79 protein-coding genes and 1 riboswitch (2 of these 80 only partly in view) are annotated in these 115,343 nt (G+C 43.6%); of the genes, 52 read left to right on the forward strand and 27 right to left on the reverse strand.

Going from position 1 to position 115,343, the window contains the following annotated elements; all coding sequences use genetic code 11:
* Positions 1-450 carry the 5' portion of a hypothetical protein gene (locus BMX56_RS17580; protein WP_090650903.1) on the reverse strand. Its footprint begins 12 nt before the window's first position, so only the first 450 of its 462 coding nucleotides appear in the window; it begins with the start codon at positions 448-450; its stop codon lies off the left edge, out of view.
* Positions 451-524: 74 nt separating this feature from the next.
* Positions 525-923 (reverse strand): hypothetical protein, encoded by a 399-nt coding sequence (locus tag BMX56_RS17585; protein ID WP_143065463.1) that lies wholly within the window; start codon positions 921-923, stop codon positions 525-527.
* 594 nt (positions 924-1,517) lie between these two features.
* Between BMX56_RS17585 and BMX56_RS17590 the strand changes: the two genes are divergently transcribed.
* The 3 genes from BMX56_RS17590 (at position 1,518) to cls (ending at position 5,152) form a co-directional block, all read left to right on the forward strand.
* Entirely contained in the window at positions 1,518-2,579 is a 1,062-nt protein-coding gene (locus tag BMX56_RS17590; protein WP_090650906.1) for an acyltransferase, read from the forward strand.
* Positions 2,580-2,660: 81 nt separating this feature from the next.
* Positions 2,661-3,704 carry a metal-dependent hydrolase gene (locus BMX56_RS17595; protein ID WP_090650909.1) on the forward strand — a complete coding sequence of 348 codons (1,044 nt, stop codon included), beginning with the start codon at positions 2,661-2,663 and terminating at the stop codon, positions 3,702-3,704.
* A 2-nt stretch (positions 3,705-3,706) separates the two neighbouring features.
* Positions 3,707-5,152 carry a cardiolipin synthase gene (gene cls / locus BMX56_RS17600; protein ID WP_090650912.1) on the forward strand — a complete coding sequence of 482 codons (1,446 nt, stop codon included), beginning with the start codon at positions 3,707-3,709 and terminating at the stop codon, positions 5,150-5,152.
* Here the strand turns inward: cls and BMX56_RS17605 are convergent, their stop codons facing one another.
* From BMX56_RS17605 to BMX56_RS17625, 5 genes are all read right to left on the reverse strand, one after another.
* Positions 5,153-5,962, reverse strand: a complete 810-nt coding sequence (locus BMX56_RS17605) for a DUF4249 domain-containing protein (protein WP_090650915.1) — start codon at positions 5,960-5,962, stop codon at positions 5,153-5,155.
* Positions 5,953-8,769 carry a TonB-dependent receptor gene (locus BMX56_RS17610; protein WP_090651073.1) on the reverse strand — a complete coding sequence of 939 codons (2,817 nt, stop codon included), beginning with the start codon at positions 8,767-8,769 and terminating at the stop codon, positions 5,953-5,955. The genes BMX56_RS17605 and BMX56_RS17610 overlap by 10 nt, the downstream gene beginning before the upstream one ends.
* 231 nt (positions 8,770-9,000) lie before the next feature.
* Positions 9,001-9,705, reverse strand: a complete 705-nt coding sequence (locus tag BMX56_RS17615; RefSeq protein ID WP_225976395.1) for a LytR/AlgR family response regulator transcription factor — start codon at positions 9,703-9,705, stop codon at positions 9,001-9,003.
* Positions 9,702-10,733: a sensor histidine kinase gene (locus tag BMX56_RS17620; RefSeq protein ID WP_090650921.1), complete on the reverse strand. Its 1,032-nt coding sequence runs from the start codon at positions 10,731-10,733 to the stop codon at positions 9,702-9,704. The genes BMX56_RS17615 and BMX56_RS17620 overlap by 4 nt, the downstream gene beginning before the upstream one ends.
* 630 nt (positions 10,734-11,363) lie before the next feature.
* On the reverse strand, positions 11,364-14,927 hold the full coding sequence (locus BMX56_RS17625; protein WP_090650924.1) for a VCBS repeat-containing protein: 3,564 nt from the start codon (positions 14,925-14,927) through the stop codon (positions 11,364-11,366).
* A gap of 234 nt (positions 14,928-15,161) precedes the next feature.
* Between BMX56_RS17625 and BMX56_RS17630 the strand changes: the two genes are divergently transcribed.
* A complete protein-coding gene (locus BMX56_RS17630; protein WP_090650927.1) occupies positions 15,162-16,481 on the forward strand; it encodes a vanadium-dependent haloperoxidase in 1,320 nt (439 codons plus the stop codon).
* Between the two features lie 156 nt (positions 16,482-16,637).
* On the opposite strand, the gene BMX56_RS17635 is transcribed toward BMX56_RS17630, so the two are convergent.
* Entirely contained in the window at positions 16,638-20,627 is a 3,990-nt protein-coding gene (locus BMX56_RS17635; RefSeq protein WP_255369865.1) for a hybrid sensor histidine kinase/response regulator transcription factor, read from the reverse strand.
* Between the two features lie 194 nt (positions 20,628-20,821).
* On the opposite strand from BMX56_RS17635, the gene BMX56_RS17640 reads away from it, so the two are divergent.
* The 10 genes from BMX56_RS17640 to nagA all read left to right on the forward strand — a co-directional run bounded on the left by BMX56_RS17640 (position 20,822) and on the right by nagA (position 38,131).
* On the forward strand, positions 20,822-24,019 hold the full coding sequence (locus BMX56_RS17640; protein ID WP_177183846.1) for a SusC/RagA family TonB-linked outer membrane protein: 3,198 nt from the start codon (positions 20,822-20,824) through the stop codon (positions 24,017-24,019).
* Positions 24,020-24,042: 23 nt separating this feature from the next.
* A complete protein-coding gene (locus tag BMX56_RS17645; protein ID WP_090650930.1) occupies positions 24,043-25,941 on the forward strand; it encodes a RagB/SusD family nutrient uptake outer membrane protein in 1,899 nt (632 codons plus the stop codon).
* Positions 25,942-25,960: 19 nt separating this feature from the next.
* Positions 25,961-26,659 carry a DUF3823 domain-containing protein gene (locus BMX56_RS17650; RefSeq protein WP_090650932.1) on the forward strand — a complete coding sequence of 233 codons (699 nt, stop codon included), beginning with the start codon at positions 25,961-25,963 and terminating at the stop codon, positions 26,657-26,659.
* Between the two features lie 217 nt (positions 26,660-26,876).
* Positions 26,877-28,718, forward strand: a complete 1,842-nt coding sequence (locus tag BMX56_RS17655; protein ID WP_090650935.1) for a glycoside hydrolase family 2 protein — start codon at positions 26,877-26,879, stop codon at positions 28,716-28,718.
* Positions 28,719-29,010: 292 nt separating this feature from the next.
* Entirely contained in the window at positions 29,011-31,065 is a 2,055-nt protein-coding gene (locus tag BMX56_RS17660; protein WP_090651076.1) for a beta-L-arabinofuranosidase domain-containing protein, read from the forward strand.
* 12 nt (positions 31,066-31,077) lie between these two features.
* Positions 31,078-32,121 carry a family 43 glycosylhydrolase gene (locus tag BMX56_RS17665; RefSeq protein ID WP_255369866.1) on the forward strand — a complete coding sequence of 348 codons (1,044 nt, stop codon included), beginning with the start codon at positions 31,078-31,080 and terminating at the stop codon, positions 32,119-32,121.
* Positions 32,122-32,133: 12 nt separating this feature from the next.
* Complete coding sequence (locus tag BMX56_RS17670) at positions 32,134-33,288, forward strand: sialidase family protein (RefSeq protein WP_177183847.1); 1,155 nt, start codon at positions 32,134-32,136, stop codon at positions 33,286-33,288.
* Positions 33,289-33,306: 18 nt separating this feature from the next.
* On the forward strand, positions 33,307-34,383 hold the full coding sequence (locus tag BMX56_RS17675; protein ID WP_218152442.1) for a cellulase family glycosylhydrolase: 1,077 nt from the start codon (positions 33,307-33,309) through the stop codon (positions 34,381-34,383).
* 174 nt (positions 34,384-34,557) lie between these two features.
* Positions 34,558-36,660 carry a CehA/McbA family metallohydrolase domain-containing protein gene (locus tag BMX56_RS17680; protein ID WP_090650943.1) on the forward strand — a complete coding sequence of 701 codons (2,103 nt, stop codon included), beginning with the start codon at positions 34,558-34,560 and terminating at the stop codon, positions 36,658-36,660.
* A 289-nt stretch (positions 36,661-36,949) separates the two neighbouring features.
* On the forward strand, positions 36,950-38,131 hold the full coding sequence (gene nagA / locus BMX56_RS17685; RefSeq protein WP_090650946.1) for an N-acetylglucosamine-6-phosphate deacetylase: 1,182 nt from the start codon (positions 36,950-36,952) through the stop codon (positions 38,129-38,131).
* 234 nt (positions 38,132-38,365) lie between these two features.
* Here the strand turns inward: nagA and BMX56_RS17690 are convergent, their stop codons facing one another.
* The gene (locus tag BMX56_RS17690; RefSeq protein ID WP_090650949.1) at positions 38,366-39,409 is read right to left on the reverse strand and encodes a LacI family DNA-binding transcriptional regulator; all 1,044 of its coding nucleotides are present in this window, start codon (positions 39,407-39,409) and stop codon (positions 38,366-38,368) included.
* 349 nt (positions 39,410-39,758) lie between these two features.
* On the opposite strand from BMX56_RS17690, the gene BMX56_RS17695 reads away from it, so the two are divergent.
* Positions 39,759-41,450, forward strand: a complete 1,692-nt coding sequence (locus tag BMX56_RS17695) for a sodium:solute symporter family transporter (protein WP_090650952.1) — start codon at positions 39,759-39,761, stop codon at positions 41,448-41,450.
* Between the two features lie 191 nt (positions 41,451-41,641).
* On the opposite strand, the gene BMX56_RS17700 is transcribed toward BMX56_RS17695, so the two are convergent.
* The 5 genes from BMX56_RS17700 to BMX56_RS17720 all read right to left on the reverse strand — a co-directional run bounded on the left by BMX56_RS17700 (position 41,642) and on the right by BMX56_RS17720 (position 47,062).
* Entirely contained in the window at positions 41,642-42,574 is a 933-nt protein-coding gene (locus BMX56_RS17700) for an RpnC/YadD family protein (protein WP_090650955.1), read from the reverse strand.
* A 112-nt stretch (positions 42,575-42,686) separates the two neighbouring features.
* Complete coding sequence (locus BMX56_RS17705; RefSeq protein ID WP_090650958.1) at positions 42,687-44,024, reverse strand: TldD/PmbA family protein; 1,338 nt, start codon at positions 44,022-44,024, stop codon at positions 42,687-42,689.
* Positions 44,025-44,027: 3 nt separating this feature from the next.
* Complete coding sequence (locus BMX56_RS17710; protein ID WP_090650959.1) at positions 44,028-45,662, reverse strand: TldD/PmbA family protein; 1,635 nt, start codon at positions 45,660-45,662, stop codon at positions 44,028-44,030.
* Positions 45,663-45,752: 90 nt separating this feature from the next.
* The gene (locus BMX56_RS17715) at positions 45,753-46,373 is read right to left on the reverse strand and encodes an RDD family protein (protein ID WP_090650962.1); all 621 of its coding nucleotides are present in this window, start codon (positions 46,371-46,373) and stop codon (positions 45,753-45,755) included.
* Between the two features lie 62 nt (positions 46,374-46,435).
* Positions 46,436-47,062: a DUF4159 domain-containing protein gene (locus tag BMX56_RS17720; RefSeq protein ID WP_090650964.1), complete on the reverse strand. Its 627-nt coding sequence runs from the start codon at positions 47,060-47,062 to the stop codon at positions 46,436-46,438.
* 162 nt (positions 47,063-47,224) lie between these two features.
* On the opposite strand from BMX56_RS17720, the gene BMX56_RS17725 reads away from it, so the two are divergent.
* The 9 genes from BMX56_RS17725 (at position 47,225) to BMX56_RS17765 (ending at position 64,720) form a co-directional block, all read left to right on the forward strand.
* Positions 47,225-48,223 carry an AAA family ATPase gene (locus tag BMX56_RS17725; RefSeq protein WP_090650967.1) on the forward strand — a complete coding sequence of 333 codons (999 nt, stop codon included), beginning with the start codon at positions 47,225-47,227 and terminating at the stop codon, positions 48,221-48,223.
* A gap of 148 nt (positions 48,224-48,371) precedes the next feature.
* Complete coding sequence (locus BMX56_RS17730) at positions 48,372-49,247, forward strand: DUF58 domain-containing protein (RefSeq protein WP_255369867.1); 876 nt, start codon at positions 48,372-48,374, stop codon at positions 49,245-49,247.
* Between the two features lie 69 nt (positions 49,248-49,316).
* Positions 49,317-50,831, forward strand: coding sequence for a BatA domain-containing protein (locus tag BMX56_RS17735; protein ID WP_090650973.1), 1,515 nt, complete (start codon positions 49,317-49,319; stop codon positions 50,829-50,831).
* A complete protein-coding gene (locus tag BMX56_RS17740; protein ID WP_090650975.1) occupies positions 50,828-52,954 on the forward strand; it encodes a DUF4175 family protein in 2,127 nt (708 codons plus the stop codon). The genes BMX56_RS17735 and BMX56_RS17740 overlap by 4 nt, the downstream gene beginning before the upstream one ends.
* A gap of 6 nt (positions 52,955-52,960) precedes the next feature.
* A complete protein-coding gene (locus tag BMX56_RS17745; protein ID WP_090650978.1) occupies positions 52,961-54,745 on the forward strand; it encodes a Rossmann-fold NAD(P)-binding domain-containing protein in 1,785 nt (594 codons plus the stop codon).
* Positions 54,746-54,776: 31 nt separating this feature from the next.
* Positions 54,777-56,414, forward strand: a complete 1,638-nt coding sequence (locus tag BMX56_RS17750; RefSeq protein WP_090650980.1) for a TldD/PmbA family protein — start codon at positions 54,777-54,779, stop codon at positions 56,412-56,414.
* Between the two features lie 7 nt (positions 56,415-56,421).
* Positions 56,422-57,753 carry a TldD/PmbA family protein gene (locus tag BMX56_RS17755; protein ID WP_218152443.1) on the forward strand — a complete coding sequence of 444 codons (1,332 nt, stop codon included), beginning with the start codon at positions 56,422-56,424 and terminating at the stop codon, positions 57,751-57,753.
* A 480-nt stretch (positions 57,754-58,233) separates the two neighbouring features.
* Complete coding sequence (locus BMX56_RS17760; protein ID WP_090650984.1) at positions 58,234-59,127, forward strand: glycoside hydrolase family 16 protein; 894 nt, start codon at positions 58,234-58,236, stop codon at positions 59,125-59,127.
* A gap of 283 nt (positions 59,128-59,410) precedes the next feature.
* On the forward strand, positions 59,411-64,720 hold the full coding sequence (locus tag BMX56_RS17765; protein ID WP_090650987.1) for an Ig-like domain-containing protein: 5,310 nt from the start codon (positions 59,411-59,413) through the stop codon (positions 64,718-64,720).
* 85 nt (positions 64,721-64,805) lie between these two features.
* On the opposite strand, the gene BMX56_RS17770 is transcribed toward BMX56_RS17765, so the two are convergent.
* Positions 64,806-68,195: a DEAD/DEAH box helicase gene (locus BMX56_RS17770; RefSeq protein ID WP_255369868.1), complete on the reverse strand. Its 3,390-nt coding sequence runs from the start codon at positions 68,193-68,195 to the stop codon at positions 64,806-64,808.
* A 581-nt stretch (positions 68,196-68,776) separates the two neighbouring features.
* Between BMX56_RS17770 and BMX56_RS17780 the strand changes: the two genes are divergently transcribed.
* The 5 genes from BMX56_RS17780 (at position 68,777) to BMX56_RS17800 (ending at position 78,288) form a co-directional block, all read left to right on the forward strand.
* A complete protein-coding gene (locus BMX56_RS17780) occupies positions 68,777-71,929 on the forward strand; it encodes a SusC/RagA family TonB-linked outer membrane protein (protein WP_090650992.1) in 3,153 nt (1,050 codons plus the stop codon).
* Between the two features lie 18 nt (positions 71,930-71,947).
* A complete protein-coding gene (locus BMX56_RS17785; RefSeq protein ID WP_090650995.1) occupies positions 71,948-73,387 on the forward strand; it encodes a RagB/SusD family nutrient uptake outer membrane protein in 1,440 nt (479 codons plus the stop codon).
* A gap of 170 nt (positions 73,388-73,557) precedes the next feature.
* On the forward strand, positions 73,558-75,459 hold the full coding sequence (locus tag BMX56_RS17790) for an arylsulfatase (RefSeq protein WP_090650999.1): 1,902 nt from the start codon (positions 73,558-73,560) through the stop codon (positions 75,457-75,459).
* Between the two features lie 3 nt (positions 75,460-75,462).
* Positions 75,463-77,088 (forward strand): arylsulfatase, encoded by a 1,626-nt coding sequence (locus tag BMX56_RS17795; protein ID WP_090651001.1) that lies wholly within the window; start codon positions 75,463-75,465, stop codon positions 77,086-77,088.
* 24 nt (positions 77,089-77,112) lie between these two features.
* Complete coding sequence (locus BMX56_RS17800) at positions 77,113-78,288, forward strand: formylglycine-generating enzyme family protein (RefSeq protein WP_090651005.1); 1,176 nt, start codon at positions 77,113-77,115, stop codon at positions 78,286-78,288.
* A gap of 373 nt (positions 78,289-78,661) precedes the next feature.
* On the opposite strand, the gene BMX56_RS17805 is transcribed toward BMX56_RS17800, so the two are convergent.
* Together BMX56_RS17805 and BMX56_RS17810 are read right to left on the reverse strand one after the other, a co-directional pair.
* Positions 78,662-79,045, reverse strand: a complete 384-nt coding sequence (locus BMX56_RS17805) for an SRPBCC domain-containing protein (protein ID WP_090651008.1) — start codon at positions 79,043-79,045, stop codon at positions 78,662-78,664.
* A 23-nt stretch (positions 79,046-79,068) separates the two neighbouring features.
* Positions 79,069-79,659 carry an acetate uptake transporter gene (locus tag BMX56_RS17810; RefSeq protein WP_090651010.1) on the reverse strand — a complete coding sequence of 197 codons (591 nt, stop codon included), beginning with the start codon at positions 79,657-79,659 and terminating at the stop codon, positions 79,069-79,071.
* A 104-nt stretch (positions 79,660-79,763) separates the two neighbouring features.
* Here BMX56_RS17810 and gpmA point away from each other — a divergent pair, with 104 nt between their 5' ends.
* Both gpmA and BMX56_RS17820 read left to right on the forward strand, forming a co-directional pair.
* Positions 79,764-80,453, forward strand: coding sequence for a 2,3-diphosphoglycerate-dependent phosphoglycerate mutase (gene gpmA, locus BMX56_RS17815; protein ID WP_090651011.1), 690 nt, complete (start codon positions 79,764-79,766; stop codon positions 80,451-80,453).
* An 83-nt stretch (positions 80,454-80,536) separates the two neighbouring features.
* Positions 80,537-81,022, forward strand: coding sequence for a hypothetical protein (locus BMX56_RS17820; protein WP_090651012.1), 486 nt, complete (start codon positions 80,537-80,539; stop codon positions 81,020-81,022).
* A 105-nt stretch (positions 81,023-81,127) separates the two neighbouring features.
* Here the strand turns inward: BMX56_RS17820 and BMX56_RS17825 are convergent, their stop codons facing one another.
* The 4 genes from BMX56_RS17825 to BMX56_RS17840 form a co-directional block, all read right to left on the reverse strand.
* Complete coding sequence (locus BMX56_RS17825) at positions 81,128-82,339, reverse strand: homoserine dehydrogenase (protein WP_090651013.1); 1,212 nt, start codon at positions 82,337-82,339, stop codon at positions 81,128-81,130.
* Positions 82,339-83,394 (reverse strand): homoserine O-acetyltransferase family protein, encoded by a 1,056-nt coding sequence (metX, locus tag BMX56_RS17830; RefSeq protein ID WP_090651014.1) that lies wholly within the window; start codon positions 83,392-83,394, stop codon positions 82,339-82,341. Before metX ends, BMX56_RS17825 begins: the two co-directional genes overlap by 1 nt.
* 86 nt (positions 83,395-83,480) lie before the next feature.
* Entirely contained in the window at positions 83,481-84,800 is a 1,320-nt protein-coding gene (locus BMX56_RS17835; protein ID WP_090651015.1) for an O-acetylhomoserine aminocarboxypropyltransferase/cysteine synthase family protein, read from the reverse strand.
* 245 nt (positions 84,801-85,045) lie between these two features.
* Positions 85,046-85,156: riboswitch (SAM riboswitch) on the reverse strand.
* A 284-nt stretch (positions 85,157-85,440) separates the two neighbouring features.
* The gene (locus BMX56_RS17840) at positions 85,441-86,109 is read right to left on the reverse strand and encodes a basic secretory protein-like protein (protein WP_090651016.1); all 669 of its coding nucleotides are present in this window, start codon (positions 86,107-86,109) and stop codon (positions 85,441-85,443) included.
* Positions 86,110-86,229: 120 nt separating this feature from the next.
* On the opposite strand from BMX56_RS17840, the gene BMX56_RS17845 reads away from it, so the two are divergent.
* Positions 86,230-87,315: a M20 family metallo-hydrolase gene (locus tag BMX56_RS17845; protein ID WP_369829644.1), complete on the forward strand. Its 1,086-nt coding sequence runs from the start codon at positions 86,230-86,232 to the stop codon at positions 87,313-87,315.
* A 92-nt stretch (positions 87,316-87,407) separates the two neighbouring features.
* On the opposite strand, the gene BMX56_RS17850 is transcribed toward BMX56_RS17845, so the two are convergent.
* Together BMX56_RS17850 and BMX56_RS17855 are read right to left on the reverse strand one after the other, a co-directional pair.
* Positions 87,408-88,124: a ZIP family metal transporter gene (locus tag BMX56_RS17850; protein WP_090651018.1), complete on the reverse strand. Its 717-nt coding sequence runs from the start codon at positions 88,122-88,124 to the stop codon at positions 87,408-87,410.
* Positions 88,124-88,687, reverse strand: a complete 564-nt coding sequence (locus tag BMX56_RS17855; RefSeq protein ID WP_090651019.1) for a phosphatase PAP2 family protein — start codon at positions 88,685-88,687, stop codon at positions 88,124-88,126. The genes BMX56_RS17850 and BMX56_RS17855 overlap by 1 nt, the downstream gene beginning before the upstream one ends.
* Positions 88,688-88,963: 276 nt before the next feature.
* Between BMX56_RS17855 and glmM the strand changes: the two genes are divergently transcribed.
* From glmM to BMX56_RS17875, 4 genes are all read left to right on the forward strand, one after another.
* Positions 88,964-90,346, forward strand: a complete 1,383-nt coding sequence (gene glmM / locus BMX56_RS17860) for a phosphoglucosamine mutase (protein ID WP_090651020.1) — start codon at positions 88,964-88,966, stop codon at positions 90,344-90,346.
* Between the two features lie 290 nt (positions 90,347-90,636).
* Entirely contained in the window at positions 90,637-91,773 is a 1,137-nt protein-coding gene (locus BMX56_RS17865; protein ID WP_090651021.1) for a cysteine desulfurase family protein, read from the forward strand.
* A 375-nt stretch (positions 91,774-92,148) separates the two neighbouring features.
* A complete protein-coding gene (locus tag BMX56_RS17870) occupies positions 92,149-92,547 on the forward strand; it encodes a hypothetical protein (protein ID WP_143065464.1) in 399 nt (132 codons plus the stop codon).
* 409 nt (positions 92,548-92,956) lie between these two features.
* Positions 92,957-93,175 carry a hypothetical protein gene (locus BMX56_RS17875; protein WP_143065465.1) on the forward strand — a complete coding sequence of 73 codons (219 nt, stop codon included), beginning with the start codon at positions 92,957-92,959 and terminating at the stop codon, positions 93,173-93,175.
* A 67-nt stretch (positions 93,176-93,242) separates the two neighbouring features.
* On the opposite strand, the gene accD is transcribed toward BMX56_RS17875, so the two are convergent.
* Positions 93,243-94,088: an acetyl-CoA carboxylase, carboxyltransferase subunit beta gene (accD, locus tag BMX56_RS17880; RefSeq protein ID WP_090651024.1), complete on the reverse strand. Its 846-nt coding sequence runs from the start codon at positions 94,086-94,088 to the stop codon at positions 93,243-93,245.
* A 400-nt stretch (positions 94,089-94,488) separates the two neighbouring features.
* Between accD and BMX56_RS17885 the strand changes: the two genes are divergently transcribed.
* The 7 genes from BMX56_RS17885 to BMX56_RS17915 all read left to right on the forward strand — a co-directional run bounded on the left by BMX56_RS17885 (position 94,489) and on the right by BMX56_RS17915 (position 103,825).
* Positions 94,489-95,166, forward strand: a complete 678-nt coding sequence (locus BMX56_RS17885; protein ID WP_090651025.1) for an ABC transporter ATP-binding protein — start codon at positions 94,489-94,491, stop codon at positions 95,164-95,166.
* Positions 95,167-95,179: 13 nt separating this feature from the next.
* The gene (locus BMX56_RS17890) at positions 95,180-96,613 is read left to right on the forward strand and encodes a TolC family protein (protein ID WP_090651026.1); all 1,434 of its coding nucleotides are present in this window, start codon (positions 95,180-95,182) and stop codon (positions 96,611-96,613) included.
* Positions 96,614-96,810: 197 nt separating this feature from the next.
* Positions 96,811-97,413 (forward strand): porin family protein, encoded by a 603-nt coding sequence (locus BMX56_RS17895; protein WP_090651027.1) that lies wholly within the window; start codon positions 96,811-96,813, stop codon positions 97,411-97,413.
* A gap of 219 nt (positions 97,414-97,632) precedes the next feature.
* Positions 97,633-99,423, forward strand: a complete 1,791-nt coding sequence (locus tag BMX56_RS17900) for a glycoside hydrolase family 9 protein (RefSeq protein ID WP_090651028.1) — start codon at positions 97,633-97,635, stop codon at positions 99,421-99,423.
* Between the two features lie 28 nt (positions 99,424-99,451).
* Complete coding sequence (locus BMX56_RS17905) at positions 99,452-101,734, forward strand: glycoside hydrolase family 3 N-terminal domain-containing protein (protein WP_090651029.1); 2,283 nt, start codon at positions 99,452-99,454, stop codon at positions 101,732-101,734.
* A gap of 189 nt (positions 101,735-101,923) precedes the next feature.
* Positions 101,924-102,955, forward strand: a complete 1,032-nt coding sequence (locus tag BMX56_RS17910) for a glycoside hydrolase family 53 protein (RefSeq protein WP_090651030.1) — start codon at positions 101,924-101,926, stop codon at positions 102,953-102,955.
* A 111-nt stretch (positions 102,956-103,066) separates the two neighbouring features.
* Positions 103,067-103,825 carry a ThuA domain-containing protein gene (locus BMX56_RS17915; protein WP_090651031.1) on the forward strand — a complete coding sequence of 253 codons (759 nt, stop codon included), beginning with the start codon at positions 103,067-103,069 and terminating at the stop codon, positions 103,823-103,825.
* A gap of 114 nt (positions 103,826-103,939) precedes the next feature.
* Here the strand turns inward: BMX56_RS17915 and BMX56_RS17920 are convergent, their stop codons facing one another.
* Positions 103,940-105,115, reverse strand: coding sequence for a DUF5009 domain-containing protein (locus BMX56_RS17920; RefSeq protein WP_090651032.1), 1,176 nt, complete (start codon positions 105,113-105,115; stop codon positions 103,940-103,942).
* Positions 105,116-105,771: 656 nt separating this feature from the next.
* Here BMX56_RS17920 and BMX56_RS17925 point away from each other — a divergent pair.
* Together BMX56_RS17925 and BMX56_RS17930 are read left to right on the forward strand one after the other, a co-directional pair.
* Entirely contained in the window at positions 105,772-108,651 is a 2,880-nt protein-coding gene (locus BMX56_RS17925; RefSeq protein ID WP_090651033.1) for a TonB-dependent receptor, read from the forward strand.
* A 151-nt stretch (positions 108,652-108,802) separates the two neighbouring features.
* Positions 108,803-109,693 carry an AraC family transcriptional regulator gene (locus BMX56_RS17930; protein ID WP_090651034.1) on the forward strand — a complete coding sequence of 297 codons (891 nt, stop codon included), beginning with the start codon at positions 108,803-108,805 and terminating at the stop codon, positions 109,691-109,693.
* A gap of 6 nt (positions 109,694-109,699) precedes the next feature.
* On the opposite strand, the gene BMX56_RS17935 is transcribed toward BMX56_RS17930, so the two are convergent.
* Positions 109,700-110,389: a class I SAM-dependent methyltransferase gene (locus BMX56_RS17935; RefSeq protein ID WP_090651035.1), complete on the reverse strand. Its 690-nt coding sequence runs from the start codon at positions 110,387-110,389 to the stop codon at positions 109,700-109,702.
* A gap of 365 nt (positions 110,390-110,754) precedes the next feature.
* On the opposite strand from BMX56_RS17935, the gene BMX56_RS17940 reads away from it, so the two are divergent.
* From BMX56_RS17940 to BMX56_RS17955, 5 genes are all read left to right on the forward strand, one after another.
* Positions 110,755-111,258, forward strand: a complete 504-nt coding sequence (locus BMX56_RS17940) for a helix-turn-helix transcriptional regulator (protein ID WP_090651079.1) — start codon at positions 110,755-110,757, stop codon at positions 111,256-111,258.
* On the forward strand, positions 111,258-111,449 hold the full coding sequence (locus BMX56_RS30535; protein ID WP_255369869.1) for a nucleotidyl transferase AbiEii/AbiGii toxin family protein: 192 nt from the start codon (positions 111,258-111,260) through the stop codon (positions 111,447-111,449). Before BMX56_RS17940 ends, BMX56_RS30535 begins: the two co-directional genes overlap by 1 nt.
* Before the next feature lie 8 nt (positions 111,450-111,457).
* Positions 111,458-111,907: a nucleotidyl transferase AbiEii/AbiGii toxin family protein gene (locus BMX56_RS17945; RefSeq protein WP_255369870.1), complete on the forward strand. Its 450-nt coding sequence runs from the start codon at positions 111,458-111,460 to the stop codon at positions 111,905-111,907.
* Positions 111,908-111,970: 63 nt separating this feature from the next.
* Complete coding sequence (locus tag BMX56_RS17950) at positions 111,971-112,681, forward strand: DUF92 domain-containing protein (protein WP_090651036.1); 711 nt, start codon at positions 111,971-111,973, stop codon at positions 112,679-112,681.
* Positions 112,682-112,697: 16 nt separating this feature from the next.
* Positions 112,698-113,474 carry a M90 family metallopeptidase gene (locus BMX56_RS17955; protein WP_090651037.1) on the forward strand — a complete coding sequence of 259 codons (777 nt, stop codon included), beginning with the start codon at positions 112,698-112,700 and terminating at the stop codon, positions 113,472-113,474.
* Here the strand turns inward: BMX56_RS17955 and BMX56_RS17960 are convergent.
* Complete coding sequence (locus BMX56_RS17960; RefSeq protein WP_090651038.1) at positions 113,471-114,289, reverse strand: MBL fold metallo-hydrolase; 819 nt, start codon at positions 114,287-114,289, stop codon at positions 113,471-113,473. The genes BMX56_RS17955 and BMX56_RS17960 overlap by 4 nt on opposite strands.
* A 160-nt stretch (positions 114,290-114,449) precedes the next feature.
* On the opposite strand from BMX56_RS17960, the gene BMX56_RS17965 reads away from it, so the two are divergent.
* Positions 114,450-115,103, forward strand: a complete 654-nt coding sequence (locus BMX56_RS17965) for a YceH family protein (RefSeq protein WP_090651039.1) — start codon at positions 114,450-114,452, stop codon at positions 115,101-115,103.
* Positions 115,104-115,343 carry the 5' portion of a hypothetical protein gene (locus BMX56_RS17970; protein ID WP_090651040.1) on the forward strand. 183 nt of this gene lie beyond the right edge of the window, so the window shows 240 of its 423 coding nt (coding positions 1-240); its start codon is at positions 115,104-115,106; its stop codon lies off the right edge, out of view.

The raw sequence follows: 115,343 nt of genomic DNA on the forward strand, positions 1-115,343 counted from the left end.
CTGGCTGTTCAGTAAAGCCTCCCAGTCTTTTGCCTGGGTTTCCAGTTGTTTCAGCTTTAATTCATTATCAATAAATTGCTGGTAAAATGGTATGCTGCAAAGCTGCCGGTTTGCCTGGTCGGCAATTTGCAAAATGATTGATTTTACCGCAGTGCCATTCATGCTTTTCAAAACATAGCAGCGGGCAGCGTTATTCAGGTCGTTTACGGTCACGGTTTCCTGCGATCCAAAGAGCAAAGCTTTGCCCGATTGTGCCCAGCCTATGATCTTATTACCGATAAACTCCGACCGGCTTATACTGAGTTGATGTTCATTTGCAATTGCCTGCAGGCGCTGGTTTAGCGCCGCGAATCTTTTTTGTTTTGACCGGCGGGTTATGATCACTACCGGGATAATAAATACAGCTAATAGGGTGCCCGCAACCAGGGCATTTTCCGTTATATGGTTCATGCTTGATAATTAAAATTGAATAAATACGCGCTGTAATAAACGCGAAGAATTAAAAAACTTAGATCAGCATGGGTTTACCAGAAACCATGAAACGGGAAAAGGATGAGCCGGTAAAACCGGGAGGGTGGCACATTTGAAGCCTGGCTAATGTTGAACCTTGCAAGTGTGTAAGCTGCACTCAGATCAACAGCGGTAAAGAAAGCTGCCGGATGCACCGTAACCTGTAATGCAGGCGCATTAATTTCGGTATTCGTCTCGGCAATTAATTGGTCATGGCGGGTGTTTTGTTTAACACTCGCTTTATTGCTGTCATGTTTGCCGGTATAAGCGTGTGCCTGTCCTGGCCCGCTTATATGTAAAGCGAAGAACAAGGTAACCACCAATAAAGATTTCATCAACCTGGACAGCATGGGGCAAAGATAATGTTTTTTGGCAGGATGATGGCGAAGCGCATTTACAGCAGGGAATTGCATTTAAATATTTAACTTTCGTTTCTCATAAACTGTGATTTGAGTTGACACGAATTTAAATACAGAAAGTTCAGATTTAATCGAATTTCACGAATTTTTCGATTGCGTGTCCTTAAATGGAGGTGCCGAACAATTTTAAAATTCGTGAAATTCGATTAAATTATATCCGACTTAGCAGGTATTCGTGTTTAACTGTGATTTGAGTTGACACGAATTTAAATGCAGAAAGGTCAGATTTAATCGAATTTCACGAATTTTTCGATTTCGTGTCCTTAATTGGAGGTGCCGAACAATTTTAAAATTCGTGAAATTCGATTAAATTATAGCCGACTTGACAGGTATTCGTGTTTAACTGTGATTTGAGTTGACACGAATTTAAATGCAGAAGGGGCAGATTTAATCGAATTTCACAAATTTTTCGATTGCGTGTCCTTAAATGGAGGTGCCGAACAATTTTAAAATTCGTGAAATTCGATTGAATTGTAGCCGACTTGACAGGCATTCGTGTCTAAAAAAAATGAAACCTTCGCTGTCGATTTCCCTGATCAATAAATAAAATGCATCCTGTCAAATCAAAAAAATACATAAGTTTAGCCAATGAAATTTAGCGAAGCGGTTGTAAACAATAAAGATCACAACATTGAATGGATAAATAATTTGCGGCTGATCAGCATGTTTGCCGTTATTGTGTTACATACCGCCTCGCCCTTGCTTTTTGGCTATAAAAGTGTGCCTTTAAATGATTGGCTCACCGGCGATGTTTACAACGCGCTTGTGCGCTTTGCTGTGCCGGTTTTTGTGATGATAACCGGGGCGCTGTTGTTACATCGCCAATATGGGTTGAGAGATTTTTTGAAAAAGCGTATCGGCAGGCTTATTCTTCCTTTTTTGTTTTGGAGCCTGGTTTATGTTGCCTACCGGCTGTATAACGAGGAGTTTACGTTTACCGGTCATTTGTGGCCCGATGTAAAATTTGTTTTAAATCAACTCAAATCAGGAGCGTATTATCATTTATGGTATGTGTACCTGTTAATAGGGCTGTACCTGTTTATTCCTGTCTTAGGCAAGTTTGTACAGCATGCTACCGAAAAGGAAATATTGTATTTTCTGGTGATTTGGTTTTTGGCGATGTTGTTGGCCACACCATATTTAAGCATTTTTAATACCGCTGTAGATATTCATAATTTTACAGGCTATATTGGCTACCTGGTATTAGGTCATTACCTTACTTACAAGCGGTTCAACTTTCGGGCATTGCCGTATATTGCCGCCCTTGTGTTCGTCGCCCTGGTGGCTTTAATAAGCTGGGGTACCTACTATTTACAGGTAAAAGATCATGAGCTTAAAACATTCTTTTATGAACCGGTTGGTCCTTTTGTGGTTGTGTTGGCTACATCCGCTTTCTTGATAGCCAAATACACCAAATTGAAACTTAATAAAACCGTAAAACGCATTTGCGATAATGCGGGTAAATATACCCTCGGTATTTACCTGAGCCATGCCCTGGTATTAAGCATCTTTGATTTAAACGATATTAATTTTACCATTTTTAACCCTGTGTTGAGCATTCCGTTAATAGCTTTTGTTTGCTTTTTACTGTCGTGGCTGTTGGTATATGGCATGAGCAAGGTGCCGGTAATTAAACATCTGGTTGGATAGCGTTAATCAATTACAATAATTAACAAAACGCAAACAATATCTGCGTAAAACCATTATCAAAACAAAATATAAAACCGGCCAATGGATTCAGTTACCCATATTACTTTAGGAGCCTGCATTGGCGAACTTGTATTGGGTAAAAAATTGGGCAAACAGGCACTGTTATGGGGGGCTGTAGCTCAAAGCCTGCCCGATATTGATAGTGCCGGGGCTTTGTTTCTTCCGCCTGAACAGGCGCTTTTGGCTCATCGCGGTATAACCCATTCCTTCGTTTTCGCAGTAGTTGTCGGCCTGGCCTTAACCTTTTTGGTCCGGCGGATACATCATAAGGTTTACCTGCCGTTTATTATGCTTGCGCTATTTTTTTGTATGCAATTAATGCTGCACGATTTGTTGGATACCTGTAATGCCTACGGTACCGGCCTGCTGGAACCGTTTAGCCATCAGCGGTTTTCGGTTAACCTGCTTTATGTGGCCGACCCTTTATTTACCATAGGTTTGCTTGTAGCCTTCGTAGTTTTGGTATTAAAAAACATCAATTATCAAGGCCGTACGAAATGGGCTTTTGCTGCGATGATGCTCTCCGGTTTATATTTATGCTTAGCCGGTTTTAGTAAATTGTACATAAGCGGCAGGGTACAGGCAACATTGGAAAAAGATCAGGTCCAACCAGGCTATTTAATTACACCAGCACCCTTTACCAGCATGCTTTGGTATATTGTAGCGCCCATAAACAATGGCTATAACACGGCCTACAGTTCGGTATTTGATGGTAACGATAACGCGTTGAATTACCAGTTCCATGCTAAAGATGAAGGGTTATTAAGCAACATTCAAAATAAAGAATTAATAAATAGCCTCATCACATTTTCAAACGGGTACTATACTATAAACAAGGCCGGAAACAACACCAATATAAATGTGTTGCGGTTTGGGCAGATACAAGGCTGGGCAGTGGCCGATGCACCTTTCGCGTTTAGTTACCCGCTGGTTGCCGGTAAAAACCAGGCCATGTTGCTGCAGAAAGGCCGCCTGAGTGGCTGGGACGGTCATTCGCTTAAAATTTATATAAAGCGGATACTGGGCAAAACAGTTATTGAGAATAAACCTAATCACAAAATTTAAAAATGAACTGGTATTTACCCGCAATTGGCATTTATCTTATTCTGGTTGTTTTCGTTTGCTTTCGTATTTTGTATGACATCCGGTCGGCAACTAAAACTTTCGCGTATTTGCTTATTACCATTCTTGTGCCGGTAGTTGGTATGGCTATTTATTTTGCTGTGGGCGCCAATTACCGGAAAAATAAATTGTACTCCAAAAAAATTGTGAGCGATAGTAAATTACGTGCCGAGATTCGCGAAAAGATTGTACAGGAATCGGAGAAGACATGGAATACTGGTGACGACGATTTAAAAGGCCGTAAAAAGCTTGCCCATATGCTGCTAAATGATAATAGCCCCTTAACCAGCAATAACGATGTAAAACTGTATATCAACGGCGAAGAAAAATTCCCCGATGTAATAACCGCTTTAAAAAATGCCAAACACCATATCCACATGGAATATTATATTTATGAGGATGGCGACATTGGTAACCAGATAAAAGATATCCTAATTAAAAAAGCAGCCGAAGGGGTAAGGGTCCGTTTTATTTATGACGATTTCGGAAGCCGCTCTATACGCCACACCCTGGTGCCCGAATTAATAGCCGGCGGTGTGGAGGCTTACCCTTTTTATAAGATCCTGTTTATCGCACTCTCCAACCGGACAAATTACCGCAATCATCGGAAGATTATTGTGATTGATGGCTGCACGGGCTTTGTAGGTGGCATTAACGTAAGCGACAGGTACATCAATAACAACGGCAAAAAGCAAGTATACTGGCGCGATACGCATGTCCGTATCAATGGCCCCGGGGTATATTACCTGCAATACCTTTTTATATGCGACTGGAATTTTAGCGCGGGTAAAAAGCTGAAACTGGAGAAGGATTTTTTCTGTTCGACAGAAAGCGCTAAAGGCGAAGCCATTGTACAAATTGCTGCCAGCGGGCCCGACTCGGATATTCCTACCATCATGTTCTCCCTAATCCAGGCTATTGGCATGGCCGAAGAAGAGCTGCTGATAACGTCGCCATATTTTATCCCCGGCGAAAGTGTTTTGGATGCAATTAATGTGTCTGCCCGTAGTGGGGTTAAAATTAAGCTGCTCGTACCAGGCAAGTCAGATTCAGCGTTGGTTAACGCCGCGTCGAGGTCATATTACCGCGAAATGCTCGACGCAGGCGTTGAGGTATATTTATACAAAAAAGGATTTGTACACGCCAAAACCCTGGTAGCCGATGGGCAACTGGCCATTGTTGGCACTGCCAATATGGATCAACGAAGTTTTGAACTGAATTTTGAGGTTAACAGCATAATATATGATGATAAAATAGCAGGCCAGTTAAGAGATGTTTTTTACACAGATATTAAAGATGCCGTTAAAATAAATCCCAAAACCTGGGCCAAACGTACCCTGTTTAAACAACTGCCCGAAAAGCTAATCAGGCTTTTATCGCCGTTGTTGTAGCTATTGCGTTGTCACCCTTAAACTCAAGGTATCTGTTTGCATCGCCGTAAAAATGCCCAGGCCATTGGTAACGTTGGTGGGCTCGTTGAGCAAAGCCTGTGAATCGCGGGTGATATTGGTTGTCAGTATATTGATGTATTCCTGGTTTACCCGCATTAATATCACTTTATAATGGCCGTAATAGTTAAATGACGATTGTACCAGGTTGTAATAAGATGCGCGCTCCGCGTTAATCTGGAAGCTGGGCTTATTATCACTGCGGATGTAAGATATATAATAGGGGTCGTTATCAAGGTTTTTGAACACCAACAGGTGGTACAGCGAATCGGGGTTGCTCCACTTAATGGTGGCCCTTGCCACATCGGCATATAAAGGGTTGATAGTGCTGGGAACATGAAATATACTATCCGATAGGGTAAAATCTGCAGGTTTGCCCGGCATAATAGTAGTAGCGCTGACTGCTACTCCGGCATAGGTAAACTGCATGGTATACGTTTTACCCGTGGTGATAAACGATTGATCGGCATAGGTATATGTGCCGCTTGCGCTTTCGGTTAGCTTGACGCTTTTGCTGCCATCAGATACGCTGATGCTTAAACCTGTAAGTGCCGCGCCGTAAGTTGTAGTATCGGTAAGGGCCTTTTGCTGGTAAACTTTGATACTTAATACCCGGCCGGGGATAAGGTATGATTCTACCACCGGTTTATTGGTAGCCAGTATATCCGACTGATTTTTTTTACACGATGCCAGCAGTATTAAACTGCCTATTAAGCTCAATGCGATATAGCGTGTATATGTTTTTATTTCCATCTTAAGCTGAGTGTTAGGTTGGGGGTAAAGCCCAGGTAATTTACATTGGTGGTTATCACCTGGTTGTTTTGCACCTGGTACTCTTTATACCAGGTATTGGTATGGTTGTAAACGTTGAAGAACGACAGGCCTATCGAACCTACTTTGTGACCATCAATCTTCAGCAGATCATATGATACCGACATATCCAAACGGTGGTATGCAGGCAGGCGTTCGCCGTTTTTGTCGCTGATGTTCAGGTAAGTTTTACTGTTGCCATCGGCTGTTTGAATGGTGTAAGTTGATAGGGGGGCAGTATACGGCCTGCCGGTACTGAACAGGAATGTTGCTGCAAAGTTAAACCTGTTGTAATGGTACATATTGATGGATTTAAACTCATGTCTTACATCCTGGTTAGCGTCGTAATAATAATCGCCAAAGGCGGCAAATTTATTCTGGGCTTTGGCAAGTGTATAACTTACCCAGCCGGTGTAGTTGCCCAGCTTTTTTTGTATCAGCAGTTCAACACCGGCATCGCGACCGGTACCTGTATAAAAATCTTCAGTAACAGTTTGTGTTTGCGGTGCGGCCATCCGGAAGCCACCGCCACCTGTTTGGGTTTGTTTCACTGTGTATTGCGTAAGCCCGGTTAAAGTTTTGTAATAGCTTTCTACACTAATCAAAAATTCATCATTTTCATAGCTAAGGCCGCCTATATAATGCCTGGCCATACCAACCGGGATATTGCTGCCGTTGGATAACACCCAAAAGTTACGGTCGCCGGCAAGGATGTCTTGCCGTATCACCTGGTTTTCAAACTGGTAAAACTGCCCGGTAGCACCCTTTACCGTAAAATGCTCGTTCAAATTATAACTGGCCGATACACGGGGTTCAAAATAAGGCTTGCCAGTTGGGCCGTAATAGCTGGCCCGCAAGCCTGGCTGTATATGGAAGTTGTTGTTTGGGTCGATAGAAAGCTCGGCATAAACACCTTCCAGCATGGCGTTGTTATGTTGGTTAATCAGTTTGCCGGTATCGTTTTGGGTGTATTCGTAATCAATTTTTTTGTAGTTAACAAAGCCGCCAAAAAGCAGCTTGTAGGTTTCGCCGGCTTGCCATTCCCATTCAGATTTGTAGCCAACATCTTTAAGGTGATTAGTTTCTACCGTGCTGTTGCTAAAGGTGTGGGCAATGCCATTACTATCCAGCAATGAGCCACCCGAACTGGCGCGTTCCCGGTTGTTGAAATAGGAGGAGTAGGTAATGTAATTGTTGGAGTATAGTTTTTTACCCCACTGCCTGAACCATTTTACACTGCCGCCAAGATTGCCGTATTTGGTGTAATCGGTAATGCCAATTCCGCTGCCCGATCCTGAAAGGCCCGGAGGCAAGCCAAGGGTACGGCTGTTATCGGTTTTATCGGTTCCGGAATAATAGCTTACCGAAAGTTTATCCTTATCGCTGATGGTATATGTGTATTTGGCGTTGGCATCGTAAAAATACGAGGCCGGCGTTACCTGGTTGGCAAAGCCGCCACCACCACGGCCGCCAAAACCGCCGCCACCAAAACCACCGCCCTGCGATGTTGTTGTCTGGTTAAACTGGTTAAATATCTTGTTATAAAAAGGCCCCTGGTATGACCGCCTGATGGAAAGCAACAGTGTTTCATTTTTTGATAACGGTGTCTCCAGGAAGCCGCTCGCGCTTAGTAAGCTCAGGTCGACACCCATATTGGTTTCGTTTTTATTGCCTTCTTTGCCGTTAATTTCGGTAACGCTTGATAGCCTGCCGCCGTATTTGGAGGTAAAGCCGCCTTTATAAAGCTGCACATCCTTAACTGCACTGGCGTTGAAGGCGCTAAAAAAGCCGTATAAGTGATCAACCTGGTAAACGGTAAAGCCATCCAGTAAAACCAGGTTTTGATCGGGCGTACCCCCGCGCACATAGGCCCCGGATGATGATTCGTTTGTGCCGCTCACGCCAGGCATCAGCTGAAAGGCACGCAGAATGTCCTTGTCGCCCATGGTTGGCAGCTTATCTAAATTTGCCGGCGAAAGCTGGAGCACGCCCACCTGCCTGCTATCAGTGTTCATAACTCCGCTTTTTTTGCCGGTAATATTAACTTCATTTAAGGTGTTTAGCGATGTGTACAGCCCGCATATAAGCGTATTGTTGATTTTATCGCTGCTAAGCCTGAAATAGTCTGTTTGGTAGCCCGAATAGGATACCTCGACAACACAGGTATCTGAGGGTACCCGTAAAAAAGTAAAGTAACCATCAGAATTACTCATTGCCGTGAGGTCGGAGTTCCGGATCTTCACCGAAGCAGATGGAAGCGACTCGCCGGTTAGCTGATCGATCACCCGCCCGTTTATGCTGAACATAAAATGCTTGGGGGCTATCTTTGGCGCTATGTCCGGGTCGTCATCATCGGTCTTTTTACGTTTTATTTTGGCATTCGCCGCCTGCAACGAAAGTTGGTTTAGTTTTTTCAGCCGGGCCAGGTCGTCGGTGTTTTTGAGGATGTAAATGGTGCCGGTAGATTCAATCCAGTACTTCAAATCGTGTTCCTGGCAAACCTGTTTGATAATGTTTTTTAAAGGCTCTTCAAAAAAATGCTCAACCACATCCATACCTTCCAGTTGGTTTTTATCATACACAATACGGATCTGGTAGGTGGTTGATATAGTATCAAGCATTTGATCAAGCGTGCACAAAAAAAAGTGGTTGACGATAATGTCTTTTAGCTTTTTTTGTGTTTGCTGCGCCTGTGTGGCCGAATGGCCTAAAGCTACGATGGTAAATAACAATAAGGAAAATCTCTTCATCAGGGGGTACATTTTCTTTGCAACGAAATTGCACCCTATTTTCATCCACTTAAAATAAATGCGACATCAGGAGAGCTTGTGTAGATAAATGGGGGGAATGTGTAGTGGGTTTTAGTTCATGGGTAATGGATCATTGTTCATGGCAGCAGCTATAACATGCTACATACCTTGATCTATGAAATGAAGATGTTTTTTTGCACCACGAACAATGATCCATGAACTATGAACCAATCACACCTTCCCAATCATTTTATTAATCACCTCCCTGTAGCTGTCGCTTAGGGGCACTTCGGTGTTGATGAGTTTAATTCGGGCTCTGCGTAGCTGGGATACGTGCTGCAGGTTTACCACGAATGATTTATGCACCCGGAAAAACTGCTCGGCAGGCAATTGCAATTCCACAGCTTTAAGGCTGATGCGCGACAAAACCGGTTTTTGCTGATTGGTGAAATGAACTTTTACATAGTCTTTTAGCCCTTCAATATATTCCACCTGGTCAAAACTTATTTTGATGAGGTTATAATCGGCATGCAAAAAGAAATAGTTTTTTACCACAGGCTGGGGTACATAACTCCGGCGAAGTTCAAACAGGTCGATAGCTTTGTGGCAGGCTTTTAAAAACCTATCCAGCGGTACCGGTTTTACCAGGTAATCAATCACATCCAGTTCAAAACCTTCCAGTGCAAATTTTTCATAAGCCGTTACAAATATTACCATGGGGCGCTGGGTAAGGCTTTTAATAAGCTGTAAACCATTGATACCGGGCATATAGATATCGCAAAATATCAGGTCGATCTGCTCCTTTTGCATAGCCAGGATGGCTTCGCCGGCATTGCGGCAGCGTGCAGCTATTTGTATACTATGTACGTGTTTCAGGTTATCTTCCAGCAGGTCAAGGGCCAGCGGTTCGTCGTCAATAATCAGGCATCTCATCATTTAAGTTCAATTTGCAGCATCACAATGTAGGTTTGCTCGTTTTTATTGATGTATAAGTTGTGTTTACTGGGGTAAAGCAGTTCCAGTCGTCGTTTTACGTTGGCTAAACCGATTCCGCTATCATTATCCTTTTGCTTTTCGGCCGCGTTATACACGTTTTGTACCGTAAACCGCAGTGTTTCTTCATCGGCAAAAAGCGTAACCGCAATATCGGGCCTGGCAATATCGCCGGTACCATGTTTAAAGGCATTCTCCACAAAAGGGATCAGCAGCATGGGCTCGATGGTTTTGTCCGGGGCTTTTATATCCGATTTAAAGTAAATTTTTACCTGGTCGCCAAAGCGCAGCTGTTGAAGGTTGATATAGCTGCGCAGGTAATCTTCTTTTTTTTGCACCGTTACCATTTCGGCATCGGTAACATACAGCATGTAGCGCAATAATTGGGATAACTGTATCAGCGTAGGTTCAACTGCCGCAGGATTTATCCTGGATAACGCCACAGCACTATTGATGACATTAAATATAAAGTGCGGACTGATCTGCGAACGCAGAAAAGCCAGTTCGGACAGGAGCGAGGCATTGGTGATATCCTTCTTTTTATTCATCGCCCTAAACTGATCGGCAAGGTAATGGTAGGCAAAACTTCCGGCAGTTATAGATAGTAACGGAAATAGCACAAATGAAGGCCCATGTGGTGCATGGCCTTCCATATCTTTGATATTAGGTAATGGGAAATACGGCCTGGCATACAACAACACCACATTAAATACTGCCACGGAAGCCAGCAAAGCCAAAAAATAAAACCAGATATTCTTTTTTAACACCCTGGGGATGAGTAAAAAAGCGTTCAGGTAAAATTCGGAGGCAAGCACCAGGTTGAAAACAATAATGCGCCCGGGCGAGAAAAAGTGTTGAGGCATGCCCCGCATGTCTGGCCGCGAGATAATAGGGGTATAAATAATAAGCGCCCAAAACAGCAGGTGAATACACACCTCGATAATAAGCGCCGGCTTTATGCGGTTAAACATGCGGGCTAAGGTAAACGCATTTCCTCATCGTTGTAAATACAATAGACGAGCGGCTTAAATGTGCCGACGAAAGGGCTTTTCAGGTTGTAGTTGTTAGTTTGCAGTTGCCGGTTTATAGCTGTTTTTAACAAAAGCAATGGTGATGAGTGCGGTAACCGATGCAGTAGATAATTTACATACGAGATAAAAAAATTACATGCAGAAAAGCCTTAAAACATGACTGGGGTTAGATAACGCCATTATGCCACACAGAGCATGACGAATTTTCCCGGTTTGGAGGTATTGTGTGTCATTATTACACAATAATAGTAGAGTAATTTCCACAAACTCACACGCAACTTTAAATTAAGTGCTGTTTTAAACGTTTTAACCCACATTTAATAATTGGCATTGCAATTGAATATAACTTAATATCCTTCTCAAAGGATTGTTTTTCATAGGTAGATGTAAAGGCCGATAAAACTGCGAGAGTTTTTCGGCCTTATTTGTTTACCGCTGGCAAATTCTGCTCCCTTTAACCCCCTTGGGTGACCTGATTACTTTAAACGTTTTGTATAATCGGGTTCGCACGCCGTTTTGATTAGGCTATTGCTTGCCGGATATTAATAGGTTTGCTGTTTTAAATTGCCTTTAGTCATTCATCATCCTTTTTTTGCCGTTATAACTGGTTATCGTAATCCTCGCCACATCGGCGCCGACCTGCAAATTACGCGATGACTGTGACAGGTAGGTTGAGCCATAGTAAAACTCCACCCTTTTCTTGCCGCCGTTTTTATAGATGATATCTGCATAAAAATCATCGGCTTTTAGTTTGATGTACTTTTTAGGTTGAATGCCCATGCCGGTTTGCCTGTAAGCCTTAAGGCTATCCTGGTTCTGTGTGGCAACTAAAACATCACCTCCTTTAGCGGATTGTACGGTGGCCAATCCCTTGGCATCGCCGTTAATAAACAGGCCGCTTTTAGCTACAGATAGGGGAGCGAAGCTGCCTTTGCCATTACCTTTCAAATACAAGCCCATAAAGGCATCATGCCGCCCGGTAAACGGCTCCATGCCAAAATCATTACCCGCCATTACCAGGTCCAGGTTGCCGTCCTGGTCAATATCTTTTGCAACTATACCGTATACGGGTGCCATTTGTGTGGCTAATGGCATTGGGCTTATTGTAAACTTGCAGTTTCCTTTATTGGTAATAAAGCTGGTGTTCATATCAGAGGCTTTCATAATCACCGCGTTTTCTTTGTCTTTTTCGCTCCATAAATCGTCCATAGTAGCTTTGCCGAAGCCCCTGTAGCTTGGGTATTTTTTGCGGATAGATATCAGCTGGCTTATCAAATCGTCGCGTGTGTGCATCGGGAAGGGCTTTTGCAAACCGTCCTCGGCCTTCATGTAGCAAAATATCATAGCATCAAATGATCCGTTGCCATCAAGGTCTTTACCCATAATGGTCATTGGTTGTTCAAAAGTTGCTTTGTAATTTGAGTTTTGTCCCAGGTTGCCTGCAACATAATCCACCTGGCCATCGTTATTAAAATCACCGGCAACAATGCTGTTCCACCAGCCAACGTGGTTGTCAATTCCCGTTTTTATTTTGGTAAAACCGTTACCGGTATTTTTGTAAAAGGTTACCGGCATCCATTCGCCCACAACAACAAGGTCAACCTGCCCGTCGTTATCAAAATCAGACCATAGCGCATCGGTAATCATCCCGCCGTGAACCAGTTCGGGACAAAGCTGTGCGGTTACGTCGGTAAATTTGCCGCCATCGTTTCTGAAAATATGGCTCACCGGCGATGATGGGTAAGCGCCCGAAACAGATCGTCCACCCACAAACAGGTCAAGGTCGCCATCGTGGTCAAAATCGGCGGCCCGTACGCACGAGCCATTATCGTACTCAACCGGCACTGCGCCAAAGTTTTTGGTAAACTGGCCCTTGCCATTGTTGATATATAGGCGGTCTTGCGCGGTAGTATGGTCTTTCGGGAACTCGTAGCTGCCGCTAACCACATATAAATCAAGGAAACCGTCGCCATTGGCATCAAACAACAGCGCGCCCATATCTTCTTCCTCCTTGAAACTATCGTTTAAAAAACGATTGTTGTCCATGGTAAACTTACCGTCGGCACCCTGCATAAAAAACACGCCTTTATTGCCTGCAGCCCCGCCAACATAAAAATCGTCGTAGCCGTTGTTATCTACATCACCTACAGCTATAGATGGCCCATACTGGCTTAGTTTATGCGGTAGGGTTGGTTGGATGTTATAATCAATGGCATCTTTTTCCTGGTGCACATATTTGATACCCAATTGGTTTGCTGCTGATTGGAATACCGGTGCACTCTCCAAATGAAGCTGGGGGCTGTAACTGCCTGAACCGTTTTTGTATTGCAGGGTGATAGTTTGATTTGCCTTGATGTTTTTTACCAATTCGGTTTTGCCATCTGCCCAGCGGATGCGCAACGAATCAATTTCATTAGCAGTGCCGATACCGAAATGTGCTTTGGCATCATCGGTGCTCATATAGCCGCGGCAGGGTTGCTGGTCGTAAAATTGTTGCTTGCCCTGGTAGTAAATACGCATGGTTGCACCAATGCCGCCAAGGTTTTTACTATCGCCCGTTAGCTTAACGGTGAGGTAATGGTGCGTTTTATCTACCTGTGTTTTGCTGTTTAGTGTGTTTTCGTAAATGAAGGCATCGTCATCAATATTGTTGATCACCAGGTCGAGGTCGCCATCGTTATCAAGGTCGGCATAAACGCCGCCGGTTGAAAAAGTTGGTTTAACAATACCCCAGTTTTTCGACTGGTCGGCAAACATATAGCCGCCCTGGTTTTTAAAAGCATAGCTGGCCGTTTTAACAACCGGGAACGAGTCGGCTGCGGCCAACGTGCGGTTTTCCTTTACCGTGCGGCCCTGGTCGTTACTGTACAAGGCATGGTCCAGGTCGGTTACGTCTCGGGGGTAGCCGTTGGTAATCACCATGTCGCGGTAGCCGTCATTATCAAAATCGGCCACCAACGGCGTCCAGCTCCAATCGGTTTGGTAAATGCCGGCCATGTAGGCTATATCGCTAAACTGGGTGTGCTCCAGTGGCGTTTGTCCCTGGTTTAACTGCAACACGTTACGGATATATTGATGCTCGTAATTAAACTTTTGGTTGTTGATGTAGGTAATGTAGTTATCGCCCATCAGCATGGTTTTTTTGCGCACATTTTCTTCGGGCAGCATCTCTAACGACACCAGGTCGGGCAGGCCGTCGTTGTTGATGTCTACCATATCCGAGCCCATTACCGACCAGCCGGTATGTTTAAAATAGTCGCCCGCGCGATTGGTAAACGTCCCGTTTTTATTGTTGATGTATAGCACATCGTTTGATATAAAGTCATTGCCTACATAAATATCAGGCCAGCCGTCGTTGTTAATATCTGTTACCGATACCGAGTTGCCAAAGCCCTCAATTAAAATGCCTGCCTCTTTAGTAACATTGCTAAATGTGCCGTTACCGTTGTTGTGGTAAAGGCGGTCGTTATTTTCGGCGCTGCCATCGGTCAGTTTAGGACGATAAGCTACAGGGGTGGTTTTGCCTAAAAAGTTTGTCAGCAGGTACATATCCAGGTCGCCATCATGGTCGTAATCAAAAAATATGGCTTGCGTGCTGTAGCCATTATCATCTAAGCCGTATGCCTTTGCTTCGTCCTTAAAGGTGGGTATACCATCCTTATTGTTGCCCTGGTTAATGTACAGCATGTTACGGCGCTGTTCGGGATTTGATTTAAACGATGCGCATACATAAATATCCATTTTGCCATCGTTATTAATATCCACAACAGATACACCCGCGCTCCATTTGCCTTCGCCATCAACGCCGGCAGTACTGGTTATATCGGTAAATTTTAAGTCGCCTTTGTTGAGGAATAGCTTGTTGGCCACCATGTTGCCTGCAAAGTAAACGTCGGGCAGGCCATCGTTATTAAAATCGCCTATGCCCACGCCTGCGCCGTTGTACAAATAAGGATGGTTAAGAATGTTGATGCTGTCGCTTGGGCTTAGGGTATTCTTAAAATCGATTCTGGTTTGCGATGCATCCAAGAGTTTAAAGAGAGTAGGCCCATCCTGCCTGCGCGAGCAACCAGCGGCCAAAAAAAACAATAGTATAAGGGCGGGTTTAAACTTAATGAGTAAAGGTTTTATCATGTAATTACAGTAAAAATTTAATAATGGTTTACGCTTTGGTTAAGCTTTAACTTATTGAACGCTATATAGTAAGCGTACGTAAAGAAAATGGATTTTGATATAACAGATTCTGCAAATCATATCAATATTTCGTCAAATTGTATCGCTCAATATATGTTTGTGGATTTCCTGTTAGCTTTGATGAATAGCCTATCCGGGCCAATTAACCTTTATTAATTTTATCAAAACTCATGTATGAATAAACTTTACTTTACTGTTTTTGCCGTCACCTTGTTATTTGGCTGTAGTAAAAATAGCGGGTGGAAAAAATCAGCCGAAAACCCCAATTACATACATAGGTCGGTACGCGAGGTTAGCGAGGTAATGCTGCATGATATTTATTCGCCGCCGGTGGCAAGCCGCATTTACGCTTATATTACCGTTGCAGGGTACGAGGCCGCACGTAACGGCAACACAAACTACTTGTCCCTTGTGGGCCAGGTAAAAGGTTTGGATTCAATCCCCAAACCGGAAGCCGGCAAAACATATTGCTACAATTTGGCCGCAGCGCATGCCATTTTAACGGTTGGGAAAATCCTGGTCATGTCGGAAGGCCGGATAGAGGCTTTCCACAGCGGGTTGATGGATGAATTTAAAAATACCGGCATGCCCGATGAAGTATACCAAAACTCGATAGCTTATGGAAAATTGATTGCCGGCCGGATTATTAAATGGGCGGGCAAGGATAATTATAAGCATACCCGTTCGTTATCAAAATACGATGTGCAAACAGACGATGCCACCTGGAAGCCGACACCACCGGCCTATATGAAAGGGGTGGAGCCGCACTGGAACGAAATACGTCCATTTTTACTGGATTCGGCACAACAGTTTAAGCCTGTAAAAGCGGTGGATTTTTCGAAGGAACCCACCAGTTATTTTTATAAACTGGCTGTTGCTGTTAGAGAGGCCGGCCAGCATTTAACACCAGAGCAAAGCGCTATAGCTACTTATTGGGACGATAACCCGTTTAAGGTTAATACCAATGGGCATACCATGTTTGCTACCAAAAAAATATCGCCCGGGGGCCATTGGATAAACATTGCCGGGTTGGTTTGCCGCCAGGCTAAAGCCGACTACGTCCGTTCGGCTGAAACCTATGCCTGCCTGGCTGTTGTAATTGCCGATAGCTTTATTAATTGCTGGGACGAAAAATACAAAAGCAAAGTTATTCGCCCCGAAACCTATATTAACCAATACATTGATCAAAACTGGATGCCGTTGTTGCAAACCCCACCATTCCCCGAGTATACCAGCGGGCATAGCGTAGTTTCAAATGCATCGGCAGTGATGCTCGGCAAGCTGTTTGGCGACAATCTTGCTTTTACCGACTCCACCGAGGTGGAGTTTAGCATCCCGGCGCGGAAGTTCAAATCATTTAAAGCCGCCGCCGATGAGGCAGCTATCAGCCGGTTTTACGGCGGTATTCATTATATGCCATCCATTGTAAATGGCATTGACGAAGGGAGACGTATCGGAAACTTCGCGATCAACAAGCTAAAGACACGTAATTAGTATCAGCTATCAAGACAGCTACCTTTTTAGTATCAAGTAGCAAGTATCGAGACAGCCGCCTTTTTTAGTATCAAGCATCACGATAGCCGCAAATACATAGTGGTAAAATTTAAGTCCAAAATCTTGATACTTGATACTAACTACTTGGTACTATTATTAATAAGTTTTAATCTTCTGATTCTTTTTATTTTGTTGATACTCGGTAGGGGTGGTACCAAATTGTTTCAAAAAGTTACGGCCCAGGTGCGATTGTGAGCTGTAACCTACCATATTGGCAACTTCATAAACCTTATAATCGCCATCTTCAAGCAGTTTTGCAGCTGCCTTAAGGCGGGTTATATTAATCAGTTCGTTAATGGTTAGGTTTGATATAGCCTTAATTTTACGGTACAACGTAGGCTTACTCATATTCATCAGGCTGGCAATATGCTCCACATCAAGGTCGGGATTTTGAATGTTGTGATTAATCACTGCGTTAAGCTTATCCAAAAAACTTTCGTCCGGTTTGGAGTAGGCCATGGTTTTAATATTCGCCAGCGGCGAACTTGCAAAATGGTCTTTGATTTTATTGCGGTTGATAAGCAGATTGGCTATTTGCACCTGTAAATGCTCGGGAGAAAACGGTTTTTCGATATAGGCATCTGCACCTACCTCCAGACCTTCTATTTTGCTTTGCAGGGTGTTTTTTGCCGTGAGTAATATAATAGGGATGTGGCTGTAATCAAATGTAGTTTTGATGCGCTTGCATAATTCAAAGCCATCAATTCCCGGCATCATCACATCGCTGATAATAAGCTGGATGTTTTCAATTTCTATCATATCCAACGCTTCCTGGCCGTTTAATGCTTTTATTACAGCATATTTATCGCTCAGGTCATCCGAAATAAAATCAAGTATCTCGGGATTGTCATCTACCAAAAGTATAATCGGTTTCATAAAGTCAAAATTTTCTTCTTTAATAGAATCGGTTAGTTCATAATCGTCGGGAGTGTTGTGCAGGTCAAATTCCTTCTCCTGGTGAATAGGCAAGGTTAAGTTAAAAATATTGAAATCGTTGATTGATTTATTCAGCACCAATAATCCTTTGTGCAATTCGGCAAGGGAACGCGACAGGGAGAGGCCTATCCCTGTGCCAATTTGTTTTTCTGATTCCTTCATCCTGAAGAAGGGCTCAAAAATCTTTTCACGCATTTCGTAAGGCACAATGTAACCGTTGTTTCTTATTTCAATGGTAAATGTATTATCGCCGGGTTCGGGCTTCAGCAGTTCCACCTCTATAGCGTTTTCGCCATATTTAATGGCGTTATTGATCAGGTTACTTATTATTTTGGTAAATGCTTCAATATCAACATAGGCATACAAGGTTTTATCTACACATATTAGGGTGTAACGTTGCCCTTTTTGCTCGGTTAGGGGCTTAAACCTTAAAAATATATCGGCCAGCAAATCGGCTATGTTTGTTTTTACAAAACTCAGGCTAAAACCATTGGTTTCTGTTTTCCTGAAATCAAGCAACTGGTTTGTCAGATCGAGCAGCCTGTTGGTGTTTTTCTCCATAATCTTCAGGTTATTCTGAATCTCGGGTACGTGCTCAGATCTTTTGATCACCTTTTCCATCGGCCCTTTTATAAGGGTTAGCGGAGTACGTATTTCATGTGCTACATTGGTAAAAAACTCAATTTTGGCATTATATATCTGTTTTTCCTTGTCGCTCTCCAGTATCTCTATCAATCGTTTATTGCGCTGTTTGTTGCGGTTGTGGTACTGCCTTAACAGGTAATAGCCAGTTAAAATAACCAGCACTGTATACAGTGCATAGGCCCAGGAACTTGCCCAAAAAGGCGGCGCAATGTTTATTTCAAGGGCTGTTTCTTTAGTGCTCCAAACGCCGTTATTGTTGGCAGCTTTTATTATAAAGGTATAATGGCCGGGCCGCAGCTGTGTAAAGTATACTTTGCGGTTTCGTTTTAAATCTGTCCAACCTTTGTCCAGCCCTTTCATGGTGTATTTATACTGGGTCATCTCGGGCGACGGGTAGCTCAAGGCGGCAAAATCAATGCTAAATGACGATTGGTTATAATTTAAATTAATTTTTTTTGTGTAGATGATGGATTGCCGGAGTAATGAATCGGCCCCATTTACCACTATCTCCTGGTTGTGTACCTGGAAACCGGTTATAAATACCGGGGCAACATAGTTGTTTAAGGCAAAAGCCGACGGATTAAAGCTTATCATCCCTTTAACGCAGCCAAAATACATGGTGCCATCAGTATCTTTAAATGCCGAATTGTAGTTAAACTGATCGCTTAATAAACCGTTAGCCCTGGTATAAACCTTAATGCTGTTGGTAATAATGTTAAAGCTTACCAGGCCGCGGGAGGTGCTGATCCATAAGTTTTTATGATTGTCTTCCAGCATCCTGAATACATAGTTGCTTGGTAAACCGTTATCAAGATCATAAAACTTAAAGTTTTTTTTCTCCGGATCATATCTCCATAAACCAAGACCATCCGTGGCAAACCATAAAATATGGTTACTATCCTCAAAAACACCGTTAACTGTTGATCCGTTAATAGCTTTTTTAACAGGGTATGCATCGCGGATGTGGATACTGGCATTGGTGCCGGGGTCATAAATATAAATACCATCCCTAACAGTACCTATCCAAAGTTTGCCCGAATGGTCTTCAATAATATCATAAACAAAATCGCCTCCCGGTATTTTATCAATTAATGTAAAATCGGCCTTTTTACGGTTATAAATATAAAGCCCCCTGGTAGCCCCCACGTATATAGTACCCTTCCTTGTTTTACGAAAACAAATTATGAAGTTGCTTTTGAGGTTGCTGTGTTTACCAACCAGGTAAACTTTTACCACCTTACCGCTGGGAATATCCATAACATCAACCCCGCGCTCAAAGGTGCCTATAAGCAAATTTTTGCCATCGGCTACCAGGCCGTGGATGTTGGTGTTGGTTATGTCGGTTTTGCCGCCCGGCAGGTAGTGCGTCCAGGTGCGTTTATCGGCGCTTAACTTATTCAGGCCGTAATCTTCGGTTCCCATCCAAAGATTACCGTAATCATCTTTGCAAATTTCGCGTACTACGTTCCCTTTAAGCGAGTTTTTTTCATCGCCGGGGTAATATTTGTTGAAAGTTGAATATTGTTTTGGATAATAATTTATCCCGCCAAAATAGGTGCCTGCCCAAATACCTCCCTCCACATCCCGGCATAGGGTGTACACGGCATTATCCGATATACTGTACGGGTCGTTATACTTTTTCCTTAAATTGGTAAAAGAGTTGTTAAGCACATCGTAAATAAATATTCCCGATTCGGTAGCCAGCCAAAACTGGTTATCGGCATATTTTGCAAAATCCCTTACATAAATGCCGGTTTTGTTTTTATTATTTGTCAGTACATCGGAATAAGTTCCGGTAACGCAGTCAAATATTTTAAAACCCTGACTGGTGGTACCTATAAATATTTTATTGTTGCCTGCGTTAAAAATTTTTTCAGTGAAGTAAGAGGGAGCCCAATTGGAGTGGTTAACTATGCTGTAGCTTTTAAAGGTATTGCGAACGGTGTCCAGCCGTTCAATAGTGCCGCTATTGGATGATACCCACATATAGCCGTTATTTTGCACTATACCCGAGGCTTCAAAATTTTGCAGTTTACCAAAGTCGGTTGTTTTGCCGGTTTGCGTATTATACCTGATCAGGGACGATCCTGCGATGTACCAGCAATTATTATAATGGTCAAATTCGATAGCTCTGACACCATTGGTATTTGATGGATTTACGCGGATAAAACTTTCTGTTTTGCTATCAAATTTATCAATCCCCTCATCGGTGCCCACCCATAAATTGCCGTTGTTGTCAAGCCTGAGGGCATGTACCATGTTGCTGCAAATGCTGCGTGGATTTTTAGGATTATGCCCGAAAACCCGGAATGTGTAACCATCAAAACGGTTTAAACCATCGCGGGTGCCAAACCATAAAAATCCCTGTTTATCCTGCAAACTGCAGTAAACCGTATTATTTGATAATCCCTGCTCAACCTGGTAATGCCTGAAGTAATAAGGCTGTGCATTACAGATACTGAAGGATAGTATAAATAGTAAAAAAAATAAATATGCAGGTTTCAAAATCGATCTCTTGAACAAATATAGCCATTCTGAACAAGGGTTTTCGTCTGAATAAAAATTGATACTTTTTGACTAATTATTGAGATGATTTGGTTAATAAGGAGCCCCCCTAAATCTTTTTCTTTACATCGTGATTTTAGATATGTCAACATTACATTTTTAAAATCGACAATTAACCAATAACAAATCAATTTATGAGAAAATTTTTACTACTCAGGCATGGGGGGCCCTCCCGCGTGCAATGGCCGCCCAGTAAATGGGGCCAAAAAGTAACATTAGTTGTATTCTCTATCATGAGCTGCCTGCTTTTTTCGCTTGGTGCATCTGCACAGGTGAAGGTGACGGGAACGGTAACTGATACCACGGGCGAAGCGCTAACAGGCGTTGCCGTACGTATTAAAGGCGCCCAGGGTGGATCAACAACTGATGTAAAGGGACAGTTTAGCTTAACTGTACCTACTGCCAACAGCGTATTGGTATTAAGCTATATTGGCTTTGCCACAATGGAATTTCCGCTAAACGGGCAAACAAGTATCAGAGTGCGGCTAAAAGCAACTAACTCATCACTGCAAGAAGTTGTAGTAACAGGTTATGGTTCACAAAAAAAGGAATCCATTACGGGCGCTATTTCCAGCGTAACCAGTAAAGATCTTGATCGCGTGCATGCCGGTTCAACGGTGAGTACGGGTTTGGCAGGTAAAATTCCAGGTGTAACTTTCAGAATGTCTGAAGGCAGGCCGGGAGCAAGCGCCAGCATCCAAATCCGTAACATGGGTTCGCCTTTGTATGTAATTGACGGTATCCAACAGGATGAAGGCCAATTTAACAACCTTGCACCAAACGATGTGGAAAGCATTACCGTATTGAAAGACGGCTCGGCAGCTATTTATGGTGTACGCGCGGCAAACGGTGTTGTGGTGGTAACCACCAAAAAAGGTAGCGGCGATGCACGTATTAATATTGATGCTTATACCGGTTACCAAAACTGGTACAGGTTCCCGAATGTATTAACCAACTCGTACGATTACATGCGTTATCGTGCAGATGCTGAGGTGAACACCAACGGATCAACCAGCATTACACAAGCCGAGCTTGATAAATACAAAGCCGGTACCGAAAAAGGCTACCAAAGCTTTAACTGGCGCGATTATGTTTTGAAAGCGAATAACAATGCGCCTCAAAACTCTGTTAACGCCAACTTTACCGGTGGCACCGATAGGGTTAATTACTACGTTTCAGCAACCAACTTATTCCAAAATTCACAATTAGGCAAAGAGTATAAGTTTAACCGCTCAAATATCCAATCAAATGTTTCGGTTAAAGTTGCGGCTGGTTTAAAAGTTAGCCTGAATATCAATGGCCGTATAGAAACCCGCGAAAATCCGGGTGTACCTGGTGGCGATGATTACTTCCTGGCAAGGTTTGCGGTATTAAGGAATACACCTTTGGAACGCCCTTACGCTAACGATAACCCTGCTTATTTGAACGATATAGGCCATACCGAATCAAATTACGCGTTCCTGAACGACAAACTTTCGGGTTTATACCACAGCGACTGGCGCGTATTGCAAACCAACTTTGGTGCCGAATATCAAATTCCCGGCATTAAGGGTTTAACAGTTAAAGGTTTGTATTCATACTACATAGCCGATTATTTGCTGAACAACCAGGAGTATACCTATAACGCTTATACCTACAGGCCAGCTACCGACACTTACGATGTAACAGGTGGTAGTACCAACCCATGGAGAGAGCGTGAGCAACGTAAGGAGTTTGCAAAAACCTACCAATGGCAAATAAACTATAACAATACCTTCGGCAAGCATACCGTGGGCGCTACGTTTGTATCTGAGCGTATCGAACTTCAGCACTTGCGCAACTGGATCCACGCTTCGCCGGTTTCAAATAACCTGCCGCTTATTTATTTCCCAACTGCCGATACTTACCAGGATAGTGATGATAAAGAGGCCCGTATCGGTTATATCGGTCGTATCAACTATAACTACGACAATAAATATTATTTAGAAGCATCTGCAAGACGTGACGCATCGTACCTTTTTGCACCTGATAAACGTGTTGGGTATTTCCCGGGTGTATCTGTTGGATGGAGGATTACCCAGGAAGGCTTTATGAAAAGCTTGCTTGGCGATCACAGTGTGCTGAATGATTTGAAAATCAGGGGATCATACGGTGTGTTAGGGGACGATAGGAACCTGATTTCGCCTTACTCATATTTACCTGGTTACAACTACAATTCGGGTACTGCTATTATAGATGGCAATGCGGTGGTTACATCAAGGGATAAGGGTATAGTAACAACCAATATTTCATGGTTAAAAAGCAAGATAACCGACGTTGGTGCCGACTTTAGCTTCCTGAACAGCTCCCTTACCGGTACTGTAGATTATTTTTACAGAAAACGTACTGGTTTACTGGGTACCAAAAATGATGTGATTTTGCCAATTGAAGTTGGTTACGGGTTACCGCAGGAAAACACCAGCAGCGATTCGCAACAGGGAGCGGAAATTTCCCTTAACTATAACGGAACCATTGGTAAAGCGACATTTAATGTTGGCGGTAATTTTTCATACAGCCGTCAAAAAAATCTTACCTCGTACAACCCGTTGTTTTATAACTCATGGGACCAATACCGTAACTCAACCGAAAACAGGTATTCACACATCGACTGGGGCTACCAGGTTATCGGCCAGTTTACATCAATTGACCAGATTAACAACTACAAAATCAACAACGATGGAAAAGGCAACCGTAGCCTGTTACCGGGCGATTTAATGTATAAGGATCAAAACGGTGACGGTAAAATTGACCAGTACGACGAAAGGCCTATTGGTTATGGGTACGGCACGCAGCCTAATATAAACTTTGGTTTCACTCTTGGTGCAGCTTACAAAGGTTTTGATTTCCACGCCGATTTCTCGGGCGGTGCAGGCTATACCTGGTTCCAGAACTGGGAAACGAGGTGGGCGTTCCAAAACAACGGTAACTTAAATACCATTTTTGAAGACAGGTACCACCGTGCCGATCCATTTGATATTAACAGCCAGTGGATTCCCGGAAAATACCCCGCCAACAGGATTAATCCGGGTTTTGGCTATAGCAGCTACTCGCTTAACGGGCAAAACAATTCATCGTTTTGGTTGCATAGCGTAAGGTACCTAAGGGCAAGGACACTTGAATTGGGTTACTCGTTACCAACCAATTTGTTAACAAAGGTAAAGATCAGGAAGGCAAGATTTTATGTTAACGCATACAATATGTTTTCGTTTGATAACCTGAAGCAATATGCGGTTGATCCGGAAGTAACGGATGATAACGGGCTTCAGTTCCCTCAAAGTAAGGTCCTTAACTTCGGTGTTAATTTAACCTTTTAATTAATCCCTTAAGTTTAAATTCAATGAAAAAAATAACTATAATAACTACGTTTGCGGCCCTGTTAATTACGGGATCATGCAAAAAAGATAGCGAATTTTTGAATGTGCCGCCCAAGCAGATAGTAACGGCAGATGTGGCATTTTCAGATCCCAACCTGGTGCTATCTATCCTGGGCGATTTATATAATCGTGTGGTTGATTTCTCGGGCCTTGATAACGGATGGGCTTCGTTTGCTGACTTTAGCGAATCGTTCCCATCAGAAAACGGCAGTTCGTACTTTGTACAACGTACCGGCTGGGGTTACGGTGAGTGGGGAACCTGGGACTATACATACGTTCGCGATTTAAACCTGTTTATTGACCGTGCAACAGCGGCAACTAAACTAACCGCCGATCAAAAAAATCAATTCATCGCCGAAGGCAGATTTTTACGTGCCCAGTACTATTTTGAACTGGTAAAACGCATGGGTGGCGTGCCATTAATTACCAAACCGCTCGATTACGATTTCTCTGGCAATGTAATACCTTTACAGGTAGCCCGCGCCAAAGAATCAGAAGTTTATGATTTCATCATCAGCGAGGCCGAAGCTATAAAAGGTTTATTGCCTGCAAAAGTAGAAGAGAAATCAAGGGCAACCCCTGGTGCTATTTTAGCCATGGAAGCAAGGGCTGCACTATATGCAGCTTCTATTGCCAAATATGGCGCTACTACTCCACAGGTTTCATTGCCAGGCGGCGAAGTCGGTATACCTGCAAGCATGGCTACCGGTTATTACACTAAAGCCCTTGCGGCTGCTAAAGCTATCATCAGCGGCAGTGCAGGTAATTACAGCTTATACAAGCAATTGCCAGACCTGAGCGATAACTTCGCTAATATTTTTCTTGACAAAACAAGTACAGAATCAATCTGGGTTGAGGACTTTAAGGCCAACGGTGGTAAAACCCATGGTTTTACCACAAATGATCAGCCTTATTCAATATCTGACGAAGGTTTGGATGCAGGCCGGTTAGATCCGTCGTTAAACCTGGTTGAAGCGTACGAAAAACTGGATAATACCTATGCGCCAATCGCAACTAAAGACGGCTCTGGTAACCCTATTTACTACGATAATCAGCTGGATGCTTTTGCTGGCAGGGATGCAAGGTTAGCAGGCACAGTATTATTGCCAAACGGTTTATTTAAAGGTAAACGTACTGATGTTTGGGCTGGTTACCAGCTGGCTGATGGCAGCATACTTACCAGCGGCGATGCTGTACAACTTAAGCCGCTTCCGGGTACAACTACGCCGGTACAGGTAGTAGGTAAGGATGGGCCTGTTAACGGTTTGGAATTCAGAACGCAAACCGGTTTCTATGTTCGTAAATATCTTGATCCAACAATTGGTTCCGGTCGTCGTGGTCGTGGTAGCGATGTTAACTTTATTCGTTACCGTTATGCCGAGGTGTTGCTTAACGGTGCCGAAGCTGCTGCCGAGTTAGGCGACTATACAACGGCATCAACCTATATTAACCAGGTACGCGCAAGGGCAGGCCTTAATACACCACTGGTGTTAACAGCCGCTAACTATTTTGATCGCATTGTACACGAGCGTAGGGTAGAGCTGGCCTTTGAAGGACATACCTTGTTTGATATGAAACGCTGGAGATTGGCAACCGTGGTATGGGATGGTAATCAAATGACCGTTACCGACCTGGTTACCAATATTGGCCAGGCGGCTAAACGCAACACACAACCATTTGGGTTATGGCCATATAAATATTACAACCCCGGCAATGCCAATAATGGTAAATGGCTGTTTAAAGAAGTTAAACCAAGTTCTGTAACAGGTGCAAACAGGTTCCAGTTAGGTAATTATTATTCACAAATTGGTGATAACGTATTATCGGCTAATCCTAAAATTGTTAAACAACCAAATCAATAGTATTTATTAAACTAAGATCATGAAAATAAAATTTCATCATATCATCATAGCACTCTTGCTTACAGCTACGGGTTGTAAAAAAGATAATTATGCTGCGCCATCCGCAACATTTAACGGGAGGTTAACCTATAAGGGCGACCCTGTGAATGTGGAGTATAACCAGGTGCCTTTCAACTTGTATCAGTCCGGTTTTGGAAAATTAGCGCCAATAGTAGGCACGTTTGACCAGGAAGGCAATTATTCAACTTTGCTTTTCAACGGTAACTATAAATTCACAATTCCTGCAAATCAGGGCCCGTTCATGTGGAAAGAGTTATCTGCCGGCAAGCGCGATACCATAGCGGTGACTATAAGCGGCAATAAAACCATGGATATTGAGGTAATGCCATATTACATGGTGCGCAATGCCAAAATAACCGCCGCAAGTAAAACAGTTACGGCTACTTTTAATATCGAAAAAGTAATAACCGACGCCAATGCAAAAGGCATTGACAGGGTGAACCTGTATATCAACAAAACCCAGTTTGTATCGGGCGGCGACCAGGTAGCTTCAACACAGCTTAACGGATCGGATATTGCCAGCTTGAGTAACATCAGCATGAGTGTTGGTGTACCTTCGCTGTCACCAACACAAAATTATGTATTTGCCAGGGTTGGTATTAAAATAAGCGGAGTTGAGGATATGATATTCTCGCCTTTAGTGAAAGTGTCCTTCTAAGTTAATAATTGGTTCGGGGTCGTACTGTGCGGTGCGGCCCCTTTTTTCAATGGGTTAACTTTTAGTATTAGGCAGCTGATTTGACGTATCCAAATTTTTAATATTATGCTTATGCAACAGTATTGATACCAGCAGTAATTGTGTGATGCCATACATTTGCCAAAGCCCTGATACTTACTACTAACTACTTGATGCTTTTTATCTCTTAATATAACTAATGAAAAAACTAAATTTATGCCTTGCGGTTTTTACTGCGGCCTGTTTATCGGCTAATGCGCAGCAAAGTAGCTGGCACCTTATCAAAACAAAAATAACAACACCCTGGGCCGACAAGGTTGACCCAAATGCACCGCTGCCCGAGTATCCGCGTCCGCAGCTGGTAAGGGGTAACTGGCAAAATCTGAATGGACTGTGGGATTACGCCATAGTACAAAAAAGTATCGCAGGCCCTGCCAGGTATGAAGGTAAGATATTGGTTCCTTTCGCCGTCGAGTCTGCCCTTTCAGGCGTTGGCAAAACGGTGGGGAAGGACAGCATGTTATGGTATAAAACTACCATCACCCTCAATAAAACATTAAAAGGTAAAGATGTATTACTACACTTTGGCGCTGTTGACTGGCGTACCGAAGTTTTTGTAAACGGCGTTAGCGCCGGTAAGCACGAAGGCGGTTTCGACCCCTTTACATTCAATATCACCCCTTATTTAAAAGGCGGTGCAAAACAAGAAATTAAAGTGAGCGTGTGGGACCCAACAAATGACGGCCCGCAACCACGTGGTAAACAGGTTAAAAGTCCCGAAGGGATCTGGTATACGCCTGTAACCGGTATATGGCAAACAGTTTGGCTGGAAGGCGTTGCCAAAACGCATATCGAAGCCACCAAACAAACCCCCGATATTGATAATCACACGCTAACGGTTTCGGCCGAAGTAACCGATGGCCAGCCCGGCGACCTATTGAAAATAACTGCCTGGGATGGTAAAACCAAAGTAGACGAAAAAACAGTTGATGCAGGCGCTGACGCTGTATTGAATATAAAGGACGAAAAATTATGGTCGACAACAGATCCTTTCCTGTACGATTTGCAGGTGGCTGTTATCCGCAAAGGCAAGCCGGTTGATGAAGTGAAAAGCTACTTTGCCATGCGCAAAATTTCTCTTGGTGCCGATGCTAATGGCGTGCAACGTATGTTGCTAAACAACAAGTTTGTATTTGAATACGGCCCGCTTGACCAGGGCTGGTGGCCCGATGGCTTGTACACCCCGCCAACTTACGAGGCCATGAGCTACGATATTGACCAATTAAAAGCAATGGGTTTTAACATGATCCGTAAGCACATTAAGGTTGAGCCCGCCCGCTATTATAACTATTGCGATAAAACAGGCATGCTGCTTTGGCAGGATATGCCAAGCGGCGATTTGGGTAATCACTGGGAAAACCGCCCCGGCGTGTTAGACGGCCAAACCGATCAGCAGCGTACGCCCGAATCTGAAGGTTACTACCGCAAGGAGTGGAACGCCATCATCAACTCATTATACAACTACCCCTGCATTGTGGTATGGACACCTTTTAACGAGGCCTGGGGACAATTTAAAACGGTTGAAATTACAGAATGGACAATGAAAAAAGACCCGTCGCGGCTGGTGAACAGTGCAAGCGGTGGTAACTTTTACGATACCGGAAATATTGTTGATTTACATAACTACCCGCACCCCGCAATGCCGCGCCCTGAGATTTTTGGTAAAACCAAAGCAGTGGTACTGGGTGAGTTTGGCGGCCTTGGCTGGCCTGTTGACGGGCATACCTGGCAAGCCAACAAAAATTGGGGCTATCAGAACTTTAAAAATGGCGACGACCTGCTAAAACGTTATATCACCTTTACCGATAGATTGCAGGAACTTATAAAACTTGGCCTTTCGGCTGCAGTATATACGCAAACAACCGACGTAGAAGGAGAGGTTAACGGTTTTATGACTTATGATCGTAAAGTGATTAAAATGCCTGTAGAATTGTTACACAAAGAAAACGTGAAACTTTACGATCCGGCGTTGGTGAAATAAATGATAGGAACGATTTAGCGGCGACTAAAGTCTCTTTTTAGAGTTAATATAAAAAGAAGTTGTCATTTCGATAGAGCGAGCGTAGTAATGTGTGGGGAGCGAAAGAGAAATCTTCTACGCCCTGCATTCCGCGAAGCATGTGCAGAGCAAGTCGCATAGGATTTCTCCTCGTACCTCGTTCGAAATGACATCGTTTATTATTGTTCAAGCGATATTTACATAGAGTAGCAGCCTTTTGAGAGAACTGAAGAAGGCCAAATAGTTGCAAATAATATATTTCACAATGAATAATATGAATAGAGTAGGCAAAGTGATCTGCTTGACTGTTTTAGCAATATGCGGCAGTGTTTACACAGCATCGGCTCAAGCAGTAAAGGCATCGGTAGTAGCAAAGGTTAATAACCAGCAGGTGAACGCCAATTACGTTAATAACCGGGCGCCGTTGCAGCACGAATATTTTACCAAGCTGCCGGTAGGCAGCATAAAAGCAGGTGGCTGGCTAAAAAAAGCGTTGGAATTGCAGCGCGATGGCCTTACCGGTAACCTGGGCGAAATAAGCGTTTGGCTATCAAAAACCAACAATGCCTGGCTAAATAAAGAAGGTAAAGGCGAATACGGTTGGGAAGAATTACCTTACTGGCTAAAAGGCTACGCCAATATTGGCTATATGCTGGGCGATCAAAAGATTATTAAAGAAGCCAAATTCTGGATTGACGCGGTATTAAATAACCAGCGCGATAATGGCGATTTTGGCCCGGCCCGTACCAATAAAGGTAACCGCGATCTGTGGACAAACATGCCTATGCTTTGGTGCCTGCAATCTTATTACGAATACTCTAAAGATCCGCGGGTTATCCCCTTCATGACCAAATATTTCAGGTACGAGTTATCGGTACCCGACGATCAGTTTTTAGAAGATTATTGGGAAAAAAGCCGTGGCGGCGATAATATGCTGAGCGTTTATTGGTTGTACAACCGTACCGGCGATAAATTTCTGCTGGATTTAGCTGCCAAACTGGATAAAAATACCGCTAACTGGCGCCAAGCCAATAACCTGCCCAACTGGCATAATGTAAACGTAGCCCAATGCTTTCGCGAACCGGCAACTTTTTACCTGCAGAGCCATGATTCAAAGGATTTGGCCGCTACTTATAACGATTTTAGCCTTATCCGTAAAATATATGGCCAGGTACCCGGCGGCATGTTTGGCGCCGATGAAAATGCCCGCAAAGGTTATGACGACCCACGCCAGGCCGTGGAAACCTGTGGCATGGTTGAGCAAATGACATCAGATCAAATGCTGTTAGGATCAACCGGCGATACCTTTTGGGCATCCAACTGCGAGGATGTGGCATTCAACACGTTTTCGGCAGCCTTTATGCCCGATTATCGTTCGTTGAGGTATTTAACCGCGCCTAACATGGTGCTTAGCGATGGCAAAAACCACAGCCCCGGCATTGCCAATGAAGGTCCGTTTTTGATGATGAATCCTTTTAGCAGCCGCTGCTGCCAGCACAACCACGCGGCGGGCTGGGTATACTATGCCGAAAACAGCTGGATGGCTACCCCCGATAATGGCATAGCAGCACAGCTGTATACCCAAGGGCAGGTATCGGCAAAAGTCGGCAAAGGCGTAAATGTAAATATTGTGGAAACCACTAAGTATCCTTTTGAAGACGAGGTGAGCTTTACCGTAAATGCGTCAAAAACTATTGCTTTTCCGCTTTACCTGCGCATCCCTGGGTGGTGTAAAGCTGCATCGGTAAAGGTAAACGGCATCCCGGTAAAATTGAGCTCAACCACCGGCGACTATATCAAATTAGCTAAAACCTGGAAAAACGGCGATAAAATAACCCTGCATCTACCTATGCAACTAAAAGTACGCCAGTGGGAGCAAAATAAGAATAGCGTGAGCGTAAATTACGGTCCGCTAACTTATTCGCTCAAAATTGATGAGCAATACACCAAGGAAGATAGCCGTACCACAACCCAGGGCGATTCGCACTGGCAGCCTACAGCCGATCCGCAAAAATGGCCATCGTTTGAAATTCACGCCGCATCTGATTGGAATTATGGTTTGGTAATTGACCAGGAACATCCTGAGAAATCAATTGAAATTATTCATCGTGCATGGCCAAAGGACAATAATCCGTTTACAAATGCTAACGCCCCCATTGAGTTAAAAACAAAAGGTAAACAAATTCCCGGCTGGGCACTTGATCAGTATGGCCTTTGTGGTGTGCTGCCTCAAAGCCCGGTTAAAACCAGCCAGCCAACAGTTAATTTAACATTGGTGCCCATGGGCGGGGCAAGGCTAAGGATCTCGTCGTTCCCGGTAGCAGAGTAAGTATAACAGCTAATGAAAGGCTTTAAATTTATAACAGCATTCACCGCGTCGGTAACGATGTGTTTAACCGTTGTGGCTCAACCTAAGGATGGGGCTATCACAATGCAACCACCATCGCCCCTGTATCGCGACCCCATTTATGATGGCGCTGCCGACCCGGTATTGGTGTTTAACCGTGCCGAAAAGGAGTGGACGATGCTGTATACCCAGCGCCGGGCAAATGTACAAGCGCCGGGTGTGGCCTATTGTTATGGCACAGCAATAGGTGTAGCCGTGTCAAAAGATCATGGGCATAGCTGGGTATACAAGGGGGCACTTAATTTGGAGCACGGGCAGGGCCAGAATACTTTCTGGGCTCCCGATGTTGTTTACCAAAACGGCGTCTACCATATGTTTGTAGTTTATATCAAAGGTGTTTACAGCCAGTGGGGCGGCGATTCGCACCTGGTACATTACACCAGTAAAAACCTGTGGGACTGGAAATATGAAGGCCCCCTTCATCTGCCCGATCATAATATCATCGACCCAACGCTGATAAAACTGTCCGATGGAAAATGGCACATGTGGTATAAAGATCAAAAGCTGAACAGTATAACCATGACAGCCCAAAGTACGGACCTGGTGAATTGGAAGGTTGACGATAAACCAGCAATAGGTGGGCGTGCGCACGAAGGGCCCAAGATATTCTGGTTTAAAAACTTTTACTGGATGATAACCGACGAATGGCAGGGCCAGCGCGTTTACCGTTCAAAAGATGCGCAAACCTGGGAACACCAGGGGCTGGTTCTGGATAAGCCCGGTCATCGTAACGAGGATACGCCAACCGGTGCCCATGCCGATGTAGTGGTGAGTGGCGACCATGCGTACATCATTTATTTTACGCACCCCGGCCGTAAAACACATGGTGATGACGGCGGATTGGATAAGGACGGGGCATACTCATACAGCACCAGGCGCACATCTATACACGCTGCCGAATTGGAATTTGACGGCAATACGCTGGTGTGCGACAGGGATAAACCTTTTAATTTTTGGCTGGCCGATATTGTAAACTGACGGATGATGAAGATGGGAATAACAAAGATATGGCTTGTTGGTATGTTAATTCCGCTGATGGCCTGCGGACAAGAAAAAATGCCTGTGAAAGTAAGTGATCAGGTGGATATCGCGTGGGATCAGTCGACGATAAAACGGGTATCTGCACGTGGTGGCAACTATGCCCGTGCCATACAACTCAGTAATGGTCATCTGCTTTGTGTTTATGAAGGCGACGGCGGGATACAAAGTACCGTAAGTACCAACCTTGGCGAAACCTGGCTTGCCCCGGTAAAAGTGGCTTCATCGGTTCCGGGTGTTAATATGGCCGTTCCTGATATTTTGGAGTTGAAAGACCACTCGCTGCTGGTATCCTATAATCCCCGGCCGCACAAAGTAAATGGCGTGGCAGACACTACTAAACACTTCGCCATCATCACCAAAAAAAGCTATGATGAAGGTAAAACCTGGACAGATGAGCGTTTGATATACCAGACCGGCTACCGGTTTGAGGATGGTTGCTGGGAGCCGTCGCAATTGCAGTTGCCATCCGGCGAAATTCAGTTGTTTTATTCAGACGAGGGGATCTTTACGCAATCGAATGAGCAAAATATTTCGCTTTTCAGATCGTACGATGGTGGCCTTAGCTGGACAAAGAAACCCGAGATTGTAGCATTCACACCCGGCCACCGCGACGGGATGCCTGTGCCTGTTTTGTTAAAGGGGACAGGTGAGATAGTGTTTTCCATTGAAGATAATAGCGGCGGCCAGTTTAAACCCTCCATCATTCGCAACAGCATTGCGCAAAACTGGCAAAAAACCGTTGGCCCTGGCGATGCGGAACGTACTTACGCACTTACACCCGGGTTGCCACAGGCGGTTTATGCCGGCGCACCTTATCTGCGGCAGTTGCACAGCGGGCAAACTATTCTATCGTACCAAAGCACACAAAACCGGGATAATAACGGCGATTTGGCCTGTATGCGGGTGGCTGTTGGTGATGATAATGCTAAAAACTTTAAAAATATGAGCACGCCATTTACCGTACCTTTAAACAAGCATGGCTTGTGGAATTCGCTGTGTGTGCTTAATGATGATACCATTATCGCCTTAACATCAACTGATGCTTATGGCAGCAACGCTATCTGGATGATAAAGGGACATTTGACCGATAAAAAATTGAATTAAACTATTAAACACTTATACATGCAAACTAAACTAAAAGTATTGGCCATCGCTTTAATAATGCCATTGAGCATGAAGCTATCGGCCCAGCAAAAAGCAATAGCACCCGTTTGGAGCCCGCAAAAAGCCAGCGCCTGGTACGCCAAAAACCAATGGCTGGTAGGTAGCGATTTTATAACCAGTAACGCCATTAACCAATTGGAAATGTGGCAGGCCGATACCTTCGACCCGAAGACTATTGATAAGGAACTGGGCTATGCGCAAGGTATTGGCATGAATGTAATGCGGGTGTTTTTGCATCACCTGGCCTGGCAGCAAGATCCGGCCGGCTTTAAAAAACGGGTGGACGAATACCTGGCCATATCCAGCAAACACGGCATTAAAACCATGTTTGTATTTTTTGACGATTGCTGGAACAAAGTACCAAAAACAGGTAAACAACCCGAGCCAAAACCTGGCATCCACAATTCAGGCTGGGCGCAGGACCCCGGCCAGCCGGCATCCGAAGAGATGGCTAATTCTCCGGTACTGGAAAAATACGTGAAGGATGTATTAACCACTTTTAAGGCAGACAAGCGCATATTACTTTGGGATTTATATAACGAGCCAGGCAACTCCGGTAAAGGGAACAAAAGTTTGCCGTTGCTTAAAAACGTATTTAAATGGGCCCGCCAGGTAAACCCAAGCCAGCCGGTGAGCGCAGGTGTATGGTCGTGGGGATTAGAGGATTTAAACAAGTTCCAGGTAGCTAATTCGGATGTAACTACTTATCACGATTATTCGCCGGTTGATGATCACCTAAAAACTGTTCAATTCCTGAAAATGATTGGCCGCCCTCTAATCTGCACCGAATATATGGCCCGCCCGCGTAACAGCACATTTGCAACCGTATTGCCTATGCTGAAAAAAGAAAACGTAGGCGCCATAAACTGGGGCTTTGTAACCGGCAAAACCAATACCATTTATGCCTGGGATACCCCAATGCCCGATGGCGCCGAACCAAAACTGTGGTTCCATGATATTTTTCACAAAGATGGCACGCCATATAAAACTGAAGAAACAGAACTGATTAAAAGCCTGACAGGACGGGGAAAATAGATTTCAGATGTGCAGATGTCAAATGTGCAGATGTCAGATTTTAGATGTGCAGATTAGGAGGTACCCATGACATGTTTGAAAATCCCAAACTTACGAAGTTTTAAAAACTTCGTAAGTTTTTGTCGATTTGCCATTTTTTCGCCAATAGCCACTGCATTTGTTAAATAAATAGCGATGAGGGTTAAAAAGAATAATTACTTAGTTGCTGCCTGCCTTGGTTTAATGGGCTTGCTGCTTGTTGATATAGCATCAGCGCAGATCATCAAACAAAAAAAGTTTAAAACCAGCACTGGAGTACTCGTAAGCACCACCGGCACCCGATTTACCATAACCTGGCCCACGGGCCAGGGCAACAACGGCCGGCTGGTATTGAATCTGAAAAATGACGAACCATTATTCAACAGCATCGGATTAAGTAAAGACGGCGTATACCAAACCATTATCCAAAACGTCGATCCGCAGTTCATTATCTCCGAAGGCAAGCGCGATCTGGTGTCCCAAAACGGATGGAATATATTTTTTGATAAGGTTCCCCTAAAACCGCATCAATCCTATAAAGTTGACTTTCATAAAAGGGATATCAACGTAAATAGCTCGGGGTCACGAACTGTAATTACGATGAGTGGGGCAGAAGCCCCCAATTTTAAGGGCGACCTGCAGATAACACTCTATAACGGGCAGCCCCTGTTAAACATAGCCGTCGTTGTATCAACCCAAAAAGATTCGACAGCGATATTGTATGATGCCGGTTTGGTGGGGAAGGAGCGGCCTGTAAAAAACATCAGCTACAGCGATGTTTACGAAAAGCTGCAAACAGCAGTTATTAATCAGCCTGATACCGCTAAAAACATAGCCGTAAAGTATCGTGCAATCATCGGCACAAATGATAAAGGGAGCATTGCGGTTTTCCCGGCGCCGCACCAATACTTTTACCCATTAGATGAAGCTTTTAACCTCAAATTTGTGTGGTACGGCAACAATTACCGCCAAATGCTCGACGGCTTTGGCATTGGTATACGGCAGGAATTAAATGGTGATAAACGTTATGTACCCTGGTTTAACGCACCGCCGGGAACAAAACAACGACTTAACTTTTTTTGCCTGTTAGGTAGTAATGGCGCACCGGCGTTGATAGCTCATGTGAGGCAATTTACACATAATGACAGCTATAAACCCTTGCCGGGCTACAAAACCATGGCCAGCCATTTTCATAATGAGTTTATTATGAGTGTGGTGCTTAAAGGTAAGCCTGTACCCGACAGCCCCGGCTTTGTAAAAGTGTTTAAACAGCTTGGCGTAAATATGGTGCACCTGGCCGAATTTCACTATACTGGCCACCCTAAGGGTCCCGGCGAACAACGCTTGCAGGAATTGAAAACTTTGTTTGAGCAATGCGCCCGCTTATCCTCATCAAATTTTTTGTTGTTGCCAGGCGAAGAGCCGAATGAGTTTTTTGGAGGCCACTGGCTGGAGTTTTTCCCAAAACCGGTTTACTGGATTATGGACAGGAAACAGGGTACGCCGTTCGAAACTACCGATGCCGAACATGGCAAGGTTTACCATATTGGTGATAAAAACGATATGCAGAGGCTGCTGCAAGCCGAAAATGGGCTGGCCTGGACCGCCCATGCCCGTACCAAAGGATCAACAGGGTTTCCGGATACCTATAAAAACGAAGATTTTTTTCTGTCAGACAGGTTTTTAGGTGCGGCCTGGAAGGCCATGCCGGCCGATTTGTCACAACCGAGGTTGGGGAAGCGGGTGCTGGATTTGATGGACGATATGAATAACTGGGGCCTGCATAAAAAAGTGCTCTCGGAAGCCGACTTGTTCAGCATTGAATCGGAAAATGAAATGTATGCCCACATGAATATCAATTACCTGAAACTGGATAAACAACCGGAATATAAACAAGGCTGGCAGCAGGTTTTGAATGTGTTGCAGCAGGGGAAATTCTTTTCAACCACCGGCGAAGTATTGATTGAAGATTTTAAAATAAATGGCCGGTCGTCTGGCGAAACTGTTGCCCTGCCTGCCAATGGGCAATGCCACATCTCGTTTAAAACCAGCTGGACATTCCCGCTCAATTTTGCCGAAATTATATCTGGCGATGGTAAGCAGGTTTTCCGCAAACGCGTTAACCTTGATGCAACCGAAGCATTTGACAGCAGGTTATTTACCTTAACAGAAAACCTTAAAGGCCGCAAATGGGCACGTTTGGAAATATGGGATGCCGCCGCTGATGGCGCTTTTACACAATCCATTTGGTTTAAATAAAGCGCCTTGTTACTTTTTTAATCAGAGCAAACAAATCTAAATGGTTAACTGCAAAAAGTTGTTATTTAATAACAGCTAACGGAATAAGCTTATGGCGCGGGAAGATATGAGCATTACAGTTCAGTGTTAACCATGGTTAAATATAAATAGTTGATTATAAGGTATTTGTAAGCGTTTTATCTGAAATGTGTTAAGTTATGTTAACCCAACTTGATGCGTTTGCCCTGCTTTTTTAATGCTTATACTCTAAGTTTCGCCAAATCAGCTTAACTTGTAGGCCTATCAGCAAATGAACAAGCAAGTAAAGATCACAAACGGCCGGATCATCACGCCCAAGGGCATCATTAACGGCACTATACTCATCAACCAAACAAAGATAGCGGCTATATCCCAACGCGATATTGACGCACGGGATGCCCAGGTAATCGACGCCCATGGTAACTATGTTTCGCCGGGCTTTATTGATATCCATGTGCATGGCGGTGGTGGCCACGATTTTATGGATGGCAACAAGGAAGCTTTCCTGGAGATAGCCCGTACACATGCCAGCTATGGCACCACAGCGATGGTGCCTACAACCCTAACCGCCGAAAAGGCCGACCTGCTCAAAACGCTTGATCTGTATGCCAGTGCTGATGCTAAAAATACCATGGGGGCGCAATTTTTAGGTATGCACCTGGAAGGGCCTTATTTTGCCATGAACCAGCGCGGCGCACAGGACCCGCGCTATATCCGCAATCCCGACGAGGAAGAGTATAAAGAGATTATTGCTTACTCCAAAGCTATCAAACGCTGGAGCGCTGCACCGGAACTGCCGGGCGCAATTAAGTTTGCCAAATACCTGCAGGCCAACGGTATTATGCCCGCTTTGGCTCATACCGATGCTATTTACGAGGAAGTTGCCTTAGCTTTTGAAAATGGTTACACGCTGGCAACGCATTTATATTCTGGCATGTCGGGTGTAACCAGGCGCAATGCCTACCGTTACGCCGGGGTTATTGAAGCCGCTTTTTTGATTGATGCTATGGATGTGGAGGTTATTGCCGATGGTATTCATTTGCCAGCGCCCTTATTAAAACTGGTTTACAAAATTAAAGGGCCGGATAGAATAGCGCTCATCACCGACGCCATGCGGGCGGCGGGTATGCCCGAAGGTGATAGCGTACTGGGCAATAAGGATACCGGTTTAAAAGTTCTTGTAGAAGACGGCGTAGCCAAACTGCCCGACCGCAGCTCATTTGCCGGCAGTGTGGCCACCTGCGACAGGCTGGTACGTACGATGATGACAATGGCCGACGTGCCACTGCCCGAAGTCGTAAAAATGATGACCAAAAACCCGGCAACGATTATGGGGGTAGATGACCGTAAAGGCGCTTTGATTGAAGGCCTTGATGCCGACATCGCCATCTTTGACGAACAGATAAATATCCAGGCAACCATAGTGAACGGGAAGCTGGTGTATCGTGGGTAGGTTTGAGTTGTGAGTAAAATGGCCGCCAAGATAATCAAAATCCAAAAAATCAGACAAATCTGTTCAATCCCGGTTCAGACAATGCGATAGGGATGGGCGTGGATACCTGCCCGTGTGTAAGGCCTTGAAGGCGTATGAACAGACAGCCCGGGCCGCAGGTATCGCCCAATTTTTGGGGTGAATTCAATTTAAGTGGTATTCTTGATTTTATTCGGTTCTCCCAATCTGAAAAAATCAATAATTCGCTAATTCACTAATTGAAGATTCCCTTATCACAAGCGTTGATGGTAAAACTATCTCTTTATTGTTTTCAGCCGCTTTACCGGCCAGGTGGTCAAATAATAATTGCGCGGCTTTTTTGCCCATATCAAATGCGGGCTGCAAAATGGTTGTGAGCGGCGGGTTCAGGATGGGGGCCGTTATCTGGTTGGTAAAGCAAACCACTTTAACATCCCGCGGAATGTTTAGCTTTAATTCATTACAGGCCAGGTAGGTTGATGTGGCCAGGTGTTCAACCGTAGCAATAATACCATCCGGCTTTTGAAGTGTAAGATGTTCTTTTATTACTTCAACATTTTCGTTGTTATATTTATTTGAACAGGTAACCATGCCTGATTCCTTTGGCTGGATGCCCCGTTCGGCCAAAGCCTTTTTATAGCCTTGTTCCCTGGCCGATAGGATGGAGGGGTAACCTTTGATGGTAACGAGCGAGATGTTTTTACAACCTGCATCCAGCAAATGATTAGTGGCTGTGTATGCACTGTTCAGGTCGTCGGTGGTGATTTTTACCGAATTCAGGTCATCAAAAACCCGGTCAAAAAATACGATGGGCACGCCTGCCTGCTGCAGGGTTTTAATATGGCTGGTATCTTCTGTGTTGCTGGCTACTGACATAATTACCCCATCAACCCGGCCGCTGGCAAGTTCGCCAAACATGTAGGCTTCGCGCTCGTAACTGTCATGAGTAAGGTAAATCAGTGTATGGTATTTTTTTATGGCTACTATGCTTTCAATACCATTGATGGCCTGGCTAAAAAAGCTGTCGGCAATCTCGGGGATAATAATGGCAATAGTGTTGCTGGCTTTTTTACGGAGACTGCTGGCATAGGGGTTGGGCACGTAATTGAGCTTACGGGCGGCTTCAATTACTTTCAGCTTGGTTTCGGGACCGATGTCATGGCTATCCCTAAGGGCTTTTGATACAGTGGCGATAGATACATTGAGCACTTTGGCCAGTGTCTTCATGTCTACTTTGTCGCTTTTGGGTGTATCAGCCATAATGGTGTAATGTAAATTATCTGATATTATAAGGGCGCTAATTTAGTTAAACGTTTAAGCAAATAAATAATATGATTTTGCCAAATGTATAGTAGTAATTAAGCATGTTTGGATTTTATAGCCATAAGGAACTGTTTACCAATTGCATTTCCTTTAATAAAATTATAAACTTATGAGCAAGTTAAAAGAAACATCCGGCCGGGGCGTATCAAGGGATACTATAGCGGTAAAGAAATTACTAAAGCTGTATCATTGACATTTGATAAGCGTAAACCATTGTCAGTCCATTTTATTTTATAGATTTGAGAATTGAACCGGGTATAACCTAATTCCCATTGCAAAAACAAACATGCTGAAGTACATTTCCATAGGCGATCTGATCGTATTTTTTACTTATTTCGTTTTGGTTTCCGTTTATGGTTACCTGGTTTATCGCCGTAAAAAAGCAGAGACCAATTCCAGTTCGCATAGCTTTTTCCTGGCCGAAGGGTCACTTACCTGGTGGGCTATAGGGGCATCTATCATCGCATCAAATATCTCGGCCGAGCAATTTATAGGCATGAGCGGCGATGGTTTTTTTGCAGGCATTGCCGTAGCCGTTTACGAATGGCTGGGCGCAGCCACGCTGATTATTGTAGCGGTATTTTTTATGCCGGTATATATCAAAAATAAAATTTACACCATGCCGCAATTCCTGAAAGACAGGTATAACAGCGGAGTGGCGCTGGTGATGTCGATATTCTGGCTGGCGCTGTACATATTTATTAACCTTACTGCCATTTTATACCTTGGTGCACTGGCCATTAACGGTTTGCTTGGCGGCGGGTATTTGCACGAAATTATGATTGGTCTGGCCATATTTGGAGTAATCATCGCACTTGGTGGCATGCAGGTAGTTGGTTATACCGATGTGGTGCAGGTTGCGGTGCTCATTATTGGTGGGCTTGCCATTACGTATTTATCGCTAACTATTGTGAGTGATAAATTTGGTTTCGGCCAAAACGCGCTTACCGGTTTAAAACTCATCCTGAAAGATTCGCCCGATCACTTCCACCTCATCTTTAAAAAGCCTGCTCATGGAGCATCTGTAGAAACTATAAGTAAATACTTAATACTGCCCGGCTTCGCGATGTACGCAGGAGGCCAATGGATAAGCAACCTAAACTATTGGGGCTGTAACCAATATATAACACAACGTGCATTGGGAGCCAATTTGCATACTGCCCGTACGGGTATCCTGTTTGCCAGTTTGCTTAAAATCCTGATGCCGGTTATTGTAATGCTGCCGGGCATTGTAGCTTTTGTATTGTACAAACACGGCGATTTGCCAATGCTTGTTGGCGGTAAAAAAGACGGCGCTTACTCGGCTATATTATCCTTTTTGCCTTCGGGTTTAAAAGGTTTATCGCTTGCCGTGTTAACGGCGGCAATTGTGGCCTCGATTGCTGGTAAGGTTAACAGTATTTCAACAATTTTTACGCTGGACGTTTATAAAAATTACATGAGCACCAAAGCTACCGAGCGCAATATGGTTTGGGTAGGGCGCATAGTTATTGTGTGCAGCCTTGTAATTGCCGTGGCCTTTACCTGGAACGATATGCTGGGCATCAGTGGCGAGGGCGGTTATACCTTTGTTCAAAAATACAGCAGCTTTGTGAGCCCGGGCGTGTTAGCTACATTCCTGTTGGGTATGTTCTGGAAACGCACCACCGGCGAGGCGGCCATAATAGGCATCCTGACTGGCTTTGCGGCTTCGGTGTTTTTTAACCAGTTTGCGGTTAAGGTTTTCGGGCCCGAAACCTGGTTATACTCGGCGTTTATAAACCCAGCCGGTGTTTACGAAATTCCTTTTTTCATATGCCTTGGCTGGTCGTTCCTCACAACTTTTGGTGTGATGGTTTTAGTGAGCTTATTTGGCCCCGCGGTTAATGCAAAATCTATCGAGGTTGATAAAAGCATGTTTAAATTGAAGTCGTCATCGATAGTGCTTATTGCGGTAATATTGCTGTTTCTGTCGGCTATCTATGTGCGGTTTTGGTAGATATGAACCTGTCAATATCAGGCGAAACAATTGATTGACAAAGAATGTTCGGTTACCCGGATGAAAGATACAATAGGACGGATGGTAACATTTACCCACAATAAAGCCCGAACTTTTTAATGAGATCGGGCTTCATCATTAGCCAGCATGCTATAGCGGCAATTTTTGCAAGTTTATAGAGCTTAGCTTAGTTACAATTTTTCTATTTCCTTAGCCGAAAGGCCGGTGAATTTTTCGATCTGGGCAACAGGCAAACCCTCTTTTTTCATTTCGCGGGCAATAGCAATGGCTTTTGCTTTTTCGCCTTCATTTCTGCCTTTTACTTCACCCTTTTTTTCGCCTTTTCTCTCACCTCTTTTCTCGGCTCTATCCAATAAAAGTTCTTCAATACCCATGGTGTTAGTCCTTTCTGTTAAAATTTCTACCTGTTGTTCAAATTTAGTGTTTATCTCCGGGTTTTCAAAGCGTATGTAATACCTTAAAAAATTCATCAGTACCCTTATTTTTTCTTTTGCTATCTGCTTGGCCAGCAATAGCCTGGTCAGGTTAAGCTTTAAGTTCAACAGTAATTCATCCCGTTCTACGCTGTTTTTCAAATCTTTGCCTGCAAATGCGGCCTTAGCTGTAAGCACCACCAGGGCGAAAGGGTTATTGCTGGCACGTAACTCCTCGTCGTTTTGGTTGGCTATTTTGTAGGTGTTAAATGTATAACGCAGGCTGGTACCCATAAAGTCTATGGAGTAATGGTCTGGCCTTTCTTTGGTATTGGCTTCGGTAAAAATGGCGTAGGCTACTATGGGCTTTTGATATTTATCCAGTATCCGGTAAAAGTAGGTGTACATACGGCTGGCAAAATCTTTTTGATATTGGCCCTGTACTTCCACATGTACCAAAATCCATTCTTCCTTACCCGCTTTGGTAAACACTTTCACCAGTTTATCGATCACCTTTGGCGAATACTCGTCGTTATCCGGAGGGAAAACTTGTTCCAGTTCTTTATCCAGGAATTCAAAACCTCTATTAAAGTCGAAAATCTCTGCAGCTTCAGGATTAAGAAAACACAGGAAATCGTCAAAAACATCTTCCAAAACCCCTTTCCAAAGCAGGTCGTCTTTTCTTCTCATTTAGGTAAAATGGCTGAATAGTTGATTAAGTGATTGGTTGATTAGGTTAAAGATGATTGGTATCAAAACCATCTCATTTATTTAACCCAATCAACCGCTCACTATCTTATCTCTACACCGCGTCTGACAACGAAGTAAAAGTAAAATCACGGATCCGCATAGGAGGGATCAAGGCATTTTGGCCCGATTCGCCGCTTACCGTACGTTCGGATTTACCCAAAGCATCCAGGTTGTTAAGCATGATAACCGGGCTTTCGTTAAACCTTAAATTCTTGATCGGGAATTTGATTTGTCCATTCTCGATATAAAATGTACCGTCACGGGTAAGGCCGGTAAACAACAGCGTTTGCGGATCAACCGGGCGGATATACCACAGGCGGGTAACCAAAATTCCTTTTTCGGTGCCCTTTATCAATTCTTCCAGGGTGGCATTGCCGCCCTCCATAATGATGCCATCGGGGTTGGGAATAGATTTAACGCCTTGCTTTTGAGCCCAGTAACGCGAGTATGTGAAGTTTTTAACTACCCCTTTTTCAATCCAGCTTCTTTTCACCTGCGGTTGGCCATCGCCGGCCCAACTGCCGGTTGGCAAATCGGGGTGCGATGGGTCGGAGTAAATGTTTACCCTTTCATCAACCATTTTTTCGCCAAGTTTGGTTTTACCGCCGGGTTTGCTTAAAAAGCTGCGGCCTTCATCGGCGCTGCGTGCATCAAGGCCGCCGTACAATTGTTCAAGTAATACAATACCGGCGGCGGGCTCTAAAATTACCGTGTATTTTCCCGGTTCAATAGCTTTGGCGCCTTTGGAGCCGGTTGCTTTTTGAGCAGCTATTTTGGTAAATGCCAGTGTATCCAGTTTACTCACATCGTTATAACCCTTGGTTGAGTATCCCGAACCTGTACCGTCTTCGGAACGTAAGGTTACCGAGAAATTTACATCTGTAGAGGTATTGTAGGCGAACAAGCCATGCGAATTCATCATCGAGCTAAAGCCCGCGCTGTTTTGCAAAAAGCCTGCTGCTATTAATTTATTTTCTTTTGCTGTATCCAGGCTTTTGCCCACCATATCTGTACGCAGCGCTGGGGTAATAGTCGCTGTTTCGGGCACAAAGGTTTTTGAACGTGGTGCGTAAGTTTGCGGGCCTAAAAAGGATACAAACTCCGGGTTTTCGGGCGCCAGTTGTGCCAGTTCTTCAGATAAGCGAACGGCCTTTTCAACCGAGGCATCATCATATTCGTTGGTGGTTACCACCCCCAGTTTTTTACCAAATGCTGATGAAATAACCATACTGGTTTGGCTTAACGAACCACTGGTAGATACTGTATTACGGGCGTACCTAATATTGCCCGAGTCTGATCCGCCAAAGTTGATCTCGCATTCATCGGCTTTTGAATAGCCCAGCGCCTTTTTTAATATCGCGCGGCATTCATCTTCTGTTAAAATTGCCATATATTAAATTTTTCTTGCTGTATTAATTACGTTAACTCCTTTAAATAATGCTGTGGACGATCCATGAGATACGGCGCTGGCCTGCATAGGCTGGCCTTTACCATCAAAAAATGATCCGCCTAAGCGATAATCATTGGCATCGCAAACTGCGGCGCAGGAGTTCCAAAACTCCTGGGTGTTTGACTGGTAAGCTACATCATTCAGCATACCTACAATTTTGCCATTTTTGATCTCGTAATACAGCTGGCCGCTAAACTGGAAGTTATACCGTTGCTGATCTATCGAGAACGAACTATCGCCAATGATGTAAATGCCTTTTTCTACGTTTTTGATCATATCATTTACGCCCATAGGCACTTTGCCGGGTTGCAAGGATATGTTGGCCATGCGCTGGAATTGCACATCCTGCCAGCTTTGCGAATAACAGCAGCCCTGCGATTCTTTTAAGCCAATGATATGTGCCTGATCGCGAATGGCCTGGTAGTTAACCAAAATACCATCTTTAATAATATCCCACTTTTTGGCCTCAACACCTTCATCATCATAACCAACAGCACCAAGTGAACCAACCTGGGTTTTATCGGCTACAATGTTTACATTTTTACTACCGAAATTGAATTTTTTTGATTCCCATTTATCCAGGGTAAGGAAACTGGTACCAGCAAAATTGGCTTCGTAACCTAATACGCGGTCAAGCTCGGTAGGGTGGCCAACAGATTCGTGTATGGTTAACCAAAGGTGGCTTGGATCTAAAACCAAATCGTATTTGCCTGCCTCAACAGATTTTGCTTTCAGTTTTTGATCGGCCTGGGTAGCTGCCGCGCGGGCATCTTCCAGCATATCATACCTGTCTTTATAAAGGGTTGTTACACCTTTTATCTTGTCGCTTTCGCGCGGGGTCATGTATTCATAGCCCATTCCGCGCGGTGCGCTTAACGACTGGCGCGTTTCAAATTTGCCGGTTTTGGAATCTATTTTAGTAACCGCGAATAAAGGCCAGATGCGGTGGATATCCTGGTCGATATATGAACCGTCGGTTGATGCAAAGTATTTTTGCTCATTTACTAAAAACAGGATGGAGTTTACGTAATTGGCACCGCCTTTCATGGCTGCATCATTTACGGATAGCAGTAAATCTGTTTTTTCTTTCATCGGCACTTCAAACGCGTTGCGTTCAATCGGCGTTTTCCAGCTTACTTCGCCATGGCCCTTTTGAGGCACCAACTGTACCGGGTCGGTTTGGATGCGGGCATTTTCTTTGGCGATAGCTACGGCAAGTTCGGCCGCTTTGGCTATGCTGTCGTTATCGAGTTTATCCGTAGCGGAAAAACCCCAGCAACCGTTGGCAATAACGCGGATACCCATACCGTACGATTGGGTATCAACTATATTTTCAACTTTGTTTTCGCGGGTTACCACAAACTGGTTAAGGTAGCGGCCTATACGCACATCGGTATAAGTGGCGCCTTTTGACCGGGCAGCATTTAAAACCACATCGGCCATTCGTTTTTTTAGGGCCACGTCAACCGGGCTCATATCATGGCCGGGTAAAACGGGCGAACCGAAAACGGGGATCCTGCTAAGCATGGATGCACTAATGCCCATTCCGGTTAGGTAAAGGAAATCTTTTCTTTTCAAGGTCAGTCAGTTTTAAGTCCTAAATATAATGAGCGAAGTTTGAATATTTATGTGTTTGAAGTTAGATCGCGTGATTTGTTACGGATTATCTTATGATTTCCTTATTACATAGGCTTTTGCGACCTGGTCATGCCATCCTTGCTTCATTGGGTTCCAAAAAACCGTTAAAAACCCTGCGCCGCAAAGGAAGCTGGATAACAATTTGCTAAAATTGCGTGATAGGGCTTTGCCAAAGCTTATCCTTTCGCCGCTTTCATCAACAACAATTAGTTTGCAAATCAATTTGCCTATTCCGCCTTGCATGCTTGTTGCCTCAAAAATGGAATTATAGGCAACAAGGCCCAGGAAAAATATAACCCGGAATAAAAGATCGGAGTCCGGAGAATCTAAATTTATTGAATTGTGCGTAAATATCCCAGCAACATTTATCAGCGCGAAAAATATGATCAGTATCAATATTACGATAACATAATCAATAACAAAAGCCAACAGGCGCCACCAAAAACTGGCAACATTGTACCGGTTAGGTGGATTTATTCCCTTTGAAACGAAATATTCCTGAAATTCTGGTAAATCTGCCGCGTGTTGTAAGCCCTCGGCGAGGGGCGATAATAGGAAATCGTCGGCTTTAATATTCATATCCATTAACTGGGTATGTGTATACGGGCCTTCATTTTGTCCCTGCCTTAAAATGTAGTATTCATTAATCATTGATCAATCTGTTTAGGTTTTGGAAATTAATTAAAATCCAGGTAACAAACAAATTATCGGGGTTAATAATTTAGCGCGTACATAATAATATTTACCCCAAACTTGGTATTATCCTCAGCAAGGAAGCGCTTATTCCTATAATCATAGTCCCATTCACAACCATAATCCTTGCTGCTATATAATACGGCTATACGCCCGTTAATTTCAATGGCTTTTAAATAATCGTGCACCAAATCATCTCCCCAGCCATTTAATTCAAAGCTGGTGGTAGGGGGGCCTTTATCGAAAGAGAAAAAAGAATGGTATATTTTATGATTGTTGGGGATCTTCTTTAACGCGGTTGGACCAAATAAAGCAGCCATTTGCGCTTCGAATGATTTGGCGAAAAGTCCGTCGATGTCATGGTTGCAGTCATCCACAAAAATAAAACCACCGTTTTCTGCATACTTTTTAAAATTCGCCCGTTCTTTGGTGTCAAACTGCACAAGCTTGTGGCCGCTCAGGTAGCAAAAAGGGTACAAAAATATATCATCGCTGCTTAAGGGGATCACTTTTTCCCGCTGATCAATAGGAACTGTGGTATACTCCAGCAGGGAATTGAGCAGGTTTGATGGCATGCGCTGATCGGTATCCCAATCGCCGGAGTGGTAACTTAGCCTTGTAAACGTAAATTTTCCGCTGAATGCCATCGTGTTTTAAAACCTTAAAAGTAGTACAATATTTTATGCTGATGCTACATTTGTTTGCATTGCTTGTAAAGTTTTGGATACTTTATTTAATTTTTAATAAAAAATACTGGTTATTAATCAAAAGGGTGATATATTGGGAGAGTACATTAAAAACGTATTAAGTTGGAACTGACCGAAAATAATATAAAAGCGCTGCTTGCCAAATTGCCTGCTTTAAAAGGCGAAATTCAAAAAGTAATAGTGGGGCAAGATGCGATACTGGACGAGTTGCTGGTGGCCTTTTTAGCCGGAGGCCATTGCCTGTTGGAGGGCGTGCCCGGCCTGGCCAAAACACTCATCGTAAAAACTATGTCGCAGGCGCTGCACCTGGCCTTCAGGCGCATCCAGTTTACTCCCGATTTGATGCCTACGGATATTATAGGCACCGAGATACTGGAGGAAGACCATGCTACAGGCAAACGTTTTTTTAAATTTAATAAAGGCCCGCTGTTTGCCAACATTATCCTGGCCGATGAAATTAACCGAACGCCACCCAAAACGCAATCGGCGTTGTTGGAAGCGATGCAGGAGTTTGAGGTAACATACGGCGGACAAACATACCCGTTAGATAAGCCGTTTTTTATCCTGGCTACCCAAAACCCTATTGAACAAGCCGGCACTTACCCATTACCCGAAGCCCAGTTAGATCGCTTTTTATTGCTGATAAAAATTGGATACCCAACCGAGCAGGAAGAGTTTGAAGTACTGAACCGTACCACCGGTACCAAAAAAGCCGATGTTAAGGCAGTAATAACCGCCGAAGAGATCATTCAGGCCCAGGCCCTGGTAAGGCAGGTTACTATAAGCGAAGACCTGGTAAAATATGTGAGCCAGGTAATCCGCTCAACCCGCCCCGATACCACCACTGTAAGCTATGTAAAAGAATGGGTGCGCTGGGGTGCAGGCCCGCGGGCAGGGCAGGCTTTAATTTTAACTGCCAAAGCACGTGCTTTATTAAAAGGACGTTACTCCGTTTTAATGGAAGATATCCACGCTATGGCCCCGGCTGTGTTACGGCATAGGATATTGATGAACTTTAAGGCTGAGGCAGAGGGTATTACATCAGATAAAGTGACGGAGGAGTTAGTGAGGGTGGTAGAGAGAAGTAAAGCCATTGTCTGAACCGGGATTAAACAGATTTATCAGATTTTTTGGATTTTGATTTGCTTCAACACTTAAATTCTGTTATTCCTGTCAATCCATTAATCTGCTTAATCCGAGTTCAGAAAAAAATAAATCCGATATCGAACATCCCAAATCCGAAATCAAAATGCTTGATCCAAAAGTATTAATGACCATTAAGGATTTGCCGTTACTGGCGAAAACGGTTATTGATGGCTTTATGAATGGGTTTAACAAAAGCAAGGTGAAGGGCCCAGGCCTGGAGTTTAGCCAGTATCGCAGCTATCAGCCTGGCGATGACCTGCGCTGGCTGGACTGGCGCATGTTTGCCCGGAGCGACCGGTATTATATCCGCGAGTCGGAGGTAGAAACCTGTATTTCTGTAAAGTTTTTGGTTGATGCCAGCGCATCTATGGATCATGACGATAACGGGATAAAAAAGATAGACTATGCCCGTTTTCTGGTGGCATCGCTGGCCTGGCTATCCAATTTGCAGGGCGATTCGGTAGGGTTGTATGTTTTTCAGGATGGAGGTTTGTTTTCGTTAGCATCCAAACCCGATCCGCAACATTTGCAGCGGCTGTTTTATCACCTGCAGCAGGTTAAACCCAATGGCAAGTTCACGCAGCCTGTACATTACAAGGAGTTATTTGCCGGCGACGGACGTAAGGAGCTATTGGTATTTGTTACCGATATGTACCAGGCGGATGGCGAAATAAATAAACTACTCGATTCACTAACGGCTTTAAAGCATGAAGTGGTAGTATTTCACCTCATGGGCAAAAATGAGCTTGATTTTGACTTTGGCGGATATGCTTCATTAGAAGACCTGGAAACCGGTGAGACCATCGAAATAAATACCCAACAGGCAACCGACTACCAGCAAAAACTAAAAAGCCATTTAGAGGCTATCAGGATGCAATTACTTGGCAAGCATATCTACTACAGGATGCTCAGCACCGCCCAGCCGCTGGATGAAGCCTTACGCGATTTTTTAACACAACGGAATAAAAGCAAATTTTAACAAACTGTTTACTTTATTCATTCTTAAATCAATAATTCAATAACTCATTAATTCAATAATTAACAAAAGGTGCAGTTTTTAAACCCCATATGGTTGTTTGCCATTGCCGCGATAAGTATCCCGGTAGTTATACACCTATGGAATATCAGGCCGGGCAAAACCCTAAAGGTTGGCAGCATCGCCCTGATAACCGCGGCAGCGCAAAAAAGCAGCCGGAGTTTTAAGTTGAACGACGTGTTGCTATTTATTTTACGGTGCCTGTTTTTATCGACGCTTGCTTTTTTATTGGCGGCTCCCTTTTGGCAGCGCAGCCAGGCCACAGCCAAAACAAAAGGGTGGGTGCTTATCCCTAAAGCCAACCTGAAAGAGACCTACAAAAATTTGAAATTTACTGTAGATTCTCTGTCTAAAGCTGGTTACGAGTTTCTTTTTTTTGATGAAAATTTTAAGAAGTTTGAACTAAGTAAAACACTGAATGATAGTTTATTAAAAGATAAACCTGAAGTAAAAAATTACTGGAGCCTGGTGGCAAAATTAAACGAAAAGCTACCGCCAGCTCTCTCGGTTTATTTACTCACACCAAACCAGGCAAAGTACTTTAACGGCAGCAAACCATCTGTATCGCTCAACCTGCATTGGTTAACATATACCCCCGCTGACTCTGTAAGCACCTGGATTGAAAGTGCATGGTTTACCACTAATAATTCAATTAAAGTCATTGAAGGCAATTGCCGGCCATCGGGTACTTATTTTACCAGCTATATTATTCAATCCGAAGGCGATCCAAAATCGCCATTTGTGGTAGATGTTAACCATGGTAGCCCGGTTGTCAGTTTGAAAACGGCCCCCGAAAAACACACGCCGATTGATACGGGTGCTTTACGGGTGGCTATCTATAGCGATAAATACAGTGTTGATGAAAAGTATTTAGTTGCTGCCGTACAGACAATTATCGATTTTACCCAACGTAAGGTTGTAGTCAAAAAATACACTGATGCGGCGCAAATACCGGTAAAACAGGACTGGTTATTTTGGCTGTCCGACAAACCCGTTGATGCCAGTGCGCTGGTTAAATCTGCACATATATTTAACTACCAGCAGGGGAAGATCGAATTGGAATCATCGTCAATAAAAACCAGCAGCGCTTTTGCTTTAGCCTACAAGGAAGACCCGGCAGCAATTTATAAACTGGTTAAAAACGAAATTTCGGACGGCAAACCTATTTGGGTTGATGGCTATGGCAACCCTGTTTTAACGCAGGAGCAAAGCCCGAAAACTACACAGTACCATTTTTATTCCCGCTTCAATCCCGCCTGGAATGACCTGGTTTGGAGTAATAAATTCCCGAAGTTATTATTGAAACTGGTTTTATATCATCCTGATTATGAAGTATTAAACAGTCATGATTTAACTAGAATTGACCACCGGCAAATGATGCCAAATATAATTTGGTCGGCAAAAAAGATAGATAATAGTAAAATAATTGTGCAAACAGATCTGTCGCGCTATTTCTGGTTGATGCTGATTGCCGTGTTCATTGTCGAAAGATGGGTTGCCCATAAAAATAAGCCTGTATTAAAATGATTGAACTTACAGGGATAAATAAAATAAACGCGATACGCAGGTGGTATATTAGTTATCAGCTGCTTGCCGATGTGCTTTTTGCCGCCGCTATATCGCTGCTTTCAATTGCTTTGTTAAGGTATTTATTTAAGGTGCCGGTGTTTTGGGCATTACCGTTATTTGTATTATGCCTGGTAATTTTTCTGGTCATTCATCAGGCCTGGAAAACCAGCGACGTTTTAATAGCTAATTTCCTTGATCAACAATATCCCGAACTGGAAGAAAGCAGCGGCTTGGTATTAAAACCTGCATCAGAATTAAACCTGCTGGAAACATTGCAGTTACAAAAGGTAGAAACTCAGTTGCAGGTTGTTCCGCAGTGGCACAGTTCGTTTTTAAAGCGGGCTAAACTTGCGCTATTGTTGCTGTTGTTTGCATTCGGATTCACATGGGTACTAAACAAGCCGTCGGCAACAAATCAATCTTTAACAGGAAAAGCTTTATCAACTGAAAATAATGCCATTCCAGAAAAGGTACTGCCTCAAATATCGTCGATTGACGTTGTAGTACATCCGCCAGCTTACACGGGTAAACAGCCACGTAGCCAGGATAAGTTTACTTTAAATGTAGAGGATGGCGCGACTGTGAGCTGGAAAATCGCCACCAATATCGCGGTTAAACAGGTGGCACTGCTGTTTAATGATAAGGAAACTATTAACCTTAAAAATATAAACCCCGATAAAACTGCCTGGCAAATTCAAAAACTGATTAACAAGCCTGGTTTTTACCAGGTTAACGTTGATGGCAAACTTTCGGACTTATACCAGGTACAGGTAATTGCAGACCAGCCGCCGGTTATCCATATCAAGTCGCCTAAACAGTACACCTATATTGATGCCGGCGAGGCGCAAAGGGTAAATATTGACGCAATCGTTAATGATGATTATGGAATAGCAAACGCGCTTGTTTTCGCGACAGTAGCTAAGGGAAGCGGCGAGGCTGTAAAATTTAAAGAGTATAAACTCGATTTTTCTACCTCGTTCAGTTCGTACCTGCCACAGTATAGCCTGCAAAAACTAATTAGTTTACCTGCCTTAAATATGGAGCCGGGCGATGAACTTTACTTTTACATACAGGCTATCGATACCCACCAGCAGCAAAGCCGCACGGATGTTTATACAGTGTCTATACAGGATACCGCTCAATTGTTAAGCATGGACGGTATGCTAAGCGGGGTAAACCAAAAGCCGGAATTTTTCCGTAGTGAACGCCAGATCATCCTGGATACCGAAAAATTGCTGAAGGATAAAGACAGCATCACAACGGTGAAGTTTAACGACCGGAGCAATGATCTGGGCGTAGATCAAAAACTGCTTCGCCTGCGCTATGGTAAGTTTTTGGGCGAAGAGTCGGAATCGGATATTAATCCTGCCGATGTGAAAGATGATCGGGTTGGGGATATCAAAAATTACGGTAACGCGGCGGTAATATTGGATAAATACACTGATAAACATGATAATGCCGAGGATGCCCAGTTTTTTGACCCCGAACTAAAAAAGCAACTTAAAGCTACGCTTACAGAAATGTGGAAGGCCGAATTGCAATTAAGGCTTTACAAACCGCAGGACGCATTGCCATTTGAGTATAAAGCACTGCGATTGTTAAAAGATTTGCAGCAAAAATCAAGGATGTATGTAGCTAAAACGTCGTATAATCCACCAGCGTTAAAGTTAGAGAAGCGTTTAAGCGGCGATCTCTCCAAGATCAATCAACCCATCAATAAATCGGATGTTAAACCCGGTACCGATCAATATGAAAATTTAAAAAAGGCGGTGCAGGTTTTAGCGCAGTTTAAGGTTGCGCCAAAAATGAGCGATGCAGATGAACATGTGCTCGCTTTAGCCAACCAGCAGCTCAGTTCAAAGGCCTCGGCTCAACCGGGTGCTTACTTGCCGGCTTTAAGTGCCATGCGCCGGATATTATCGAAACCAGGTAAAATTAAGCCAGGCGATATTTCGTTGGTAGAAAGGGCTATTCAGAAAACGCTTATTCCAGCTGATAAATTGCCGGTTGCAGCAGAAAACCCTGCCGACCTGGGTTTATCGCAACAGTATTATAAAAACCTTAACCGCTTAAACCGCTAAATACAAATGAACTGGAACGCTATTGTTATCATCATTTGCATTTTAATTACTGCTTTGGCGGTTTGGAAAGAGTACGTCCGGGCCAATCAATCGCGTTTGGTTTTACGACTGCTTACAACTATAACGGCCGTAATTGCCTTAGCATGTATTGCTTTGCCTTTAACTTACCAGGTTGATGTAAATAAGCAGGACAAAAGGGAAGCGCTATTATTAACCGAAGGATTTAGTGCTGATAGTGTGAGCAAGTATAATACGGAAAAAATATTCACCCTGAATAACACAATCAGCAAAAAGATTCCAAAGGCAATGCTGATCTATGATTTAGCGGATCTGAAAGCAGATTCGACAATTACACAAATACGGATCCTGGGCGATGGTTTGGACAAGGAAGAACTACAGCGACTGGATCATGTACCGGTAATATTCCGTCCTGCGGCTTTTAAACAAGGAATAACTGCAGTTAGTTGGAATGAACATCTAAAAGCAGGAGACGAGATTAACGTTGCCGGAACTTATAAAAACAGCTTGCCCGGAAAAATAAAACTGGTACTGAAAGGTTTAAGTACAGGGTTGGATTCGGTAATCATTGCACCAGGCGAGGCGGTGCCGTTTAATTTAAGGAACACGCCAAAAAACCAAGGTAAGAACGTTTATAAGTTACTGGCCATAACCGGGACAGATACGCTCGAAAACCAAAATATTCCCGTACAAATTGAGCCGGCCAAGCCTTTGAATGTTTTAATGCTAACCGCATCGCCCGATTTTGAGAGCCGCTTTTTAAAGAACTGGCTTTCCGAGAGCGGATTTGCTGTGGCAGTCCGCTCAGCAATCAGTAAAGATAAATTCAACAAAGAGTTCATCAACCTGGATCAATTTCCGCTTGATCATTTATCGGCGTCGGTTTTTGGCAAGTTTGATGTGTTAATTGCCGACCTCTCCGTTTTGAAAACACTAAACGGGGTCGAGGCTGCCGCTTTACAACAGGAAGTTCTCCAAAAAGGCCTGGGGATAGTTATCCGGGCTGATAGTAGCTTAAAATCAAATTCGTGGCTGCAACGTGATTTTCCTTCTGACCGGCTGGCGGTGAAAGATCCTGCACCTGTATCGCTCAACATACAAGGCAAAACCGGTAATACAGCCAAATTGAATGCCGGAATGGTTTACCTGGCAAACCAGGCCAATACCCAATCATTGATTAGTGACGAGCATGGACATGTTTTAGCAGCCAATGCATTGGCCGGTGCCGGCAAATTGGTATTCACACCCCTGAATAATACTTTCAGTTGGATATTGGGCGGCGATAAAGCCGACTATTCATCTTTATGGTCGCTATTGATTACCAAGGCAGCACGGAAGGTTGCCACACTAGAATCATGGACAATAAAATCGGTTATACCAACATTATCAAATCCGGTTGAATTGCAGCTGGAGAGTGCGGTAGCGCCGCCTTTAATACAAATTGACAGCACGGTTATCTCCCCAATACAAAATAGCAAGCTCCCTTTTCAATGGACGGTTAACTATTGGCCAAAGACGGTTGGCTGGCAATCTGTAAAACAAAATAACGGGGCTTTAAACTGGTTTTATGTTTATAGTTACGATGACTGGAAAAATATAAGGGCGCTAAAAAAGCAAGCCGACACCAAAGCCTATGTTGCCAACAACGCGATTAATAGTAATGTAACGAAACAGATACACGAAAAAGCCACGATTGCTGTAAGTAAAATATATTTTTATGTTTTGCTGCTGATGGCTTGTGCTTTTTTATGGTTAGAGGCCAGGTTTCGGTAGTTATATAAGTAATAAAAGGAGGAAATATACTTTGAGAAGACGTGACTTTATCTATTTAACGGGTATGGGTGCCGGCGCTTTAATGCTGCCCGGTATGAATGCCCTCGGTAAAACAATCGATCCGGTACAGGCGCTGGAAGGCGTTGATGTAAAGATCAAAAAAGAGCTGGCTGACGTGGCTTTAAACGCCGCCAAATCAAACGGTGCTACTTATGCCGATGTTAGGATTGGCCGCTACCTTAACCAGTTTGTGGTTACCCGCGAAAACAAGGTACTTAATGTGGCTAATACCGAATCATATGGTATTGGTATCCGTGTTATAGCTAATGGTTGCTGGGGATTTGCAGCAACCAACGATGTAACTAAAGAGGGCATGGCTAAAACGGCCCTGAAAGCAGTTGCAGTCGCCAAAGCCAATGCCAAAATTGGAGGTGCGCCCGTAGAGCTTGCTCCCCAAAAAGGTTATGGCGAAGTAAGCTGGCAAACACCGCTTACCAAAAATGCATTTGAAGTGCCTATCAAAGAAAAGGTTGATCTGTTGCTTAATGCCAACGGCGTGGCCATGGCAGGCGGTGCCAACTTTGTAAACTCGATCATGTTTGCCGTAAACGAGCAAAAATACTTTGCATCAACCGATGGTTCGTATATCGATCAGGATGTACATCGCTTATTCCCAAGTTTTACGGTGACCAAAATTGATCCTGCGGCCGGTTCATTTGAAACCCGTAGGTCGTTAAGCTCGCCGGTTGGTATGGGATACGAGTACCTTGATCCGTTGGATAGCGAGAAAGTGGCTGGTATAACTACCCGTTACAAAAAACGTTATGACATGATTGAAGATATGAAGTTTGCTACCCAGCAGGCTGCCGATAAAATAAAAGCAAAATCGGTTGAGCCGGGCAAATATGACCTGGTGCTTGATCCTTCGCATTTATGGTTAACCATTCACGAATCTGTTGGTCACCCTACCGAGCTTGATCGTGTATTGGGCTACGAGGCTAACTTTGCCGGTACCAGCTTCCTTACCTTGGATAAATGGAAATCGGGCAAGTTTAACTTCGGCAGCAAAGCCGTAAATATTGTGGCCGATAAAACCCAGGTTGGTTCATTAGGCGCTGTAGGTTATGATGATGAGGGTGTTAAGTGTAAAAAATGGGATATCATAAAAGAGGGGACCTTAGTTAACTACCAGGCCATCCGCGACCAGGCACATATCATCGGGCTTACTGAGTCGCAAGGCTGCTGTTACTCGCAAAGCTGGCAGGATGTACAATTTCAGCGTATGCCAAATATATCTTTGCAACCGGGCAAAACCCCATTGAGTGTTGATGAGATGATTAAAAACGTCGAGAAAGGTGTTTACATTATTGGCGATGGCTCATTCTCTATCGATCAGCAGCGCTATAACTTCCAGTTTGGCGGGCAGCTGTTTTATGAGATTAAAAATGGAAAAATAGCCGGGATGCTTAACGATGTTGCCTACCAGGCCAATACTCAGGAGTTCTGGAATTCCTGTAGCCAGGTTTGCGATGAGCGCGACTACCGTTTAGGCGGGGCCTTTAATGACGGTAAAGGCCAGCCGGGCCAGTCAAGCGCGGTATCGCACGGATCATCAACCGCATTATTTAAGGGAGTTAATGTAATCAACACTAAGAGAAAAATCGGATAACTGAATTATGCCTATATTAAATAAAGAAGAAGCCCAGGTTTTACTAAAAAAGGTACTTGCCTATTCAAAAGCCGAGGAGTGCGAGGTAAGTTTAAACGGCAGCGAAGGCGGTAATATCCGCACAGCGTTAAACGCGGTATCAACTGCCGGCGATATCAGTACTATTGGATTGGCCGTAACATCGGTATTTGGCAAAAAAGCCGGTACCGCCACCATTGATGAATTTGACGATGCCGCCCTTGAAAGGGTGGTACGCCGGTCGGAGGAGCTGGCGCAGTTAGCACCTGCCAATCCCGAATATATGCCGATGTTAGGTCCGCAAACTTTTGCAGAGGCTATCACCTTTAATGCTAACACAGCCGCCATAACGCCGGATACCCGCGCAGAAATGGTGGCCAAAAGCTTATCGGTTACTAAAGAAGCAAAATTGACAGCAGCCGGGTTCCTCGAGAATTCTACCAGTTTTAACGCCGTTATGAATTCTAAAGGCTTGTTTGCTTATAACAAAGGTAGCGATGTTACTTTCTCGGTTACTACACGTAACCAGGAAGGCACAGCATCTGGCTATGCGGCCAGGGGATTTACCGATGTAAGTAAGATGGATACCTTTTCGGCAACCAAATACGCCGCGGGTAAATGTTTAAGCTCGTCAGGTGCAAAAGCTATAGAGCCGGGTAAATATACCGTGATACTGGAACCCGTTGCGGCTACCTACCTATTGGAAAACATGTTCCGTTTTGATGCCCGTAGTGCCGAAGAGGGTCGTAGCTTTTTGAGCAAAAAGGGTGGGGGTACCCGCCTGGGTGAACAATTAATGGACCCTAAAGTAAATATCTACTCTGATCCCTTTAATCCCGACCTTCCATCAACCACATGGAGCGGCGAAGGCTTACCGCGCGAAAAAACCAGTTGGATTGAAAAAGGCGTAGTTAAAAACTTAAGTTATAGCCGCTACTGGGCTGATAAAAAAGGTGTTAAGCCTTTGCCCGGGCCTGGCAATATCATTATGGATGGCGGCGATGCCAGCCTGGAAGACCTCATTAAAAGCACCGAACGAGGTATCCTGGTATCACGCCTGTGGTATATCCGCATGGTCGATCCGCAATCGCTGCTGTTAACAGGCCTTACCCGCGATGGTACGTTTTATATAGAGAATGGCAAAATCAAGTTCCCGGTTAAAAACTTCAGGTTTAACGAAAGCCCGGTTATTATGCTAAACAACCTGGAAGCATTGGGCAAGCAGGAGCGGAGCATTAGTGTAGAAAGCTACCGTAGTTACCTGATCCCTACGTTGAAGGTCAGGGACTTTACGTTTAGTTCACTATCAGACGCGGTTTAATATCCCGGATGATTACACCAACAAAGGAGCGGCTAAAAGTTGCTCCTTTGTTGATATTAATACTGCCACATATTGGCTATTCTTGCTCCCCCGAAACTGAATAGATACATGTGGATGTAACCTGTTTGTAATTAACACTTGCCATTTACATTTTATTCGTGTCAAAGTGAGTCAAGCCGCACCCATATTAAAAAATTTGAGCGCTCTAAACCTCAAAGTCTTTGGTTGAATTTCAGACAAAGCTTCAAATAAATTAATTTCTGTAGCGGTCAGCAATTCTTTAATTAAAACGCACCGACCCGTGGTTGGGTGGCGCTGTTAATCTGCCATTTAGCTACACGCTATTCAAAATTGAGTATGTCGGATTTTATGAATAAGCAATTGCCAATCATTACATTTGCCTGGAGCAACGGCTGGTAACTAATAGTGATTAGCTTTATCGATGGCAAAGCCAATATTACCTGTTACTTATGATTAAACATGAAATGTAAAAAGTGTGATTATGGCTTTATAGTTTTCTTTTGTTGTGCGCTTGCTGTATCTACCATTTGCTTGGGTCAGAAGAAAAAAGCGGCAGCAAAAACTGAAGAGACGGTCATTTTTTTTGATGACTTCGAGGGCAAAAAACTCAATCGCAATAAATGGAATACCGAAGTAACGGGTATGCATGTGAACAATGAACTGCAGGCTTATGTTGATACGGGTTTGACTGTATTTTTGGTTAATGGTGCAGCGGCAGAGGGTGCAAAAAAGGGTGCCTTGGTAATAAGGCCACAGTGGATACCTGGTTTTAAAACAAAAGACGGGCAAACTTTTGATTTCATATCAGGCAGGATAAATACCCAAAATAAATTTGAATTTGCCTACGGAAAAGCCGAGGCCCGGATTAAACTAACTGAAGGTGCCGGCCTTTGGCCCGCCTGGTGGTTGTTAGGTAACGGCATGTGGCCCGCCTGTGGCGAAATTGACATTATGGAATACGTAGGCGAAAAGGATTGGGCCAGTGCTGCCGTGCATGGCCCAGGCTATAGCGGCGAAACACCATTTGTAAACCGCCAGTATTTTAGTGCCAGCAATGATGTTACCCAATGGCATAGTTACGCCGTAGAATGGACTCCGGATGCGCTTTATTTTAAATATGATGGCAAACTGATGTTCAGGTTAAATAAAAACATGACCGGGCATTACGGGAAGTGGGCGTTTGATAACAAAAAACACCTCATCCTGAATTATGCCTTGGGCGGTGCTTACCCGGTAAAAATAAACGGCGTTACTATGCCTTACAATGGCATGCCGGCATCAACAGTAGATCTTATCAAGAAAAATAAAGCAAAAATGCTGGTTGATTGGGTTAAGGTAACTCAAAAAAAATAATTTTAAACAAAGTTTTTCTTGAATTTGGAACAGGCCTCGGTAGTCGCTTTTTTTGCTATTTTTAATTAAAAAGACAATTAGGCGATAAAAATGAAAATTTAAGCAGAAAATTTTACGAAGTACCAAACCATTTTGTTTGTTTTACGTATAAAGGTTGAGATTTAATTTCTATAAAAACAGTGTGGTAGGCTATGTTATTGGTTGTAAATAATTTACCGGTTTGAGGTTTTATTCAAACCGAACCTTATTATCATAAAGCTGAAACGAATAGATATTGAGGTTAATGAAGATCCGTCTACTTATTTTTATTTTTTTACTTATTTCGCTGCATGGCTTTAGCCAGTCGTGCTCATTAACTGTTGCTATATCTTCTTCCGAACCGGGCATATGCGCGGGCAACACTATTGCTTTAACAGCTACTCCCTCTGGCGGCACTGGCAATTATGATTACGCATGGAGCACGGGCGAAACCGTTAATCCAATTCACGTAAACAAAGCAGGCAACTATGCGGTAACTGTTACCGACAAAACTTCGGGTTGCACGGCAAGCAAAACAATCACTGTAAACATTACGCCAACACCTGCTGCGCCGGTAGTAACGGGTGGCGGCACGGTTTGCCAGGGCACAAGCGCCCACCTCCAGGTTACTTCGGCTGGCGATAGTTTTCAGTGGTACACACAAGCAGCGGGCGGCACCCCGTTTCATACCGGTACTAGCTATGATACGCCGCCGGTTACCGGTTATACAGCCTACTATGTTGAAGCTACTACCGCAGGTTGCACAAGTTCACGAACAACGGTGCCTGTTAACATTTTAGGTAAACCTGTAGCTCATAGTGTTAAAGCATGCGCGGGCAGTCCGGTTACCCTATCGGTAAGTAATGGTGATAATTATAGCTGGTATACCTCAAGTACCTCAACAAACGTGGTTAATACCGGGCCAACGCTTACAATTGCGTCGTTGCAGCAATCGGTGAATTATTATGTTACTTCTACTGTTAACGGATGTACAAGCCAACGAACAGTTGTATCTGCAACTGTAACTTCGGCACCACAATCGCCCACGGTTACCAGCAATAATACTGTATGTTCTGGTTCGGTAATCACTTTACACGCTGACGCCCCAGCTGGCGTTGCCGATTGGTTTGATACCCCTACCGGTGGAACCCCATTAATATCAAGTCCTGATTATACAACCCCGCCGCTTACGGCTAACACCACTTATTATGTACAAAATACCATAAACGATTGCCAAAGCCCGCGTGTACCGGTTAACGTTACCGTAAACCCAATACCTGCCGCGCCCGCGCAACAAACTGTAAATAGTTGCTATAATAGCAGTGCACACCTAACTGCCGGTACAGATGGCACATACCAATGGTATGCAGATGCCGATGGAAAGCACTTTTTAAAACAAGGGCTTACCTACGATACGCCGCCATTAACCCAGGATATTACCTACTATATCGTGGCTACCAATTCGGGGTGTAATAGTGCGCCCAGCCCTGTAAATGTAATTGTGGCGCCACCGGTTGCAGCGCCATCAGTTTTAAACCCACCTATTACCTGCAGCGGGTCGACTGCTGTAATCACGGCTACAGCGCCAGGAGGAACTTACCAATGGTTCGCAACCGCCACGGATAATAATCCTTTACCGGTTACCGAGAACGGAAAGTTCACAACGCCTGCCTTAACAGCAACTACTACCTATTACGTGCAAACAACCGTAGGGCAGTGCACAAGCAGCCGTACTGCTGTTAAGGTTGTTGTTTCAAGTCCTGTGGCCTCACCTGTGGCGCGCGATGCCAACATCTGCTCCGGAAACCAGGCAACGTTATCCGCAACCGGGCCAGCCGGGGATTATGCCTGGTTTGATAGCAGTAATAACCTTGTACAGGTCGGGCAAACATTTACTACCCCTGCATTAACGGCGTCTACAACATACACGGTACAGGTTACCGTTAATGGTTGCACCAGTGCACCTGTACCTGTAAAAGTGGTTGTTACACCATTACCGCAGTCACCTGTAGCGGGGCCCTCGCCTACAATCTGTCCCGGTAGCACTGCCAATCTTTCGGCCAGCGCAGCCGCGGGTGAGAGTATTGATTGGTTTGACGTTCCCTCTGGCGGTGTATCGCTGCACACAGGAAACACCTATACTACGCTGCCTTTATCGGCCGATAAAACCTACTATGTGCAAAGTACTTCTGGTACCTGCACCAGTACGCGCACCCCAATTACAGTTACCGTTGACAACAGCGGCACCTCATTTAAGTATTCGTCGGCAACCTATGCAACGACAGGCGAAAATCCAACCCCTGTAATTATCAATCCTTCCGGTAGCGATATATTCAGTGCGCCTCCGGGCCTGGTGTTTATAAGTACGGCTACAGGGCAAATTAATGTCGGCGCCAGTACTCCGGGAACCTATAAAGTTGTGTTAACCGGCAGCGGTACTTGTTCCGGCACTTACTCAGGTAACGTAACTATCAGGGTTAATCCCCTTACTGCTTTTACGTATAATACCCCCATTTGTAAAACAGGAGCCAATCCTAAACCAGCATTTGCGCCGGGTGCCAGCGCCGGGGTTTTTACAGCTTCGCCCGCCGGACTAACTTTTGTAAACGATAAAACCGGCGAAATCAGTTTGGCAAATACCACCAAAGGCACATATACCATCACCAATACCATACCGCCCAGCGGCTCGTTTTCGGGCAGCTCATCATCTTTAAATATAACCATTGATGATGCCGTGACGGTAAGTGCAGGTGCCAATCAGAGTGTACCGCTAAATACACCGGCCACTTTAAATGGCAGTATTACCGGTGCTTCGGGAGGTACATGGTCTGGCGGGGCCGGCAAATTTTCAGATGTAAATGATCTTCACGCTGTTTATACTCCTGCAAATAATGAAAGCAAGGCTGTGCTTACTTTACTTTCAAACAAGCCGGCCGGCGCATGTAACGCGGCATCTGCAACGGTAACCATTTTTTTTAATACAGTACCACCGGCACCTACTGCTCAGGATGTCCAAATTTGCAAAGGCAGCAGCACCACATTAACCGCGACGGCTCCGGGCGGCACCTATAATTGGTTTACGACAGCAAGTGGCGGTTCATCAATAAAGCAGGGGGCAAGTTATACTACGCCAAGCCTTACCGCTACTGCAACTTATTATGTTCAAACCACGGTAAATGGCCTTAACAGCCAGCGTAAAGCTGTAACAGTAACAGTTTACGATGCACCGCCAACGCCACAAACATCGGCCGATACAGTCGTTATTTGTGCAGGTAGTACGGCAAAATTTGTTGCAAGCGGTTCAGCAGGAACCTACCAGTGGTTAAACGAAAGCGGACAACTCGTAAACATCGGCGGTACTTTTACAACGTCGTCATTAAATACAAGTACGTTTTATAATGTACAGGCTGCGGTTGGGCAATGTGTAAGCGCCATGAAAAAGGTAGTTGTTATAGTTAACCCAACACCTTATATTACAAGTAGCTCAAGTGGTTTTACCTGCAGTGGCAATCCTTTAAATTATACTATAACCGCTAACCTGCCAACGGCTACTTTCAGTTGGCGGCGGGTGGCTGTTTCAGGTATTAGTAACCCGGCGGTGTCAAATAAGACCAATGCATTGATTTCAGAAACGTTAATAAATACTACGGCCAATCCTATAAATGTAACTTATGCAATTACTCCAATAAATGGCACCTGCCCTGGTACGCCTATTAAGTATGTTGTTACAGTTTACCCTACGCCGGTGATAACCAAATCGCCAAAAAGTTCAATATGTAATGGGACCTCTGCCAATTACAATATAAAGTTTAATACAGCCAACACCTCGTTTAGATGGAGCAGGGCAGCCGTGGCAGGTATTACCAATAACGCGGTAAGCGGCCAGGCCTCTAATGTGATCAGGGAGGTGTTATATAATACCAATACCACCCCGATTGATGTTGTTTACACCATTAATTACAAAACAAACGACTGTGATGGCGAACCTTTTAACTGGGTTGTAACCGTTAACCCTGCACTTAATATTACCAGTGATACAGTTTCATTGGCTTGTAATAAAACGCCGCAAAACTACGCCATTACATCCAATGTGCCTACTGCAACCTTTAGTTGGACCCGTGCAGCGGTACCGGGTATCAGTAACCCGGCAGCAACGGGTACCGGCCCCATTATTGATGAAGCTTTAACAAACACTACAACAGCTCCCGTCAGCGTTAACTATATTATTACGCCATCAGCGTATGGTTGCGATGGGGTGCCGTTTACTCATACCGTAAATGTTAACACCAAGCCTAATGTACCGCAGGCAAACAGTAACTCGCCGGTGTGCCTTGGCAATACTATTAATTTACGTACTCCTTCTTTAGCAGGTGCCACATATATGTGGACCGGGCCTAATAATTTTTCCTCAACATCACAAAATCCGGATATTCCGGCTACTGTTGAAAGTGCTGGTACCTATAACTTATTTGTCACCGTGGCAGGTTGTACAAGCGATGCCGGAGTTACCACGGTACAGGTAGATCAGCCACCTGTTGCTACGGTCACAGGCCCCCAACTGGTGTGTAGTAATGTAACGTCTATCGCTCTTAAAGGTTCGGTTACCGGGGGTACTACAACAGGTATCTGGTCGTCAAGTAATCCTAAAGGAAGGTTTTTACCATCGTCAACCTCTGTTGATAATGTGCAGTATATCCCCTCGGCCGAGGAAAAGGCTGCAGGCAGTGTCACTATAACCCTGTCATCTACCAGTAAAGACGATTGTACCATCTCTACTTCGGTACTCAATATCAGGTACGGGCAGGAGCCGGGTGCCGATGCCGGTAAAAACCAAAATGTTTGCTCGCAAGATCAGTTTGTGCAATTGGCCGGCAAAGTTCTTGTGCCGGGCAGTACAGGTTTTTGGAGCACTGCTGCCGGCGACGGTCAGTTTCATTCGGGAAACCAGCCAAATGCCACATATACGCCGGGAGTTAACGATCTGAAAAAAGGATCGGTTATGCTGACCTTTAATGTAGATAACGCGGGTCAGTGCTATACGCCGTCTGATTCGGTTAAAATAACATTCTTTGGTCCGCCGGAGCTTACCACCGAGAAAATAAGATATGTTTTAAGGGATAAAACGATCACGCTGCACCCATCTGTAAATGACGAGTCTGTGAGCTACTTATGGTCGCCAAATTATAATATTAGCGATATTCATGCTAAAAATCCGGTTATAACAGGGAGCGTTGACACTACCTATAACCTAACTATTACCGATAGTTTAGGTTGTGTTACACCCGGCGCGACCCATATTGTTGTATCGCCGTCGTTATCGGTGTCGAACGCATTTTCGCCCAACGGCGATGGTACGAACGATACCTGGGAGATAACCGGCCTGGTAGCCTATGAAAACGCTACGGTTGATGTGTTTAACCGTTACGGTACCCTTATATTCCATTCCAAAGGCTATGGTGTACCCTGGGATGGTAAATCAAACGGGCAACCAGTACCGGTTGGGGTTTATTACTTTATTGTGGATACCAAACTTAACGGGCAGCGGTTTACAGGATATGTGACTGTTTTGAGGTAGCCTTGCCGGAGAGTGGTGAATAGTGAGCGGTGAGTAGTTAATAACCCGAGTCCAACCACTCACCATTCACTGCTCGCCATTCACTTTAACCCAAAATTCCCAGCAAATCTGTTTTTGACATTGATTGTAAAAACGAGCTATCTGTATTAACCAAATTATCGGCCAGGCTTCGTTTAAAGTCCTGCATCTGCATAATTTTTTCTTCTACGGTATCGGGGCAAATCATCCTTACAGCTACTACATGTTTGCTTTGACCTATCCGGTGCGAGCGGTCAATGGCTTGGTTTTCAACAGCTGGGTTCCACCAGGGGTCTACAATATACACGTAATCGGCTTCGGTTAAATTAAGGCCGGTACCGCCGGCTTTCATGCTGATGAGAAATACGCTTATTTTGGGGTTGTTTTGAAATTCATTTACAACAGCCTCCCGGTTACGGGTGCTGCCAGTGAGCCAGCAAAATTCAATTTTACGACTCAATAACTCTTTCCTGATCAGTTCCAGCATCGATACAAACTGCGAAAATACCAGTATTTTATGCTGATGCTGTTTGCTTTCAATTTGCTCAATGAGCATCTCTATCTTGGCGGATTCTGAGCCGGGTGGCTTTTCTCCATCAATCAACAACGGCGAGTCGCAGATCTGCCTTAATTTGGTTAGCCCTTTAAGCACGTTCATCGGTGTCTTCCTTAGTTCGTCGCTGGTTGTGGCCGAGATGTATTCGCGGAATTCCTTTTCATAGGCATCATAAATTTTGCGTTGTTGTTCCTTCATTTCGCAATAAAGTACCATCTCGGTTTTTTCGGGTAATTCGGCGGCTACCTGTTGCTTTGTACGGCGCAAAACAAAGGGCTTTATTTTATGCTGCAATTCGGCCGCGCGCTTATGGCTCTTGAATTTATCAATGGGTACGGCATAAATATCTTTAAAATACTGTTTGGTACCCAACAAACCCGGGCAGGCAAATGAAAGCTGACCGTAAATATCAAAGGTGTTATTTTCGATGGGAGTGCCTGTAATGGCGATCCGGTTGCGCGATTTTAGCAGGCGCACCGCCTTGTACCTTTGCGAATCGGGATTTTTAATCTGTTGCGATTCGTCCAGAAAAACGTAGTTAAACTGATAGTGCTTTAAAAAGCCAATATCGGCAAGCAGCGTGCCGTACGATGTCAGGATAATTTCATAACCGTCAAACTCTGAAGTGTTTTTTATCCTGTCGGCCCCATAAATAGTATGCATCCTGATAGATGGGGCAAACTTTTTCACTTCAGCCTGCCAGTTAAATATGATAGATGTGGGCACCACCAACAAATTGGTATTCCGATCTCTTTTGTTACGTTGCGATAATATGAAGGCAATAATCTGCATGGTTTTGCCCAACCCCATATCATCGGCAAGGCATCCGCCAAAATTAAAATCATCTAAAAAGTTAAGCCAGTTTAAACCCTGTTGCTGATAAGGGCGAAGTGTCGTCTTAAGGTCGGCTGATACTTCCACATGTGTTATCTTATCAAAATCAGCTAACTTTTCACGGTAGGTAAATAACTCGGCCTTAACCTCCTCATCCATCACCTGCTGATCAAACAACTCATCAATTGCAGCGTAATTGATTTTATGGATGCTTAAAATATCTTCATCAGTAACCTCGCCGGCATTAAAGTATTTAGTAAATCTTTCAATCCACTCCAACGGCAAAATCCCCAACGTGCCATCGTCCAGCTGCACGTATTTACTTTTGTTACGCACTGCTTTTTGCACGCGTTTTAATGAAGTTTTGGTTTTGCCAAAGCGGATACCAATTTCGGTATTAAACCAGTTGATGCCGCTAAGCACCCTTATTGTAATATTTACTTTGTTGGCATTGAGCTTGTTGCCTTCCAGCTCGTTAAAACCTAAAACAGTAATACCATGCTGCCGCCAATCCTCAAATACGTTTAAAAACCATTCTTCCTGCAAAAAATGTCTTTTATGCAGGTAAAAATAATGCAGGTCGTTATCCAGTTGTTCATCAAAGTAGGGGTGTTGCCTTACCAATAGGGCTGTCAGGGCTATCTCGGCCTCGTCATCGCGTTTTACAATAAATTCGTTGCCTTTATGATCAACCCCATGAATGGTGCGTTTGGTACGTACAGGAATTTCAGCCTCGCCATAACGCATCACCGGGATAATCATCACATGACTGCCAAAGTCCGACAGGTAAATGATCTGCTCTGTTTCGGCGGTAAATCCCTGTTGCTTTAACTGGGCCTGTGTAGCTGGCTTTATATGCTGATAGGCAATCGTAATCCTGTCTTCCAGCTTGGTAAGCAATTGTGCTTTAAACTCTTTGTATTTGGAGTGGTGGATAAGCAGGTTTTCGGGCCGTTTACGCATCAGGTCGATAATGCCCAGCAGTTGGATGTTATCGGCCAGGTAAAGCTTGTCCTTTACTAAAATAAAATAGCTGAACCGGATACCCAGGTCTTTAAGCTGATGCACCTCGCCATCAATTGTAAGCTGGCCCGAAAATTCATAAAACGGCCCCTGCGGTTTTATATTCAGGCTAATGTTTTGCGGTAATAGCCCAACCTTAACAGGTACTATCGATGACGCTGTGATATTGTCGGATACCTGGCTATTGTGGTAATAAAAATCGTATTTCAGTGGGTTTTTCATGATTGCCCGTAAAGCCAGTATATCTGCCGCCGACCGTTTGCTATTAATGTGGTTCTGAAATTTATTGATGCCTGTAAAAAACTTTAGCTGCTCATGGTCGTCCGTACTCCAGATCTGGTCTAAAGGATTCACCAGAGTCAGCGGGTTTTTAATTTTACCCTCTTTGGTGATTGTGGAGCTGTACAGCTCCACAAAAAGGTATTTATAATATTTGTGCTGTTTTAACACAATACATATGGATTGGCCGGTATCTCCGTCGGCCTTATCAGTAATTGCCGCATCAGCGGGCAGCAACATTTCGCCGTATTGGGCCAGGCTATCTTTAGTAACCGGTATAAGCGAGGGCAACCTTGGGACAATAACCGATTGCTTATCTATATACGTCACTTTAAAAAAAGCATCCAGGTCGGGTTCGTTTTCCAGGCCATAATCAATGGCTGCCTTTCTTATTTTTTCGTCCCTTAACCGGCTATCGAAATATATGCGCAGGTCATTTTTTTTAATAATAGCGGTAAGTACCAGCGTTTGGTGTTCGCAAAGCCGGCCATGGCTGGCGGTGCAGCCGCAGGTTAATAAAAGTTGGTGATTATTTTGAACTACGGTAACCTGCGGAAAGTTAACGGCATCAAATTCGTGGTAAAAAACGCCGCTGTTAATTTCAATAACCTCGGGAACAATGTGTTTATAATAGGATGGATGATTATCATATCCACCGCCCGACCGTTGGAGGATGGCGGTTTCGGTAATGGCCGCAAAGGGTAAATCTAAAATATAAGTATGGCCTCCAGGTTCATCTTCCTCATAAATAGCTGCTGTATCCACTTATATCCCTTTTGTTGTGTTTTGGGTAAATATCTTAAGAATTGGGCAGACTAACCAAGTTGGCGTAAAGAAAATATTTATAGGGCTTCAAATTGGCATTCTGTTAATTGTAGGTTAACTATCCTTTATAAAAGGGGTAAATTGTAATAAAAAATATAATTCCTATAGAATTAGTAGTTTAATGAAATTATTTTATATTTGCGATGTAAAAATACCACCATGATCGCTTTTGTTAATCCTGAAACAGGGTTCATTAAATTTTCTTCTGCTATTCTGCAACAGCCCATGTGCTGTTACTGCTGTTGTTGGTAACGCGGCACAATGCCTTGTTTTTTTGATGCTTAATTTTTGCTTTTGGGAAGAGGTATGCGGCATTCAAAATTATACAAAACATTTATTTACAACATTCTTTAAGCCCCTTAAAAAGATGAAATAAGATTTACTAACTATCCTTAAATGACACCGGCAAGGGAGCCTTGCCGGTGGTTTGGATGGCAGATCAGCCCGTAACGCCAATCACTAACTGATCTTCATCCCCGGTTTTACTAACAAATAATCATTAACATAAAACATTTAAATATATGGAAATATATCTCCATGCCAAGTTTTTATATCTTTCCCGTACCTATAAAGTCTTCAAACAATCGGCCATTTTATTGCTGATACTTATTCCTTTCGGTTCTTTTTCGCAAACAAGCAGTCCATCGGTTATCAACTCCAAACTATACGGTAAAGTGGTGGATGCTACTAATAAACAGCCTATTCCGGGCGTGGTTATACGTATTAAAGGCACCACCCACGCTGTTGCTACCAACTCCGATGGCGAGTTTAATTTTGTTACGGGCCAAAAGTTTCCTTATACCTTATTGGTAAGCTTTATTGGCTATGATAAAGTAGAACTTACAGTAAACGGCAGCCCGGTGCAGATAGAGCTTAAACCTGCAGTAAACCAACTTACCGATGTAGTAGTTGTAGGTTACGGCACGCAGAAGAAAAGCGATGTTACCGGGGCCATCTCGTCGGTACCTAAAGAAAACCTTAACCAGGTATCATCATCCGTTGATAATTTGCTGCGTGGTTCGGCGCCAGGCGTCAACGTAACCCAAAGCTCGGGCCAGCCCGGCGCTTCTGCCAGTATCCGTATCAGAGGGGGTAATTCTATCACCGGCGGTAACGAGCCATTATACGTTATTGATGGTTTCCCTGTATATAATGATAACGCAAGTGTGGCAACAGGCTCGGGTTCGGGCGCAGGTGTAAATGCACTGTCGACCATCAACCCTTCAGATATTGAATCTATCGAAATTCTTAAAGACGCCTCGGCAACCGCCATATATGGTTCAAGAGGCGCTAACGGCGTTATCCTTATCAGTACCAAAAAGGGCAGGAGGGGTACAAGCGATGTGTCTTACGGCGCTTATTATGGTCAGCAACGAATTACCAAAACACTGCCATTGCTTGATGCTACGCAGTGGGCCAACCTCCGGAATGATATATTAGCCAGCACCGGCCAGGCGCCATCCTTCACCGCCGATCAGATTGCCGCGTTGGGCGAGGGAAGTGATTGGCAGGATGCAGCCTTTCGCCACGCACCGGTACAAAATCACGAACTAAGCTTCACCGGTGGCGATGAACGATCCAGGTTTGCCGTATCCGGCAATTATTTTAGCCAGGATGGTATAGTGCTCAATACCAATTTTAAGCGGTATTCGCTTCGCGCCAATTATGAGCGTGATATCTCCTCTAAATTCAAGATCGGCATAAACTCTACTACAAGCTATTCAACTACAACAGGCGCAGCCGCCAATACCGGATCGGCCAGTTTGAGCAGCCCAAATTTGATCACCAATATTATAACCACATCCCCGGTAGTACCCATAAAAGATCAAAATGGTAATTATAACCTGGTTAATCCATATACCAGCGTGCCGTCTAACCCGATCAATGACCTGTTGAACGTTATCAATAAAACAAACATCAACAGATCATTAGGTAATTTCTACGGAGAATATACTTTATTGCCGGGTTTAAAGGCAAAAATCAGCCTCGGCGCCGATCTGCTCAGCACCAAACAAAACTACTTTGCAGGACCAAATACAGCCAACGGTTATGCAGTTGTGGGCATTGCAAGTGTGGGTAATGCCACCGTAAATACATGGCTTAACGAAAATACGCTTACGTACGATAAAATTATCGATAACAAACATTTTATCAATATCCTTGCCGGTTATACTACCCAAAAATCCACCGGTGAGGCAGCAACCGCCGGTTCAAAAAACTTTGTAAGCAGCGCTACAACTTATAATAGCCTGCAAAGCGGCTCACAAACTTCAACACCTACATCAAGCGCGTATAGCTGGGCCCTTAACTCGTACCTGGCGCGTATCAACTATTCGTACCTGCATAAATATAATTTCACGGTTTCGGGCAGGGCCGATGGTTCCTCGCGGTTTGGTGCTGGCAACAAGTGGGGTTACTTCCCGTCAGCCGGTTTTTCGTGGAACGCGGTTGAAGAGGATTTTATCAAAAATATCAAATCTATCAGCAGCCTTAAAGTGCGTTTAAGTGCCGGAGAGACCGGAAACCAGGAGATAGGGCAATACCAGTCGCTGGCAACTTTATCGCCGGTTAATTACGACTTTAACAGTGTGCTGATAACAGGCTTTGCAGCCAACAGGCTCTCAAATCCAAATTTGAAATGGGAAAAAACCAAGCAGTATGATGTTGGTATCGACCTTGGATTATTGGATAACCGCATCAACCTTACTTTAGATGCTTATTACAAAAAAACAAATGACTTGTTGCTGAGTATCCCCATCCCATTATCAACAGGTTATTCTACGTCGTTGCAAAACATAGGCAGCGTACAAAACAAAGGCCTGGAGGTTGGTATCAACACCGAAAACATCAGCGGTGGGGCTTTTACCTGGAAAACCTCTTTAGTATATGCACTAAATCGCAATAAGGTTTTGAGCCTGGGGGCAACGCAAACATCGTTTTTCCCGGCTGTGCCAAATGGCACTTTGGGTATATTGCAGCCGGTTAATATAAAAGTAGGTTTGCCGTTGGGTACTTTCTGGGGCTATAAAACAGCCGGCATATTCCAGTCGGCGGCAGAAATTGCCAGTTCGCCTACGTTAGATACCAAGGCTAATACCAGGCCCGGCGACCGCAAATATGTGGATACCAATAACGACGGCCTGATTACAGCCGCCGATAAAACCAACCTTGGCAGCTCGCAACCAAAGTTCACCGGTAGTTTTACCAACAACTTCTCTTACCGCCATGTAGACTTGCTGGTGTTTTTCCAGGGCTCGTATGGTAACAAAATCTATAACGCCCTGCGCCAGCAACTGGAAATTACCAATTTATCTGCCAATGCCTATGCCAGCGTAGCCAACAGGTGGACACCCACCAATCCAACCAACGATGTAACCAGGGCAACAAATTCGCCGGTAGCGCAAATGTCTGACAGGTATATCGAGAACGGATCGTACCTGCGCCTTAAAAACGTGGTGCTGGGTTATACCTTCAACGGTACGTTGCTCAATAAAATCCGCGCCAAGCAGCTGCGCGTTTACGTATCCGCTCAAAACCTGGCCACCATAACCAAATACAAAGGGTATGACCCGGAAGTGAATTCGTTTGAGCAAAACAATACCTCGCAAGGCATCGACTTTGGCGCTTATCCAAATTACAAAACCTTTTTAGTGGGCTTAAATGTCACTTTCTAACCTAATAATTAAACACAAATGAAAAAGATATATATACTGATGGGGGTGGCAAGCGTCCTTTTTTCCTGCAATAAACTTGATGAAAAACCCGCATCTGTGATTGTAAAAGAACAATTTTTTAAAACACAGTCGGATGCCGTCGCCGGGGTAACCGCTGTTTATGGCGAGTTGGTGAGCGATGGGACAGAACAGCCGCTTTACGGCAGAGAGATCAACTTCCTTACGGATATGACTACCGATGACCTTTCTGCCGGCCCGTCTGCAATCAATCCAAATGTAAGGTCGCTTAGCTCCATTACTTATACGGCGACAAATGATAGGGTACAGGTTTTATGGCGACAATTATACACAGGTATCAGCAGGGCAAATGTGGCTATCGATCAAATCCCGGCTATGTCTTTTGATGAAACCATTCGCAAGAGGCTGGTGTTGGAAGCCAAATTTTTACGCGCCCTGTTTTATTTTGACCTGGTACGCCTATGGGGCGACGTGCCATTGGTATTACATGACCCTACATCCACCGATTTAAATAGTTTAAAAACCAACAGAAGTCCGGCTGCCGATGTATATAAACAGGTTATAGCCGACTTAACCGATGCCCAAAACTTGCCTGCAGGCTATACCGGCGCGGATATAGGCCGAGCTACTGGTGGGGCTGCCAAAACTTTGCTGTTAAAAGTTTACCTCACTCAAAAAGACTGGGCTAATGCGGTTGCTAAGGCAAAAGAAATTATTAACGGCCCCTATGGTTATGGTTTAGTTGCCAACTACGGCGATTTGTTTAACAAGGCTACCAAAAACGGTAAGGAACATATCTTTTCGGCGCAATTTGACTCTAACGGAGGCCTGGGGAATACCAGTACGTTAATGGGAGCTGCGTTCACCGGTTTTGGCGTAAGTGTGCCTGCCGATATTCCGGCCGACAGTTCGGTTTACAAGCAATTTGGCGCCAATGATACACGGAGGGCGGTTACGTTTTACACATCACTCACAAACCCATCAACCGGAGTTGTTAAAATTTACCCCTCTTTTTATTTTGGTAAATATGTAGATAGAACAGTGCTGCTTACTTCAAATCAAAGCAGTATAAATTTCCCCGTACTCAGGTATGCCGATGTGCTGTTGATGTACTCGGAGGCATTAAATGAAGTTGGAGGTGCAACCGCCGATGCTTACAGCGGTATTAACCAGGTAAGGAACCGCGCCAATACAGGCGATTTAACGCCCGGACTTTCACAGGCGGCGTTCAGGGATTCGCTTTACGCCGAGAGGCGGCGCGAGTTTGTACAGGAAGCCCAGCGCTGGTTTGACCTGGCCCGTACAGGCAAGTTGGTTGAAGCGGTTTCAAAAGTTGCGACAAAAACCAATGTGAGCGCAAAAAATTACCTGTTTCCTATTCCGCAAAGCGAGATTAGTATTAATGCGGGCTTAACGCAAAACCCAGGCTATACAAATTAACAAAGCCATTAGTGTCGGGTCAACGATAAATTGACGGATCGTCTTTAGCTCAAAGTCTTAAGTTCAAAGCCAAAAAAGGAAAATAACTTTAGACTTACGACTTAGTACTGTTGACTTAACACTGGTTGGTTTATCAAATTATCATCAACGGAGTTATATAAACAAAACACATGAAAACACACTTTAAATCCATCAGCCGGTTATCAAAGGGCACTTTGCTTTCCGGGGCATTGGTGATGTCGGCCATGACATCGGCTTTTGCGCAAAATAATCAAACGCCGGCTTACCAGGGAAAAGTTGGCAAAACACTTGCCGATTCAAAAGAATGGTGGCCCGCCCCGGTTACAGCCCCCAAAGGCGCGCCAAACGTAATCTGGATTTTGCTTGATGATGTTGGCTTTGGCGCCACAAGCGCGTTTGGCGGCATCATTAATACGCCAACTTATGATAGCCTGGCCAATAATGGCCTGCGCTATACCAACTTTCATACGGCAGCCATTTGCGCGCCTACAAGGGCTGCCTTACTTACCGGCCGCAACCATCACTATGTACACATGGGCGGCTTTGCGCACACCATATTATCGGCAGGCTTCCCTGGTTATGATGGACGCATCCCGGCGGATAAAGGTACCATTGCCGAAATATTGCGCGAGAACGGCTACAACACTTTTGCGGTTGGCAAATACGGCTTAACGCCCGATGAGGATGCTACCGATGCCGGTCCGTTTGATAGGTGGCCAAGCGGTAAAGGGTTTGATCATTTTTTTGGCTTTCTTGGTTCGCAAACAGACCAGTACAAGCCTGACCTGGTTGAAGATAACGCCCACGTAAAACCAGATGGAAGGCACCTGAGCGAACAGATAACCGATAAAGCGATTAGTTACATTGCCCGCCAGCAAAAAGCGGCACCAGATAAGCCGTTTTTCCTGTATTACGCGCCGGGCGCCACACATGCGCCACACCAGGTAGCCAGGGAGTGGAGCGACCAGTATAAGGGGAAGTTTGACGGGGGATGGGACATTTTCAGGGAAAAGGTATTTGCCGAACAAAAGCGTAAAGGCATTATTCCCGCAAACGCAGTGCTGCCTCCGCGAAACCCCGGTATAAAAGCCTGGAATACCCTATCGGCAGATGAAAAAAAACTGTATGCCCGTTTTATGGAAGTTTATGCAGGTTATCTTACCTATACCGATCATGAAACGGAGCGCTTAATAAGTTATCTGAAACAAAGTAACCAACTGGATAATACCCTGATATTTGTAGTAATTGGCGATAATGGCGCCAGTAAAGAGGGCTCGCAGAATGGCGATATCGATCGTTCTATATTAGCTAACGGTGGTTCGGAAGAGGAAACAATTAAATACAATCTCAGTAAAATAGACGATATTGGTACGCCTAAAGGCACCGAAGTAAATTATCCGTTAGGCTGGGCACAGGCGGCTAATACACCATTTAAATACTGGAAACAAGATGCCAACTCTGAGGGGGGCACACGTAACCCGCTAATTGTATTTTATCCTAAAGGCATTAAAGATAAAGGCGGCATCCGCACCCAATATAGCCATGTTAACGATTTGTTGCCTACCACGCTCGAATACCTGGGTATTAAGGCCCCCGAATACATTAAAGGTATAAAGCAGGATACCTTACAGGGAACGTCGCTGGTTTACTCGTTTGCTGATGCGGCTGCACCAACCAGGCACAATTTGCAATATTATTATATCTTCGGTTCTCGTTCTATTTATAAAGACGGATGGAAGGCCGAAGCCTTGCACCATACCACTTTTTTTAATACATCGCGTAACCCGGCCGATACCGTCAGAGATTTTAATAAGGATAAGTGGGAACTTTATAACTTAGATAAAGATTTTAACGAACGTAATGATCTGGTTGCTAAATACCCCGAAAAGCTAAAGGAGTTACAGGCCTTATTTGATGAGCAGGCGCAAAAGAACAATATTTACCCTTTTATTGATTGGGACGACGTATTTAAGCAAAGGATCCATAAAAAAACAGGTGTGGCCCAGGCAGATCAAAAGTCGATGATAAACACAACTCCTAAAGGGAAATAGCAGATGAAAAAAACGAGCATTATATGCGCAACGCTTTTGTTAGCCGTTGCAGGCTTGCAACAGGTACAGGCCCAGCAAAAGAAACCGAATATCATCCTTATTGTAGTAGATGACATGGGTTACGCCGATTTGGGAAGTTATGGTTCCGAGATCCATACCCCCAACCTGGATAAGCTGGCTTCGCAAGGCCTGCGTTTAAAGGAGTTTTATAATAACGCCATCTGTGCGCCAACCCGGGCATCTATATTAACCGGGCAAGACCAGCACAAAGCGGGCATTGGTTATTTTGACCAAAACCTGGGCTTACCGGCTTACCAGGGCTACCTGAACAAAGAATCATTGACTTTGGCCGAAGTGCTAAAACAAAATGGATACAGCACATTAATGTCGGGAAAATGGCATGTAGGCAACGATAGCACCAGTTGGCCAAACCAACGGGGATTTGATCATTTCTTCGGTATTATAGGCGGCGCGGCCAATTACTTTAATAGCGACTACATGCCACTTGGGGGCGCCAAATACCCGGTTATTATTGAAGAGGATAACAAACGCTGGCATAAACCGGATGATAGTTATTATATGACCGACGAAATTGGCGATCATGCTGCTAAGTTTTTAGATGAGCAAAGCAAAACTAATAAACCCTTCTTTTTGTACCTCACTTTTAACGCACCGCACTGGCCTTTACAGGCCTTACCCGAGGATATTGCCAAATATAAAGGAAGGTACAACATAGGCTGGGACTCGCTGCGTAAAGAACGCCTGGCACGCCAGGTACAATTAGGCCTGCGCGATGCAAACCAGCCGCTTGCCGTACGCGATGCCGAAGTGCCCAACTGGGATAATCTTACTTACGATGAGCAGCAGCTTTGGAAGGCCAAAATGGAGGTTTACGCCGCGATGGTTGATAGGATGGATCAAAATGTAGGTAAAGTGCTGGATAAGTTAAAAGCGCTTAAAAAGGATGATAATACACTTATTGTATTTATATCTGACAACGGCGCGCCTGCCGAAGATGTAGCGCACGGTAAGGTACACGCGGCCCGTAATATAGGCCCGGTAGGTACATCCGGATCGTTTGAATCGCAGGGAAAAAACTGGTCGTTTGTTTCCAATTCGCCTTTGCGTTCTTTTAAGGGTGCGCTGTATGAAGGAGGTATGAGCTCGCCGCTGATTGCCTGGTTCCCCGGTAAAATAAAGGCAAATACTATTGAAAGGGGTACCGCCCACCTGGTAGATCTTGCACCAACATTTTACGATGTGGCGGGCGCCAAATACCCGGCAGCTTACAACGGTACCAAAACCAACCCGCTGATTGGTAAGAGCCTTACCGGATTGTTTTTTAAAGGCGAGGAACTTAACCGCGATAAACCACTATTTTGGGAGCTATGGGGCAATCGTGCCATTCGCGAAGGCAAATGGAAACTGGTGTCGGTATTCCCGGTGAATCAATGGGAATTGTATGATATTGATAACGATAGGGGAGAAACCAATAATTTAGCTGCAAAGAACCCCGATGTAGTGCGTAAGCTTTCGTTAGAATACCTGCAATGGGTAAATGCAAATAATGTAGTTTTGGATTTTAATTTGATAAAACCCAAAGCGATACTGGATATTAAAGCAAATTAAACAGATAGCAGAATTAAGGTGGTAATGAAAGGATTAATAATAAAAAGCAAACGGCTATATCGCATAGGTTTAGGCCTGGTTATTGCAGGCATCGGCCTATCGGCACCATCATGTAAACCCAAACCGGTTGCAGCAGGCATTTTGGTTAAAACTAAATTACCGCAAAAAAAAGCTATCTGCTGCGAGTCAAATATCCCGGCGCGTTTTCCATCGCTTGCCGGTCACCAGGCCGCCTTGCTGGATAAACCCGGTGTAAGCGCGGGCCATGAAGGTATGGTTTTTATTAAGGCGGGTACATTTCAGATGGGGGGCGATAATAAACAGGCATCGCCAGATGAATATCCAAAACACCAGGTAGGCGTAAATGGTTTCTGGATGGATGCGACTGAAGTAACTAACGCGCAGTTTAGTAAATTTGTAAAAGCTACCCACTACGTTACTACCGCCGAGAAAAAACCGGATTGGAACGAATTGAAAAAGCAACTGCCTCCCGGAACTGAAAAGCCGGCTGACAGCTTGCTGGTTGCTGCATCGCTGGTTTTTAGCGCACCAACTCATCCTGTTGATTTGAATGATTACAGCCAGTGGTGGGTTTGGAAAACGGGAGCCGACTGGAAACATCCGCATGGCCCTAAAAGTAATATCAAGGGGAAAGATAATTACCCGGTGGTGCACGTCTCCTGGTATGATGCTGTAGCTTATTGCAAATGGGCTGGCAAACGTTTACCTACCGAGGCCGAGTGGGAGTGGGCCGCCCGTGGTGGTTTATCAAACAATGTTTACCCCTGGGGCAACGAGCCTGTTGACGCCGGTAAAGCAAAAGCCAATACATGGCAAGGCCACTTCCCGGATAAAAATACCAATAAAGATAAATTTTACGGTGTAGCCCCGGTCTCCAGCTTCGCACCTAATGGTTACGGCTTATTTGACATGGCCGGCAATGTTTGGGAGTGGTGTGCCGACTATTATAACAACGATTACTACAAAACGATTAGCAGGCCCGGGGGCGTTAAAAATCCAACAGGGGCTACAAAAAGTTTTGACCCCGACGAGCCTTATGCAATTAAGAGAGTAATCCGTGGCGGATCATTCCTGTGCAACGATAGTTACTGTTCGGGTTATCGTGTTGCCCGCCGGATGAAAAGTACCGAAGACAGCGGCATGGAACACCTTGGATTCAGGTGCGTTGCTGATAAATAATAAGCTTAGGTAAATTCCAAACTAAACAGTGAAGCCCGCACAGAATTGAAATTTCCCGTGCGGGCTTTTCTTTTTTCAAGGCTGTTATCATTATCACAGTTTTATGGTTTATGTGAGGAAATGGCCTGGTATAATAAACAGGTGTACCACCCCGTTCCAGGGTGTTTCACCCCGTACCACCCCGTGTCAGGTTGTTTCAAGGTGTGTCATCCCGTACCGGTACACACACTTTTGGGCTTGTAATGCTTGCTTGATTAACCAACACGCGGTTGGGAAAGGCTAAGCTTTTTGTAATACAGACCTGTAAGTACTTTATTAAACATAAAAAGCGATGGATTATAACCATCGCTTTTTATGTTTTAACCTCAAGCTCTCACTCGCCTTCAAAAAAGTCTATTAATCCGCCAAAGTAGCTATGGGTCCAGCCATCGGCAATGTCGTCAAAATCCTCATCGGGTATGTTGGTATGCCTAACTTCGGCAGATGTGCCTTGTTTATCGGGGTGTAGTTTTATGGTAACTATTGAATCGTCTGATTTACCTTCAAAATACCATTGCTGTACAATTTTTTTGCCGGGCTCAAATTCTATGTTTTTACCGACAATGCTGCCATCCCACATAGAGAATTCCGAACCTGGTTCGGTACTCATTTGAGCTGTTTCACCTGTCCATAACTCAATAGTGACGGGATTGGTAAGGGCCATATAAATTTCGTCGGGCGTTGCCGGTATGCTGTAGTATTTTTTAAAATCTTTCACCTGCGCAATTTAGCAAGATTATTTTAAACGTTTACAGGGCCTATTGGTAATACCACACGACCGTAAACCTCATTTAGCACATTGGCAATACCAGTGTATATAGCCGATGCGCCGCAAATAATACCCTCATAGCCAGCCAAATGTTTAATAGTAGGATTGCCTGTTGCATCGCCTGCCACTAATAAAAAGAACAATATGGTTAACGATCCAAAAACAAACTGCAATGCGCGGTTCAATTTTAAGGTACCAAAAAACAAAAGCAAGGTGAATACTCCCCAAACTGATAAATAAGCACACATAGCGCCTTCAGATGCTGCTGTAGCCCAGCCCAGTTTTGGCATTACAATAAGGCCAACTAACGATAGCCAGAAAAATCCGTACGATGTAAATGCAGTTAGCCCGAATGTGTTATTCTTTTTTGCCTCAATAACGCCCGCAATAACCTGTGCCAGGCCGCCGTAAAAAATGCCCATGGCCAATATCATGCCATTCATTTCAAAAAAGCCGGCGTTATGGATGTTTAACAAAACGGTGGTCATACCGAAGGCGCAAAGCCCAAGCGGCGCCGGATTAGCGATGCCATCCTTTACAGGGGCAGGTGTAGTAGGGATCATATTGGTTTAGTATTAGTTGGTTTATAACGCAAGCTAAGTGATTTATGAATATTTTACAATTTTATTTACAACTCTGCACTTACTTTTGCGTTAAGCAAATACCTATGCAAAAAATAGTATTGATACGCCACGGCGAAAGTATTTTTAATCTCGAAAACCGTTTTACCGGTTGGGAAGATGTCGATTTGTCTGAAAATGGCTATCAGCAAGCCCACAAAGCAGGGCAAATCCTTAAAAAAAATGGTTATAACTTTGATGTCGGTTTTACTTCGTATTTAAAGCGATCAATTAAAACCATGCATTTTATATTGGAGGAGTTGGATCATTTATGGATTCCGGTTGAAAAATCATGGCGGCTTAATGAACGTTTTTATGGCGCGTTACAGGGAATGAACAAAGATGAAGCCATAGCCAAATACGGTGCCGAACAGGTTCAAAAATGGCGGCGCGACCCCAATGAACACCCGCCTGCTGTTACCCGCGATGATCCACGGTTTCCCGGTCACGATTTGCGCTATAAAAATTTAACAGATCGCGAGCTACCACTCACCGAAAACCTTAGCGAGACAATGGATAGAGTATTGCCCTTTTGGAACGAAACCATTGTAAGTGCCTTGCGCCGCAACCAAAAGGTAATTGTGGTTGCCCACGGCAATAGCCTGCGTTCATTAATTAAATACATAGATTGCCTTACCGATGAGCAGGTGACTCAACTTGAAATCCCCACAGCCACACCCTGGGTTTATGAACTGGACCACGGGTTAAACCAGATAAGGCATTATTATTTAGATTGAGATTTGATTTTCATGGAGATATGCAGCGTATTTGTTTATCTTAGTCGTCCCGATTAACTATAAACCATACGCTAAAACAAAAAATGAAGAAGTCTGATATTTATGAAATAACCATAAAGATACTTGGTGTTTACCTGTTGGTTTCCAACCTATCCAAAGTTCCCGGTTTTTTTACCTTTTTAAAAACGTTTAATGCTCTTTCAGGCTCCGACCATGCTTCTGAGCAAATGAACCTTTTTTGGCTAAATATCATAAACTTTATTTTTATGCTGGCCTTGTCTATTTTTTTAATAGCCGGTACGAAGTTGATTACCAGGGCGGTTACTAATGCAACAGATAAGCAAGAAAATATAAAACTGTTTGCTGATAGAAAAGTGATATACGAGATAGCACTTATTATCATCGGTGGCCTGCTTATTGTTAATAACGTTCCTGATTTGCTGTACCGCATATACAACATGTCCAGCGAAAACGATAAAAACGCGGTAATATCATCGATAACGAGAGTATTTGTAGGTATTTTAGCAGTTGCCTTTGGTAAGCGTATTGCTATTTTTTTTGCGAAGTAATAAGCGGATACTAAATCCATACAAATAAGAGAGGCCCGGACGGGCCTCTCTTATTTGTAAACTCAATAAAGTAGATTTAATATACATTGACGCGCTGAAGCCCGCTTATACTGATGCCAGGCTAACCCCGGTAAGCTGACCAGCAAATGCAACAAATGCCTTTCCTTCAGCTATTTGCGATTGGTTATCAATCAGGTTTTGTAAATTAACTTTTCCAATCACAAATTTATAATCACCTGAGTAATAGCGCTCTTTTATGGATATAAATTTCAAATCTTCTACCAAACGTTCGTCATCATACCTTAAATAGATGTCAAACTCTACATTATTGGTAAATTGAAGCCCGGTTTTTTCCTTGGCTTTTTTGTATTCATACTGATAGCTATAGCGCAATGCTGCTATATCTGATAGCACGGCCGATCCGGTAGGATGGCCGCCGGCGCCTTTTCCAAAAAAGAATTGTTGGTCGGCAAAAGCGGCCTGCACTGTTACACCATTGTACTCGTACTCCACGTTATATAAAAATTCGGTACTGTTAACAAATTTAGGCAATACAAACATGGCCACATTGCTATCGTCCAATTCTTTAGCTACGGGAACCAGCTTTATTTTCAGGTTCTTTTCGCGGGCGTATTGTAAATCCTGGGCAGCAAGGTTCTGGATGCCTAAATTAAAAACTTCATCTGGCTGTACTATAACGCCATAGGCATGTGCCGCAGCAATTACCAGCTTATATTTGGCATCGTAACCACCTACATCGCTGGTTGGGTCGGTCTCGGCAAAACCAAGGTCTTGCGCCTGTTTTAAGGCGCTATCATAATCAAGCCCCTCAATAAAGCCCTTGGATAGAATATAATTAGATGATCCGTTAAAAATTCCACTTATAGAGTGCAGTAATTCATTATCATAATACTCTTCCAGGTTACGGATAATAGGGATGCTACCGCAAACCGCGCCCTCGTATAATAATGACGTGCCATGTGTATGCTGTAGCTCAATCAACTCTTCCAAATGAAGCGCTATCATTTTTTTACTGGCCGACACCACGTTTTTTCCGCTGCTTAATGCTCTTGATACTATTTCAAAAGCCGCCTCGGTATCGTTAATTAATTCTACAATGGTATTAATTTCTGGGTTGTTCAGCAACTCGTCTCTATCTGTGGTGAATAAATCTGCCGGCAGGGACCTTTCTTTGTGCGGATCCTTGATAGCAAATTTTACAATTTCGATGTTTAAATTTTTTGTCTTGATGATATCATATAACCCCTGTCCAACTACGCCAAATCCAAATAATCCTATACTTAACTTTTTACTCATTACGCTGTACGTTGCAATTCTATAATTTTTCCTTTTACATCAGTTTTAAAAAACGATGTGATAATATTTGTTAATGCTTCTGTTTCAATTAAAAAACCATCGTGGCCATAAAACGAATCCAGTTCGGCAAAGGCCGATTTGGGAATATGCCTGAACAGGTATTCCTGCTCTTCGATGGGAAATAACACGTCCGACTTGATGCCAATAACCAGGGTACGGGCTTTGATAAGGCTTAGTGCTTTCTCAACACCATTTCGGTTACGGCCCACGTTGTGCGAATCCATCACCTTAGTTAAATACCAATAGCTGTAGGCATTAAACCGGTTCACCAGTTTTTGGCCCTGGTATTCCTGGTAGGTTGAGGCCTTAAAATTATCGGTTTTGCTATCAACCTCCTCCTGTTGTGTTATACCATAAGTTTTATAAGTACGGTAGGAGAGCAGCGCTATGCTCCTGGCAGCCTTTAATCCGTTTTGGCCACCTTCGATAGTGTTATTGTTGAAGGTCGTATCAGCACTTAAAGCCAAACGCTGCGACTCATTAAACGCGATGCCCCATGGCGAATGACGCGCGTTGGTGGCTATCAAAATAAGGTTTTTGATACGATTGGGTTCAATAATACCCCACTCAATGGCCTGCTGGCCACCCAATGAGCCACCAATGAGGATATGAATATTGCCGATACCCAAATGGCTGGCTAATAACTGGTGTGCTTTTACTATATCTCTGATAGTAAACTGCGGGAATGTTAAAAAATACGGCAAACCATTTGCCGGATTGGTGCTTAAAGGGTTGGTTGTACCGTATGGCGAACCCAAAATATTGGCACAAACTATAAAATGTTCTTCAGGGTTGAATTTATTTCCAGTGCCCACAAAACCTTTCCACCAATCAAAAACATCGGCATTAGCTGTCAGGGCGTGGCATACCCATACCACGTTGTCCCGCTCCTTGTTTAAGCGGCCATACGTATGAAAGCCTATCTCCAGTTGCTGTAGTTGTTCGCCCGATTCCAACTCAAAAGTTTGTGTGTACTTAAATATTTCTGTATTCATCCTTCTATCATGTTGATAGTGGTGAGTGGGCAGTAGTGAGTGGTGAGTTTTTTATTCACTCACCATTCACCACTCACTACTCACCACTATGCTAATTCGGCTTGCGCCTCTTTTATTTTGGCAAATGCCTGTTCAAAATCTGCTTTTATATCGTCAATATGCTCAATACCAACCGCTACCCTTAACGATGTTGGGGTAACGCCTGCCGAAAGCTGTTCTTCATCTGATAGCTGCTGATGTGTTGTTGCCGATGGCTGAATGATCAATGTTTTAGCATCGCCCACATTGGCCAGGTGGCTTACCAGTTTCAGGTTATCAATTAATTTACCCGCTGCTTCTTTATCGCCATCAATCTCGAAAGACAACACCGCTCCGAAACCATTTTTCAGGTATTTTTTTGCTAATTCGTGGTACGGGGATGATGCTAATCCCGGATAGTTTACTGATGCTACCTGCGGATGCTGATCAAGCCATTTGGCCAGTTCCAATGTATTATCCACATGGCGTTGCACCCGCAATGATAGTGTTTCCAATCCCTGGATGTTGAGCCATGAATTAAACGGCGATTGCGAAGGGCCAAAATCGCGCAATCCTTCTACACGTGCACGAATAATAAACTGAATGTTGCCAAACGGACCGCCAACGCCAAACACATCTGCAAAAACCAATCCGTGGTAACCTTCGGATGGCTCGGTAAACTGCGGAAACTTTCCGTTGCCCCAGTTATAAGTGCCGCCATCAACAATAACACCGCCAATGCTGGTACCATGGCCGCCAATCCATTTGGTGGTTGATTGTACTACTACGCTTGCGCCATGCTCCAACGGACGGAATAAATAGCCGCCTGCTCCAAAAGTATTATCTACAATAAGCGGCAAGTCGTATTTTTTTGCCAGCGCGCCAACTTTATCAAAATCGGCAATTGTAAAACCTGGGTTACCTATGGTTTCCAGGTAAATGGCTTTGGTTTTATCATCTATTAAAGCTTCAATGCTTTCGGCGGTGTCATCTTTAGCAAAACGCACATCAATGCCTAAGCGTTTAAAGGCTACTTTAAACTGGTTGTAAGTGCCGCCATATAAGAATGGCGAACTCACAAAATTATCGCCAACCTGTAATATGTTATTTAAAGCTATAAACTGGGAGGCCTGGCCCGATGCAGTGGCCAAAGCCGCAACACCACCTTCTAAAGCGGCAATGCGTTTTTCAAACACATCGGTAGTGGGGTTCATTAAGCGGGTATAAATATTGCCAAACTCTTTTAGTGCAAACAGGTTGGCACCATGCTCGGCACTTTTAAATACGTACGAAGTAGTTTGGTAAAGCGGTACCGCGCGTGAGCCAGTAGTAGGATCAACTTCCTGGCCGGCGTGTAATTGTAAGGTTTCGAATTTTAAGGCTGACATAGTTGTAGATTTTGAAAGGTTATAATTAAATTTTGTTGTTTAGATGGATTTTAGCAAGCTGATAAAATGTTTACCAGTTTTACAACACGTATGTTTTCAGGGATTGAAAAAAGGGACGTATTAAACATCAACAGCAGCAACACATACAAATATTGCCGATAGAAGGGCTAATATGTTGCATGTTACCGTTTTGGGTATTAAAAATGTTGCTTTTAGTAATTGTATTAAAACTTTTCATGGCTATAAATTTATATCCCCCGGTGTTATTTGCCGGGACAGGAATTGGCACCTTCTCCAAAATTGAAGGGTTGCCAGCGGGTCAGTGAGCCTGATCTCTCGCCGCTTCTTTATAAATCAATACCCGAACTATGCGGAGAATTGATTGACTATGGTATTGCTACCAAATAATGCTTCAAAGATAAGCGGATATTTATTTAAATACCAAATTTTATTTTTATTAAAAGGCGAAAGGGTAGATGTTACTTACCCTTTCGCCTGCTTAAACAACCTGTATATGCAAATGTTTTTTTAAACGGTAGTTTGTCGAATTAAGGAATTATTTGAATTTCCAAAATTCTGGAAATTCAAATAATTCGACAAATTCCGGTTTAGACAGAGGTTCATTCTGTTAATTCTGATTTCAGACAGTTGGGTTTGCTGAATAATCTTTCCAAAGTTCATCCAGCGTTTTGCCGGTTTGCTGTTTCCAGGTATCGTCGGTAAAAGTATGGTCGCGCATTTTGCCATCGAAAGTTTTCACAATTCCGGGCTTGCTTTTTTCCAGCCACGCCAGGAAACGCGCGGTAACGCGGTAACTGTTATCATAATTTTGAGTGGTCTTGTATGCCGGTAACGACCAGTTTGCTGCCGGATTATTAACGCCAAATTTAAACCGGGCATAATCGGCAATACCTTCTGTTAACCAGCCCGGGCCGGTGCTTTGGCCATAATCCTGTACAATGTGCATTACTTCGTGAGTTACTACATCAATGTCTTCCGGGCGTTGGTGCATCCAGCGCGAACTTATGGTAACAATGCCGTTTGCAGTTTCGGCAACACCTTTGTAGTTGGTATCAATAATCATGGTAACTGCTTTCAGTGTTTTTTTGTTGTAGGCATTTGCCAGTTCAGGATATACTTTATAAAATGTATTTATCAGTTTGGTTTTCAATGCGGTATCAAGCGTGTTATCATAATTAATAAAAGTAAGCCTGTAGCCGTTTTTGTTGTAGTTACTGGTTTGCTGTGCGTAGGAAGTGCCTGCCATCAGCATTAAAAACAGGATAGATAAGATTGATGTTTTTTTCATTGTTTTGGATAAATAGATTGAATTTCAAAACTACAATTTTAATTTAAACCCGAATATTAATACCATTCGTTTATCAGTATCGTTACATAAAAAGTTATTAATTTTGCCCGCATAACATTCATGGGAATTATCCCGACATCTATGACCGATAGCAACAATTTATACCAGTTGGCAGTTACATTATTGCAGCAACTGATATCTATACCATCCTTCAGTAAAGAAGAAGACCGCACCGCAGATCTGATTAACGAGTTTTTACAACAACATGGCGTAACCACCCATCGCAAGCTTAACAATATCTGGGCCTGGAACAGGCATTTTGATCCGGCAAAGCCAACAATACTGCTCAACTCACATCACGATACCGTGAAACCAAACTCGGGCTACACACGCGACCCATATGATGCCAGGATTGAAGATGGTAAGCTATTTGGCCTGGGCAGCAATGATGCCGGCGGGTGCCTGGTATCGTTGATAGTGGTATTTCTTTATTTTCATGACAGGGAAAACCTGAAATATAATTTTTGCCTGGCGACCACTGCCGAAGAGGAGATCTCTGGCGTAAACGGACTTGAATTGATTATCCCCGAACTGGGTAAGCTTGATTTCGGAATAGTAGGCGAGCCTACACTAATGCAGCTGGCCATTGCCGAACGTGGTTTAATGGTGCTGGATTGTACCGCTCATGGCCGAGCCGGCCATGCAGCCCGCGAAGAAGGTGATAACGCTATCTATAAAGCGCTAACAGATATTGAGTGGTTCCGCAGCTTTAAGTTCCCTAAAGAATCGGAAGTTTTTGGGCCGATCAAAATGTCGGTTACTATTATCAACGCAGGTTCGCAGCATAATGTGGTGCCGGCAAGTTGTGTGTTTACGGTTGATGTTCGGGTTACCGATGCCTACCGAAATGAGGAGGTTCTGGAAATCATCCGCCAGCATGTAAGCTGCGATGTAAAGCCAAGATCTATCCGCTTAAAACCATCATCAATTCCCAAAGAGCATGCTATTGTGCAGGCAGGTTTAGCTTTGGGCCGTACAACTTATGGCTCTCCAACTACTTCAGATCAGTCGTTGCTGGATATCCCATCCATCAAAGTTGGCCCTGGCGATTCGGCAAGGTCACACACCGCTGATGAGTTTGTATATATAGATGAAATAAAAGAGGGTATTGAATTGTATATCAAAATGTTAAAGATCATTAATTAACCCCTAAGCCCCCTAACCCCCTAAAGGGGGAACTTTTTGAATTACTAATTTGAATTTTCAACTATGGTTCCCCCTTTAGGGGGTTAGGGGGCTTAATCGGTTAGGGAGCTTCCGGCCAACGCAATAGCGACACCCAAAAGCACAGCCCCCATTTTTCGTAAATTGAATTTATGATCGGCACTTGATTCAAATAAAATTGTGGTGGATATGTGCAGGAATATACCAATAACCATACCCATTATCCGGTTAAAGTAATGCTGCAGGTTACCAATGTTGCCGGTGCTTAATGTATTGCTAAAAAAGTATCCGGCCGGAGCCATTACGGCAAATAACAAAATGAAAAACACGGTTTTATTACGGCCTTGCTTGTTGGTAAGCAGCACGGTGCCTAAAGCAAATGCGGCCGGTATATGGTGCAATGCTATGCCATAAACCAACTGATCCTGGTTACCTTGCGCCAATGGCATGCCCTCTAAAAAAGCGTGCAGGCAAAGGCTTACCATAATACCCACCGGAAAAACCATCAGGTCGTGCTGGTGTTTGTGCATGTGGCCATGCTCAATGCCGTCAGAAAATAGCTCTAAAACAATCTGGAAAAGAAACCCGATCAGGATAAATACGCCCACATAATTATCATTGCCGTGGTAAGCATCGGGTATTAAATGCAAAACGGTTATGCCAAACAGGTATGCCCCGCTGAAAGACAACACAAGCTTGAGCATTTTATGATTATCGCCCCTGAATAAAAAAACAGATAAACCACCAAATGAGGCGCTTAAAAACAATAGTAAAACTTTCCAGATCTCCATTAAAAGGCAGGTTGTATTCTTTTAAAAATAAAGGCAAACAGCATCCCTACAAGCGAGCCGTAAATAGCCCCGCAAATTACATCAACAGGAAAATGCACTCCCACATACACCTGGGCAAATGACACCAGCGCGGCCCAAAAAATTGCAGCAAACCATACCCAGCGCCATTTTTTGCCAAAAACAAGGCATAAAAATATAGCCATGGCAAAATGATCTGTTGCATGGGTTGACGGGAAGCTGTAACCCGTACCGCATGGAATGCGGTTAATATCGGTTAAACCAACTACCGGATCGCGGCAGGGGCGAAGCCTTTGTACCTGGTGCTTGATGAGCGTAGCGCTCGTAAAATCGGCAGAGCCAGCAGTTGTTGCTAACAGGATGACGATGATAGCGCCCACTTTTTTATATCGCCATAAAGAAAAAACAATAATGAAAATATACAGCGGAATCCAGAATTTAGGATTACGAAACCAGGGCATAACCAGATCAAAGAACGGATTAGTCAGGTCGTGGTTGATGAAATAAAATAAATGCCGGTCGAGTTGTAAGATGTAATCAGGCATTGATGAATTTTATAGTAAAGCCCCAAAGTTATCAAATACTTTAAACAAGTTTTATAGCAGGCGGCTAATTACAGATAAAAGACTCATGTTTTACCAGCTATATACAGATAAAAGCTAAACGGCGTTATCTGTGGTAAAAGAAGCAAATAGTTATAAAATAGTTTTTTGAAGTTGTTTGAGGCCTTTTTTACTGAGCAAACGTTTGCAGAAAAATATAAATTGTACAAGCCTGTCGTTTAAATATTTTACTTTTGTCCAACAAAAACAAATACAATTTTGACACTTATAAAATCAATTTCGGGGATACGCGGTACCATTGGTGGTGCCGCCGGCGATGGTTTAACACCGCTGGATATTGTAAAATTTACGTCGGCTTATGGCTCCTGGGCAGTAAAAAAATCGGGGATCAAAAAAATTGTGATAGGCCGCGATGCCCGCATATCGGGCGCCATGGTTAATAACCTGGTAATAGGTACCTTACAAGGCCTTGGCATAGATGTAATTGACCTTGGCCTTTCGACCACGCCAACTGTTGAGGTTGCAGTTACAGGCGAGCAGGCAGCAGGCGGCATTATTTTAACCGCAAGCCACAACCCTAAACAATGGAACGCGCTTAAACTGCTTAATGCCGATGGTGAATTTATAAGCGATGCGGATGGTAAAGAAGTGCTGGAAATTGCCGAAAACAGCGATTTTACGTACGCTGATGTGAACGATCTTGGTAAAGTTACGATGGACGATAGCTGGCTTCAAAAACATATAGACCTTGTACTGGCTTTGCCACTGGTTGATGTGGAAGCTATAAAGAAGGCCGATTTTAATATTGTAATTGATTGTGTAAATTCTACCGGAGGTATTTTTGTACCTGCCTTGCTAAAAGCATTGGGGGTAAATACTGTTCACGAATTGTATTGCGAACCCGATGGTAATTTTCCGCATAACCCGGAACCGTTGCCGGAAAACCTGACAGCTTTGTCAAAAGAAGTATTAAATAAACGCGCCCATTTGGGGATAGCTGTCGACCCTGATGTTGACCGCCTTTGCTTTGTTTGCGAGGATGGCAACATGTTTGGCGAGGAATATACGCTGGTTGCAGTGGCCGATTATGTGCTGCAGAATAATTTGGGTAATACGGTATCCAACCTGTCATCAACCCGCGCGTTGCGCGATGTTACCGAAACTGCCGGCGGCGAATACCACGCATCGGCAGTAGGAGAGGTGAACGTGGTTAACAAAATGAAAGCGGTTAATGCTGTTATTGGCGGTGAAGGTAATGGCGGCATTATTTATCCCGAAATACATTATGGCCGCGATGCTTTAGTGGGTATTGCCTTGTTTTTAACCCACCTGGCTAAATACGGCCAATCGGTTTCAAACCTGCGCCGGTCATATCCCGGTTATTTTATTTCGAAAAATAAGATCACTTTAACCCCAGAAATGGACATTGATGCCCTTTTGAGTAAGGTTGAAGAAAAATATATGAAGCAACCGCACTCAACAATTGACGGTTTGAAAATAGAATTTGATAAAGAATGGGTACATTTGCGTCGTTCAAATACTGAACCGATTATCCGTATTTACTCCGAGGGCAATTCAGAAACGGTTGCAAACGGGCTGGCAAATAAGATAATCGCTGATATTAAAGAGATTTTGAATTAATTTTTGGATTATTGATTTAATGAATTATTGAGTTAGGCATTAACCGAATCATTAAGTTTGAATTAATTATTGAGTTATTGAATTACTGAATTATTGATTGAAGAATCAGTTTAATTTATTGATTACGATAACGATGTGTGTTAATTCCAATCATTAAGTCTTAATTTAATAAAGAGTTTTTACAAGTTAACTGACCCATTTGTTGCATTATCGGATTAATGAATTGTTGATCGAAGGATCTGTTTAATTCAATAATTCTGTAATTCAATAAATCAATAATTACTATAACGATGCGTGTTTATTTTGATAATGCTGCTACTACGCCGCTTGATCCTGAAGTTTTAAAAGAAATGTATAAAGTGATGGAAAACCATTATGGGAACCCATCGTCAATCCATTCACACGGCAGGGAGGCACGCACGCTAATCGAAAAATCGCGCAAAACCATAGCCGGGTTGCTGCATACTTCGCCTGCCGAGATATTTTTTACATCAAGCGGTACCGAAGCCGATAATACCGCTATCCGCTGCGGCATAATTGATCATGGCATTACCCATGCCATAACCAGCCACATTGAGCACCATGCCGTATTACATACGCTGGAGGCCATGGAAAAATCGGGTATCATCAAATTAAGCTTTGTTAATATTGATAGTAAAGGCAATGTAGATTACGATCACCTGGAAACTTTACTAAAAGACAATGCCAGGAGTTTTGTATCTATTATGCACGCCAATAACGAGATTGGCACTCTATCGGATATGAACCGCATTGGCGACCTTTGCGAGGCTTATAACGCCATTTATCATTGCGATACGGTACAAACCATGGGACACTACCAGCATGACCTGAGCAAGCTTAAAACTCATTTTTTGGTTTGCGCCGGTCATAAACTGCATGGGCCTAAAGGTGTTGGATTTTTACACATTAACCACCGCATTAAAATAAAGCCTTTAATATATGGCGGCTCGCAGGAGCGCAACATGCGTGGCGGTACCGAAAATATTTACGGAATTGTTGGCCTGGCAAAAGCTTTGGAGTTGGCTTATGCCGAAATGGAGCAACACCAGGCTCATATACAGGGCCTAAAATCATACATGCTGGGTAAATTAACCAGCGAAATTCCCGGCGTAAATTTCAACGGCGAAACCGATCCTGAAAAAAGTTTATACACTGTACTCAACGTTGCTTTCCCGGAAATGGAAATGGCCGATATGTTGTTATTTAATTTAGATATCAGCGGCATATCAGCATCAGGCGGCAGCGCCTGCAGCTCGGGAACCGATATTGGCTCGCATGTACTTACCTCGATAGGTGCAAGCTCATCAAGACCATCGGTAAGATTCTCTTTCTCCAAATACAACACCAAAGACGAAGTTGATTTCACGGTAGCCAAGGTAAAGGAACTTTGTTTGGTGAGTGCGTAAATCCTTTACTGACACGTTATGGGAGTAGTAAAATCCGTGGATTCCGAGGGGGCAATGACGTGTAAAATGAAAACTGTCATCCATGAGGTACGAAGGATCTATTAGCGAACTTTTCTATCGGTCATGCACTGCTGACAGATTCTTCCTTCGTCAAGGATGACAGAAAAATTGCAGTCCACGATTGCCGCACTTGTCTCGCAATGACTTAGCGCCATTTTAGTATTTTTTGTGCCACTAATCCTCCATCTGCACATCTGAAACGGCGAAGCCCTCAACTAAGTTAATCTGCATATTTACACTGAAAGTTATTTTCTTAATTAGAAAACAATATAGTATTTTAATGGGTTTACTAATTAGCAACTAAAATTAAAACCTATGAGTATGAATAATGAAACCTGGGAAAACCAGGATAGCAATTATCAAAATGCCCGTTCGGTTTCTGCAAACAACGGCGATGCCTATAACGCGAACCGTTATTTGGAAGATGATGGCGATGATCTGGACGAAGAGTTTGATGTAAGCGGCGAGTATCCAAACGAAACGCCCGAAGAACGTAAAACAAGAGCAGAAGGCGTTGGCAGCCATTCCCAGGCCGAAGTTGACCAGCCTGATAGAGGCGCCGATACATCTTATAGCGAACAAACCGACGTAACCCCGCCAAATAAAAAGGAGTTTCCATCAGTGGGGCCTGCTAAAACAGATTTTGCAAGTCGCCCTCAGGGCCGGACAACAGGCCGCATGGTAGGGCACGAACCGGGTACCGAAGGCATATAAGCCAAGGACTTAAATTATTATAGAACTCGCTGCTTGAAAATAAGAAGGGGCTATCCGTACCGGCCTGCCTCTTCTTTGTTATCATTTCTTCCAATAACCGGATAACCCCTTTGCCATCCTAACTTGAAAATTTCGTGACCCTATAAAAAGAAATAACATTGTTAAAAGAACGGTCATAAGCAGTCTGCACAACCATGACAGCAATTACCTCTCCGCATGCTTTTCGGAATACTAAAAAGAATAATAATGAGTTGATATAGTATACAAGGTTTATGACAACGACCTAAAATCCCACACATAATCAGGATGCCCGGGCTTACCACCAATTGAATGAACAGCTATAAACCAAGTACTAATGATGTTTTGTAGAATTAATATTTTAACCTAAAATATAGAGGAGGATATGATCATGAGAAAGTATGGAGAACTAAACCAAAACCAGGGGAACGACATGTGGATAAGGGGCACTAACGTTAATGCGGATATGACGACGGGTAATCATACGCTTGAAAGGAATGGTCCAAACAGAAAAAACCTGAAAGTTTTGCATGAAGACGGCAGCTTTGCCGATCTTCCCGATCGTGATATACCGGGGGCCGGTGCACTATCGGGCTGTATAACAAAATGATTTTCGATATAAAAACAAAGGCCACCCAAAACGGGTAGCCTTTGTTTTTATATCGAATTAAAGAAACTCAGTTTTTCATCATCTTTAAAAACGACGCCAGTTTCTCTTTCATCTCTCTGCGGTCAACTATAAAATCAAGGAAACCGTGTTCCTGAACAAACTCTGCGGTCTGGAATCCTTTTGGCAAGTCTTTTTTGATAGTTTCTTTAATAACCCTTGGGCCGGCAAAGCCAATCAATGAACCAGGCTCGGCAATGTTTATATCGCCCAGCATAGCATATGATGCCGTAACGCCGCCTGTTGTAGGGTCGGTTAATAAAGATATATAAGGTATTTTAGCCTGCGATAGTAAAGCCAGCTTAGCCGATGTTTTGGCCATTTGCATTAATGAAAACGCGGCTTCCATCATCCTTGCACCACCAGATTTGGATATCATCAGAAAAGGAATTTTGTTGGCTATGCTGTGATCTATCGAGCGGGCAATTTTTTCGCCTACTACCGAACCCATAGAACCGCCGATGAAATTAAAATCCATACAGGCAATCACAATGTCTTGTCCGTCAATTTTGCCAACAGCTGCACGGATAGCATCCTTCAAGCCGGTTTTTGCCTGGGTTTCTGTTAACCTGTCGGTATATTTTTTGGTGTCTTCAAAATGCAACGGATCGCCTGATGTTAAATCGGCAAATAATTCTGTAAACTCGTTATTATCAAACAAAACAGAAAAATACTCTTTTGAACCTATACGCAGGTGAAAGCCACAGTAATGGCAAACATATTGATTTTCAACCTGCTCAGAATAGTGTAAAGGTTTCTTACAATTAGGGCACTTATTCCAGATACCATCAGGGGTTTCCTTCTTTTCCTCAGTAGTCGTAATTATCCCTTTCAACTCTCGTTTAAACCACGCCATATCTATGTCTAACTCTTTCAATTGACTACAAAGAAACGAAAAAAATTATAAACTGTTTAAATATGGATTGGTAATAAGTTTATAAAAATTCCCTCTTGGTACTTTGCCTCTTGTAACCAGATACATAATACGGTTTAATGATAAAAAGTTGATGAAGGGCGTTGTGTCAGGCTTAAGCAACACCAAAATGATCAGGACGCGTCATTTTGTATCATTACCGTACGCCCCATGTTACATAACCGTACAGTTAATATTTATTTGCTTTGTATTAACTTGTTGATAATTAAACAATTGAAAGTTTGGTATATTATTGATGCCTGAATGATAAAATGATTATTATTATTGCTGTTAAGTAAAATTCAAATCACTAATTCACCAACTAATTAATTTACAACAAACAATGTTATCACTTCAGCATATTTCAAAATACTACCAGGTAAGTGGACTAAAAAATTATGTGCTCAACGATTTGAGCCTTGAGGTTGACGAGGGCGAATTTATTTCTATTATGGGCCCATCAGGATCAGGAAAATCAACTTTGCTTAACGTTATAGGTATGCTGGATGAGCCAACCGATGGCTATCACTATTTTGCAGGCCATGCTGTACACCAGCTTAAAGAAAAACAGCGCTCGGCTTTGTATAAACAATACATCGGCTTTGTTTTCCAGGCTTATCACCTGATAGATGAGCTTACTGTTTATGAAAACATCGAAACGCCGCTAATTTACCAGGATTTCAAAAGCGCCGAACGCAAGGCCATGGTTGCCGATATACTGGATAAATTTAATATAGTTGGGAAAAAGGACCTTTTCCCGGCCCAGTTATCCGGCGGGCAGCAGCAGCTGGTTGGCATTGCCCGCGCTTTGATTGCCAAACCAAAATTGTTGTTAGCCGATGAGCCAACAGGTAACCTTAACTCCAAACAAGGCGAAGAGATCATGGAGCTTTTCCGCAAGCTGAACAAAGAAGATAAAGTAACCATTATACAAGTAACCCACTCCGAAAAAAATGCCGAATACGGTACGCGCATCATCAACCTGCTCGACGGTAAAATAGCATCATCAAAACAACTCTGATCATCATATAGAAATGCGATATTTTAAATTTATATTTCTGGGTTTGATAGCACTGTCTGCAACACGGGTACAGGCACAAACTGATTCTGTTCTTTCAATCAGGCAGTGTGTAGATATTGCCATAAAAAACAATCTCGACGTAAAGAAAAGCGAACTGCAAATGGAACGCCTGCAGGTTGGTTATAACCAGGCAAAGGAATATTTACTGCCTGCTATCAATGGTTCGGTTAACCATGGTATAAATAATGGCCGTAACATTAATCCTTTTACAAACAGCTATGTTACGCAATCACTTACTTATGGTAATTATAGTTTGAACGGTTCACTTACGCTTTTTAGCGGGATGCAAAACTTAAACAACATCAAGCAAACCTCGCTTTCTTACCAGGCAGGCAAAATGGATTTTCAGCAGGCTAAAGATCAGGTAACCATCAATGTAATTACCGCGTACCTTCTGGTATTAGATAATGCAGAGTTGCTTGGCCAGGTAACTAATCAGCTCGAGGTATCAAAAAAGCAGGTTGAGCGATTGGATATATTGGAAAAAGAGGGCGCCAATAAACTACCATCAGATTTGTACGACTTAAAGGGTACTCTTGGCGATAATCAATTAAATGTTGTATCGGCCAAAAACGCATTAGAAGTTTCAAAGCTTAACCTGATGCAAATGCTAAATATTCCTTACAATAGGAACCTTAAACTGGAACCCTTAACTGTACAGGATGTTTCTGCGAAAACAGATGCCAGTTCAGACCAGGTATATGATGCTGCACTGCAGCAACTGGCTTACATTAAAGCTGCCGAACTAAGAAGTAAAAGCGCCGAAAAAGGTGTTAAGGTAGCGCAGGGCGCATTACTGCCTACGCTATCTTTAGGGGCCGGAATTTTTACTAATTATTCCAGTGCAGCACAAAGCTCAACGTTTATTGATTCTACAACTGTAAATACCGGGGCTTTTGTAAATGGTGCCGGCGGTACCAAACAGGCTGTTTACTCTACCCAGGCCAACTACAGCAATCATAGCATTGGTTATTACGATCAGTTTAAAAACAATTATAGTACCCAGGTTAGTTTAAACCTCCAAATCCCTATCCTCAATTATTTTCAAAACCGTAACAAAGTAAAACTGGCTAAAATAAATCTGGAAGAAGCGAAGTTTGTAGAAAGTAACTCCAAGATAGTTTTAAAGCAAAACGTAGAACAGGCTTACCTGAACATGACGTCGGCATATGAAAGGTATACCGTGCTGTCCGATCAGGTTAAAGCTTATACAGAATCATTCAGGATAGCCGAGATTCGTTTTAATAATGGAGTCCTAACTTCGTACGATTTTGTATTAGCTAAAAACAACCTGGACAGGTCAAAAATCAATATGATAAATGCCCGCTACGATTGTTTTATCTATAATAAAATATTAGATTATTACCAGGGCAAGTTGACGTTATAAAAAAAGCTAAAAAGTTTTGGGATTTGTAAAAAAGTTTTACTTTTATCGCAGAATTTAAATCCCAATATCCGGTTTATATGCCACTGCAATAGCTGTGTAATATAAACCGGATTTCTATTTTGTGGCCTCCTTAAATTACCTTTTGTTGCTTCTGGGTAATTTTAATAATTTTATCGGCTAAAACTAACCCTACGAAAATGAAAAAAACAATCTTACTAACACTTAGTATCTGCCTGTTATCCATGGGCATCGCATCTGCCCAAATAGTGCCAAGCTTTTCGTTTGGCGCTAAAGCTGGTTTGAACTTCTCGGCATTTCCGGCAAATGGAAAGTATGATAACAGTTCGCAAGCAGGTTATTTAGGAGGTGTTTGGGCAAGGTTTGGTGCACTTGGCTTTAATTTTCAGCCAGAGATGTATGCCACAGCAAAAAACCTCACTGTTAAGGACGATGCCGGAAATGAAAACAAGGCCAAGTTCACAAGTTTGGATGTGCCCTTGCTTGTAGGTACAAAAATTGGCGCGCTGGGCTTAGGCGGTCGTTTTTATGGCGGCCCCGTTTTTTCCTTTACCGTAAACAGGGATCAAAGTTATAGTAGTGCTGCTGCCGAAGTTGCTAAATTAAACTATAAAGACGCTAACTACGGTATTCAACTTGGCGCTGGTGTGGATATTAAGGATTTTTCGGTTGATTTAAGGTACGAAGGCGGTTTGAATAAAATTAGCTATGGCCCTGGTTATACGCACACCCGCGTTAGCATTTTTAGCCTTTCATTGGCTTACAAAATATTTTCGCTGTAAAGGCGTAAACCCTGTTCAATATTATCACAAGGCTTGCCATACAACGGCGGGCCTTTTTTATTTACCGGCCCCGTCCCATTATACATCATAAACATGTCTTTTTAGTATTATATTTTCAGGCTAATTGGCAATAATAGTATTATACTTATTGTAAATTGTACACCTATATTTAAATTCCGGTTTGTTATCCAACAAAACCGCGCAAAAGGTTGCAATACAATGAGTATAATTTTCAATAGCGTCAAAATTTCGGCAGGCAGGTTAACAGGGATATTTTTATTACTGTTTATGGTTAAGCCGGGCACAGCCCAAACTAAAGATACCTCGTCAAATCCAATAAGGTTAAACCAAATAGGGTTTTATCCAAACGCCATAAAAAAGGCAATCGTTTTAAGTGGCGCTGGCGGTTTGTTTACAATCCAGTCGCCCAATAAACGCACCGTGTTCAGTGGGAGCTTAAAACCTTCTGTCAGTCTGTCTTTCGCAGGTAGAACTACTTACATAGCCGATTTTAGCGATTTTACTAAACCGGGCGAATACCAGCTGACTGTTGCCGGCGCAGGCAGCTCTTATCCATTTAAAATAGCTGGTAACGTTCATCAGAAAATAGCAAAAGGAGTTATCAAAGCCTATTACTTTATGCGGGCATCAACGCCGTTGCCGGTAAAGTATGCCGGTAAATGGAGCAGGGCAGGGGGGCACCCGGATGATAAAGTAATAGTACATCCTTCGGCAGCAAGCGAAAAACGACCTGCAGGTGCTATTATATCGTCGCCCCGTGGCTGGTACGATGCCGGCGACTATAATAAATATGTGGTAAACAGCGGCATCAGCACAAGTACCCTGCTTTCGTTATACGAGGATTTTCCGGCTCATATGAAAACCGTTAAGCTTGATATCCCTGAAAGTGGTAACAGCCTGCCCGATCTGCTAAACGAGGTGCTTTGGAACCTGCGGTGGATGCTTACCATGCAGGATCCTAATGATGGCGGCGTGTACCATAAGTTAACCAACGCGGCTTTTGATAAGTTTGAGATGCCGGATAAAGATATCACGCCCCGGTATGTGGTACAAAAAGGTACCGCTGCCGCCCTTGATTTTGCTGCGGTTATGGCACAGGCCTCAAGAATTTTTAAGCAATTTCCGCAACAAACACCTGGCCTGGCCGATTCATGTATCGTGGCCGCGAAAAGCGCCTGGCAATGGGCTGTCAAAAACCCAAATGTTGCTTACCGGCAGGATGAGAATAATAAAAAATTTAACCCCGCCATAACCACCGGAGGGTACGGCGACAACAACTTTACCGATGAATTTATTTGGGCAGCATCCGAAATGTTTGTTACCACAAGTGATTCTGACTATCTGAAAAATATCAACCTGTTACCCGACGATAAAATGCCGGTACCGGCCTGGGGGCAGGTAAAGCTCTTAGGCTATTATACGCTGCTTAAAAACAACGCGGGCATTGCTAAGTTACCAGAGATCAAAAAAAGATTAATAAATGCCGCAGATGAATTAATTAAGGGTGTTGATGATAATGCTTATCAAACATCCATGACATTATCGGCCCGGCATTTTGGCTGGGGAAGCAATTCGGATGCGGCAAATCAGGGCGTTTTATTATTACAGGCTTATCGGCTAATACCCGATAAAAAGTACCTGGATAACGCGCTGGCCGATTTGGATTACCTGCTGGGCAGAAATGCTACCGGGTACTCATACGTAACCGGATATGGTACTAAAACGCCTATGCACCCGCATCACCGCCCTTCGGCAAGCGATGGGATAACAGAGCCGATACCCGGCTTATTGGTAGGTGGGCCAAACCCGGGGATGCAGGATGGTATCAAAGTGCCATCTAAGGTACCTGACGAAGCTTACATCGACGATACCCAGGCTTATGCCGCCAACGAGGTTACCATAAACTGGAATGCACCGATTGCTTACCTGGCCAACGCGATAGAAGCCTTGCAAAATCAGTTAAGCCTAAAAACGAAATCAACTAAATAGATATCTCTCAATTCAAATCAACAAACAAATGCGAAAAATTTACATAACAGCAGCAAGTTTAATTTTGCTCAATGTAATATCACCGGCGGTACAGGCCCAAAAAAAGCCGGCAGAGAGCGCTACCGATAAAAAAGTAGATGCCCTGATAGCCAAAATGACGTTGGAGGAAAAGGTAGGCCAGATGACCGAAGTAACCTCTGATGTAGTATCAAAAACAAACGCGCCCGATCATGAGCTGGATGCCGATAAACTAAAAGAGGCCATCATGAAATATCATGTGGGTTCGATTTTGAATGTAACCGGCCATGCTTACAGCCGCGAGCATTGGTATGATGTAATATCAACCATCCAAAAAGCTGCCGACCAGGACCGTTTAAAAATCCCGGTTATTTATGGTATAGATGCCATACATGGGGTTACTTATACTGTAGGCAGTACGCTTTTTCCGCAGGAAATTGCTGTGGCAGCTACTTTTAACCGTGATATTGCTCATAAGGCCGGCGAGATCACCGCGTATGAAACCCGCGCCAGCTATATCCCATGGAATTATTCGCCCGTGCTCGATTTGGGAAAATCGGCACTTTGGCCACGTATTTATGAAACCTTTGGCGAAGATCCTTATTTAGTTAAAACAATGGGTGCAGCCATTATAAAAGGCTACCAGGGTAATGATGTAGGCGATAAATACCACGTAGCCGCCTGTATGAAGCATTATTTGGGTTATAGCTTCCCTTTAAGTGGTAAAGACCGCACCCCGGCGTGGATTCCCGACCGCTATATGCGCGAATACTTTTTACCTTCGTTTGCCGAAGCGGTAAAGGCAGGTGCTAAAACCCTGATGATCAATTCGGGCGAGATTAATGGTGTACCGGTACATGCCAGCAAATACCTGCTTACCGACGTACTGCGCGGCGAACTGCATTTTGATGGCATAGCAGTTACCGACTGGCGCGATATTCAATACCTGCATGATCGCCACCACGTAGCCGCCACCCAAAAAGATGCAGTGATGATTGCGGTTAACGCCGGTGTGGATATGAGTATGGTGCCTTACGACTATACTTTTTTCACTTACCTGGTTGAGTTGGTTAAAGAAGGCAAAGTACCTATGACACGCATCAATGAAGCCGTACACCGCATATTGAAAGTTAAGTACGAACTGGGCTTATTTGAACGCCCGGTTGGCAACCCCACTGATTATCCAAAATTCGGATCGGAAGAATACCGCTTGGCAAGCGTACAGGCCGCAAATGAGGCCATCACGCTGCTTAAAAACAATAACAACGTGTTGCCGCTTAAAAAAGATATGAAAGTGCTGGTAACAGGCCCTACGGCCAATACCATGCGTTCATTGGACGGGGGATGGAGCTATACCTGGCAAGGTGATGAATCGGACAAATTTGCCGCTAATAAGAACACCATATTGGAGGCTATTCAGCAAAAAATCGGAAAAAACAACGTAAGCTACGAGGCAGGCGCTGGTTTTGACAGCCTGCAAAACATCGACGAGGCTGTTAATGCTGCTAAAAAAGCAGATGTAATTGTGCTTTGCCTTGGCGAGCTATCTTATACCGAAAACGTAGGTAATATTGAAGACCTGAATCTTCCGCCTGCCCAAATTCAACTGGCACAGGCATTGGCAAAAACAGGCAAGCCCGTGATACTGGTGCTGGCCGAAGGTCGCCCAAGGATAGTTACCGATGCCGAGAAACTTTCGGCCGCCACATTGATGGCTTATTTGCCGGGCAACGAGGGCGGCGATGCTATAGCAAGCGTATTGTTTGGCGATGTAAACCCATCAGGTAAATTGCCGATAACGTATCCGCGTTTTCCTAACGCTTTAAATAACTACTACCGTAAAAACCTGGAGAATGGTAACCCTGATGATAAACACGGTTACAATCCTTTATACGAGTTTGGTACCGGCTTAAGCTATACCACGTTTAGTTACAATAACCTGCACGTCAGCAAACCCGAGTTAAAGGATAACGAAACCTTGACAATTACTGTTGATGTTAAAAATACAGGCCAGATAGAGGGTAAGGAATCGGTATTGTTGTATACCAGCCAGCAGTATGCCAGCATTGCGCCAGATACCAAACGTTTAAGGGCGTACGATAAGATTTCGTTAAAACCCGGCGAAACAAAAACGGTATCGTTTAAAATAACCCCGAAAGACCTCGCCTTTGTGAACGATATAAGTAAAACCGTTACCGAAGCGGGTGAGTTCAAGATTATGGTTGGCGATCAAACGCAAAGCTTTAATTATGTATCGGCAAGCACCGTTCCGTCAAGAACCGGTAAACTATAATTTGAGCCAAAAGCAGAAGGCTTAAAGCACAAAGCGTGGAAATAAAAGTTACCGAAGCAGGTATTGAGAATTTGGCGTATGCCGGCTTTTCAATACCTGCTTCCTGTTTTTGAAGCCTGTTAAAAGCTTTATGCCTTAGGCTTTCAGCTTTTAGCATTATATTTGTTTACCCGTTATAAATTATTCCAGATGAAGAAGGCGCTGTGTTCATGCTTGCTATTGATATCCTGTTTAAATTTTTCCTGTTCCAAAACAAAATCAACGCCTGAGCCGGTGGTGGTTGATCCGCCAGTTGTGATTGCTAAAGGCGCCGATATCAGCTGGGTTACCGAAATGGAGGCCAAAGGCATAAAGTTTTATGATAAATCGGGTACTCAGCAAGATTTGTTCGCCCTGTTAAAAAGCCTCGGATTTAATGCTATAAGGTTGCGTGCCTGGGTTAATCCAACAAACGGTTATTGTAACACTGCCGATGTTGTAGCTAAAGCATTGCGTGCCAAAGCCCAGGGCTTTAATATCATGATTGATTTTCATTATAGCGATTGGTGGGCCGATCCGGGTAAACAAACTAAACCCGCTGCCTGGGCCGCGCTTGATTTTACCACGCTGACTTCGACCCTGCATGATTATACCAAAAGCGTTATGAATACGCTTAAAGATAACGGTATCACCCCGGCATGGGTGCAGGTTGGTAACGAAACCAACGACGGCATGCTTTGGGAAGATGGCCGCGCCTCAAAAAACATGGCCAATTTTGCTACTTTGGTCAAAAGCGGTTATGCTGCTGTTAAAGAAGTGAGCCCAACCACCCAGGTAATTGTACATATTTCAAACGGTTATGATAATGGCCTTTTCCGTTGGATGTTTGACGGGTTGAAGGCTAACGGTGCCAAATGGGATATCATCGGTATGTCTTTATATTCATCCAAAACAAATTGGGCTACTTTGGATTCGCAGTGTTTAACCAATATGAACGATATGGTTTCCCGTTATTCAACCCCGGTTATGGTGGTTGAAGTTGGGATTGAAGCCGGCGCACCGGCCGAAGCAAAAGCTTTCCTGTCGGATATTATCAGCAAAGTAAAATCTGTAAATGGAAGCAGCGGTAAAGGTGTTTTTTACTGGGAGCCCGAAGCCTATAACAACTGGCAGGGCTATGGTTTAGGCGCCTTTGATACCGCGGGCAAACCTACAGCGGCGTTGGATGCGTTTGCAAATTAAAGGCTTAGTTTGTTCAGTGCGATGAATTTAAAAAGCCCTTAATGGTGAAAAAGAGATGATAATAAAATGTCTTTTTTCTACAAGTTTCCGGATTAGCATATAACAACCTTCATGAAAAAAATACTATTCCTCATTGTATCGGTGCTTTTAGCCCCAGTTAATTTAAAAGCCCAGCCAAAACATTTTAAGGTACTGGCGCTGTATGAGAATGGCGGACACCACATAGCGTTTTCAAAACGCGCTATGGTTTGGCTGGATAAACTGGCTGCCGAAAAGGGGTTCAGTATAGATTATCTTCAAAAGCCTGATAAAATTAATGATGAATTTTTAAGCCATTACCAGTTGTTGTTGCAACTGGATTATGTACCCTATGGCTGGCCGGATAGCGCCGCGGCCGCTTTTAAAAAATATATTACCGAAGGCAGGGGCGGATGGGTTGGTTTTCATCATGCCACCTTGCTGGGCGAGTTTGACGGTTTTCACGAATGGCAATGGTTTTCGGATTTTATGGGTGGTATCAGCTGGAAAAACTATATAGGAACATTTGCCAAAGGCACTGTAAATATGGAGGATAAGCAGCACCCGGTTATGAAGGACATCCCTGCATCCTTCCGGATTGAACAGGAGGAGTGGTATACCTATGATAAAAGCCCCCGGCCCAATGTACACGTACTGGCAAGTGTTGATGAATCAACCTACGATCCACAAGGTGATGTAAAAATGGGCGATCACCCCGTGGTGTGGACTAATGAGCATGTTAAGGCGCGCAACGTTTATATTTTCATGGGCCATTCACCAAACTTACTGGATAACCCGGCCTGGGTGAAGTTGGTTACAAACGCTATTTTCTGGGCTGCGGGTGTTAAGTAGTAAGTCTTAAGTCCTAATTCTGAAGTCAATAGCCTTAAGTACAGGGCGAATTTTAAATTATCATTTTCAATTCAAGAATTCCGACTTAGGACTTAGGACTTTAGGCTCAGGACTTCAAATTTTAAGGCGTAAACGCTTCTTTTCCATTAAACCAACCAGGGCTATCAGTATAAACCCGGTAGCCATAGATCGCACCAGCCCGATGGCCCCGTTGTTAAATATATCGGGATACTTTAGGTGAAAAAGCTTTAATATATACACCTGGAAGTAGGGTAGCAGGTAACAGGTAAGCGTGCTGGTACCTGCAGGCCATATCAGTTTAAACCAATTCTTTTTACCTTTAACATCTACCAGGAAAATCATCAGTTCAAAAACCAATATGGTAATGCCGCTGCATATAAAGATCCAGGCTGGGGTTGAACGTATTTTTGAGATGCCATCGGCATAAGGGCGGATTAATAACCCTGATACAATTAATAGTAATCCCGTTGCGCCAAATATTACCCACAATAATTGTGTTTTGTTTTTTGATACAAGCAGCGCGTAAATTTCAGAGATCATAACGCCGCCCATTACTAAACACTCTGCCGATGCATCGCCCAGTACCGGAATTTTAAATTTGAAAGCACCGGCGTGCCTGGCTATATTTATGGTTACAAAAGTGAGTAATACAATCACCAGGATATTGATTTTTCCTTTGGCCAAAAGATATACCAGCGCGCATACCAGGTAAGCCCAGCCTATAATGCCCAAAATACCCCACCAATAAGGGCGCATGCCCTGTATTACACCGTCTTCGCCTCCTTTATAGATAACAGCCATAACGATGAGCAGCAAAATCCCGGCGCCTATAAATGTGTACCGTTTTTTTGGAGCCATTGTTTCGGGATAATCCAGCCAAATGAGGAAGAAACCGATGGTTATTAATATAGCCCATAGCGCCTGGGGTATAATGCCTGCTGTAAGGGCATAGTTTTCCAGGTTTACATGAAAAAAGCCCATAATAATCAGTGCAGCGCTGCGGGTAAGTATATAGGTTAATATTGATGAAAAAGAATCGCCCTTATTCAACCTGTTTTTAATAGCAAAAGGCAACGAAAGCCCTACAATGAACAAAAACGCCGGGAAAATGGTATCTGCAAAACCCATCGCGTCGGCTTTACCGCTTGCGTGGTCTATCCATTCGGGAATGTGCTTTACGCCGCTGGCGTCATTAACAAATATCATTAATAACATAGTGACAGCCCGTAGGACATCAATAGATAAAAGGCGTTTAGGGAGCTGGTTCATTGTGATTTTGCGATTTAATTACCGGCCATTAAAATACTTGTTTTCATTGAATTATCATAAAATATTAAAAACATTTTAGTTCTTTTTAAAATTTTTATAAAACTTTTGATTTTGGGCTTTCTATTAAATCTTATCGTTCTGGTTATAGATTACCAATAGCTATAAGTTTTTCCATTGACTATGAAATTGATGGAATAAAAAACAGGGGACACCTGGTTAAGCTATCGTTTAGCAATATGTATTTGATTGATGTTAGTACCGTTTATGGGCGAAACTTCATAGCGGGCTGCCGGTACATGTTTTTTAAGTGAAATTTTGTGTTTTAAATACACTAAGTTTTGATATTTTTAATTTTTTACATCTTATTTTGATTGTTTTTTTAATTTTTTTTTGAATTTTATAGCTTTAACTATTTGCCAATTACTGAATTTGCCTAAATAATTAAATAAATAGCCGTATTTCATTTAATTATTTTACTAAAAAACAATTCCTAATGAAATATATACTATTAAAGTATAAATAAATTGACTAAAATTTATTTATAATCAAATTACAATGTATAAATCTTAATTTTTGTAACAAAAATGATATTTAGTTAAAATTTATTGCTATTTTGTTGATTAATTAACATAACAATCAATCCAATCAAACAAAGCATGAATTTAAAATTACATTTTTTCCTTTTCGGAGCATTTTTACTGGCCTGCCTGCCGGTGTTTGCCCAAAAGCTAACGGGAACTGTTACAAGTGGGGGTCAGCCGGTAACGGCGGGCACGGTTAAAGTAGTACCTACAGGCACTGGTACCATCACAGATGCAGATGGTAAGTATAGTTTAACTTTAAAAGCAGGTAGTTACCAGGTTAGTTTTTCGGCTATAGGGCTTGAAAAGAAAACAGTGTCTGTTCAGCTTGCGGCAGGCGAAACAAAGATATTGAATATGGATCTTTCCGCTTCAGCTGAGGGGTTGAAAGAGGTGGTAGTAGTGGGAAGCCGTGGCGGTGGCCGTACTAAAATGGATTCGCCCGTACCTGTAGATGTACTCCGGATGAACCAGATAGGCGAAACTACCGCTAAGCCCGATTTGATGAGCCAGCTAAACCAGGCCGTACCTTCATTTAACTACAACAAACAAAGCGGCGGCGATGGATCTGATGCTATTGACTTTGCCAGTTTGCGGGGCCTTGGCTTCGATCAAACGTTGGTACTCATCAATGGCAAGCGCCGTCACTTGTCGGCTTTCGTAAACCAGGTAGGTACCCGAGGCCGCGGTAATAGCGGTACCGATTTAAATGCCATACCCGAAGCGACTATTGACAGGGTGGAGATTTTGCGTGATGGCGCGTCGGCGCAATACGGCTCAGATGCCATAGCCGGTGTTGTTAATATTGTTTTGAAAAAAGATATCGGTAAGCTGAATGTAAACATCGGCGGTAGTGGTTATTATGACCATAAATACAATACATTGAACAATGTTGACCCAACCCAATATTATACGGGGTCGCAAATTGACGGCAAAACCTTTACTTTAGGATTAGACTATGGATTGGCAATTGGCAAAAACGGTGGTTTTATCAATTTTGGAGGTAACTTCATGGATCAGGGCAAAACCTTTAGGGCTGCGCCTGATACCAACTGGTCAACCAACCCCCAGGCCCTGAGTGTTGATGCCTGGCGAAGAGCTTTTGGTGATGGCTCCGTAAAGTCTGGTGGCGGAATGTACAATATGGAAATTCCACTTGCCGGCACCAAAACTACTTTCTACTCTTTTGGCGGCTATAACTATAAACACTCTAATGTTTATGCCTGGACACGCCGGTGGAGCAGTTCAAGTAATCACATCAAATTCCCTACCGACGAAAACGGGAAGCTGATATTTGTACCCGGCATTATGCGTGTTTTTGACCCTACGCCGGGGGCTTTGGATACTGCCAACGTATATTATAACCCCCAGGAGGATGTTTATATAAAGGATATGTCGGCTGCGTTGGGCTTTAAAGGCACAATAGGTGATGGCTGGGATTGGGATTTGAGCAATAATACAGGTTATAATGATTTTCATTATTGGGGTAACCAAACATTTAATTCCTCGTTGCCTTTGCCCGAGCAATATACTAAAACCAGGTTTAATGACGGCGGGTTCAACTTTTTACAAAATACTGCCAATTTAGATGTGACCAAACATTTTGAGCATGTAGCCCAGGGCTTTACGCTATCTTTTGGCGGAGAGTACAGGTATGAGCGCTATAAACTATACGCCGGGGAGCCCGACTCCTACAGAAATGGCGGAGCTTTGTTAAACGGTGTTCCTAAAGCTTCCGGATCCGAAGGGTATCCCGGCTATCAGCCAACCGATGCAACCACAGCCAACAGAACAAATGAGGCCGCTTATATTGAAGGCACTTTAGATGTAACTAAAGATTGGCTGGTTGATGGTGCAGCCCGGTTTGAACATTACTCGGATTTTGGAGGGGTAAGCACATTTAAATTAGCATCCCGCTATAAAGTAAGCGACAACTTCAATGTAAGAGGTTCATTTAGTACAGGTTTTAGGGCACCTTCATTGCAACAAATGAATTTTAGCAATACCAATACCAACATTATTGCAGGTGAATTGGTTTACGCTAAATTGATTCCAAATTATGCCGATGCCGCCCGCCAGGTAGGGATTCCAAAGCTTACCCAGGAAACCTCAACCAATACCAGCTTAGGCTTTACATGGAAACCAACACATGATTTTAATGTTACAGTTGACGGTTATCTTATTAAAATTAAAAACAGGATAGTAATTACAGGTGCTTTTGATACCTCGGTAGCCGCGCTAAAAGACTACCTTATAGCTAATAACGTAACAAATGCCAACTTTTTTACCAATGCTGTCAATACAACTAACAGGGGTATCGACATTGTGTTAGATTATCGCAAATCGTGGGGTAAAAATAAATTCACAGCTTTATTTGCCGGTAACATTCAAGGGATAACCATCGATAAGGTTAATATCCCAGCCGCGCTGAATGATACCTATGCACACCAGCAGGCATATTTTAGCACAAGAGAAGCTGCGTTTTTAAAAGCTTCTGCTCCACGCGAAAAATTCTCATTAGGGCTTGAATACGGATATGGTAAATTTGCCGCCGGTAGCCATATTACCTATTACGGCCAGTTAACTACACAGGGCTTTGGTTATAGCAGCGTACCAGGTGCGAACCCCGACGGACCGGGGGGCTCAAACATATCTGCATCGGGTAACGGCTGGGACCCTTATGTTGATTTGGATAACGGCAAAGGTGTTGTTCCCGAAAATTTTGTTTTTCACGGAAAAGCTACTACCGATATATACGTATCTTATAAAATATCAAAGCAGATATCGTGGACAGTTGGTGTAGATAACATATTTAATGTACACCCTGATCTGGCTGTTACAGAAGGCGCTCATCAATCATCATGGGGTGATAGTGAATCGGGCGGTCCGTTTGATGCCGTACAAATGGGTTTTAACGGTATGAGGATGTTTACCAAATTGGCCTTACACTTTTAATAATAGGGTATAGCTTAGTAGTCCCCCGGCTTGATAATCAGTCGGGGGACTTTTTTTGTCTTATTTTGGTAGTATTTGACAAATATTAGCCTATTGGTTTGAAAAATAAGCTATTTTATGATAATATTTGCTTGTTAATAGGCAATTGCAAATGAAAGTTTTACAGTTTACCATTCCTGTACCCCACGATAAAAGCGTAATTGCCGATCAGTTTAGCCTGCCTTATTTTTACCCTTACCTGCACCGGCACAAAGAGGCGCAAATTACCTGGATACAAAAAGGAGAAGGCACGCTTATAGCCGGTAATAACATGCACCATTTTTCACCCGGCGATGTTTTTTTAATAGGTGCAAACCTGCCGCACCTGTTTAAAAGCAATCCCGAATATTTTGAAAATGAAACTGAAGATGCGATAAGCGCGCTAAGTATTTTTTTTAATCCCGAAGGAATATTAACGCCGCTGTTTAACCTGCCGGAAATGAGGGCCTTTAAGCTATTTATACAGCATCATCAGCAAGGATTTAAGGTGCCTTTACCTGACGTGGAAAAGGCTATAATTAATATGACTGCTTTAAGTGATACCACGGGTGCGGAGCAACTTATCCAGTTTATAAAACTAATGAAAGGTTTAAGCGAGATAAACGAACAGCTGCAGCCGCTATCATCCTATGGTAATTTACCGGGGATTACCGAAAACGAAGGGATTAGGATAGGTAATATTTACAATTACATTATGCAAAACTACACGGAGCCTATAACGCTGGAGGATGTATCTAAAGCCGCGTTTATGACATCCGAATCATTTTGCAGGTATTTTAAAAAGCATACGGGCAACACATTTGTCACTTTTTTAAACGAAGTACGTATCAACGAAGCATGTAAAATATTAAACGCCAATAAAGCCGAGAGCATCTCGGCGGCGGCCTATCAATGTGGTTTTAAAAGCATTACCAATTTCAACCGGGTATTCCGTTCGGTAACCGGTAAATCGCCAAGGGAGTATATGGATAATTATAATGGAAAGGTTAAGGATCTGATTTGATCACACCTATGCTACCGTTAGCCTCACCAGGTATTGCTGATATTCATCTTCCAGTAAAACTTCCAGTTCATAACCGGCTTCGTTGGCAATTGTTGTTAACGTTTTTTCGTCTATATAAAGCCACGGAAACCAATCGGATGTTTGGCGATTGTATTGATACTGGTAGCTTAGTTCGCCATAGTATTTGCCGGTATCGGGCAGGTTTCCTTCGTACAGGTAAGCAATATCAGATGAATCAAACAGCAGCTGTCCGCCTTTATTAAGTAGCAGTTTGGCATGTTGCAGGAAAGTTTTTAAGTGGGATAAAGTACCTGTTAGGCCAATACCATTCATAAGCAGTAACAAGGTGTCGTATTTATGATCGTTGTATTCAAAAATGTCGGCGGTAAACACTTTTTTAACACCGCGTTCCTGCATTACATCTACGGCTAAGGCAGAAATTTCCAATGCGGTTACATCAAAGCCGCGCTCCTGTAGTATGAGGGCATGGCTGCCGGCCCCCGCGCCAATATCCAGTACTTCGCCGCGGCATTCATTCAGGGCAAGCCATTCAATATCGGGCATGTCATCCTCATCCCTGAAATAGGCTTCGACAGGCATTTCCTCCTTTGGGCCATACTGGTTGTTAATCCACAATTTGTGGGCTGCTTTTTTATAGTGATGATTGTGTATGGCCTGGCCTAAAATATCTTTCATGCTGTGGCAAAAGTAGCAATTGACTGCCTAATTACCGTTACAGAAACGATTTACACTATGGAATATCGGAAAGTTATGAGTTCTGAGCAACAAATGAGTAACAAATTTTCGACCTTTTTTAAGACATTTTACCATTTTGGGAAATGATGGAAAACTCATGCTAAATTAAAAGAAATTTCAAAACCATAAAAAACACCCTCCATACGTCCTCTCGTATCTTCGGCACATGCAACATACTCAATTACGAATACTTGTATTTGCAGTTAAGGTAGATTAATATGAAACGCTACAGATTTGTCACCCTGATCATAAGGTACGTACTATATAAAAATTGGAATTATAAACAAATCTGTTTATTTTTGAAGATGGAGAAATGGATCGAAAAATATCGTGGAATTAATCCTGGCGTAATTCTGGACCGGGAGCTGAAAAAGAAAAAGCTAAAGCAAACAGCTTTTGCCAGGGATATTAAGCTACCTGCTCAAACATTAAATGCGATTATAAAAGGTAAAAGGAAAATGACGCCCGAAGTAGCCTTTAAAATAGACAACGCACTTGGTTTGGAAGAGAGCACGATGGCTATTTTACAAGCTATGTACGATACTACATTGGTTAAACATAAGATCGGGATTATTAATCATCCTGATATATCCAGGCTCCGCAGGATATTGTTTTGGGACACTGATTTTGACAAAATTGACTGGCAACGGCAGAAAAACGCCGTTATCCGGCGTGTGTGGGAACGTGGTAATGAAGATGAGAAAAAGGAGATACAACGGTTTTACGGCATTGACAGTACATATGCTGTTATAAATGAGATTAAGCCCACTCGTCCAGATCCTTCATTTTTAAGAAAAAAATCCAGCTAATGCTCCATTGGAATACGGTATCCGTACAGCTTAAACAAACCTTGGCTACCTTAATGCAAGCTGATGTATTAAAAGACCATCGTTTGGTCGGCGGCACGGCCCTTAGCTTATATTTAGGCCACCGAATGTCGGTAGACATTGATTTATTTACTGATGCCGGTAACTACGGCAAAATAAATTACAACAAATAGAGGAATATTTGAGAAACAGCTTTCCTTATGTAAGCGGCGACTTTGGAAGTGATCCTGTATTCGGCAAGTCGTATCTCATCGGCGAGAATAAAGATAATATCGTCAAAGTGGATATTTACTATGCCAGTGAGCCGTTTTTCGGGGAGTTAATCGAAAGCGACGGCATTCGTTTAGCCTCTGTTGAAGAAATCATCGCAATGAAGGTCGACGTAGTGCGACGGGGCGGCAGGAAGAAGGACTTTTGGGACCTTCATGAGTTGCTCGAACAATATTCGATTAACCAAATGATAGCGTTACACGCTACGGGATATGAATGGACACATGATGAAGAACTCATCACCAAAAACTTTACTGACTTTGGGCAAGCGGATGAAGATTTTGATCCTATTTGCCTCAAAGGGAAGGAATGGGCATTCATCAAAGAAGATTTTGAAGAAGCAGTTAACAGCCGGCAGTGAAGTAAGAATTTTTATCGCCATAAAAAAACTGCTTTACCGATACAATAAAAACCTTTGGCAATTATGTTTAATAGTAATGCTTTATTGGCTGCCATTATTATCGCCGGCGTAAGCTATAGCGTTATAGCCAAAAAGCTAACCGTTGCCGCTGCTTTAACCGGTGGGGTAGTGGCTTACCTGGTTTTTACGGGTGCAGGGTTTACAGGCATAGCAATGATGACCAGCTTTTTTATTTTAGGATCGGCCGCTACATCCTGGCAACAAAATAAAAAGCAGGCGTTTGCCACAGCTGAAGAACACAAAAGCGGGCGAACAACCGGGCAGGTATTGGCCAATGCAGGCGTACCGGCTATTATTGGCATCCTGGTGTTATTTTATCCCCGGCATAGTCATTTATTTACCCTGATGATGGCAGCAGGTTTTGCCTCGGCCACAGCCGATACCTTATCATCTGAACTGGGGACAGTTTATGGTACAAGGTTTTTCAATGTTATCACGCTAAAACCCGATCAACGGGGATTGGACGGCGTAATAAGTGTGGAAGGGTCATTGATTGGTATTGCAGGAAGCTGCGTAATAGCCTTAATTTATGGCATTGGTTTTGGCTGGGATTTGAACCTGATTTGGATAATTATAGCAGGTACCGCAGGGAATTTAAGTGATTCGGTATTGGGGGCATTGCTGGAGCGCAAGAACATCATCGGCAATAATGCTGTTAACTTTTTAAATACATTTATAGCTGCATTCGTCGCGCTGTTGTTTTACTTTATTTAATCCTCACATTTACCACATGGCTTTTATAATAATTGGCTTTATCGTTTTAGCATTGATCGGCTATTTCATTTTAAAAAACAACAAATCAAAATCGGCCGGCATTGTTGCCAATACCGATTACAAACCCGTTTTATTGCAAAACATATCCTTTTACCGGGAACTGGACGATGCGGGCAAGCTATTGTTTGAGCAGAAAGTGAATAGCTTTTTAGCCGGAATCACCATAGAAGGCGTCGGAACTATTGTTGATGATACCGACAGGGTGATGATAGCATCGAGCGCCGTGATTCCCATATTTGGTTTTAAAGATTGGGAATACCGCAACTTAACCAATGTAATATTATACCCGGATACCTTTGATGGTGAGTTTCAGTTTGAAGGCGGGAGCAGGAACATATTGGGTATGGTAGGCAGCGGTTATATGAACGGGCAGATGATATTATCAAGGGCGGCGCTTATCAAAGGCTTTTCCAAATCGGCAGGGAAGGAGAATACCGCTATCCATGAATTTGTGCACCTGCTGGATAAAAGCGATGGCGCTACCGACGGCGTACCCGAAAACCTGCTGGCTCACGAATATGTATTGCCCTGGCTAAAGATGATACACCAGGAAATTCATAAAATTGAAGCGGGTAAATCAGATATCAATCCCTATGCAATTACCAACGAAGCTGAATTTTTTGCGGTAGTAGCCGAATATTTTTTTCAAAAGCCAACCGAGCTTAAGCACAAACATCCCGAACTCTACGAAATACTAAGCACCATATTTATGCAGGATAGGGCCGGTGATTAATTAAAGCCTAAATCAAGCTGCCCTAAAACTTCCAGTGTTTTACCCGGGTTGCCATCAATAAGATAGACAGGGGTCTCCTCATGCCTTGAAGCTACAACAATGTGAACACCATCGGCGCAGGCGTTAAAAAGCTCCTCCACCAGTTTTGGATCGTTGTTGTTTTTGGACAGGTGCGACAGCAGCAAATGCGTCATATGTGCCGGGCGATGTGTTGTAAATAAGGCCAAAGCTTGCTTGTTACTCAGGTGCCCCTTACCGCCACGGATACGCCTTTTAAGATGATAGGGGTAGCCGCCGGTGTCCAGCATAACCTCATCGTAATTAGCCTCTAAAAAAGCGGCGTGGCATTGACTGAAATAGCGGATAAGCCTGTCGCAAACAATGCCCAGGTCGGTAAATACGCCAACTTTAATGTCGCGGCAACTAACTATAAAACTATGGGGCTCTGATGCATCATGCTCTTTGGGGAAGGATGTTACTTCCAGCTGGCCAATGGTAACCGTTTCAAACTCGTGCAGGTGGTGGATTAGTTTGGCATCTACAGTGTTTCCTAAATGAAGCAGGGTGCCGGGCGTGATATATACAGGCAAATTAAATTTTTTGGCCAGTACCGGAATGCCCCGGATATGGTCGGAATGTTCATGGGATACAAAAATGGCTTTTACCTTGCTCATGGGCAGGCCCAGGCGGGCCATGCGTTTTTCGGTTTCGCGACACGATATACCTGCATCAACCAAAATAGCCTCCTGATCGTTCCCCACATAATAGCAATTGCCATTACTCCCCGAATTTAGTGACGTAATAAATAAAGACATGTTTTTGAGCCATAAGCTGAAGGCCGAAAGCTAAAAGCCGTCACTTCAAATGTATGATACAAAGTAACGGATTTACTGAATAATTTTGTTTCTGACTTGCCTAATCTTTTAAATAAACTGAAGTTTTTTTGCACTTATAAAAACCTGCTTATATTTAGCCATGGATTCACCGCAAACTTTACCCGTACTTGATGCCGCCGAACTGCGTGTGCTTGGCTCGCTGATGGAAAAAAGCAAAACCACACCAGATTATTACCCCATGACTCTTAACGGGTTAACCGCTGCCTGTAACCAGAAAACCTCCCGCAAGCCGGTAGTGAATTACGATGAAGCCATTGTGACCGAAGCACTGAATACCCTTAAAAGGCGCGGACTGATTTCGACAGCAACCGGCGGATCTATCCGCAATATCAAATACAAACACAACTTTGCCATCGTTTTCCCGGTTATCCCGGCCGAGGTGGCTTTAATTTGCCTGCTGATACTGCGGGGGCCGCAAACGCCCGGCGAATTAAACACCAACTCGGGCAGGTTGTACGAATTTGAATCGATAGAAGAAGTCCAGGAAATGCTTGAAAAACTTGCCGATCCGGCTATGCCTTATATCGTACAACTCCCCAAACGCCCCGGTCAAAAGGAACAGCGTTACGCGCATTTACTGGCCGGTACTCCTGATATTAATGACGACGAGGAAATAGAAGAGACCGGTGGCCGTTCATCAAGTGGTCTTGAAGCACGTGTAGCCAAACTGGAGCTTGAACTTGCCGAAATGAAGGAGGCCTTTGATAAGTTGATGAAGGAGTTGATGGGGTAGATGAATATATCTGGTAATAAGTATTTCAAGGTACTTGCCGAAACCGATACTTTGATCCTTGGGCACGAATTTGAATATGCCGCTCTGATAAATAAACGAAGTAAGAGGGAAGTTTTCTATCATGGGTTTGGCTATGGTGATCCCTGCTGTGGAATAATCGGGCCAGATAACAACTGGTGCGCAATTGGCGGCAATGAACTTATTGTTTGGACAAAAGACAGGGTCGCTCGAATATTTATT

This window comes from Mucilaginibacter sp. OK283, from assembly GCF_900110415.1.
Classification (GTDB): domain Bacteria; phylum Bacteroidota; class Bacteroidia; order Sphingobacteriales; family Sphingobacteriaceae; genus Mucilaginibacter.

Coding starts and splice junctions, on each gene's coding strand:
- BMX56_RS17585 (WP_143065463.1), bottom strand. CDS start 923: ATGCAATTCCCTGCTGTAAATGCGCTTCGCCATCATCCTGCCAAAAAA.
- BMX56_RS17590 (WP_090650906.1), top strand. CDS start 1,518: ATGAAATTTAGCGAAGCGGTTGTAAACAATAAAGATCACAACATTGAA.
- BMX56_RS17595 (WP_090650909.1), top strand. CDS start 2,661: ATGGATTCAGTTACCCATATTACTTTAGGAGCCTGCATTGGCGAACTT.
- cls (WP_090650912.1), top strand. CDS start 3,707: ATGAACTGGTATTTACCCGCAATTGGCATTTATCTTATTCTGGTTGTT.
- BMX56_RS17605 (WP_090650915.1), bottom strand. CDS start 5,962: ATGGAAATAAAAACATATACACGCTATATCGCATTGAGCTTAATAGGC.
- BMX56_RS17610 (WP_090651073.1), bottom strand. CDS start 8,769: ATGAAGAGATTTTCCTTATTGTTATTTACCATCGTAGCTTTAGGCCAT.
- BMX56_RS17615 (WP_225976395.1), bottom strand. CDS start 9,705: ATGATGAGATGCCTGATTATTGACGACGAACCGCTGGCCCTTGACCTG.
- BMX56_RS17620 (WP_090650921.1), bottom strand. CDS start 10,733: ATGTTTAACCGCATAAAGCCGGCGCTTATTATCGAGGTGTGTATTCAC.
- BMX56_RS17625 (WP_090650924.1), bottom strand. CDS start 14,927: ATGATAAAACCTTTACTCATTAAGTTTAAACCCGCCCTTATACTATTG.
- BMX56_RS17630 (WP_090650927.1), top strand. CDS start 15,162: ATGAATAAACTTTACTTTACTGTTTTTGCCGTCACCTTGTTATTTGGC.
- BMX56_RS17640 (WP_177183846.1), top strand. CDS start 20,822: ATGAGAAAATTTTTACTACTCAGGCATGGGGGGCCCTCCCGCGTGCAA.
- BMX56_RS17645 (WP_090650930.1), top strand. CDS start 24,043: ATGAAAAAAATAACTATAATAACTACGTTTGCGGCCCTGTTAATTACG.
- BMX56_RS17650 (WP_090650932.1), top strand. CDS start 25,961: ATGAAAATAAAATTTCATCATATCATCATAGCACTCTTGCTTACAGCT.
- BMX56_RS17655 (WP_090650935.1), top strand. CDS start 26,877: ATGAAAAAACTAAATTTATGCCTTGCGGTTTTTACTGCGGCCTGTTTA.
- BMX56_RS17660 (WP_090651076.1), top strand. CDS start 29,011: ATGAATAGAGTAGGCAAAGTGATCTGCTTGACTGTTTTAGCAATATGC.
- BMX56_RS17665 (WP_255369866.1), top strand. CDS start 31,078: ATGAAAGGCTTTAAATTTATAACAGCATTCACCGCGTCGGTAACGATG.
- BMX56_RS17670 (WP_177183847.1), top strand. CDS start 32,134: ATGGGAATAACAAAGATATGGCTTGTTGGTATGTTAATTCCGCTGATG.
- BMX56_RS17675 (WP_218152442.1), top strand. CDS start 33,307: ATGCAAACTAAACTAAAAGTATTGGCCATCGCTTTAATAATGCCATTG.
- BMX56_RS17680 (WP_090650943.1), top strand. CDS start 34,558: ATGAGGGTTAAAAAGAATAATTACTTAGTTGCTGCCTGCCTTGGTTTA.
- nagA (WP_090650946.1), top strand. CDS start 36,950: ATGAACAAGCAAGTAAAGATCACAAACGGCCGGATCATCACGCCCAAG.
- BMX56_RS17690 (WP_090650949.1), bottom strand. CDS start 39,409: ATGGCTGATACACCCAAAAGCGACAAAGTAGACATGAAGACACTGGCC.
- BMX56_RS17695 (WP_090650952.1), top strand. CDS start 39,759: ATGCTGAAGTACATTTCCATAGGCGATCTGATCGTATTTTTTACTTAT.
- BMX56_RS17700 (WP_090650955.1), bottom strand. CDS start 42,574: ATGAGAAGAAAAGACGACCTGCTTTGGAAAGGGGTTTTGGAAGATGTT.
- BMX56_RS17705 (WP_090650958.1), bottom strand. CDS start 44,024: ATGGCAATTTTAACAGAAGATGAATGCCGCGCGATATTAAAAAAGGCG.
- BMX56_RS17715 (WP_090650962.1), bottom strand. CDS start 46,373: ATGATTAATGAATACTACATTTTAAGGCAGGGACAAAATGAAGGCCCG.
- BMX56_RS17720 (WP_090650964.1), bottom strand. CDS start 47,062: ATGGCATTCAGCGGAAAATTTACGTTTACAAGGCTAAGTTACCACTCC.
- BMX56_RS17730 (WP_255369867.1), top strand. CDS start 48,372: ATGCTTGATCCAAAAGTATTAATGACCATTAAGGATTTGCCGTTACTG.
- BMX56_RS17740 (WP_090650975.1), top strand. CDS start 50,828: ATGATTGAACTTACAGGGATAAATAAAATAAACGCGATACGCAGGTGG.
- BMX56_RS17745 (WP_090650978.1), top strand. CDS start 52,961: ATGAACTGGAACGCTATTGTTATCATCATTTGCATTTTAATTACTGCT.
- BMX56_RS17755 (WP_218152443.1), top strand. CDS start 56,422: ATGCCTATATTAAATAAAGAAGAAGCCCAGGTTTTACTAAAAAAGGTA.
- BMX56_RS17760 (WP_090650984.1), top strand. CDS start 58,234: ATGAAATGTAAAAAGTGTGATTATGGCTTTATAGTTTTCTTTTGTTGT.
- BMX56_RS17765 (WP_090650987.1), top strand. CDS start 59,411: ATGAAGATCCGTCTACTTATTTTTATTTTTTTACTTATTTCGCTGCAT.
- BMX56_RS17780 (WP_090650992.1), top strand. CDS start 68,777: ATGGAAATATATCTCCATGCCAAGTTTTTATATCTTTCCCGTACCTAT.
- BMX56_RS17785 (WP_090650995.1), top strand. CDS start 71,948: ATGAAAAAGATATATATACTGATGGGGGTGGCAAGCGTCCTTTTTTCC.
- BMX56_RS17790 (WP_090650999.1), top strand. CDS start 73,558: ATGAAAACACACTTTAAATCCATCAGCCGGTTATCAAAGGGCACTTTG.
- BMX56_RS17795 (WP_090651001.1), top strand. CDS start 75,463: ATGAAAAAAACGAGCATTATATGCGCAACGCTTTTGTTAGCCGTTGCA.
- BMX56_RS17800 (WP_090651005.1), top strand. CDS start 77,113: ATGAAAGGATTAATAATAAAAAGCAAACGGCTATATCGCATAGGTTTA.
- BMX56_RS17810 (WP_090651010.1), bottom strand. CDS start 79,659: ATGATCCCTACTACACCTGCCCCTGTAAAGGATGGCATCGCTAATCCG.
- gpmA (WP_090651011.1), top strand. CDS start 79,764: ATGCAAAAAATAGTATTGATACGCCACGGCGAAAGTATTTTTAATCTC.
- BMX56_RS17820 (WP_090651012.1), top strand. CDS start 80,537: ATGAAGAAGTCTGATATTTATGAAATAACCATAAAGATACTTGGTGTT.
- BMX56_RS17825 (WP_090651013.1), bottom strand. CDS start 82,339: ATGAGTAAAAAGTTAAGTATAGGATTATTTGGATTTGGCGTAGTTGGA.
- metX (WP_090651014.1), bottom strand. CDS start 83,394: ATGAATACAGAAATATTTAAGTACACACAAACTTTTGAGTTGGAATCG.
- BMX56_RS17835 (WP_090651015.1), bottom strand. CDS start 84,800: ATGTCAGCCTTAAAATTCGAAACCTTACAATTACACGCCGGCCAGGAA.
- BMX56_RS17840 (WP_090651016.1), bottom strand. CDS start 86,109: ATGAAAAAAACATCAATCTTATCTATCCTGTTTTTAATGCTGATGGCA.
- BMX56_RS17845 (WP_369829644.1), top strand. CDS start 86,230: ATGGGAATTATCCCGACATCTATGACCGATAGCAACAATTTATACCAG.
- BMX56_RS17850 (WP_090651018.1), bottom strand. CDS start 88,124: ATGGAGATCTGGAAAGTTTTACTATTGTTTTTAAGCGCCTCATTTGGT.
- BMX56_RS17855 (WP_090651019.1), bottom strand. CDS start 88,687: ATGCCTGATTACATCTTACAACTCGACCGGCATTTATTTTATTTCATC.
- BMX56_RS17865 (WP_090651021.1), top strand. CDS start 90,637: ATGCGTGTTTATTTTGATAATGCTGCTACTACGCCGCTTGATCCTGAA.
- BMX56_RS17870 (WP_143065464.1), top strand. CDS start 92,149: ATGAGTATGAATAATGAAACCTGGGAAAACCAGGATAGCAATTATCAA.
- BMX56_RS17875 (WP_143065465.1), top strand. CDS start 92,957: ATGAGAAAGTATGGAGAACTAAACCAAAACCAGGGGAACGACATGTGG.
- accD (WP_090651024.1), bottom strand. CDS start 94,088: ATGGCGTGGTTTAAACGAGAGTTGAAAGGGATAATTACGACTACTGAG.
- BMX56_RS17885 (WP_090651025.1), top strand. CDS start 94,489: ATGTTATCACTTCAGCATATTTCAAAATACTACCAGGTAAGTGGACTA.
- BMX56_RS17890 (WP_090651026.1), top strand. CDS start 95,180: ATGCGATATTTTAAATTTATATTTCTGGGTTTGATAGCACTGTCTGCA.
- BMX56_RS17895 (WP_090651027.1), top strand. CDS start 96,811: ATGAAAAAAACAATCTTACTAACACTTAGTATCTGCCTGTTATCCATG.
- BMX56_RS17900 (WP_090651028.1), top strand. CDS start 97,633: ATGAGTATAATTTTCAATAGCGTCAAAATTTCGGCAGGCAGGTTAACA.
- BMX56_RS17905 (WP_090651029.1), top strand. CDS start 99,452: ATGCGAAAAATTTACATAACAGCAGCAAGTTTAATTTTGCTCAATGTA.
- BMX56_RS17910 (WP_090651030.1), top strand. CDS start 101,924: ATGAAGAAGGCGCTGTGTTCATGCTTGCTATTGATATCCTGTTTAAAT.
- BMX56_RS17915 (WP_090651031.1), top strand. CDS start 103,067: ATGAAAAAAATACTATTCCTCATTGTATCGGTGCTTTTAGCCCCAGTT.
- BMX56_RS17920 (WP_090651032.1), bottom strand. CDS start 105,115: ATGAACCAGCTCCCTAAACGCCTTTTATCTATTGATGTCCTACGGGCT.
- BMX56_RS17925 (WP_090651033.1), top strand. CDS start 105,772: ATGAATTTAAAATTACATTTTTTCCTTTTCGGAGCATTTTTACTGGCC.
- BMX56_RS17930 (WP_090651034.1), top strand. CDS start 108,803: ATGAAAGTTTTACAGTTTACCATTCCTGTACCCCACGATAAAAGCGTA.
- BMX56_RS17935 (WP_090651035.1), bottom strand. CDS start 110,389: ATGAAAGATATTTTAGGCCAGGCCATACACAATCATCACTATAAAAAA.
- BMX56_RS17940 (WP_090651079.1), top strand. CDS start 110,755: ATGGAGAAATGGATCGAAAAATATCGTGGAATTAATCCTGGCGTAATT.
- BMX56_RS30535 (WP_255369869.1), top strand. CDS start 111,258: ATGCTCCATTGGAATACGGTATCCGTACAGCTTAAACAAACCTTGGCT.
- BMX56_RS17950 (WP_090651036.1), top strand. CDS start 111,971: ATGTTTAATAGTAATGCTTTATTGGCTGCCATTATTATCGCCGGCGTA.
- BMX56_RS17955 (WP_090651037.1), top strand. CDS start 112,698: ATGGCTTTTATAATAATTGGCTTTATCGTTTTAGCATTGATCGGCTAT.
- BMX56_RS17960 (WP_090651038.1), bottom strand. CDS start 114,289: ATGTCTTTATTTATTACGTCACTAAATTCGGGGAGTAATGGCAATTGC.
- BMX56_RS17965 (WP_090651039.1), top strand. CDS start 114,450: ATGGATTCACCGCAAACTTTACCCGTACTTGATGCCGCCGAACTGCGT.